Genomic DNA, 112,783 nt, shown 5'->3' on the forward strand with positions numbered 1-112,783 from the left:
CCTGGTGCTGGTCAAGTCCGACGGTTCAGCCCTCGGGGTGCACGGCGTCGCGATCCAGACGGTCAGCGCGACCGGGCCCGGAGAATGGACTCGGCTCGCCTTCGTCGACCCGCAGGCCGCCGACACCCGCCGGGCCGTGATGGCCCTGATCGGCCGCGCCATCCGCGAGCACCACGAGGCCGGCGTCGAGCCGGTTCACCTGGTGGTACCGGACCGGGCGACGACCGACCTGCTGGCGAGCGCCGCGGACTCGCTGGCCGGCGTCGAACTGAGCCGCCTGCGCTGGCAGCGCGACCAGGACTGCGGCCGGACCCTGCGCACGTTCGACGACGAGGAAGCGACCCTGCCCGTACCCCTGACCGCCGACGAGCGGCTGGCGGTCAGCTTCCTACTCGAGGAGGACCGCGCCCGCACCATGCGCATGCGGACCCCGCTCGTCGACCTGCACAGCGTGCTGCTCGCGCACGTCGTGCCCGGCGGCCCCGCAGTCGACGCCGGCCGCCTCGACTACCTGATCACCTGGGCCGAGGCCATCGCCCCACTGGATCACCGCAAGGTCTCCGACACCATCGCGGAGCAGATCGAGACGCCCGGCGCACGGCTGTCCAACCGCGCCTCCGACGCCCTCTTCCACGCCTCCCGCCGTGGACCGGAATCGGACTACCGGCGGCTCGTCACCGCCGCCTTGGATTACCGCATCAGCGTCCTGGAACGGGCCCTCACCATCCTCGACGCTCTGCCCGTCTCCCGGCTGCGGGACGTCCATCGGGCGCTGGAGAGCGACGCCCAGCAGGTCTGGCGCCGCCGGCACACTCTGCAAGCCTCCGACCTGGTCCGGTTCTCGCGCATGTATCCGCACTGGCGCAACTCCCAGGTCGACCTGCTCGACGCCGACCGCACCTGCGGCGACCAGCTCACCTGCCTGACCGACCTGTCCTTCGCCCAGGACAAAGCCCGCGACGCAGGGGTACGCCAACTCGCCTTCGCCACGGTCGTCGGCCTGAACCCGATCCGCCTCGACGTGCGGTCACGGCGCCTGGGCCACGAGGTGACCGTCGTGGCGCTGCACCTCAACGACCGCAGTCTCGTCGAGGAAGCCGGAACCACCCTGACCATCCAGAAGGGGTCCTTCAAACTGGGCCGCCTCCCGATGGGGACCCTGACCGAGATCCCGGACGTCGATGGCCTGGTCTGGGCACCGAAGATCGAGCCGGACCTGGCCGTCGGTGACGAGCTGGTCCTGGCCGACGCTGCCTGGTTTAAGACGTTCAAGTCTGGTCACGAGATCGCCGTCAGCCGTCCGGCGCTGGACAAGCAAGCCGCCCCGACGATCGACTGCACGCCTGAGAGCTACCAGACCGACCCGGACGCCCACCGATGGTGCTGCAAGTCCCACGCCGCCGCCGAGGCCGACTGGGCCGACGAGCTCGCCGCCCGCCGCGAACGCGGAGAGCTGAACCCGGCCGTATGGCCGCCCCTGCTCGACGACGAACACTTCGACATCACACCCAGCGGTGACATGCCTGAACCGGAGACGACGACGGCCCCGCACAACCTGACCCGCGACGATCTGGACTGACACCGCGATGACCATCACCTTCACCACGCCCACCGCCGACACCGCCGAGGCGCTGCACCACCAGCGGGCCGCCCACGGCAACAACCAGGCCGCCGCACAGGCGAGCAAGGCACTCACCGACGCACTGGACGCCACCGCCGCATACGACAAGATCCTGCTACGCGCCGCGGCCGGCGCCGGCAAGACCCACGCGCTACGACACATGGTCCAGCAGGCCCTCGACCACCCGTCCTGCTCCCGGGTAGCGGTCACCGCCTTCGCCAACAAACAGGTCATCCCCCTGGCCAGCGACCTCGGCCGAGAACTCGGCGCCGACCGGGTCTGCCTCTTCATCGCCCGCGATCGGTGGGCGGACATCCCACCGGAGATCCACGACAACGTGTCGGTCGCCACCGGCACCGCCGACATCCCCGCCTCCTGCGACGTCATCGTCGGCACCTCTCACAAGCTCGGCGCCTTCGGCGAGACGAAACGCCTGCTGCAGTACCTCGGGCCGGCCGACAACGGCAGCTCGCCCTTCGACGTGCTGTTCGTCGACGAGGCCTGGCAGCTACCCGCACACCGCTACGCCACCGTCGAGAAGCTGGCACCGATCTCCGTCGGCGTCGGCGACGTCGGCCAGCTCCCACCCCTGGAACCCGGCGAGCAGAACCCGTGGCGAGGCGACCCCGGCCACAACCCCTACCGGGCCTGGCCCACCGCATACCCGGCCGGCCCCACCACCCGCATCGTCGACCTCCCGGCGGTCTGGCGGCCCACCGCAACCCAACTGCCGCTCTGGCGCGCCTTCTACACCGACTGGGACCAGCTGCACTGCGTGGCCGCGCCCGGCGACCGCGCCGTACAGCTACCACCCATGACCGGCACCGCCGCCTCGGTCTGGAACGCCGTCGCCGACGGCAACCCCACCCTGCTGGAAATCGAGGGCCTGCCCGAACCCGAGGCCGCCGACATCGACCTGCCCCTTCTCGGCGTCCTCGAACAGCTCCTGGACCCGCTCCTCGATGGCGGCTTCCGCACCGTCACCCGCAGCTACAACGGCCAGGGCGCGCCGGCCAGTGAGGTCGTCGTGGACTCGACCGCCCCCCACGGCGACCCCCTCATCGTCATCCTGGCCACCCGTAACCAGGCCGTGGACGACGCCACCGACCTCGTCGAACGACTGACCGAACGCTACGACCTACCCGAAGGCGTCCTGGTCGCCTCCACCGTCGACTCCTGGCAGGGCCAGACCAACGCGATCACCATCGCCATCCACCCACTCTCCGGCGCCGAACAACTCGACGAGTTCAACTCCGCCTTCGGCCGCCTCGCCGTCACCTGCACCCGCGCCACCCACGGCCTGCTCATGATCGCCCGCCACGGCCTCGACGACCTCCTTGACACGACACCGGCCCGCCCCGGCACACCCCTCGGCGAACCCGGACCACGGTTCCTGCCGCGGCAGACCCACCAGCGCATCCTGTCCGCCTTCGCTAAGGGCCTGCTCACCGTCCCGCCATCGGTGTAGCGAGCACCAGGTGGTGCGGCCGGAACACGATTTCGGTACGGGGTCTGGGCGAACTGGTCGCGGCGGTCGATAAGCAGCCGCGACGCCACCGTGGTGTTCATCGACCTGAACCTGACGCAACTGGCCGTGCGAGTGCGGCCACGGCACGGACTATCAGTGGCGGGAGTGAGAGCTTGGCCCATAGGGGCTGCGGTGGCTGTTGCCGCCTGACCCGGCAGCAGCCACAGGGCCAACCGTCCGGTGGTTCCGCATGGCCGCCATCGCGTCTCACACTGATGAGCCGGGAGGCCACGATGTCAGGGAAGTACCACCCGCTGACCGCGGCCCTGAGTGCGGCGTCCGCACAGGGCCAGCAGGACGTCGAGTTCGATTTCGACGCGATCGCAGACCTGGTCGCGGGCCTGCCACCTTCGGCCGGCCAACGGCAGTGGTGGGCGAACACCGACCACCCGCAGGCCCACGCCTGGAATGCTGCGGGCTACCGCGTGCAGCAGGTCTATCTCGACCGTCGCCGGGTCCGCTTCAGCCGCCTACCAGCGTCCGCCGCCAGCCGACGCGACATCACGTCGCCTCAGGCCCGCCCGGCCGTTGCGGCGGAACCGCCGGCCGTGATTGGGTCGCGGGTCGACGTCCGGGTCCGACTGCGATGGACCGACGCGGGCAGCGTGGCGCTCGACGCCACCGGGAAACCGGCCTTCCCCCGCGTGGCCGCCTCGCACGGCCTCTACCGGCTCACCTTCAGCGGTCCCGTGACCCGGATCTACATCGGTGAGAGCGAGAACCTGCATCGTCGGCTGTCTAATAACTATCGCAACCCCGGGCCCAGCCAGCAGACCAGCCTGCGGATCAACGCCCTGCTGCGCGAACACCTCACTACGGGTGGCACCGTCTCGCTGGCCGTGGCGACGGCCGCCTCCGTGGTGGTCGACGAGCAGGAGCGGGCCCTGGACCTGACGTCCAAGGCGGGCCGGTTGCTGGCCGAGAGCGCCGCCCTCGTTGCGGCCCGGATGGCCGGCGACGCGCAGATCGTGAACCTCGGATGAGCATCCCGGCGGACCCGCAGCGACTCGCGACCCTGCTCGGCGCGCTCGACGACTACCGGCAGGCTCGCCGGGTGCTGCTGACGGCCCTACGCCTGCCGGCGTCGAACCGCGACCCGCTCGCCGAGCTCAGTGAGCATCTGGTCCAAGCCCTGCTCGGCGGCGAGCTCGCCGCCAGCCGCGTGCAGGCGCACTGGGACCTCACCCTGCCCGACCATGCCAGGGTGCAGGTCAAGTACCTGGCCAAGCCTGACGGCAGCTGGGTGAACGAGCACGTCGTGCGCGCCCACCCTGATGTGGCCTTCTACGCGCTGGTGCTGTTCGAGGCGTTCAGCGTGACCGGTGTGCTGATCCTGCCCACCGCGCACTGGCCGCGGTCCATCTCGAGCTGGGCAAACGGCACCTGCGTGGCGACGCCGAGCTGCAGCTGACCCATCGCAACTGGCAGACGATGCGTGATGAGCCCGCGCGGTTCCGAGCGCTCGGGGTGCGGATCCGGCTCCCGTAGGCCGCCTGTAGCCCGGATTGCCGCTTATGGTGCGTCGCCGTCAGTGCCCTAGCTAGGTAGACCGTCTCGCGTCCAGCTCCGGGAGCATGACGGAAGGGTTACAGCAGAAGACTCCGCCTGAAGAGAGGTAAGCCAGGCATCAGGGGAACTCGACTTGGGTGACATGGGCGAATGCTCGACATGCATAGGTCCCTCGGAGGATGAGTTCTAAGATGGAAGCGCTAGAATTCCGGCAACACTACGTGAGAATATGACGGAACAAATGTGGGGGATATCGAGTGAAGCTCGACGAGGTTGCTGAAGAGACTGCCGTTATTGAAGACGAAATCGCCAAGTCGGGCCGCGTAGTTGATTACATTAGTGGCCGCGAGTTGGCGGCAACGCCGGAAGAAATGGAGGCAGTGCAGCCTTTCGCAAAGCAGCTCGTCGAAGATTATGGCTATCCAAAAGAGCTTATTCGCACTCGCCCTCAGTGGCATGTGAAGGCGTCGCCGTCAGACCGGGCGAAAAAATATCCAGTTGATATCGCAGTATTCAGCTCCACGTCGCATACGGATGAAAACCTGCGAATTGTAGTCGAGTGCAAGAAGAAGCGTCGGAAAGACGGCAGGGATCAGCTAGAAGACTATATGCGCCTCTCTCATGCCGAACTGGGGGTTTGGTTCAACGGCACTGAACGACTGTTTCTTCGTAAGATTGAGACGGCCACAGGGCTCGTTTTCCAAGAGATCCCCAATATCCCTCGCCATGGCGAAAGGATCGAAGATGTTGGCCTTTACAAGCGGAACTCGCTTAGGCCAACTCACAATCTAAGGGCAACATTCAGGGCAGCTCGAAACTTCCTTGCCGCCAACGCGGTCGGCATGACTAGAGACGAGGCTCTGGCGCAGCAGATCATCAACCTAATTTTTTGTAAGATTTATGACGAGCGATTTACCGCTCCGGATCAGACGGTAAGACTGCGTGCGGGTCTGGATGAGAAAGCGTCTCTTGTGGCCGAGAGGGCGCGGGCGCTTTTCGCCGAAGTGACTCAGCAGTATGATGATGTATTCGATTCAAGCGACAGCTTGATCCTTGATGATGCGTCAATTGCATACGTGGTGGGGGAACTTCAGCCGTATGCCTTGATCGAATGCGATCGCGATGTCGTTGCCGACGCCTTCGAAACTTTTATTGGCCCGTCATTGAAGGGTGGGCAAGGCCAATTCTTCACACCGAGAAACGTGGTGCGACTCACAACCGCAATGGTTCGGCCAACAATGAAAGACCGCGTTGTCGACCCAGCTTGCGGTTCCGGCGGCTTCCTGGTGGAGGTTTTGCGCTCGCTCTGGGAGCAGGTGGAAACACGCGGACAGGAACTTCGGTGGCCCACGCGGGAGATCGATAGTGAAAAGCAAAAGGTCGCTATCAAGTCTATTCGTGGCGTGGATAAGGACGCCTTCCTGTCGAAAGTCGCCAAGGCATATATGGCGGTATTGGGAGATGGTCGAGGGGGTGTCTTTTGCGAGAACTCTCTTGCACCGGATACCTGGCACGCGCGGGCGTCGGACGAGATAAGAGACGGAAGCTTTGATGTCGTCGTCACCAACCCTCCGTTCGGTAAGAAGCTCAAAGTCCAAGAGGCATCGACTCTTGCGAAGTTCGATCTCGGACATCGGTGGATCCGTGATCGCTCGACGGAAGAGTTTGTTCGATCACAAAATCTAACCGATGGCCAAGCGCCTCAAATTCTATTCATCGAGCGGTGCCTAGATTTACTTCAACCGGGCGGCCGGATGGGTATCGTGATTCCGGAATCGATGCTTTGTAACCCTTCGCACAAGTTTATCGTGTCGTATATTCTCAGTCGCGCGAGAATTCGTGCGGTAGTCAGTATGCCTGAAGAGCTGTTCCAACCGTATACGCACGCAAAAACGGCCGTTGCGCTGATTGAAAAATTCGGTCACGACACCAAGGTTGATGATGCGCATCCCGTTTTTATGGCGGTTGCTCGTTGGTGTGGCCACGACTCTCGCGGACACCAGATTCCCCACGACGATTTGCCAGTAATTACGGAGCGACTCGAGAAGTTTCTAGATGGCGAGAAGCTGGAGTTTGATCACCTCGGATTCACGGTCCAATCCAGTGAAATCACGGATATGGTTTATTTGCCGAAGTATTACAACCCTGAACTTCGTGATCGTCTGAAGGAACTGTCCAGTACTCACGACCTCCTTCGGCTCGGCGATCTCGCGGACAACGGAATCATCTCCGTGGTCACTGGGCATGAGGTCGGCAAGCTTGCTTATGGAACGGGACCTATTCCCTTTATTCGAACTTCGGATATCGCAAACTGGGAGATTAAGGGCGACCCCAAGCATGGCGTATCTGGAGAAATCTATACAGCTTATGCTGACAGGCAGAATGTAGAGGTAGACGACATCTTGATGGTTCGGGATGGTACGTACCTCGTAGGTACCTGCGCTATCGTAAGCGAGCTCGACGCGAAGATCCTATTCCAGAGTCATATCTTGAAATTCAAATCGCTTGACCGCGAGCAACTCGACCCACGGCTACTACTTGCGTTACTTTCAGCCCCCATCGTAAAAGAGCAAATCTGGTCGAAGCGCTTCACGCAGGACATCATTGATACGCTTGGCGCTCGATGGCGCGAGTTGATTCTTCCCGTCCCCCGTTCCACACATGACCGAAACCTCGTTATCGAGGCGGTTCGGGAAGCGGTGGAGCATCGGGTGGAGGCTCGTTTAACTGCGCGAAAGGCGATCATGCTCGTTGCACCCCATGGTTCCTTGGACCCTGAGGTTGACTATGACTTCTTAGTAATTGGAAGGTCGTAGTCGCGCGCACGCTACGTGAGGGGAGAAGCTATGCGGTCGGAGGGCCTCGCCGACCGCCTAGCTTTGCCGAGAGTGTTCCCCAGCGCGCTGCCGGAATCCGGCATGATGTTGTCACTTGTAGCCTCGGTGCGATGATCGAACGACGCAATACCCGACGTCAGTTGGGCGGACGCTACACAAGGCGACGACTTTGTGAGGGTGCTCATCGGCGGCCTGAATTTCGATACCTGTTCCAGTACGGAAGCGGCTAAATACGCCGCTCAGGCTGCATGGCGAGGTGACTAGTGACCAGACAAGCTAAAGCTCCTAACACGATCGGCTGAATCGATGTTGATCAGCATTTCGAGGTGAAGATCAGTCTCGTTCGCTCGCCGTGAGCAAGGCGTAGGTCGTCGATGACGAGTTGTGGAAGCTGATTAAGCCGGTGCTGCCGCAGTCGCCGGCAAAGGCGCCGGGGCCGCGGCCAGTGCCGGACCGGCTGTGCCTGCAGGGCATCCTGTTCGTGCTGCATACCGGGATCGGTTGGGAAGACCTTCCACAAGAATTCGGGTTCGGCTCCGGGATGACCTGCTGGCGGCGGCTGCAACGCTGGACCGAGGCCGGCGTCTTCGACCAGGTCCACCAGATACTGCTGGACAAGCTGAACGCGGCGAACCGGATCGACTGGTCACGTGCGGCAATGGACGCGAGTCACATCGACGCGAAAAGGGGGTGCCGGGACAAGGCTCGTCGCCGGTCAACCGCGGCAAACCCGGCTCGAAGCATCACCTGATCTGCGACGGCAACGGCACCCCGATCTACGTGCTGACCAGCGGCGCGAACGTGCCTGAAATCAAACGAGCCCTCGATCTGCTCGACGGCTACCCGCCGATCGCCGGGCGGCCGGGCCGGCCCCGGCCCTGGCGCCGCTTCGCCGCCCTGCTGGCCGACAATGCCTACAGCAGTGCGGCGTTCCGGCAGGCCTGCCGCGAGCGCGGCACCGAACCGCTCATCCCCAAGCCCAAGACCACCGGGATCAAGGGCCTCGGCAAACTGCGCTACGTCGTCGAGCAGACCTTCGCCTTGCTGCACCAGTTCCGCCGACTGGCCGTGCGCTGGGAACGCCGGCTCGACATCCACGACGGCTTCGTCAGCCTCGCCTGCGTCCTGATCTGCAGGCGCCGACTGATCAACTGGACCCGCTAAGAGATCGTGTTAGGAGCTTTAAACGACCTCATCTGGAGTGATAGTTACTTCCCCGAGCTGAAAGTACCGGCCGATCAATTCAACGAGCTTCGTTCTGGCTTCCCTTAGCGTCATATCACCTTGGATTAGATTACTACGGTGCGTTCGCCAACTGATATTTTCCGCAGTGTGCTTCGGTGTCGCCGTGGGATCGTCGTGGCCGATATGGAAGTTGGAACTGCCGTGCCTTGGCTGTAGTGCCTCAGCTTGGAAATGAAGATAGTCAAGCCGTTCTAATGTGAGGGCGTCACGGTAGTGGCCAGGGGTCGGTATGCGATCGATATATTTGGCGACTGCATCGCGAGTCGTGTCATCCAGATGAGGAGCGTTTACAAACTCACACATCATTCCGAGGAGGCGAAGTTCGATCAACTTGCACTCCAGTTCGGTGCCGAACTGAGGGTCTTGAGGAGCTAACGTCCACCGATTTTGACGGTTGCTCTGAAACTCTCCGGTTTGTCTTCTCCCGGACTTCTGTGCCCGCGTACTGATGCCGTTAATAATCTTGTTTGGAACGCCGATGGTCCGAAGTCCAGCTCGAACGATCTTAAGATCGGATTTCACTTCTTCGAGCGTCACCAAACCCCCACAGGTGGAACCGTAGAAACCGTGCTTCCGATGCAAACCTACTTACCAACACGTCCTCAGCCGCGCTGGAGCTGGCTAAAGAGGAAGGCCAGTCCCCGCTTCGGGCGAAGGAACCTAGTCTGCTGTCGTGGCCGTAGAGGCGCAACCTACGGATTAGATGCTTTCCTTCACGGTCGCTGTCGGTAACGGACTTCGGCGGCGGCTCGGGCTGATGGTCGCGACCGTTTCGAGGATAGTGATCCGCGGGTGATCGCATGTTGCTACGGCGGGTGTCACGACGCAGTAGCCTCGGTGGCAGGGGCGTTGGCGCTTCGCCCTGACCGGCACTGATTGAAGCGGGCCTACGCTGTGTGACGGCGGTGCGTGGTGATCCGGTGGTGATCGGATGTCGGCGACCGTTTCAGCACGGGCGCGACCGTTTCAGCACGTTCGAGTGGCGGCTGTCGATCAGCGGCGCGCTAAATCATGCACTTGGCCCGGACCTGCGGAAACGTAGAGTCCCTCTGAGCTGCTGATATGTCTTCGGAAGCGGCTTCGAGCCCGAGAGTTTCAGCGTGTACCCGTGACCACTAGGCGTCTGACTACGGATCAGAAGGTTAGGGGCTCGAGTCCTTTCGGGCGCACAAAACATCAAGGCTGTGACCTGGGGAAACAAGGTTCACGGCCTTTTTCTTCCCAAACATTGACCGACTTTCCCATATTGTGGAAGCAGAGTGATCGGTGGGTGGTTCACCACCCCGGCGGCGATCCATCTGACAGTCGAGAACGGTCAGATCGTCCGGCTGAACCTCTACGAGGACACGCTGATCGTCGACAAGGCCTTCAACGCCGGCTGAGTGACGCAGGCTCACGTGCCCGGGCTTCGGGCACATGAGCCGCCATCCTCCGGGCTGAGAAAGCCCACAGTCATTGCCGGGCGATGTCGGTCGGGACGACGTTGAGAATCTCCTCGTTGCCGCATTGGGGGAAGGCGCCAGCGTTCCCGGCCACCGAACAGCCAACGGGTCGCGTTGCGCATTCCCGCGGTCGACCATCATTGAGATCATGAACCGAAGGATTCTGCTCATCCTGGTGGCTGTGCTGGGCGCCATCCCGATAGTCACTGGGGTGACCGCGGTCGTAGGAGGCTTGAGCTTCAGCCCCGACGACACGAGTGGCACTGCTTACTTCGACAGCGAATACCGTTTTCTGGGAGTGTGGTGGACAGCGGCGGGTGTGCTGCTCTGGTGGTCGTTGCGCGCGCCACGGCGGCGGGCCGCCGTGACCCGGGCACTGCTCGGCGTCATGGTGCTCGGTGGCGTGGCCCGGTTGCTGGGCGTCATTCTGACCGGGCTGCCGCCGGTGCCGTTCCGCGTGTCGATGGCCGTCGAGCTGTTGGTGATCCCCGTGCTGCTGGTCTGGCATCGCCGCGCGTACCCGATGGTTCGGCCTCAGATCACCTAGCCTCCGATTTGAACCGCAGGCCCGTCCGCATCGGGCTGCATCCGCGGCCGCCGGAGATCGACCATGGCGAACTTCGGCGGCAGCCTCAAGGCAGGTCGGCGATGCTCTCCGGCCGAGGAGAACGGGTGGTAACTCGGCCATGGTGTCGCGAGCCTCCCCCGGGTACGTCAGCCTCACCAACCTCCGCCCGGCGTTTGGATGACCGGCACGCCGCGGACGGACGTCACCGGCGCCGGTCGAAGTGGTCCCGGTGGGCCTCGATCCACGCGGCGAGGGAGGTCGCCGGGTGGCCTGTGATGCGCTGTACGTCGTCGGTGCGGGCGTCGACGTGGTCAAGCCGCAGGCGCACCACGCGGGCGAACTGCTGTCGCAGGCCCTCGGCCATCCAGGCGTCAGCGCCGCCCAGCCGTACGGCCGCGGCGAAGACCCGGCTCGGCAGGGGCACGTAGCGCACCGGGCGGCCGAGAACGCTGGAGAAGGTCGCAGCGACCTGGGCCGAGGTGAGCAGGTCGGGTCCGGTGATCAGCGAGGTCTGCCCGGTGTGCCGGCCGGCTCGCAGGACGGTCGAGGCCACCCGGGCCACGTCCTGCGTGTCGGTCCAGGCGATGGCGCCCGAGCCGGTGGTCTGGGGATAGAAGCCACGTGTGATGGCGGCGGCGGACTGTGCCAGGTTGTCCATGTACGCCGACGGGCGCAGGATCGTCCACTCCAGCCCGGACAGTTTGACGTACTGCTCGGTGTGCCAGTTGGCCTGCGCCCAGGGGATGGGTGACGTCGCCGTCGCGTCCGACGCTGAGATCTGCACGATGGCTCTGACGCCTGCCCGCTGGGCCGCCCGGACGACGTTGGCGCCGTGCGGTGCCTGCGACGGGCGGGCCGCGGCGAGCAGCATCACCTGGTCGGCGCCGTCGAACGCTCGGGTCAGCGCGTCGACGTCGTCGAGGTCGGCCCGCGCCGCGTCGATGCCCTGCTGGGCGAACCGGTCGACCTGGTCCTGGCGGCGGGCGACGGCCCGTACCTCGGCGCCGGCCTCCCGCAGGAGCCGGAGGGTCTTGCCGCCGACGGTTCCGGTCGCGCCGGTGATCATGATCGTCACTGTTGTGCTCCTGGTGTCCGTGCGGGCCGCGGACCGGCCCGCGTTCGTCTTCCAGATACCGCTCGCAAGGATATCGAAACCGCTGGGTACCGGAACTGGTCGGTATCGTTTGTCACAATGGCGGGCACATCACGACAGGGAGAGCGCATGGCCGCGAACAACACCAGTGACCCGGACACCGAGCGCCGGCGGCCGGGCCGCAAGCGCGATCACGACCGCGACGAGGCGATCCTGGAAGTCGCGCTGGACGTCCTGGCCGAGGTCGGCTACGCGGGCATGACGATGAACGCGGTCGCGGCGCGGGCCCGGGCCGGCAAGGCGACCTTCTACCGGCGCTGGCCGTCGAAGTCCGAGCTGGTCCTCGAGGCAGTGGCCCAGCTCCAGCGGCGGCAAGGCAGCCTCGTGCCGGCCGACACCGGCAGCCTGCGTGGCGACCTTCTGGCGTTGTTCCGCCCGACCTCGCCCTCTGACGCCGAGCGCCAGTTCGCGGTCATGGCGGGTCTGGCCTCCATACTCAGCCAGGATCTCGGGCTGGCCGACGCGGCCAACAACGCGATCGTCGAGCCCTGGACCGAGGCAAACCGCGTACTGCTGCGCCGGGCCATCGGCCGGGGCGAGATCGACCCGGCCGCCGACGTCGATACGCTGGCCGCGATCCTGCCTTCCATGGCGGCCTATCGGGCCATGATCCAGCGCAAACCGTTCGACCGAGAGTTCCTGGCCGCAGTCATCGACGGCGTGCTGCTCCCAGCGGTACGCCGCTGACGGACCCGGCGAACTCCCTTCGCCACCAGGCGGCGAAGCAGGGCTCGCCGGTCGCCGGGCCTATGCTCCCGGCCGCGTCGGCGAATCGCAGGGCCGCCCCCTGACAGCAGGGTGCCACGAAGTCTGCACCGTCCATTCACCTGTCCAGCTGGCGGTGCAGCCACGCCGCGCGGGCAGCGATCGCGTCCCTGGAGACCGCGGCCAGCGGAGACCGGCGTAACTGTCCTCGACGGGACCCGGGTGGGGAGTTTCCGGCGCGAGCCGGTACTCGACCGAGACCACCGCCATGCCCAGCGGTTCAGCCAAGTCCAGCACCTCTGGAAGGCCGAACCGGTTGTTGCCGACGATCATCCCGCCGCCGTGGATGAAGTAGATGGCCGGCACCGGCGTGCGCGCATGTCGTGGGAGGCAGGCGAGTAGCGCGACGTCCGGGTCCCCGTCCGGACCGGGCACGGTCCTCTCGCGTACGAGGTAAGCGCCGTCGCGCGACAGGACGTCGTCGGTCGGGGTGGGTACACCGGGGACGGCTCGGCGCATCTCGACGATGGTGTCCGGGCGGTACGCGTCAGGAGGTCGGATGCTGGTCAGCACGTCCAGGACAGGGCGAGTTCGGGATCGAAGGGAGGCGGCGGTCCAACCGGCTGGACGGCGGCCGGTGCGGTGACGTGAGTGGTCATGGGGTTCCTCGTCGTTGGTGACTTATCGGGTGTTTCTTCGGGTGGTCCGGGCGGGGCGGCCACGATCTTCTTGAGGCCGCCCCGCCGTTGGCTCATACGGTCGGGACCGTGCCGCCGTCGATGACGTACTCGGCGCCCACGATGGCCGAGGCGCGGTCCGACACCAGGAACCCGACCAGGTCGGCGATCTCCTCGGGCTGGGCGAATCGCCCCAGGGGAACCCCGCCGAGGGAGTCGTAGATCGTTTGCTTGGCGGCTTCGCGGGTGAGCCCGTTGCCCTCGGCGATCCGGTCCACGAACCGCTCGTACGCCTCGGTCTCGATGCCGCCGGGGCTGATCGCGTTGACCCGCACGCCGCGGGGTGCGAGCTCGTTGGCGATGCCCTTGCTGTACGTACGCAGCGCCGCCTTGGCTGACGCGTACGCCAGCGACGCGTCGTACTGCGGTAGTTCCCGCTGGATAGAGGTGAAGTGCAGCACCACACCCGACCCGGCCCCGGCCATCGCCGGCAGGAGGGCTCGGTCGAGCCGCACCGCACCCAGGAAGTTCAGGTTCAGTTCGGTCAGCCACTGCTCTTCGGTGATGACCGCGAACCCGCCGGACGGCGTCGAGGCGCCCCCGACGACGTGCACGAGGATGTCGAGCGCGCCGACGGCCTCGGCGATGCGCGCCGCCACGAGCTGCGCACCCTCGACGGTCGATGTGTCTGCCTCGATGAACCGGTCGGGGCGGTCGTACCCGTCGGGCATCGTGCGGGCCGCGGTCCACACGTCGGCGCCCATCTCCCGCAGGCGGGTGACGACGGCCTTGCCCGAACCCTTCGACCCGCCCGTAACGAGCGCGTGGCGGCCGTCGAGGCGGTCACGTTCTTTGCTGGTCATTCTTCCTCTTCCTTCTGACGGATGGGTGGTGTGCGGTCGGGCTCAGGCCTCGTGGTTGGCGATGACGAGCTCGGCCACGAGGTTGCCGCGCAGGGTGAAGCGGTAGTCCAGGTCGGCGACGCCGCCGGGGAAGGTGCCCTCGAGGCGCAGGGTCACCACCCAGTGGTCGTCGTCGACGCGGCGGGCGCCGATCTGCTCGGTGGTGTACTCGAACTCGGCGCCGGCGTCGCGCAGGAAGGCGTGAACCTCGTCGCGGCCCCGGAAGGTCTTGTTCTGGTCGACGATCACGACGTCTTCGACGAGGAACGACGAGGCCGTGTCGGCGTCGTGCACGGTGCTGGCCGCGAGGAAGTCGCGGACCGTGGTCGGGAGGATGTCGGAGCGAAGGTCGTTGTTTGTCATGTCGTCACCGTGCGGCCTCGCCGGGCCGGAGGGTCAAGTGCTGGATCCTCTCCCTGGGGGAGGGTCCAGACTGAGGGGGTGCTGACAATCGGGGAGTTTTCGCGTTTGACCCACCTGAGCGTGCGAACCCTGCGCCGTTACCACGAGGGGGAGCTGCTCGAGCCGGCCGTCGTGGACGGGGCGACCGGCTACCGCTACTACTCCGTCGAGCAGATACCGACCGCGCAGGTCATCAACCGGCTCCGCGAGCTCGACGTCCCCTTGAGCGACGTGCAGCGGATCCTGCGGACGCCGGACCCCGGCGTCCGGTCCACCCTGGTCGCGGATCACCTGCGGCGCTTGGAGGCCGAGCTCTCTCGCACCCGGGCCGCGGTCACCTCGCTGCGCCGCCTCCTGCAGCCCGACCCCGCGCCGATCGAGGTCGAGCTGCGCGCCGAACCCGCCCGCGAGGTCGCGGCGATTGAGGCCGTGATCGGCCACGCCGACGTCGAAGCGTGGTTCGCCGGCGCGATGGCCGAGCTGGAAGCGGCCGTGGGCGCAGGCGTGACCGGACCGCCTGGGGGCGCTTACGACAACTCCCTGTTCGAGGAGGGCCGCGGTCGGGTGCTCGTCTATCTGCCGACCTCTACCCCGCCGCGAACGGGACGGGTGCACGCCGTGACCCTGCCCGCCGCGGAACTGGCGGTGACCACCCACGTCGGCGAGCACGACGGCGTGGACGTCACCTACGGCGAGCTCGGTGCGTGGGTCGTGGAGAATGCGATGTCGGTGGCTGGGCCCGTGCGGGAGGTTTACCGCGTCGGGCCTCGGGATGTGAGCGATCCGGCCGCCTGGCGTACGGAGATCGGGTGGCCGGTGTTCCGCGTGACATGAAGACTTGTAGACCAAGCGACACCCCGGGCCGGCCCAGTCGAGCAACACGACCGGGCCGGCCACGCGGCGGTCGGCTCTCGCCAGCTGCTATGGCAGCGGCGCCGGGTCATTCGACGAGGACCCGGCACGTGGCCTTCGACCCTCTTTCGCGAACGAGGATCCGGGTTTCGAGACGCCGCCGAGCGCCATGCCCGGGAAAAGATCCGGGACGGCCTGGGTCCCCGTCCTGGATCTCCTCCGTGCGGGCGCGCTCACCGTTGCAGCGCGGGCTCCTCGTCGTCGGCTGGCGAGGGCCGCCCCGTCGGCGGCGTCGCCGCGGGCCGGGACAGGTGGTTCGGCCACCAGATCCGCCGGCCGATCAGCAGGGTCAGGGCGGGCACCAGGATCGATCGCACGAGCAGGGCGTCGAGCAGCACGCCGAAGGCGACCAGGAAGCCGACCTCGACCAGCATCACCAGCGGAAGTGAGACGAGCACCGCGAACGTGGCGGCTAGGACCAGGCCCGCCGAGGTGATGACGCCACCGGTGGCGGAGAGGGCTTTGAGCATGCCGTCTCTGGTGCCGAGACGTACGGTCTCCTCTCGGGCTCGGCTGGCCAGGAAGATGTTGTAGTCGACGCCGAGCGCCACCAGGAACAGGAATGCCAGCAGCGGCACCGAATAGTCGATGCCCTTGAACCCGAGGATGGTCTCGAAGACGAACACGCTGCCGCCGAAGGCCGCGGCGAACGAGACGATCACGGTCGCCATCAGGACCAGCGGGGCCACGATCGCGCGCAGCAGCAGCCCGAGGACGATCAGGACGACGGTGAGCACCAGTGGGATCACCAGCTTCTCGTCGCGGCTGGTGGTGACTTCGGTGTCGAGGTTCTCCGCGCTCGGCCCGCCGACGATGGCCTCCGCCCCGTCGACCGCGTGCACGGCGGCGCGTACCCGCTTGATGGTGTCGTACTCGGCGGGGGTGTCCGGAGCGTCGGTCGGGTACACGGAGATGTCGGTCCAGCCTTGGACGGTCTGGCCGGGTTCGGCCTGCGTCACGCCGGGAGTGCGCTTGACGACGTCGAGAATCCGCTTCTGGTACGCCGGTCGCGTGTAGACGGTCATCGGCTGGCCGCCGAGTTCCGGGAAGTTCTGGCGCAGAACGGTGAAGCCGGTGACCGACTCCGGCGGGGACAGGAACTGGTCCTGCTCCCGCAGGGCGCCGGTGTTGCCGGTCAGCCCGATGCAGAGCACGGCGAGGATGCCGAACGAGCCGAGCGTCGCCAGCCACCGGCGACGGTTGATGGCGGTGCCGAGCCGTCCCCACAGCCCGGGCTTCTCCCGCATGGCCGTGTTGAACCGCGGGATGGCCGGCCAGAAGATCCGGCGGCCGAGCACCACGAGCACCGCCGGGAACAGGGTCAGCATGGCCACCAGCGCGCACAGGATGCCGGCAGCACCGATCGGGCCGAGCCCGCTGATGCTGTTCAGGTCCGCGGCGAGCAGGCAGAGCAGGCCCGCGATCACGGTGGCCGCGGACGCGATGATGGCTGGCGCGGCACCGCGCAATGCGTGAATCATTGCGACTCGGACGTTCTGGTGGTGGTGCAGTGCCTCGCGATATCGGGCGATGAGCAGCAGCGCGTAGTCCGTGCCGACGCCGAACACCAGGATCGTCAGCAGCGCCGAGTTCTGGTTGTCGACCACGATGCCGAAGCCCTTGACGAGCAGGTAGACGGTCGCCATCGAGGTCAGCGCGGCCACGCCCACGGCTACCAGCGGGACGAACCACAACACCGGGCTGCGGTAGGTGAGGATCAGCAGGATCGTGACGACGATGACGGTGGTGAGGAAGACCTGCAGGTCGATGCCGTCGAAGACGGCGTCCAGGTCGCCGTCGATCGCGGCCGGGCCGGTGACCTCGAGTTCCAGGCCGGTGGGCCGGTCCTTCGCGGCGTCACGCAACGGGCCGACGAGCTCCTCCGGTGGGCCGTAGGTCGTGCTCAGGTCGAGGGTGAACATCATCGCCTGGCCGTTGGTGGACGGCCTGATCGCGGGACCGTCGTCATCCTCCTCGCCGGACGTCGCCGTCTTCGGCGGGTACCGCTTGGCCAGGGTGTCGTAGTGGCGCTCGACCGTGGCGCGGTCGGCGTAGGTCAAGCCGCCGGCGCGGTGGTACACGAAGACGAACGTGTTGTCCTCCGCGCCCGGAAGACTCTCCTCCAGCATCGCCACCTCGGTGGACTCGGCGCTGGCGGGCAGGGCGTCCACGGCTTTGTCGGTGGTGACCGAGCTCAACTTCCCGCTCAACGGCACCATGACCGCCGCCAGGGCTATCCACAAGCCGATTACCAACCACGGCACCCACCGGCTGGCCAGCCGACCGGGCGGCGTTTCCTTGGCCGGCGCTACGTTGACTGTCATCGATCCTCCTGATCGGGCGTCACATTGCTTGTCCGAGGCCGACTTCGTACCGAGTGAATCTGAGACGATCATTAATGTGGTGCTCAGGCGGCAACGATAAGCGGCCCGATAGCATTAACGTTCGTCTCAGATTCACCAGGTAGGAAGTCGGCATCAGACAAGCGAGGTAACCGCCGACAGGAGACTGGTGATGACAGTGAATGCAGTGCCGTCAGGGTGGACACGGCTGACATGAAACCCATGGGACGCCGCAGCTTATTGGCCGCCGCCGCGGCACTCGGCATCGGCGCCGGAGTGTCCACGCATGCCATTGTCTCGGCAGCGGACGACAACAAGAATCCGGACCAGGCTCCGGACCAGAACGCGGACAAGACCGCGGAGATTTACCAGCGAGACCGGGACCTGCCCTTCATCGGCGCGGAGGAGACATTTTCGACTCCCACGTTGTTGAAGCTGAACTCCATCAACGAGGACCACATAGCCTTCCTCGAGGAGATCGGTCTTGCGGATCTGGGCCGACGTCGCATCGGTGATATGGACGCGGGAGGACTCGACGTTCAAATCCTCTCTGCTCATACACCGTCCGTACAAAATGTGCCGGGACGAAGGGGCATCGACCTTGCCTATCGTCTCAACCGGCAACTGGTGGACGGGCCGATCGCCAAGTATCCGGGCCGCTTCAAGGCTTTCGCCACCTTGCCCTTGCAGAGCCCGGAGGCGGCGGCGGACGAACTGGAACGCTCGGTTCGGGAAGATGGCTTCTTGGGCGCGCTGACCAACGGGCACATCACGAAGAAGTATCTCGACCATCCCGATTTCGAGCCTGTGCTGGCACGTGCCGTTGCGCTCGATGTTCCGATCTATCTGCATCCCGGCTATCCGGCTGACGAGATCTTCAAGATTCTCTACAGCACCACCCGGTCGCAATACACGAAAGAGTTCCAGCCCTACATTTTCAGCGGGTCCGGATATGGCTGGCACCAGGAGGTGCTGACCCAGTGCATTCGGATGATCACGTACGGGGTCTTCGACAGATTCCCCAAACTGAAGATCATCATCGGCCACATGGGCGAAGGTCTACCCTTCTACCACGAGCGGATCGTGAATGACATGGGCGAGCCGACCGAAAACTCGCTGAAGAAGCCCTTCGGGCAATACTTCCAGGACAACTTCTGGGTCACCACCAGCGCATTCCCCCAGACCGAACTGCTCCATCTCCTGCTGAAGTTCATCAGCGTGGATCGAGTGCTGTTCGCAACCGACTACCCGTTCGCCGACATAAAAGCGCAGACCGACTGGTTCCGCGGAGTCGATCTGCCACGCGAGGACAAGGAGAAGATCGCGTTCCGAAACGCAGAGAAACTGTTCAGAACGAAAGTGCCCGTGAAGTGACACGCCGACGCCGGCAGCAGCGCCCCGGAACCGCCGCTTGGTGATGCTGTCGGCCAGCCGGTTGCGCGGCGTCTTTAATACTGGCCTCAGGTTGATTGGGGAGGATGAACGTCCAGGTCGTCGGTTGGAGGGTGGGGCCGGAGTGCGGATCATGATCGCGGACGACGAGGCGGCGATCCGTGAGTCGCTGGAGCGGGTGCTCCAGGTCGAGGGGTATGACACCAGCACGGTCGCCAACGGTCTCGCCGTGCTCGACCGGGTCGAGGGCATGGGAGGTGACACGTTGGATCTGTTGATCCTGGACGTGATGATGCCCCGGCTCGGCGGGTTGGAGACCTGTCGGCGGTTGCGGGCGGCGGGCCGGGATTTTCCGGTGCTGATGCTGACCGCCCGGGATCAGGTCTCCGACCGGGTCGCGGGCCTGGACGCGGGCGCCGACGACTACCTGCCCAAGCCGTTCGCCACCGAGGAGTTGCTGGCCCGCGTGCGGGCCCTGCTGCGTCGGCGCGCGCCGGCCGGCGAGGAGTCGCCGGTCCTGTCGTTCGCCGACGTGCGGATCGATCCCGACCGGTTCGAGGCGTGGCGTGGCGGGCGGCCGCTGCGCCTGACCCGGACCGAGTTCTCCCTTCTGGAGGTGCTCGTGCGCAACGCGACCCGAGTGTTGACCCGCGACGCGCTGTTCGAGGCGATCTGGGGCTTCGACATGAGCACCACCGCCAACAACCTTCAGGTGTACGTGAGCTACCTGCGCCGCAAGATGGAGGCCGAGGGTGAGCCGCGATTGATCTACACGCTGCGTGGGCTGGGGTACACGTTGCGGGCGACTCCTCCGTGAGCAGGTCCCGGGGCCGGGAGCCGCGCCGGCTGGCCCGGTGGTGGCGCGGGCGGTCCCTGCGGACCAGGATGACGGTGATCGCGGCGGCCGCCATCGCGGTCAGCGTGTTCGTGTCCTTCCAGGTGGCCAGCGAGCTGATGGACCGCAAGCTGCTGGACACCGCCGAGGATCAGCTGCACGCCGACTCCCGCGTCCTGGCAACCAACGCGGAGCGCGCCGGTCTGGCGGAAGTCCAGCTGCCGCCGTACCCGGGATCCGGTCGGCTGGTGCGGATCATCCTGCCCGACGGCTCGACCCGGACGCCGGCCGGCCAACCCGAGCTGCCCCCGGTCAGCGAGCACGCCGGGCGCGTCGCGGAGGGGGCGTCGACCGACCTGCTGGAGTCGACCGACTGGAACGACGGCTACCGCGTCTACACGCTGCGGGCCGGCGACGGCGCGGTCCAGGTGGCCGACCTCGCCGACGACACCCCGATCAACCAGTTCGGGTTCGGCATGCTGTTGATCGGGCTGCTCTGCGTGGCCGGCGGAGCCCTGGTGGGGCGGACCGTGGCGCGGGCCGCACTGGCACCGATCGACCGGCTGACCGCCGCCGCGGTACGTGTCGCGCAAACCCGGGATCTCGACGCCGACATCCCGGACGAGGGCGGTGGGGAGATCCGGCAGCTGATCCAGTCGATCAACGACATGCTCGCCGCGCTCCGGGAATCCCGCCAGGCTCAGCGGCTGCTCGCCGAGGACGCCTCCCACGAGCTCAAGACCCCGCTCACCAGCCTGCGCCTCAACGCCGAGCTGCTGATCCGGCTCGATCGGCGCGGCACCCTGGACAGCGCGCTGCCGGCGGAGAGCCGGACCCGGCTGCTCAACGATCTCGGCGCCCAAGTGGCCGAATTGAGCACCCTTGCCGCCGAGCTGACCGAGGTGGCGCGCGGTGATGTCAGCGACGAGAGCACCGAGCTGATCGACCTCGCCGACGTGGTGGTGGCCGCCGCGACCCGGGCGCGTTCGCGCATGCCCGACATCGAGATCGCGCTCGACGTGAGCTCCGTGTGGGTGAGCGGGCGTCCCGCCGCGCTGCAGCGGGCCGTACTCAACCTCATCGACAACGCCGGCAAGTGGTCCCCCGCGGACCAGCCGATCCAGGTCCGGCTCAGTGCCGCCGGCGGGTCGGCGGTGCTCGATGTCGACGACGCCGGACCAGGCATCGACGCCGCCGACGCGCCGCGGGTGTTCGACCGGTTCTACCGTGCCGACAGCGCCCGGGCGTTACCGGGATCCGGTCTCGGGCTGTCGATCGTGCAGCGGGTCGTCGACGCACACGGCGGCCGGGTCACCGTCGCCCGCTCCACCCGAGGTGGCGCGCTGCTTCGGGTGGGCCTTCCGGCCGCGTCCCCGCCCACCGCGAGCGTGTGATTCACCGTGGAAAGGACACCTGCGGCGGATGTGGCCGCCGGCCCGTCACAGTCCATTGCGGAGTGCGGTGAAGAGCCTCTGAAGGCGAGCGCGATGGTCTTCGGCCGTCGCGGGCTGCCCCGCGATGCAGCGTCGCGCGTTTTCGGTCAGCACCGTGGCGTAGCCGGCCACGAAGAATGCGGCGAACAGGTCGCTGTCGCCTGAGAAGCGTGGATCACGGTCGAGCTCCTCGGCCAAAGCCTGCTGAAGTTCAGCGGCGAGTTCCCGGGCTCGCGCGATGAGGGCTGCGGAAGCGGCCACTGTACGGAAGAACGGGGCGGATCTGTCATCCAGGCCGGACAGGCCGTGCCGGTTGTCGGCAAGCTCGGAAGTCAGGTCGTGCAGCGACGTCAGTACGTCGATGCCGGCTGGCCGCTCGCGAACGGCGGATCGCAGCAGCCGCACGGCATCGTCGACCCGATCGAGGAGCAGATCTTCCTTGCGAGGGAAGTGCTTGAACACGGTCACGCTGGACACGCCCGCTTCGCTCGCCACATCGGCGACCGTGACGTCATCGAATCCCCGGTCCAGGAACAGCCGAGTCGCGACCTCGGAGATTCGAGCGCGCGTCAACGGGCCGCCCCGTGCGTCCGTGCGTGCCATGCGGCTCCCTCCGTGCTTCAGCCGATCCTAGCCATGTTGTGTCACTAAGTTTAGTCAGTTAATCTAGGGCGTCCGCAACCGACCCCGAGGAGATCTGGAATGCCTGACGTCCTGCACCGCCCACCCTTCGACGCCGAGCTGGGAGCTGTCCTGGCCGGGTTGCAGCAGAGGGGCCCCTTCACCCTGACGACCGAGATGCTGCCGCGGATGCGGCAACTGGAGATCACGGAGGACGAGCTCGACGAGCGTCTGCGCAGCCGGGGTCTGGAACGCCGCACCGTGACCGTTCCCGGCCACCAGGGCGACCCCATCAAGCTTGCGATCATCCAGCGCGCGGGGCGCACGGGCACGGCGCCATGCTTCTACACCGTGCACGGCGGGGGCATGATGTTCGGCCACTACCTGGGCAACCTCGACTCGTACGACGACTGGCTGCTGACCCACGACGTGGTTCTGGTGAGCGTCGACTACCGCCTCGCACCGGAGCACCCCGACCCCTACCCGGTCGAGGACTGCTATGCCGGGCTGGTGTGGACCGCGGCGCACGCGGACAGCCTCGGCATTGATTCGGCCCGCATCGTGCTGGCCGGCCAGAGCGCCGGCGGCGGCCTCGCCGCCGGAACCGCCCTGCTGGCCCGGGACCGTCGAGGCCCACGCCTGTTCGGGCAGATCCTCATCTCCCCGATGCTCGACGACGGCGACTCCACCGTCTCGACCCGGCAGATCGATGGAGTCGGCGTCGCCGATCGCGCCCTGACCAGGTTCGGGTGGAACGCCTACCTCGGCGACCGGCGTGGCGGGGACGACGTCACCATCTACGCGGCACCGGCACGGGCGGCTGACCTCACGGGCCTTCCCCCGGCCTACATCGACTGCGGCAGTGCCGAGGTGTTCCGGGACGAGACGGTGGCCTATGCCAGCCGACTCTGGGAAGCCGGCGTCGACGCCGAACTCCACGTCTGGCCGGGCGCCTTCCACGGCTTCACCAGCATGGCGCCGCAAGCGGCACTCTCACGGACCGCCATCGCAGCCCTGGCGAATTGGACCAGCCGGCTCCTCGCCGCGTGAAGATTGACGCGAGCACCAGCCGCCGCGCCTGCGATCGGCTGGACCCTACTTGTGGCCGGTCTTGGGGTTCTCGGTCTGCGCGGCGTACCCCTTCTCGGCCTTGGCGACGGCCTCAGCAGTGAGGTTGATGCCGCCGGCGACCTTGATCATCTGTTCTTTGGTCAGGCCGGTGCCGGCGTCGAACTGAACGGTGAGGTAGACGTGGGGCGACTGAACCACGAAGATCTGCGTCGCCTCCACTGTGGCCCCCTCGTCCGGAGTGCCCTCGTCGGTGTGGATGTACCGCAGTGCGGCCGGCCTGCCGTTGATCGTCAGTTTTTCGTCACCGTCGGGTTCGACCGTGAAGTCCTTGTTCTGCAGATAGACCGCGATCTTGCCGGTGTACACCGCCGGATCGGACAGGTAGGGCTTGGCCGGGTCGGGCGACTTGGCCTGCTCCGGCGCGATGACCAGCTCGTACTCGTTCTGACCCTGGATGAAGAACCCCTGCGGCACCGTGTCGATGGTGAACAGGCGGGGCTGCGCTCCGGTGTAACTCACGAGCTCGACACGGGCGGTCACGCCGTTCGCGCTCTGCACCGCGGCGGGCTGGTTGCCGGTGTTGCCGCCGATCAGCCCGGGCCCGAGCGACAGCGCCGCCGCGACGGCCGCGACACTGAACGCCGACCCGGCGGCTACCCGGACGGCCCGGTTGCGCCGGACGGCGCGGCGTCCGCGAGCCAGGTCGTCCTCGATGACGCCGGCCGGCGTCTCGTCGGCGGGACCGGCCAGGTGCTGCAAACGGCTGTGAAGATCCATCATCGGATGAGTTCCTGTTCCTGGGATCGGGCGTTGGGGGCAGGCGGGTTACGTGGTGCCGCGGGCTGGTCCAGCGCCACCCGCAGCTTGTCGAGAGCTCGGGCGGTCTGGCTCTTGACCGTTCCGGTCGAGCAGCCCAGGGCCGCCGCTGTTTCGGCGACGTCCAGCTCGTGGAAAAAGCGCAGAATGACCGCGGCGCGCATCCGCCGCGGCAACTGACTCAGCGCGTGGGACAGCTCCGGATCCAGGTCGGCCGGTGCCGGCGGCGCCTCGGCGCGGTCCGGCAGCCGGTCGGACGGACGCTCGAATCGCCACCACGATCGGCGGCGTTCCCTGAGGAATGCGTTGACCAGCACCCGGCGCAGGTAGCCGTCCGGGTTGTCCGCCCGCCGGAACGCCGCCCAGGAGACGTAGAGCTTGGTCAGCGCCGTCTGCACGAGATCTTCCGCCAGGTGCTGATCGCCGGCCGTCAGCAGTCGCGCGGTCTGCAGCAGCCACTTGCGCCGATCGGCCACCAATTCGTGGAACTGCTCGTCGCGCTCGGACCTGTCCGAGCCGCTGTCCTGTTTCACACCCACCCTGACCCCTCGGCCCGGCCGAAGGTTGCATGAGGTCGAGACCGTTCGGTCGCCGGCGCCGGACGGGCCGGTCCTCGCCTGGAAGTCACGCAAAATTCATGCGACTTCCATTAGCACGGACCTTCGCCACATTCGATGCCCCGGCTGACGTGCTTTATCTCACTATTGGACGGTGACGCTACGCCCCGAATGCCTCACAAGGTGTCCGAATTGGTAGGGACAGTGGTCAGATGTACCCATGCCGGAGCCGACACAGAGGCCTTCTTTTCCCATCGACTTCGGTTACGATCTTGCGCGCACGGAGGATGGCCGCGGTCGGCCATGGCGCGGGGGGCAATCGTGAGCACGTCTGTACGGCACAGCGGGAATATGTACTCCCGGGGCGATTCCATATACCCCCGGCAACCCGCTCCTAACCCGAGAATCAACCACCGCATTCCTACGCCGAGCTACAACACGGTCGTCATCGTTCCGGCGCGGAATGAAGAGGCCGGGATTCTGCTCTCGCTCAAGTCGCTGCACCGGCAGACTCGGCGGCCCGACCTCATCGTCGTGGTGGTCAACAACTCGACGGACAACACCGAGCAGTACGCCGCCGAGTACGCGGGTGATCCGAGGACCCCGCCGACAGTCGTTCTCACGCTGAACAACAATCCCCACAAGAAAGCCGGCGCGCTCAACTACGCCATGGAGTGGCTTCGCGTACGGGTCGGCGGTCGCCTGGACGCCGTCCGGCACGTCCTCGCCATGGACGCCGACACCGAACTGCACCGCAGCTTCATCGAGCGGGCCGTCAACGTGATGGCGTCCGACCAGAAGATCGGTGGGGTCAGTGCCGCCTGCTACGGCCGTACGGGCCTGTGGGGCAACCTCTGGCAGCGATACCTGCTCGGCATGCAGATTCTCGAGTACGGCCGTGCCGCGCACGCGCGGTACCGGACGAACGTCCACACCATGTCCGGCGCCGGCTCCTTCTACCGCGGTACCGCCCTGCAGTCCCTGATCGATGGGCGGGGCCAGGTCTTCTGGGAGGACCACCGCAACCTGGTCGAGGACTACGAGACCACCCTGGCGCTCAAGGAAGCCGGCTGGAAGGTGACCGCGAACGAGTTCTGCATCGCGTACACCGACCTCATGCCGACCCTGCGCGAACTGGTCGTCCAGCGCGAACGCTGGGCTCGCGGCACCGTCGACGCGCTCCGCCTGCGCGGGTGGACCGAGTTCACCCGGCACGCCATCATGGCCCTGGTCTTCAACTTCTTCGGCTTCGCCTGCTTCCTGATCTGGGGATCGGCGTATTGGACCTCGCTCGCCGGTGGTAACTTCCAGCACTGGCCGGCCATTCTGCTCCTGACTGCTTTCTGGGCCGTTTATTCGGCGGTGGCGGTCCGTCAGCTCGGCTGGAAAGCGATGCTCGCCCAAGCATTGTTGATTCCGAGTACGGTGTACACCCTGCTGAACATGTACTGGTCCGTCTCCTCGGTCCTCAAGTCGTACTTCACTTCCGTACCGGCCTGGAAATAGGCGCGGTTCGGTAATGAATTCACTCAAAGGCGCGGGTGCCCTCGGGGTACTCGGCGCGATTGCCGTCGCGGTCAAGTTCGCGGCCGATATCCGTTACTTCGTATTCATCGTGACGGTCATGCTGATGGTGGCCGCGATGGTCACCTACTTCGCGTCGCGCAAGCGTAATCGTCAGGACCTGGAGACCGCCGAACTGTCCGGCATCACCCGGGTGCTCACCTTGGACGGGCTCCTTCCGGACCTCTCCGAAGCGAAGCGGGGGCGCGGGGCACGGCGACGGGGCGGGTCGGCGTTCGTACCGGCGCTGCTCGTGGCCCTTCTCGTCGCCGGAGTCGGCTTCACCGGCTGGAACTTCGTGCGTCCCGAAGTCAAGGACGCGGATCCCGACACCGCGGCCGTGAACGGTCCGCTCGCCGCCCGGCCGTCAGGGAAACCCCAGACGGTCGCCGGGCAGCCGGACGGCACCTTCTTCGACAACTTCCACTACCGCGCCTCCAACGACCCCGCGCTCGCCGCGAACGGGTGGCAGATTCGTACGGAGGGCGGCGGTCCCGGAATCGCCGATTCCTGGACCGATGACACGCTCAGCTTCCCGTCGGACAAGAGCGCCAAGGGTGGCAAGGCTCTCCAGTTGCGGGCCTCGACGGACGGGACCAAAGCGGGCACGCGCCAGACCGAATTGGCCACCACTGGAGGCGGCTTCTTCCGGGGGACAGTCGCGGCCCGCGTGTTCTTCACCAACAAGCCGGTCACCGGCCGCGACGGGGATCACCTCAACCAGACGTTCTGTGCCATCTCGCCCTCGCATGACTCAGCGCGTTACAGCGAGCTCGACTTCGAATATCAGCCGAACGGTGGCTGGGGCGCCGTCGGGCCGAAGATGGACATGGTCAGCTGGCGCAGTTCGACGCTGGGCGACCGGGCGACCGACGATTACAAGGGAAGCCTCGCCGGCTGGCACACCATGATGATCACCGTCACGGACCAGAAGGTCACCTACTCGGTCGACGGACGTACGGTGTTCGCCAGTTCCGGCCGGAGCGTCCCCCGCGAACCGATGCGGATCATGTTCAACACCTGGTTCATCGACCTTCCCTTCAAGGGCGACCGCAGCTACAACATGCGAGTCAACTGGGTCTACGCGAAGGCGAACAAGGTGATGACGGTGGCCCAGGTGCGCAAAGACGTCGACCAGTTCTACGCCAAGGGCCGCAACCACCTGGACACCTTGAACCCGAGCTGATCACGCGGGGCGACGGCGTCAGGGCCGGTGCAGCTTGTCGACTTCGATGGTGAGCAGGACGCGCTGCTGGTTGTCGCCACCGAAGCCCGGGTAGGGGCGGCCGAGGTATTTCTGCGACAGTTCGTCGATGTTCTCCCGGGCCCGGTCGGTCGTGGCGTCGACGACCCGGCCGCGCAGGGCCCAGTACCGCGCGGGGGCGGCGGGATCGGCGATGCCGAGGGCGATACGGGGGTCCCGCTTGATGTTGCGGGTCTTCTGGTGGGTGTCGACGGTGTTGATCAGCACGTGCACGCCGTCCGTACCGGCCCAGGTCTGCGAGATCTGCGGCGAGCCGTCGGGCATCAGTGTGGTGACGAAGCAGATCGCCTTGGCGTTGAGCACGTCGAGCAGGTCGTCGGGAAGAGCCATGGTGGGGTGAACCTTCATTTCCTGGGGTCTCGGTAGAGACGGTTGGTCACTGTTTCGTCCGGTGGGTCGCCGGGCAGCTCGGCGTGGCGCAGACCGGCCAGTGCGATGGCCAGGGCGCGGCGCCACAGGTGGGGTGCGAAGTCGCGGGAGGCATCCAGCACGCTGCCCACCATCACGTGCACCGCGACGAAGTCGGCCGGGGTCACGCCGGGCGGCAGCTGACCGGCCCGGACAGCGCGGGCGATGAGGTCGGTGACCACCGGGGTCATGCGCTCGTCGGCCCGCCGCACCAGGGTGGTGTCCTGGCCGCGCCGGCGAAGCAGCTCACCCAGCCCTCGGCTCTGCGCCTCGATCTCGAGCTGCCGTTCGAGGAACCAGGTGAGCCCGGCCCAGGCGTCCTCGTGGCGCGCGGCCTGCTCGGCCAGGTCGATCACCGTGTCGATGTGGTCGCTGAACAGGGCGTCCAGCAGATCCTGCCGATTCGGGAAGCGGCGATAGACGGTGCCCATCCCGGTGCCGGCGGCGCGGGCGATGTCCTCGTACGGCACCTCCAGGCCGTGAACGGCCATCAGCTCATACGCCGTACGCAGCAGCAGCTGACGGTTTCGCTCGGCATCGCGCCGCAGGGGAGCGTCCGCATCGTTCACGTCACCAGCCTAGCTAAGTGGAATTATTTCTCCAAGTTGAATTTGTGTTCCACTTGTCACCGGAGCGGCGGCCAGGTGACGCAGATCCCGGCCGTCGCGGGCGGTGAAGACGAGCATGCGCTGGCGGCGGTCGTGGCTGAAGACGACCTCGCAGTCGAAGTCCACCCGGCCGGCTGTCGGGTGCAGCAGTGACGTGGTCTCCTGACGGCAGAGCCGTACCTCATGGTTGTCCCACAGGCGGCGGAACTCGGCGCTCTCGGTCAGCAGAGTCGCGATCATCTGCTCGGCCTCGGCGGGGTCCGGTTCCAGGTCGGCCGCGGCCCGGACGCTGGCGGCGAAGGTCGCGCTCTGGGCGGCGTGGATGTCCGCGGGATAGGTGCTGCGCTCCTCCGGCATCATGAACCACCGGAAGTAGCCGCTTCGGGCCAGGCCCGTGTAGTGGGTCTGGTCGCCGAAGAACTCCCGGCCCAACGGGTTCTGCAGCAGGGTGTGGGCCAGGTTCGAGATGACCATCGCCGGGTTCCCGTCGAGCGCGTTCAGCACCCGGCGCAGCCCGGGGTCGACCCGGCTCAGGTCCGCGGTCTGCTGGGGCGGGTTGTGCCCGATCAGATGGAACAGGTGGTCGCGTTCGTCGATGGTCAGGTCGAGCGCCCGGGAGAGCGCCGACGCGACCTCCGGCGACGGTCGCGGTCCGCGCCGCTGCTCCAACCGGGTGTAGTAGTCGATCGAGATGTAGGCGCGCTCGGCGACCTCTTCCCGTCGTAGGCCGCGGGTTCGGCGGGCCGTGCGCTGTGCGGGGGCCAAGGCGGCCCGGCGCTGTCGCAGAAAGTCTGCCAATTCTTCGCGGTTCACCTGGTGATCTTACGAGGCGACGTCCACCACGAGCCTGCCTACCAGGGACTACCGATCCCTGGTAGGCCCCGCACCCGCATGCCACCGTTCGGTGTCTCGCGAGTGAGGAGAGGTCGAGTTGGTGCTCAGGGTTCACGTGCCGTCCGCGATGGTTCACGGTGAGGTGGAGCAGGGATACGGGCCCGTGGCCGACGCGTTCCGGCGCAACTTCGAACGGGGAAGGGAGATCGGCGCCGCCTGCGCGGTCTATCGCGACGGCCGGAAGGTGGTCGACCTCTGGGGTGGCTATCGCGACGGCCGGACGGGCGAGCCGTGGAATCGCGACACGATGGTGCCGGTCTTCTCGACGAGCAAAGGTGTGTCGTCGATGGCGGTCGCGGTCCTGCACTCGCGCGGCCTGCTGGATTACGACGAGCGGGTGGCCGCCTACTGGCCCGAGTTCGCGGCCGCGGGCAAGGCTGACGTCACCGTACGTCAATTGCTCTCCCACCAGGCCGGACTGCCGGCCCTCGACCAGCCGCTGACGCTGCGTGACTTGTCGGGCTCCGCCGTCCTGGCTGCGGCGCTGGCCGAGCAGCGACCGGCGTGGCGGCCGGGCGAGCGTCACGGCTATCACGGCACGACGCTCGGCTGGTACGAGAGCGAGCTGGTCAGCCGCGTCGACCCGCGGGGCCGCCATCTGGGGAAGTTCTTCGCCGACGAGGTGGCCGCGCCTCTGGGACTCGAGTTTCACATCGGTCTCCCGGACAGCGTCGACCGTCGTCGCGTCGCCCGGATCCACGGCTTCCGGCCCTGGGAGATGATGCTTCACGTCAACGCGATGCCGGCGGCTTTCGCCCTGGCCTTCGCCAACCCGTGGAGCCTGAGCGCCCGCGCGTTCCAGAACCCGCGCGTGCTCGGCGTACCCGACAACATCAACCGTCCCGAAGTGCAGGCGGCGGAGATTCCCGCCGTCAACGGCATCGGCGAGGTGCGCTCGATCGCGCGACTCTACGGCGAGGCCGCGATCGGCGGGGCCGGGCTCGGGATCACCCCCTCAACGCTGGACGAGCTGAAGAATCCGGCCGAGACGCCGGCCCGAGGGCTCGCCGACCAGGTGCTGCGCGTGCCCACCCAGTACTCGCTGGGATATGTGAAGCCGTTCCCCGCCTTCCGCTTCGGATCCGCGTCGGGTACGGCCTTCGGGACGATGGGCCTGGGCGGCTCCTTCGGCTTCGCCGACCCGGACACGGGTGTCGGGTTCGCGTACGCCATGAATCGAACCGGCTTCCACCTGTGGGACGACCCTCGCGAAGTGGCGCTGCGCGAAGCGCTGTTCGCCGATGTCCTCAATTCCTGATCAAGGAGAGAAGAATGCGTAAAGCCATTGCCACCGCCCTGCTCACGATCGGCCTTCTGGCCGGACACACCATCGTGGGTGGTTCGCCCGCCCGGGCGGCGATGTCGGACTGCCCGCCCAAGAACTTCTGCCTATGGGAGCACATCAACTACGGCGGGCGCATCGTGATGATGTCCGCGACTCCCCGGAGCAGTCTCGGCTCGTTCAACGACAAAGCCAGCTCGTGGCAGAACCGCTCGGACCGCAAGGTCTGCGTGTACCAGGACATCAACTTCGACGGCCCGATGATCGGGTTTTACTGGGGCTTCGCACAGCCCGATCTCCGCAGTCCGGAGCGGTTCAACGACATGATCTCGTCGTTCCGCTTCTGCTGATCAACCGCACCGACCGGACGCTGAGAACATGTTGTCGATCAAGGAATTCAGCCAGATGGCTCAGCTTTCCGCGCCGACGCTGCGGTATTACCACGCCGAAGGTCTGCTCGTCCCGGCCCGGGTGGACGAGCGGACCGGGTATCGCTCGTACACCTTCGGTCAGGTCGAGGACGCCATGCTGGTCACCGTTCTCCGGCAGGCCGGCCTGGGTGTCGAGCGGGTCCGGCGGGTGCTCGGCAAGCCCGGCGCCGCGCTCGCTCTGCTGCGCGAGCACAGCGCTCGTGTCCAGCGGCGACGCCCGGAGGAGGACGAGGCGATCCAGACTGCCCGGGATCTGCTGGAAGCACAGCCGCGGCCCCGCCGGCGCCGGGTTCCGGCCATGACTGTGGTGTCGAGGCCGGCCCCCGCGACCCCGGTCGGGCCCGGCCGTCAGGAATGGGACGTGACCGAGGCGATCCTGACGGCGGCGACCGAAAAGCTGACCAAGACAGTTGAGCTGTACGGCGCGACGCCGACGGGTACGCCCTGGCGGATTCTCGCCCCGGGGACCGCGTCCGCCCGGGAGGGGTCCTTCTGGTGGGTACAGATCGAGGTACTCGGCGACCCGGTGACGATGGCCGCCTTGGCGTCGGCCGCCGAGGTGCGTGAGTGCGGCGCCGGCGACGAATTGTCGATCACCATGCCGGGCCGCCACTCGATGGCGAAGTACTGCACAGCGATCAGCCGCCTGCTCGCCCACCCGATCGACGGCTCCTATCTCGACATCGCACAGCTGCGTCACGTGGTCCTCGAGGACAGCGCCGAGTTCAGCGCGCCGATCCGCGGAGCCACCAGCCCACTGTGATCAGCAATGAGTGAAACCTTCGGGCGGCGGCTCCGGGCCCACCGGCACGCGGCCGCGCTGACGATGGAGCAACTGGCGGAGAAATCCGGGGTCAGCGCTCGCGCGATCAGCGACATGGAGCGCGAGCGCAGCGTCGCACCCCAGCGGCGCACCGTCCAAGCACTGGCCGACGCGCTGGCGTTGCCCCAGGCCGAGCAGCCGGCTTTTCTCGCCGCGGCCAGGGCCGGCCGGCCGAGACTTCCGGCGGCCGGGCCGGCCGGCTGCTGCGGGTTGCCCCGTCCGGTACCCGACTTCACCGGCCGGGACCGCGAATTGGCTCAGCTGGGCCGGGTCGCGACCGAGGCCCGGCCCGCGCCGTCGGTGGCGCCGGTGGTGACCGTGTCGGGGACAGCCGGGGCCGGCAAGACGACGCTGGCTGTGCAGGCGGCACACCAGCTCGGGACGGCGTTCACCGGTGGCACTCTCTTCGTCGACCTTCGGGGAATGGACGTACGACCGTCCGGCGCGCCGGAAGCACTCGCCCGTCTGCTCAGCGCTCTGGGCATCCGGGACGACGAGATCCCGGCCGACGACACCGACCGGGCCGGCCTGTACCGGGAACTGCTGCACCATCGGCGAGTGCTCGTGGTGCTCGACAATGTGGCCGACGAGTCACAGGTCCGGCCCCTGCTGCCCGGTCCCGGGCCCTCCCTGACCGTCATCACCAGCCGCCGGCTGCTGGCCGGGCTGGAGGGCGTGCACCGGCTCAACCTCAGGCAGCTGCCGGCCGGCGACGCGGCGACCCTGCTGCGGCGCATCATCGGCGACCGCGAGCCCGAGGCCGTGGACGAAGTGACCGAGCTGTGCGGCCGGTTGCCGCTGGCGCTGCGCATCGCGGGTAACCGGCTGATGAGCCGGCCGGAATGGACGGTACGACATCTGGCCGACCGGCTGTCCGACGAACGCCGGCGGCTGGACCAGCTGATCGCCGGGGACCTGCGGATCGCCGCTGCCTTCAACCTCTCGTACACCCAGTTGTCTCCTCAGGCGCGGCGGCTGTTCCGCCGGCTCGCGCCGGCGCCCGGATCGGACTTCGACGCGGGGCTCGCCCGGGCACTGGATCCGGCGAACCCGGAGGGCATCGAGGACGCCCTGGACGAACTCGTGGAGTTGAGCCTTCTTCAAGCCCACGTCGACGGCCGATACCGCTTCCACAACCTGATCCGCTTGTTCGCCCGTGAGCGGCTCGCCGAGGAAGAACCGTAGGCACTGCGACCGCACATGCGGAAGTGGTTCTGCATGCGTTCTCGCGTGTTCCGCCGCGCCCGGACCGGATGAGATCAAGTACGGGCGCGGCACAGCGGCCCGCCCGCTACACGAGAGGCACACATCATGGGGATCTGGAGCGACCGGCTCGCCGAGCTCGGCATCACGCTGCCGCATGTCGCCACACCGGTCGGCGGCTACGCGCCGGCCGTCCGTTCCGGCCGGCACGTCTACACCTCGGGGCAACTGCCCTTCGTCGGCGGGACGCTGCCGGTCACCGGCAAGGTCGGCGACACCGTCGACGTCGCCCAGGCCGCCGACCTGGCCCGTACGGCCGCGCTCAACGCCCTCGCGGCGGTAGACGCGCTGGTCGGCATCGACGCGGTGGTACGGGTCGTCAAGGTGACCGGTTTCGTCGCCTCGCTGCCGTCCTTCACCGGCCAGGCCCAGGTCCTCGACGGCGCCTCCACCTTCCTGCACGACGTCTTCGGCCCGGCCGGGATCCACGCCCGTTCCGCCGTCGGCCTGACGGTGCTGCCCCTGGACAGCCCGGTCGAGGTGGAACTCCAGGTCGAGATCTCGTCCTGACCGCGTACGGAACGAACCTACTGAAGGGCTCTGTCATGAAACCCACCATCGTCCTCGTCCACGGCGCGTTCGCCGAGTCCGCCAGCTGGAACGAGGTGGCCCGGCGACTGCTCACCGACGGCTATCCGGTGATCGCCGCGCCCAACCCGCTGCGCAGCCTGTCCGGCGACGCGGCCGTCGTCTCGAGCGTTCTGGCCACCGTCGACGGCCCGGTCGTGCTGGTCGGCCATTCGTACGGCGGGGCTGTCATGTCCAACGCCGCCGTAGGGCACGACCACGTCAAGGCGCTCGTGTTCGTCGCCGCATTCGCACCGGAGGCCGGCGAGAGCATCGGCGAACTGTCCGGCAAGTTCCCGGGCGGAACCCTCGGCGACACCCTCCGGGAGGTGCCGCTCCCGGACGGGACCGTCGACCTGTACATCCGGCAGGACAAGTATCACCAGCAGTTCATCGCCGACGTCCCGGCCGAGCGCGCCGCCCTCGACGCCGTCGCCCAGCGCCCGCTGAACACCACGGCGCTCAACGAGGGATCCGGCGAACCGGCCTGGAAGACGGTGCCGTCCTGGTTCATCTACCCGGAGCGCGACTACAACATCCCGCTCGAGGCCCACCGCTTCATGGCCGAGCGCGCCGGCGCCCGCACACGCGTCGAACTGCCCGGGGCCTCACACGCCATTCCCGCCTCGGAGCCCGCCGCGGTGGCCGCGGTCATCCTGCAGGCCGCCGCCGCGATCGTCTGAATTCCCCTGACCTGACCGAAAGAGGCATCATGCGCGTTCGCATCTCCACAGTGGTGGCCCTCGCCGCCGCCATCGTTCTCACCGGCACGACGTCGGCCGCTGTCGCCGGTACGCACGTCAAGGCCAAACCGACCATCGTGTTGGTCCACGGCGCCTTCGCCGACTCCGCGAGCTGGTCCGGCGTCATCGAACGGCTCCAGCAGCGTGGCTACCCGGTCGTCGCCGCCGCCAATCCGCTGCGGGGCCTCGGCTCCGACGCCGCCTCCGTGCGAACCGTCATCGATTCCGTGCCGGGGCCGATCGTGCTCGCGGGCCATTCGTACGGCGGCGCGGTGATGACCAACGCCGCCGCCGGCGACCCGGACGTCAAGGCGCTCGTCTACATCGCGGCCTTCGCCCCCGACAAGGGCGAAAGCGCCCTCGAGCTGTCCAACAAGTTCCCGGGCAGCACTCTCGGCGACACGCTGGCCTCGGTGCCGCTCGGTGACGGCACCAACGACCTCTCCATCCGGCCGAACCTGTTCCGGCAGCAGTTCGCCGGCGACGTGTCCAAGCGGCAGGCCTCGCTGATGGCCGTCACGCAGCGCCCGATCCGGGACGCCGCGCTCAGTGCGGGTTCCGGGGAACCGGCCTGGAAGAAGATCCCCTCCTGGTTCCTCGTCGCCGGGGCCGACCGCAACATCCCGCCCGCGGCTCAGCGCTGGATGGCTGATCGGGCCGGATCGCGGGCAACGGTCGAGATCCGCAAGGCCTCGCACGCCGTCGGTGTGTCGAATCCAGGCCCGGTCGCGGACCTGATCGTCCGGGCGGCGACAGCACGATGACCTGATCCTCGCGATCAGGGCAACGACGTCAGTTCGAGGAACAGACGTCGTTGCGCCATGCCCAGGCGGCGATCTCGACCCGGTTGCGAGCGGCGAGTTTGCGCTGCACGTTGGCCAGGTGGGTCTTGACCGTGGACAGCGTCACGTACAGCTGTCCGGCGATCTCGTCGTTGGTGTGTCCGTGCGCCACGAGCCGGACCACGGCGAGCTCGCGTTCGGTCAGTGGCTCGGTGGGTGGCGCCTCCGGCGCCTCGGGTTCGTCGCCCCGGCGGGGAGCGAGGTGCGCCAGCAGCCGTACGGTCACGGCCGGCGAGATCAGCGTCGTTCCCGCGGCCGCGGCCCGCACCGCCTCGACCAGCAGGTTCGGCGAGGTGTCCTTGAGCAGGAAACCGCAGGCGCCGTTGCGCAGCGCCCGGTACACGTATTCGTCGAGGTCGAACGTGGTGACGATCAGGATATTGAGCGGGTCCCGGACGGCCGGGCCGGCCAGCAGCCGGGTCGCCTCGAGTCCGTCCAGTTTCGGCATCCGGACGTCGAGCAGGCACACGTCGGGGCGCAGCCGGCGGGCCTGCTCGACGGCGGTCTCGCCGTCGGCCGCCTCGGCCACCACCTCCATGTCCGGCTGAGTGCCGAGAATCATGCGGAACGCCGTACGGATCATGTCCTGGTCGTCGGCCAGGAGAAGCCGAATGGTCATCGTCGTTCCCGTCTCCATCGCCGGCCGTCCGAACGCCGTTCGGTGACCGGCAGAATCGCGGTGACCTGCCAGCCCGCCGCGACCGGCCCGGCCGAGAACTCGCCACCCGCGGCGCGCACCCGCTCGCTGAGGCCGGTCAGGCCGAAGCCGCCGGACGGTAGAGAGGACACGGCGGCTCGGCCGTCGTTGCTGACCGAGACCTCGGCCAGGCCGGGCCGACCGGGGTGAGCGCGGACCCGGATGTCGATCCGGGTCGTGCCGGTGGTGTGGCGCAGCACGTTGGTCAACGCCTCCAGAACGGTGTGGTGAGCCGCGTCGAGGGTGGCGGCGGGTAACGGCCGATGGGCCAGGGCCTCGTCGACGGAGAGGGCCGGCGCGGGAAGTCCGGGCGGCATCGTCTCGGTGACTGTGGTCAGCATCGCGTCCAGCGTGCCCTCGACGGGTGCGGCCGGGGGCGTTTCGTCGCGCAGGACCCCCACGAGCGTACGCATCGAGGTGAGGGCCTGACCGCCGACCTTCTCGATGTCGGCGAGCAAGGCGTCCAGGTCCTTGGGCGAGGGCGCGGCGCCCGCACCGGTGACGAACCTGATGGCCTGTGTCTGGGCGACGATCGCGGTCACGTGATGGGCGACGTAATCGTGCAGGTCGCGGGCATGATCCATGCGCTCGGACTGCCGGGCCAGCCGGTCGGCGTCGACGCGGCGGCGCTCCAGCAGGCGCAGATAGAGACCCAGCATGGCGACGAACAGAACCCACGCGACCAGTACGACCGCCACCAGGCCGCCGTCCTGCGACAGCGTCCGGACGTTGGCCGGGTGCAGGAAGACCCGTACCGGAAGAAGCCCGATGGCGAGGATCGTCAGCGCGGCCGGCCCGGCCGCCCGGACGATCGGATGCTGCATGACCAGGCGGATCACCGCCACCGAGAGCGCGGCGAACTCCACGAGGCCGAACGTGTGCTCCGGGCGCATCGACGGCACCAGCCCACAGGCCACCGAGACCGTGACGGATACCGCCGCGGCCGCGGCGACCGCCGACGGGCGGGCCTCGGCCAGCAGGACCACGGCCGCCGCGAGAAGCCCGCCGGCGACAATGCCGATTTTGGCGGGCAGCGTGGGACCGTCCAGCCCTTCGACGACGACCAGGCCCGCGACCACGACGGCGAACAGGCCCGCCGCCACCCGCTGCGGCCACCGGCGACCCGGAACGATGATCAACACAGAAGGCCACGGTACGACACCCGTACCCGGGCGGCCTGGTTCTTTCGGCCGAGTCACCGCGGCACCGCTCGGTAACACGGCTGAGGCGCGCCCCCGCCCCGCTCCCGCACGATCGAAGCCGCACCGGACGATGAGCGGAGAGTGATCGTGACGACGACAGTGCAAGCCGTGGGGCTGCGGGTGAGAACGGGCCGGCACGTGGCCGTCGACGGCGTCGACCTGAGCCTGGGCGCCGGCGTCCACGGACTGCTGGGACCGAACGGCGCCGGCAAGACCACCCTGATCAGAGCCCTGGCCACCGTGCTGCGCCCGCACGACGGCCGGCTGCGACTGCTCGGGCAGCCCATGGACGGACGACCCGACCTCCGAAAGGTACGGCGGGCACTCGGCTACCTCCCTCAGGAGTTCGGTTACTACCCGCGGTTCACAGTTGCCGAGTTCGTCGAGTACATGGCCTGGCTCAAAGAGGTGCCCGGCACCGGGCGCCGCCGTGCCGTGCGGCGCGCACTCGAGCGGGTCGGCCTGGCCGACCGGGCCGGCTCGCGGATGAAGTCGCTCTCCGGCGGCATGCTGCGGCGTGCCGGCATCGCGCAGGCCATCGTCAACGAGCCGGAGCTGCTGCTGCTCGACGAGCCGACAGTGGGCCTCGACCCGCGGCAGCGACTCGACTTCCGGGCCCTGCTGCGCGAGCTCGGCGAACGTTCCTGCGTCATCGTCTCCACCCACCTCGTGGAAGACGTGGCCGCGGCCTGCACGAGCGTCGTGCTGGCGGACGCCGGCCGCATAGTGTTCCACGGGACGCCGGACGAGATAGCGGCCGCCGGTGGCGCCGGCGACGCCGGGGACAGTCCCATCGAACGCGGCTACTCGGCCCTCATCGAACGGCACCGGGCGGCGCCGGCGGTGACGCTGTGAGCGGCATCGTCGGGATCGAACTTCGTCGTTCCAGCGCGCTCCTCGCCGGCGCCGGGACGGCCGTGCTCGGCGCCGCGGGACTGTACGTGCTGGCGTTCACCGGGCAGACCGGCTTGTGGGACCAGCAGTGGAACCTGCTCGCCGCCTTTCAGCGGATCATGCTGGTGGTCCTCTGGCCGCTGGCCCTGGCGGCCGGCGCCTGGCAAGCCGGCCGGGACCGGCGCAGTCGGATCGAGGAACTGCTCGGCAGCACACCGGCTCCCGGATGGCGGCGGCTGCGGCCCTCCGCTCTCGCCGCGGCCCTCGGCCTGACCGTCGGCTACTTGCTCGTTCTGGCCGCCGGGGCGCCCAGGGTCGCGACCGCCGCCGGCTATCCCGGCAGCGGCTGGTGGGCGGTCACCGCCGTCGGCGTGCTGGCCCTGGTCGCGGCGGGCTTCCTCGGCCTCGGTGTCGGCCGGCTGCTGCCGTACGCGTACACCCCGGCCGTACTCGGCGCGGGCAGCCTGGCCTCGCTCCTGGCCGCGATCGAGGCGACCAAAATCGGCGACGCCACGAAGCCCGGACCGGCTCTGCTGCTGCCGTTCTTCACCAGCACGCTCTCCGAGTTCCAGACGGTCGGCGGGTCCGTGAGCGCCGGCCAGGCCTGGTGGCTCGCCGGGCTGGTCGCCGGCGGGCTGGTGCTCTACCTCGCGACGAACCGGCTCGTACGGGTCCTGGCCGTCGTCCCGCCACTGCTCGGGCTGGCGCTGGCGACCCCGCTGCTGACCATCACCGCCGAGAAGGCCTTCCCGATCGACCCGGCCGCGGTGACCGAGGTCTGCACCACCGACGGCGGCCCTCGGGTCTGCGTCACAGCCGCCCACAGCCGGACGCTACCCACAGTCGTCGCGCCGTCTCGGGAAGCGTTGCGCCTGCTGGCCAAGCTGCCGAACGCGCCGGCTTCGGTTCACGAGGCGGTTCCCGGCCTGGGCCGACCGCAGCCGGCCTCCGAGGCTTGGGTGGACGCCGGCAACCTCAGCCAGACCGATGATCCCGCCGAGCTGACCGCCCGGATCTTGGCCGGCGCGGGTACCCCGCTCTGCACCGACGATGATGAAAGTGCCTACCTCGACGTGCTGCGGGCCCGGGCCGTGACGGCCGCCTGGCTCTACGGCCGCCACCCGGCACCCGGTCCGGCGTTCTCCGCGGCCGAACAGAACCTGCGCGACAAGATGTGGGCGACCCTGGTCGCCTGGCCGGCCGCCGAGCAGGAACGCCGGGTCGCCGCGGTACGCACGGCCGGGCTGACCTGCGGCGACCAGGCGGCAGCCCTCGGTGCCGGAGCCGGCCGATGACGGCCGTCGGCCTGTTCCTGCGCTCGCGCGAAGTGCCCGCCGGAGCGCTGTGCGCGGTATCGGCGATGATCGCCGTCGCCTGGCTGGGCACCGGCCCGGCCGAGTCACGACACGCCGTGACCGCAGCGGCTCTCGCCCTGGCGCTGGGCATCGCCGTCCTCGGCCACGGCCTGGGCGGGCCGGACAGCACCCTGGACACGACCGCGGCGATCCGCTGGGCGCCCCGCCGCGCGTCGCACCTGGCGGCGATCTTCGTGGCCGCGGCCGCCGTGGTGGCCGTCGTGACGACGGCGCCGACCGGCGTCGTACTGCGGGACGCGGCCGGCTTCACCGGGCTGGCCGCGCTGGCCGCGGCTCTGTTCGGTCGCCGGCTGGCCTGGACCCTGCCGGTCGTGACCGGCTGCGTGTCCGGCGGCATCCCGGCCGTGCCGGAGCCGTTCGCGCTGCACCTACTCACCTGGGCGGGTCAGCCGGCGGACAGCCCGGCGGCGTTCACCATCGCCGTCACCCTCGCGGTCGCCGGAGCCGCTGGGTATGTGACTCGCGGCCCCCGCCGGAGCGGCACGACGAGCTGACGGGGCGGCGCGCCCGAGGCGCAGATCGCGGCTACGGGCGGTGGTCTCGCAGGGCGAGAGTGGCGTGGACCTGGGCGAGTTGCGTGGTGGCGGTCAGCATGGCCAGGTCGGCGCCGGGGACGTACGGCTCGTCGGAATGGTCGTCTTCGTTGATGTTCGTCTGGTAGTCGACCAGGCAGATCTGGTAGAGGCGTTCGGCCTCGGCGGTGAGTTCGGCGGCGCGGGCGGCGTGTTCGTCGGCGGTCATCCGATCATGGTGTCATCCCGGGCGGGTCGGTCCGGTCCACGGCTGTGCGGTGCCTTCAGCCGGCGTGTGACAGGCCGAAAGCGATGAGGAAGCCGGCCACCGTGATCAGGCCGATGAGCAGATGTGCCTGCTCGAAAGCCTCGGGGATCATCGTGTCGGCCACCATGGCGAGGATCGCGCCGGCGGCCAGGGCGGTGACGCCGGCCAGCGCCGCGTCCGGGGCGCCGCCGAGCAGGGTGTAGCCGGCGACCGCGGCGAGGCCGCTGATCAGGGCGATGGCCGTCCACAGGCCGAAGACGTAGCGCGGGCCGCGCCCGGCGTTGCGCATGCCGGCCGCGCTCGACAGGCCCTCGGGCACGTTGCTGATGAACACCGCGATCACCGTCACCAGTCCGACGGCGCCGCCACCCAGCAGGCTCGTACCGATGACTATCGACTCGGGGATGCCGTCGAGCAGGGCGCCCAGCGCGATGGCCGTACCGGAACCGCCCTTCTGTTGTTCTCCCGAGCGTTTCCGGTGACGGGCGCCGTGCCGGGCCAGGACCACGTTGCAGCCGGTGTAGACGACCGCGCCGGTGACCGCGCCCAGCACGGTGGGTGTCATGCCGCCCCGGTCGTTCGCCTCGGCGATGAGCTCGAACGCGACAGCGGACAGCAGCACGCCGGCGCCGAAGGCCATGACCGAGGCGACGACCCGCCGCGGGATGCGGATCAGGTAGCCGACGGCCGCGCCGGCCACCAGCGCGGATCCGGCCAGCAGTCCCCACCCTCCGGCCTGCAGCCAATGCGGCATCAGGCACCTCCGAGGCGGCGGGCCGCGTTGACCAGGCCGACCAGGCTGAACGCCTGCGGGGTGTTGCCGAGCTGCCGTCCGGCCGCCGGGTCGTACTCCTCGGCGAGCAGGCCCACGTCGTTGCGCAACGCGAGCAGCCGTTCGAAGAGCTCGCGCGCCTCGTCGCCGCGCCCGATGCCCTGCAGCGCCTCGACCAGCCAGAAGGTGCAGGCCAGAAACGCGCCCTCGGCGCCGGGCAGGCCGTCGACCCCGTCCCGCTCGGGCCGGTACCGCAGCAGGAAACCGTCGTGGCACAACTGCTCACGGACGGCCGCGATCGTGCCCACGATGCGCGGGTCCTCGTACGGCAGGAAACCCACCCGCGGCAGCAGAAGCAGCGCGGCGTCGAGCCCGTCCGACCCGTAGTACTGGGTGAAGGTGGTGCGCCCGGCGTCGAAGCCGTGCGCGCAGACGTCGGCGTGGATGGCGTCGCGCGTGCGGCGCCACCGGTCGGCCGGGCCGTCGAGGCCGTGTTTCTCGACCGCGGTGACCGCGCGGTCGAAGCCGGCCCACGCCATCACCTTGGAGTGCACGAAATGCCGGCGCGGCCCGCGCACCTCCCACAGGCCGTTGTCCGGTTCTCGCCAGTGCTCCTCGAGGAAGTCGAGCAGTGCGCGCTGCACGTCCCAGCCGTCCCCGGTCGGCGCGATGCCGGCGGTGCGACTCAGATGCAGGCCGTCCAGGACCTCACCCCAGACGTCGAGCTGGAACTGGTTCGCGGCGGCGTTCCCGACCCGTACCGGGCCGGCCTTCTGATAGCCGGGCAGCCAGTCGAGCGTCGACTCGGGCAGGCGGCGGGTGCCGTCGAGGCCGTACATGATCTGAAGGTCCGCGGGGTCTCCGGCGACCGCCCGCAGCAGCCATTCCCGCCAGGCCCGCGCCTCCGCGACATAGCCCGTGCCGAGCAGGGCTTGCAGGGTGAAGCTGGCGTCGCGCAGCCAGCAGTACCGGTAGTCCCAGTTCCGCGGCCCGCCGAGTTGCTCCGGCAGCGAGGTGGTCGCGGCGGCCACGATGCCGCCGGTCGGCGCGTAGGTCAGGGCCTTGAGCAAAATCAGGCTTCGGCGTACGGCGTCAGCCCACGGCCCTTCGTAGCTCTGCCGGCCGATCCAGTCGTCCCAGAAACGCCGGGTGTCGCTCAGCGCCTGCTCCGGTTGCGCCGTTCTCGGTTGCGGCAGGTGCGATTGCTGATGAGTGAGTACGAAGGTGACGCGCTCCCCGGCCGCGACGGTGAACTCGCCGACGGTGCCGCGGTCGCGGCCATGCAGGGGTACGCCGGTGCGCAGCCACACCGCGTCGGGGCCGGCGATCGCGGTGATGCCGCGCTCGTGGTGGCGCACCCACGGGACGACGTGGCCGTAGTCGAAGCGCAGCGTCAGCTCGGATCGCATGTGGACAGTGCCGGAGACACCCTCGACGATGCGGACCATATCGGCCGCTTCGCCGCGCGGCGGCATGAAGTCGACGAGCCGTACCGTCCCGCCGTCGGTGTCCCACTCCGTCTCGAGGATCAGCGTGTCGCCGGCGTAGCGGCGGCGGGTCGCGGCGCCGCCCCCGCGCGGGGCGATCCGCCAGCGGCCGTTGTCCTGATCGCCCAGCAGCGCGGCGAAGCAGGCCGGCGAGTCGAACCGGGGCAGGCACAGCCAGTCCACCGACCCGTCCCGGCCGATCAGGGCGGCCGTGTGCAGGTCGCCGACCAGCGCGTAGTCCTCGATCGGGGCGGCCACGCGGGTCACCGTCCGTCGGCCAGGGTCAGAACGACCTTGATGTCGTCGGGGTGGGCGGTCAGCGCGTCGGCGAAGCGATCGAGCGGCACCCGGCGTGTGATGAGCGACCGGAGCCAGTCGAGGTCGGCCGCGGCCAGCGCGCCGGCCGCGGCCCGGTAGTGGCGCAGGTTGGCGTTGACGCTGCCGACCACGACGTCGTTGTCCAGCACGATCTCCCGGTTGCCGGCGCCGGCGTCGACGCTGATCCGGCGGCCGGGCGTGGAGACGCCGGTCAGGCAGGTGATGCCGTAACTGGCGGTGTTGCCGACGGCATCGACCACCACGGACGCGGCGCCGGTGGCCTCGACGACGACGTCCGGTTGCAGCTTCCCGGCGACGTCGGCGACCGGCCCGGAATGGTAGGTGGCGCCCAGCCCGGTGGCCGCGTCCACCTTCGGGCCGCCGGTGACCCGGTCGAGCACGTGGACGTCGAGACCGCGCTGAATGCCGAGCAGCGCGGCCAGCAACCCGATCGGCCCGGCCCCGGTGACCAGCACGCGCTTCGGCTCGTACCAGGAGCGGGCGCCGATCCGGTCGACCTGTTCCCACGCCTTGGCCACCACGGTGGCCGGCTCCATCAGCATCCCGACGTCGGCCAGCCGGGCGTCGAGCTTCACCGCGTACCCGGTCTCGACGGTCCACAGTTGCGCGGCGTACCCGTCGATCTCCTTGATGCCGCGCTCGGTGTACCGGCCGTTGCGGCACATGTCGAACTCGCCGTGCCCGCACGCCCCGCACGGCACCGGGTCGGGACGCCGGACCACCCCGACGACCAGGTCACCGGCGGCGAAGTCACTGCCGTCCGGAGCCTGCCGGACCCGCCCCAGCGATTCGTGCCCCAGGACAAGCCGGTCACGGCCGGGCGGGGCCCAGCCGTACTCCCCGGCGACGATCTCCCGGTCGGTGCCGCAGACGCCCAGGGCCAGCCCTTCGACGAGCAGTTCCCCGCCGCCGGCCACTGGATCGGGCAGTTCGTCGACCCGGGCGGTGCCGCTGGTGCCGGGCCGAACGGTAAGTGCACGCATAACTCCTTCGTATAACCATCTTTGCACTGTGCAATCATTTGTCGCGGAGGTTTTACGGCTCGCTGTTCGCGCCCTCGCGGTGGGACGACCAGCCGAGCCACCAGTCCTGCTCGCCGACCTCGCCGGCCGCCTCGGCGAAGGCGGTCAAGGCCTCGGTCACCGCCGGCTGCCAGAGCTGGGCGGTGGCGGCGACGAGCTCCTCCAGGTCGACGCGGCGCCGGGTGAGGACCTGCTCCACGACGTCCCGGCCGGCCGGGGTGAGGCGCACCCGCACGACGCGACGATCCGCAGTGGACCGCAGGCGCCGGACCAGGCCCTTGCGGATCAGCCGGTCCAGCATCCTTGTGCCGGTCGAGGGGTTGACCTGAAGCTCGTCGGCGATGTCGATGCTGCGCTGCGGGCCCCGCACGGCCAGCACGACCAGCGCCCGGAACTGTGGCAGGGTGACCTCACCCTCGACGGCGGCCAGCGACCTGGCGGTCAGCCCGACGAACGCCCGGCTGGCCAGCATCAGAGCCTGCACGGCCGCCTCGTTCGGACCCGGCGAAGAAGGTTGCATACTGCCATCTTTGCAGTCCTGGCTGAAGTACCGGTACGGCGAGGACGGACAGGGACAGCGGGAAACCGCGGCGATCTATACGATGCGGCCACTTGATCTTTAGGGACGCCTCAGGAGGATCCCGTTGCCTCATCCCCTCATCCGCCGCGGGCTCAGCGCCGGGCTGGCCGCCTCCGTCGTTTCGCTGGCTCTGGCCGTGCCGGCCCACGCGGCGACCGGGGCCCTGCTCGCCGGGGCCCCGGTGAAACTCAGCGCCGCCGTGGGCGAGCGCTTCGATGCCACGCTGTCGGTCACCAACACCGGCTCCACCGCTGTGGACGGGGTGGCGGTTCGCTTCGCCACCACGTCCGGATTCGAGGCGGCCGAGCAGTTCGCGAACTGTGCGTACGAGGCCGGACAGCCGCGTGACTGCACCTTCGAGCAGAGCCTGGAACCGGGCAAGTCGTACCAGCTGGTGATGCCGTACAAGGTGCGCGCCGACACGTACGCACCGGGCGGTCTGAATGGCCAGTTCCAGTGGACGCCGCTCGCCGGCGGCACCCCGCACGCCGGCGACGGCGCGGTCCTGCAGCTGCGGGCGGGCGACAAGCTGGGCGAGAGCCCGGCCGGCGACTGGCAGTATCTCGACGTCGCCGTGACCGGCTCCAACGGCGCCGACCTGGCCGCCCTGGGCACCACGGTCACCGGCGCGGCCGGCGATGTGGTCGAGGCCGAGGTCGGCGTCCGCAACGACGGCCCGGCCACGCTCGACTGGACCAGGGGCGGCACCTCGCCGGGCCTGGTCGTGGTCACGATCCCGGCCGGCACGTCGGTCGTCAAAACGCCTGAGGGCTGCGACCGCGACAGCGGCCAGTACGTGTGCGAGACGGCGACCCTGTTCCCGACGGCGACCACGACGACGTGGAAGTTCCCGCTGCGGATCAACCAGGTCGTCGCCGGCGCGACGGGCTCGGTCGAGGTGAACCCGGCGTGCCAGTGCCAGCGCTTCGACGAGGACCTGGACAAGTCCAACAACACCGCGTCCCTCGTGGTGAACCCGGCGGACGACACCGCCGACCAGATCCCGCCGGTCATCGACGACACCGGTCTCGTGGCGGGACAGCTCGTCCCGAGCGTCTACTACTTCCGCCCGGTGGCGCACGACAATGTCGGCGTCACCAAGCTGGAAGCGGTTCTCAACGGAACCCAGAAGATCGTGTGCAGCGAGACGACCTGCCGGGTCGTGCTGCCGACCGGCCGGGACGCCGACGGGACCATCACGGTCCGGGCGTACGACGCCGCCGGTAACCACAGCGGGAAGACCATCCCGGTCCACCTCGACAGCGTCGCGCCGACCGGATCGCTCACCCCAGCGGCCAAGTCGTCGATGCGTACCGGACCGGTGAATATCGCAGTCGACGGCGTGGCCGCCGACACCGCCAAGATCGTCATGGTCGACGCGGGCACCCGGGCCGAGCTGGCGACGCGTACCGAAGCGCCCTGGACCTTCTCCTGGGACGCGGTCGACAACACGGTCTCGCCGCTGTTCGTCATCACCGACCGGGCGGGCAACAGCCTCACCCGGGCCAGCGGCTACATCGTCGACAACGAGGCGCCGGTCATCGAGCGGGCCGACTTCGCCGGCTCGTACTCGACGAACCGGCTCGACGCCGGCACCGGCTGGGTCGGCGGGATCAGCTACGTCAACGCCACGATCGCCGACGAGTCCCCGATCAGCCGCAGCGAGTGGCGGGTCGACGGCGTCCTGAAGTCCACCGCCGCGCAGTTCTACTGGGACGCGCGGGCGATCCCGGCCGCCACCGCCACTGTCGAGGTGCGGGTCTGGGACGCCGCCGGCAACACCTCGTCGAAGGCGTTCCGGGTGAACATCGACAAGGCGGCCCCGACGATGTCGGTGTCCCCGGCGCCGGGCGCCCTCGTCCGGGGCACCAGCTACGTCACCTTCCTCAAGGCCACGGACCGCAGCGGTATCGCGTACGTGCAGCTCACCAGCCCGAACTCGGTGGGCCAGGTGGCTTCGGTGCGGCTGGCCGCGGGCAAGGACGGCCCGCGCTCGGTGACCTGGCTGGCCATCGACAAGCTGGGCAATTACACGTACGTCAAACGCTCCTTCACCATCGACAACACCGCACCGGCGGTGGCGTTCAAGAGCGCGCCCAAGAGCAACGCGAAGCTGAGCAAGAAGGTCACCCTGACCGCCACGGCCGGCGACCGCAACGGCGTCGCGCGGGTGCAACTGCTGGTGAACGGCAAGGCCGTCGCGACCGACACCAAGGCCGGCTACGCCTTCACGCTCAACCCCAAGGCGTACGGCAAGAAGTTCACCGTCCAGCTGCGCGCCTACGACAAGGCGGGCAACCTGCGGTACAGCGTCAAGCGCAACTACCGCCGCTGACCCACCAGCGCACCGGCCCCGTGCTCGACCGGCGGGGCCGGCGCGAACCAGCGTCGGTGCCACCGGCGCAGCGGCGCCGGCGCCCACCAGTTCCATTCGCCGAGCAGGCTCATCAGCGCCGGCAGAAGCAGGCCGCGGACGACCGTGACGTCGAGCAGCAGCGCCACCGCCATCGCGAAGCCGATCTCCTTGACCGCGATGAGGTCGCCGAGCAGGAAGCCCAGGAACACCACGCCGATGCACAGGGCGGCGGCGGTGACCACGGGACCCGACTTCTCGATCCCGCCGCGTACGTCACCCTCCTCTCTGATCCGGGCCAGCAGGAACACCTGGTAGTCCATCGAGAGCCCGAAGACGAACACGAACAGCAGGACGGGTGTGGTGACGTCGATCGCGCCCCACGAGTCGAAGCCCAGCACCGCGTCGCCGACCCCCCACTGGAAGACGACGACCAGCGTGCCGAGCGTGGCCAGCAGGGTGAGCGCGTTCATCAGCAACGCCTTGAGCGGTATCGCCACCGAGCCGGTCAGCACGAACAGCAGCACCGTCGTGGCCAGCACCACGATGAGAAGCGCGATCGGGAAACGGCCGGCCACCGAGTCGGTGTAGTCGGCCAACTCGGCCGCCGCGCCGCCGACGAGAACCGGGAACGGCGGGTCGGTGGCCCGGATCGCCCGTACGACCTCGCGGGAGTCCCGGCCCTCCGGCGTGACGTCGATGACGGCGGCCGGCGCGGTGATGTCGGGGCGCGGCTGCACCCGTACGACACCCTCAAGCCGGTTGATTCTGTCCATGAAGTCGCGAACCGCGGCGTCGGCCGGGTCGGCGTCGACCACCACGACGATCGGGTCGGCCTGGCCGCCGCTGAAGTCGCGCTGCACCGCCTCGTGCAGCCGGCGCGCCTCGGACGAGGCCGGCAGCGCGCGGGCGTCGGAGTTCTCGAGGTCGACCGCGAACAGGAACGGCAGTGACAGCACGACCAGACCGGCCGCGACCGCGAACGCCACCGGCCCCGGACGGTTCTGCGCGAGGGCGGCGAGCCGCGGAAGCAGGGAGCGGCGCGACGGCCGGGGCGACTTGATACGGCGGTGGGCCACGGCGATGAGCGCGGGTACGGCGGTCAGCCCGGCCACGGTGCCCAGCAGCACCGCTACCGCACCGCCGAGCGCCATGGCGCCGAGCAGCGGTTCGGCGAACGCGGACAGCCCGAACATCGTGGCGGCGACGGCCAGCCCGGAGATCAGCACGGTACGGCCGGCGGTCGCGGTGGTGCGGGCGAGCAGATCCGCGACCGGTACGCCCGGATCGGCCTCCCGCTCCTCCCGGAACCGGGCCATCACCAGCAGCGCGTAGTCGACGGCGAGGCCGATGCCGAGCAGGGTGACCACGTTGACGGTGAACTGGCTGACCCCGGTGAGCGCGGTCAGCCCGTACAGCCCGAGCAGCGTCACCGTCACCGTGGCCAGGGCGGCGGCCAGCGGGATCAGGCCGGCCACGAAACCGCCGAGGATCAGCACCAGCACGGCCAGCAGGACGACGAGCGCCACCGACTCCCCGAGGGCGGCGTCCGCCATGGCCTGCTCGGCGAACGCGCGCTCGGCCAGCTTCTCGCCGCTGACCAGCACCTCGGGCGCGTCGATCCGGTGCAGGGCGGCGGCGACCGCGTCCTCCGCCCGTTCCCGCCGGTCGTCCGGCAGCCCGGGCGACAGCTCGACCCGGATCAGCGAGCTCCGGTTGTCCGCGCCGATCCGGCCGCCCGGCGCCCCGTACAGATCCTCGACCTCCGCCACGCCGTCCAGGCCGCGGATCTCCGCGGTCACCGCGGAGACGTCGGCGACCAGCGCCGGGTCGTACACGTCGCGCCCGCCCACGACGGCGACGATCATCGGCCCCTCGGGCTGCAGTTCGCCGACCCGCCGGTCCGCGAGCTGCGACTCCGCGTCCGGTCGCAGACCGTCGGTGGTGGTGAGCCGGTCGAAGACCTGACCGCCGAGGACCAGCCCGGCGACGATCAGAACGAGCCACGTGCCGAGCACCGGCCACCGCCGACGGGCACACCAACGGCCCAGATCCGCCAACATCACCGGAATATGCAGGCGACGGCCATGGACGTGCATCGTTCGAACGGTCGGCAGGTTTGACCGGTCGGCGAACCGTCGAGTCGGTCAGCCGACACCCGGACGATTTCATCTGCCGCTAAGGTTCATCAATCTTTACGGGGGAGGGGAATGCCCGTGCTTCGGCGTGCGCTCAGTGGGATCGTCGCGTTGGCAACCGTGGTCACGATGTCGTCCTTCATCGGCTCGCCGCCCGCGACCGCGGTGGCGCTGCCGACCGGCTTCCAGGAGCAGATCGTCTTCAGCGGTCTCAGCTCCCCCGTCGATCTCGAGTTCGCGCCGGACGGGCGGATCCTCGTCGCCGAGAAGGGCGGCCGGATCAAGGTCTTCGACGACCTCGCCGACACCACCCCGACCGTGTTCGCCGACCTGTCGGCCAATGTGCACAACCAGTGGGACCGCGGCCTGCTCGGCATGGCGCTGGCGCCCAACTTCCCCGTCGACCCGTACGTCTACGTGCTGTACACGTACGACGCTCCGCCCGGGCAGACCGCCCCGGTCTGGAACGACGTCTGCGCCAACGCGAACGACGGGCGCTGCGTGGTCACCGGCCGGCTCTCCCGCCTGCGGGCCGGCGGCGACACGATGACCGGCAGCGAGCAGGTGCTGCTGAACGACTGGTGCCAGCAGTTCCCGAGCCACTCCATCGGCGACATCGCCTTCGGCGCGGACGGGATGCTGTACGTGGCCGCCGGTGACGGCGCCAGCTTCAGCGCCGTCGACTACGGCCAGTTCCCCTCCGGGGCGCCGACCAACCCGTGCTCCGACCCGGCCAACGAGGGCGGCGCGCTGCGCTCGCAGGACATCCGCACCTCGGGCGACCCGGCCCAGCTCGACGGCGCCCTGCTGCGGCTCGACCCGGCCACCGGCGCGGCCGCGGCCGGCAACCCGAACATCGCCGCCACCGACCCGAACGTCCGCCGGATCGTCGCGCACGGCCTGCGCAACCCCTACCGGGTCACCATGCGGCCGGGCACCAACGAGGCCTGGATCTCCGACACCGGCTGGAACACCTGGGAAGAGGTCAACCGGGTGGTCAACCCGACCGCCGGGGTGACCAACTTCGGCTGGCCGTGCTGGGAGGGCAACGCCCGGCAGGCCGGGTACGACAGCGCCAACCTGCCGATCTGCGAAACCCTCTACACCGCGCCGGCCGGCACGCACACCGCGCCGTTCGTGGCCTGGAACCACTCCAGCAAGCTGGTCGCGGGCGAGGCCTGCCCGACCGGCAGCTCGTCGTCGACCGGTGTGGCGTTCTACCCGACCGCCGGCGGGCCCTACCCGACCGCGTACAACGGCGCCGTCTTCTTCGCCGACTACTCCCGCCGGTGCATCTGGGCGTCGCTGCCCTCCACCCCCGGCGGGCTGCCCGACCCGGCCAACGTGCAGACGTTCGTCTCCGACGCGGCCAGCCCGGTCGACCTCGAGGTCGGCCCCGGCGGCGAGCTCTACTACGCCGACCTGGGCGGCACCATCCGGCGGGTCCGCTACTTCCCGGGCAACCAGCCGCCGACGGCGGTCATCGACGCGTCGCCGACGCAGGGCCCGGCGCCGCTGACCGTGACATTCAACGGCACCGGCTCCACCGACCCCGACCCGGCCGACGACGGCCGCCTGCGGTACGCCTGGGACTTCACCAACGACGGCACGACCGACTCCACCTCGCCGACGGCCACGTTCACGTACACCACAGCCGGTTCGTACACCGCCCGGCTGACCGTGACCGACACCCTGAACGCGACGCACACCAGCACGGTCGCCGTCACCCCCGGCAACGAGGCGCCGACCGCGGTGATCGACACGCCGACCGTGGGCACGACCTGGAAAGTCGGTGACGCGCTGGCCTTCACCGGTCACGCCACCGACCCGCAGCAGGGCAACCTGCCCGCGTCCCGCCTCAACTGGGACCTGGTCATGCACCACTGCTCCTCGCCCGAGAACTGCCACGAGCACGCGATCCGCAGCTGGACCGGCGTGGCGTCCGGGTCGTTCGAGGCACCCGACCACGAGTATCCGTCCTACCTGGAGCTCAAGCTTGTGGCCTCCGACCAGGAGGGCCTGACGCACACCGTGACGCGCCGGCTCGACCCGAAGACGGTCGACCTGACGTTCGCCAGCGTGCCGTCCGGACTCCAGCTCACCGTCGGCTCCGGGTCAGGGACGACACCGTTCTCCCGTACGGTGATCCAGGGCTCCACCAACTCGGTGTCGGCACCGTCACCGCAGGGTTCCTCGACGTTCACCTCGTGGTCCGACGGCGGAGCGCAGACCCACATCATCACCGCGCCCACGACGGCGACGACATACACCGCCAACTACGCGACGGCACCGGTGACGCAGCGGATCGGCTACCCCCAGATCGGCGCGTCGCTGGACTCCGGCGCCACGAATTACATGAACGGCTCCCGGTTCGTCACCGGATCCAGCCCGGCCTCGGTGACATCCATGTCGGTGTACTCGAAGAGCGTGCAGGCGGCGCCGAACAACCAGTACCAGCTGGCCATCTACGCCGACGCCAACGGCTCGCCCGGCGCCCGGGTGGCCACCAGCTCGACCGGCACGCTGACCGCCAACGCGTGGAACACCCGGCCGGTCGCCGCGACCCTGGCCGCCGACACCGCGTACTGGCTCGTCTACAACACCAACGGCGACAACAACCTGAGCTACGACACCGGAACGGCCAACCAGGGCGCCTGGAGCGCCGCCACACCGTTCGGCACCTGGCCGGCCACGTTCGGCAGCTCCAACCGGTGGAGCGCGAAGTTCTCCATCTACGCGACCACCGGCGCCGACACGACCGCGCCGACGGTGGCGGCCACGACCCCGGCCGCCGGGGCCACCGGCGTGGCCCTGACCAGCCCGATCACCGTGCGCTTCAACGAGGGCATGGCGGCGTCCACGATCACCCCGGCCAACCTCGAGCTGCGCGGCCCGGGCGGCACGCTGGTCAACCGGACGGTCGCGTACGACGCGGCCACCGAGACGGCGACGATCACCCCGTCCGCGGCGCTGACCGCGTCGACCCAGTACACGGTGACGGTACGGACCGGGGTGACCGACGTGGCGGGCAACGCGCTCGCGGCCGGCCACCAGTTCTCGTTCACCACGCTCAACCCGAGTGCCCCCCGCTTCGGGTACGACCAGGTGGGCGGTTCACTGGACTCGGGCGCCACGAACTACATGAACGGCTCCCGGTTCGTGAACGGCGCCACCGCGCTGCCGATCAGCCAGATCTCGGTCTACCTCAAGGCGGTGCAGGCCGCCCCGGCCAACCAGTACCAGGTGGCGATCTACGCCGACGCGAACGGCTCACCGGGCGCGCTGGTCGCCTCGAGCACGTCCGGCACGCTGACGGCCAACGCGTGGAACAGCCGCCCGGTCACCGCGACGCTGGCCCCGAACACGGCGTACTGGCTCGTCTACAACACCAACGGCGACAACAACATGAGCTACACGACGGGCACCGCCAACCAGGGCGCGTGGAGCGCCTCCACCCCGTTCGGCTCGTGGCCGGCCACGTTCGGCTCGGCCAACCGCTGGACCGCGAAATACTCCATCTACGCCTCGTAGAGCTCCCACGCCCAGCACCGGCAAGGACGGCCCGCGCACGTTTTTCGGCCCGTTGACCTGACCCCGGCCGGATGAACGATCGCGAACAGCCGAAAATCCGCCCAAAAGCATAGTTACCGTGCCGGGGTGACTACAGATCGTAAAGACACGCGTCGCCGGCGCTGCGCCGGAGGGACCGTCGCCGTGGCCTTGATCGGGCTGCTCGCGGTCACCTCCGCCACGCCGGCACACGCCAACCCGCAACCCCCGTCCACCCCGAGCCAGGCCGACACCGCCGGCGCGCGTTCGCGCAACGTCGTACCCGGCGAGACCGGGCTGATCGCCCTGCGCCCGGACGGAAAGGTGTTCGCCACCGTCAGCAAGGGCACGGTGCGGCAGTGGAACACGGCGACCGGGCGCAAGGCCGGAGCGCCACTGGCCGGCGACACCGGCGCCATCTACTCCCTCGCCTACAGCCACGACGGCAAGCTGCTCGCGGTCACCGGCGACAGCCAGGTGTCGCTCTGGGATCCCGTCACCGGTGAACGCACCGGGGCCCCGCTGGCCGGTCACACCGGCCCGGTGCGCTCGGTGTCGTTCAGCTCCACCGGCGATCTGATGGCCACCACCGGCGACGACGGCGCGGTCAAGCTGTGGAATCCGGCCACCGGCCACCTGGTGCGCACCCTCACCGGGGACACCGGCGCACTCCGGATGGTCACCTTCACCGCCGACGGCGAACGCCTCGCGGCCGCCGGAGCCGGCGCCAACAACACGGTGCGGCTGTGGGACACCGGCACCGGCCGGCCGATCGGCGAGGCGCTGACGGTCAGCCCCGGACCGGTGTACGCGGTCAGTTTCAGCCCCAACGGGAAACTGCTGGCCGCCTCCGGTGGCGGCACCGCCGTACGGCTGTGGAACGCGGCCACCGGCAAACCGGCCGGCGAACCGCTCACCAGCAGTTCGGCGCCGGTCTACGCGCTCACCTTCAAGCGCGGCGGCAAAATCCTGGCCACCTCGTCCGGCGGCGACAACAAGGTGCAGCTGTGGAACACGGCGACCCGGGAAGCCGCCACCACCCCGCTGACCGGCCACACCGGCCCGGTACGGGCCATGCGCTTCAGCCCGAAGGGCAACCTGCTGGTCACCGGCGCCGACGACGGCACCGTACGCCTGTGGAACCCGACCACCGGCGAAGCCGTGGGCCAGCCACTCACCGGCCACGTCGGCCCGGTCTGGGCGCTGCGCGTCACCCCGAACGGCAAGCGCCTGCTCACCGCCGGCGCCGACAACAAGGCCCGCCTCTGGCGCGTGCCCTGACAGCTCGTCACTTGAAGGGGGCCGGGACATCCCGGCCCCCTTCAACTATTTACGGTGCTGGATGGCCAGGAACTGTTCGGTGGCCTTGAAGGGGTTGCCGCCGCTCGGCACGTATCCGTTGAGCACCGCGTCCGAGATGCCGGCGACGGGATCGATATGTGTCACCTAGTCTGCTACCGTTCGCGTCGGTTCAGTTCCACTGTGTACCGATCAACGGGGAGTTCGTATGGCAACGCGTCTGGTCAAACGAGTGGCGGCGATGGCTTTCGTCGCGGCCGGCATCGGTGGCTTCCAGCTGGTGGCGGCGGGTCCGGCGTCGGCCGATCCGCTGGTCTCCATTCTCGCCAACCCGGTCTGCACCAAGTCGGTCACCTACCAGGGCGCCCTGGTCCCCGCGGCGGCCAACGGGTCGGTGAACTGCGGCATGGTCCGCGGCGCCAACAGTGAGGGCGTCAGCCGCCTGCAGGACACGCTGAACGACTGCTACCGGTCGGCCCTCGAGGACATCGAGGTCTACCCGCTGCGCATCGACGGCGACTTCGGCGGCAACACCGAGAAGGCCCTGAAGAAGGTGCAGAGCATTTCCGGCACCGGCGCCGACGGGATGTACGGCCCGTTGACCCGCAAGGCGATTCGGCACGTTGACCCGGACTACGGCGACCCGTGCCGCCGCGTCAGCTGACACAGAACGACGTGAAGGGTGGGCCGGTTGTCACCGGCCCACCCTTCACGTATCTCACGAGCGGTTGAAGCGGGCCGTCGACCAGACGTAGCCGAGGACCGCGAGACCCACACACCAGGCCACCGCGAGCCAGCCGTTGTAGCCAATCCCGGTCCCCGACAGCAGTCCGCGCAGGGTCTCGATGGCCGGCGTGAACGGCTGGTACTGCGCGATGGGCTGGAACCAGCCCGGCATCGAGTCGACCGGGACGAAGGCGCTGGACAGCAGCGGCAGCAGGATCAGCGGCATCGCGTTGTTGCTGGCCGCCTCGGCGTTCGGGCTGACCACCCCCATTCCGACCGCGATCCAGGTCAGGGCCAGAGCGAACAGCACGAGCAGCCCGATCGGAACCGGGCGATGATGCCCTCGGTCATGTCGTTCGACACCGACACCGCCGTACCGATCACCGTGCTGCCGATCGTCATCAACAACAACCCGGCACCAGATAGGCGATGTATCTGGCTCGGTCGGGTGCACCGCCGGTTATCCCGGCACTGAGCGCGTCGCCGAATATGTAGACGAACAACAGCAGCAGCATGATCGGCGTGAGCAGCAAGTTCAGCGTGAGCGACGGATACCGGCGCGCGTGCAGCAGGTTGCGGCGCAGCATGGTCGACGAGTCACGGATGGCGAGCGTGGTCATCGGGAAACCTCCACAGGCTTGGCGGTCAGGGCGAAGAAGACGTCGTCCAGGTCGGGGGTGTGCACGGTCAGCTCGTCGGCCTCCACCCCGGCCGCGTCCAGCCGGTCGAGGACGGCGCGTAGTTCGCGGGAGGTGCCGCCGCTGGAGATCTGCAACCCCAGCGCCTCGTCGTCGCGGGCGGCATCGGGCAGGACGGCCGCCGCGTCCTGGTAGGTGGTGGGGTCGGTGAAGCGCAGCAAAACATGCCCGCCCGGCACGAGCCGTTTCAACTCGGCCGCGCTGCCCTCGGCGACGATCCTGCCGTCGTTGAGCACGGCGATCCGATCCGCGAGCTGGTCGGCCTCTTCCAGATACTGCGTGGTGAGGAAGACGGTCACGCCGCCGGTGACGAGCTCACGGACGATCTGCCACATGTCGTGCCGGCTGCGCGGGTCCAGGCCGGTGGTGGGCTCGTCGAGGAAGATGATCCGGGGCCGGCCCATCAGCGTCATCGCGATGTCGAGGCGCCGTTTCATCCCGCCGGAATACGTGGAAGCCGGCTTGCGAGCCGCTTCGTCCAGGTGGAAACGGGACAACAGCTCGGCCGTACGGCGGCGGCCCTCCTCACGGGACAGGTGGTGCAGATCCGCCATCAGCAGCATGTTCTCCTCCCCGGTGATCAGACCGTCGACCGCGGAGAACTGCCCGGTCACCCCGATCACGGCCCGGATACCCTGCGGGTCGCCGGCCAGGTCATGACCACCGACCCGCACCTCCCCCGCGTCGGCGGCAATCAGCGTCGACAGAATCTGCACGGCGGTGGTCTTGCCGGCCCCGTTCGGGCCGAGCAGGGAAAAGACGGTTCCTTCGGGTACGGCCAGGTCGACACCGTCGAGCACGACCTTGTCGCCGTACGACTTACGCAGCCCGTTCGCCGCGATGGCCAAGTTGGTCATTGGTCTCCCCTACCGGTTCAGAGGCTGCGGGCGACGATGTCGCCGTAGGCGGTGGTGGCGTTGATGTGGAGCACGGCGGAGCCGTCGTTCTTCAGGTCGTTGGTGACGCGGCCGTACCCGGTGCCGGCGTCGAGCGAGGCCGAGACGCCCGGGGCGGCCGCGACCGAGATCGACCCCGCCTGCGTCGTGGCCACCAACGAGCCCCGTACGGCCTCGGCGATCTGAATGTCGCCCTTGGCCGTGCTGATCTCGGCCGGCCCGTTGAGCCGGCCGATCGCGACGTCGCCGGCCGCGGTCCGGAGGCGTACGCTCGCGGCCTCGTCGAGCTTGATCTCGCCTTGCGCGCCTTCGAAAAGGACGTCGCCGAGCCGGCCGACTCCGCGAAGCTCGGCGGCCGCCGCCTTGGCCTCGACCCGCGACCCGGCGGGCAGTTGGACGGTCACCTCGAGGTAGCCGGAGCGGCCGAGGATCTGGTTGCCGGCGGTGGCCTCGATCCGCAGGACGCCGTCGGCGTACTCGACCCTGGTCTGCTCCGCCGTCTTGACGTCGCGGCTCTTGTCGGCGTCGGCGGGCCGAACCTCGACGACGGTGTCGGCCCGGTCGGCGGCGATGAACTGGATGCGCCCGGCCGGGATGTCGAGGACGGCGGAGATCGGGGCGGGGGTATTGAAGGTCTGCATGGTGCGCTCCTCGCGATCGTTGTTTCCGATACACGAAACGCTACGTTGCGTTCATATATCGGGCAACAGAATTGTTGCACTGCGACAACGTAGTTCCAGTTGAAAGCCACTATTTCGTTGCAACCGACTCGGATTCAATGCAACGAAGTCGATCCGAGTCGTTGCATTGGCGGAAAGTGAACGCTATGCTGACCGCACCGACGAAGGGAGATCGGCGTGCCCGGAGGCAGACTCAACCAGCAGGAACGCCAGCAGATCGCGCTGGGCCTGTCCGACGGATTGGCGTACGCCGAGATCGCCCGCCGCCTCGACCGCCCCACCTCCACCGTCACGCGCGAGGTGATGCGCAACGGCGGCCCCACCGCCTACCGCTCCGACCTGGCCCACCGCGCCACCGAGCGCCGCGCCCACCGGCGCCGGCAGTCCACCCCCGGCGGCCCCGCGGTGCCCCCGGCACACGGACGCGACGCCGCGGCGGTGGCCGAATATCAGGAGACCTTCACGACCGTATTCATGCAGCAGGGCCTGCCCAAGATGACCGCCCGCATCCTGACCTGCCTGTTCACCACCGACGAAGGCAGCCTGACCGCGGCCGAGCTGGTCCAGCGCCTCCAGGTGAGCCCGGCTTCCATCTCCAAGGCCATCGGCCTGCTCGAAGACCTCACCCTGATCCACCGAGAACGCGACGAACGCCGCCGCGAGCGCTACCGAGTCGACGACGACGTCTGGTTCAACTCAATGATCGCCAGCGCCCGCCAGAACGCCGACCTCGCGGAGACCGCCCGCCAGGGCGTAGCCGTCCTCGGCCCCGGCACCCCGGCCGCGGTGCGCCTGGAGAACATCGCCCGCTTCATGGACTTCGTAGCCGAAAGCATCATCCGAGCCGCCGAACAGGCGCGAGACATCCTCTACGCGAAGCCACCCGCCTGAACCACCCGGAATGCCGTGCTGGTCACCTGACCCCTCGACAGTTACGCGCCGGCGGTGAAACGCACAGGGGCTGGCCGACGAGTCGATCCGTGGCCGAGTCGACCGGACGGCAGGGACTGCTCGCGAACACGATGTTCATGGCCGCGCACCGTGGCCGCGAGGCGGAGGCGCTTGAGCCGACCGCGGCAGGGCAACGGCAGGTCACCGAGCGCGGCGTGGGGCGGCTGCTCCGCATCACCGGCTACGCGAAAGCGGTGCTGTACAACGGTCCCGGCCGTCGCCGGCGCCCTGACGGTTCCGATCCGGAGGTGCATTACCGGGCGGCCATCGAGCATTCAGCGGCGAAGGGCTCAACCTTCTTCAGGCCAGATCGCTGTGCGGCGCATGGCTGCTCAGGGCGCCCGTGAGCCGCGGGCCTTCTCCTGCTCGAGCAGGGCGTCGAGGTCGCGCAGGCGGTGCAGTCCCCGTAGCGGCTGCCGCATGCGGTGATTGCCGGCCAGGGACTGTTCGTGACGGGCGAGAAAACTCCAATAGCCGGCCGTGTACGGGCATGCGTTGTCGCCCGCGCGCACTTTGGGGTCGTACCGGCAGCCGCCGCAATAGTCGCTCATCCGGTTCACATAGGAGCCGCCGGCCGCGTACGGTTTCGTGCTCATCCGGCCGCCGTCGGCGAATTGGCTCATGCCGACCACGTTGGCCGTCATCACCCACTCGTATCCGTCGACGAAGCAGCGGTGGAACCAGTCGGCGACCGCCCCGGGACGCCAGCCCCGCTGCATCGCGTAGTTCCCCAGCACCATCAGCCGCGGGATGTGATGCACCCAGCCCCGGTCGCGTACGCCGGCCAGCACGTCGGACAGGCATCGCGCCCCGACCGCGTCGGCGTCCAGCTCGGCGAACCATTTCGGCAGTTCGCGCCGCGCGTGCAGCTCGTTGACGGCCCGGTATTCCGGCTCGAAGTACCAGTAGAGATGCCAGATGAAGTCCCGCCAGCCGAGGATCTGCCGGACGAAGCCCTCGACGCTCGCGAGCGGCGCGTCCCCGCTCCGATAGGCCTGCTCCGCCCGCTCGATCACCTCCAGGGGGTCGAGCAGTCCGAGATTGATCGCCGGGCTGAGCATGCTGTGCGCCATCAGCGGATCGCCGGCGAGCATCGCGTCCTCGTGCGGCCCGAACGCCGGAAGCCGGTGCTCCACGAAGTGCCGCAGCCGGTCCAGCGCCTCCTGCCGCGTCGCCGGGAAGAGCCGCGGCCCGTCGTTGCCGACGAAGGTGATGCCGTCCTCCCGCTCCCAACGGTCGAGGTCGGCCCGTACCTCCTCGTCGATCTCGTCCTCGACGATCACGGGCGGCGCCGGCACACCCAGCCGCTCGGCCCCACGCGGCGGCGGCTCCCGGTTGTCGGCGTCCAGATTCCATCGGCCTCCGGCCGGTTCCGACCCTTCCATCAGTACGTCGTGACGCTGCCGCGCATAGCGGTAGAAGTCCTCGAGCCGCAGGTGGTCACGGCCGCCCGCCCAGGCCACGAAGTCCTGGGGCGAGGTCACAAAGCCCCGCGGCGGCACCATTTCCACGTTCGGCAGGCGCCGTACGAGCCCCCGGGCCGCGCGCGAGGTCGGATGGCACACGCTGACCCGGCCGCTCACCGCCTCGGCGTACGTCTCGGCCCGTGTGAAGAGAACGTTCTCGTCGCGAGCCCGATGCCGCATGGCGGAGAGCACGAGGTGTGCCTTCTGGCGGTGGAAGACACGGCGCCGGAAGACCGCCTTGGACTCCACGAGCAGCACCGGCTGATCGGGGGTGTCCTGGAAGTGCGGCCCCAGTTGGTCGGCGAACACCCAGCGACGCGGCATACCCGCATGGTGCCCCACGCCGCGTGATCATTCCCACGACTCGGCCAACTCTCCCCTTACGAGAGAGTAGGGTTCGGCGCCTTATGTCTGTGCTCCTTTCACGTCCGGCCTGGCTGGCGTCGCCCCGAATCCTCCGCGCCGAAGTCCTGGCCGGCCTCGTCGTCGCCCTGGCGCTGATCCCCGAGGCGATCTCGTTCTCGATCCTGGCCGGGGTCGACCCCAAGATCGGCCTGTTCGCCTCCTTCACCATGGCCGTGACGATCGCCTTCACCGGCGGACGGCCGGCGATGATCTCGGCCGCGACCGGGGCCGTCGCGCTGGTCGTGGGGCCGCTGGCCCGGGAGCACGGGCTCGGGTTCCTGGTCGCGGCGGTCGTACTGGGCGGGGTCTTCCAGATCGTTCTGGCCCTGGTCGGCGTGGCCAAGCTGATGCGGTTCATCCCACGCAGCGTCATGGTCGGCTTCGTCAACGCCCTGGCGATTCTGATCTTCTCGGCGCAGTTGCCCCACCTGACCGGCGTACCGTGGCTGGTCTACCCGCTGGTGGCGGCCGCGCTCGCGATCATCTGGTTCCTGCCGAAACTGACCACGGCCGTGCCGGCGCCACTGGTCGCCATCGTCGTGCTGACCGCGTTCACCCTCATCGCCCACGTGGCCGTGCCGACCGTCGGCGACGAGGGCCGACTCCCCGACAGCCTGCCCGTGCTCGGCCTGCCCGACGTGCCGTTCACCGTCAACACCTTGAAGATCATTGCGCCGTACGCCCTGGGAATCGCTCTGGTGGGTTTGATGGAGTCCCTGATGACGGCGAAACTGGTCGACGACCTGACCGACACCCGCTCCGACAAGACCCGCGAGTCGTGGGGCCAGGGCGTGGCGAACATCGTCACCGGCCTCTTCGGCGGCATGGGCGGCTGCGCCATGATCGGCCAGACGATGATCAACGTGAAGACGTCCGGCGCCCGCACCCGGCTGTCGACGTTCCTGGCCGGTGTGTTCCTGCTGATCCTGGTCGTGGCCCTCGGCGACGTGGTCGCCCTGATCCCGATGGCCGCCCTGGTCGCCGTCATGATCATCGTGTCGGTGGGCACCTTCGACTGGCACAGCATCGCCCCGGCCACCCTGAAACGGATGCCGGCCGGCGAGATCATCGTCATGCTGGTGACCGTCGCCGGCACCCTGGCCACACACAACCTGGCCGTCGGCGTCGTTCTCGGCGTGCTCGCGGCCATGGTGGTTTTCGCCCGCCGGGTGGCCCACTTCGCGACCGTGACCAGCGAACCCGATCCGGACGGCGGGCCGCGCGTGTACCGCGTACATGGGGAACTGTTCTTCGCTTCGAGCAACGACCTCGTGCACCAGTTCGACTACGCCGGCGACCCGGACCAGGTGGTGATCGACCTGAGCGCGGCCCACATCTGGGACGCGTCCTCGGTGGCCGCGCTCGACGCCATCACCACCAAGTACGCGGCCCGCGGCAAACAGACGGAGATCATCGGATTGAACGAAGCCAGCACGAAGTTCCACGAAAACCTCAGCGGCAAGCTGGGCGCGGGTCACTGATGACCCGCATGCAGATCGGCGAGGCGGCCGAACGAACCGGCCTGAGCATCCGCACCATCCGGCACTACGAGGAAGCCGGCCTGGTCATCCCGTCGGCCCGCAGCGAGGGCGGGTTCCGCCTCTACACGGAGCCCGACCTCGACCGGCTGCGCGTCATCAAGCGCATGAAACCGCTCGGCTTCACCCTCGACGAGATGCGCGACCTGCTGGAAATCATCGACGCCCTCGAATCAGCGACCGGCGCCGACCGCTCACCCCTGCTCGACCGCCTGTCCTCGTTCCACCAGGCGGCCGAGGACCGGGTCCGTCAGCTGCGCGAGCAACTGGAGATGGCCGAGGGTTTTGCCCACCAGATGCTGACAACATTTCAGGCCGCAGCCGCATCTAGGTAGGTGTGGTCCAACGACGCAAGTTCCTCCTCGGTGCCGTGGGTGCGGCCGGCCTGGCCGCCTGCACCCGATCCCCGTCCCGGTCCTCGTCGGTCTGGGAGCAGCCCACGGCGGCGCCGATCCGGCTGACCGCGCCCACGGGCCGGATCTCCCCGGCCGGCCCGGCCGTGCTGACGGTCGACGGCGGCCGGATCGAGTCGGTCACCGGCCTGGCCGGCACGGTCGACGCCGACGGCACGACCTGGCGATCAGCCGGATCCCTGGCCTACGACAAGAAGTACAAGGTGACCGCCCGTCTGCTCGACAGCCTGGGTGCGACGGTCGAGAAGACGGCGGCCTTCACCACGGTCAAACCGCGGGCCCTGGCCGGCGTGACCTTCCAGGCCAACGGATTGGCGGCGCTGGAAACAGGAGGCATGTACGGCGTGGGCCAGCCGGTCATCGTGGCCTTCAGCAAGGCCGTCAAGGATCGGGCCGCCGCCGAAAAGGCCATCACGGTCGAGACGTCACCGCCGGTGGACGGCAAGTTCTTCTGGGTCGACAACACGATCGTGCATTGGCGCCCGGCGAAATACTGGGCCAAAGGCACCACGGTGAAGGTCAGCGTCAACACCGTGGGCGTCAACTTGGGCAACGGCTTGTACGGCAAGGCGAACGCGACCACGCACTTCACGATCGGCCGCAGCCTGATAGCGGTCAGCGACAACAAAACGCACCGCACCCGCGTCTACATCGACGGCAAACTGGCCCGCGACATGGCGTGCAGCAACGGCCAGGGCGGCTACACGAAAATCGCGAACGGCGAGCAGATCCACTTCTGGACCCAGAGCGGCCCGCACGTGGTCCTGTCGAAGGAGCGGACACACAGCATGAGCTCGGCCAGCTACGGCTTGAGCGACCCGCACAACCCGTTCTATTACGAGCCCGAGGACGTGCAGTTCTGCACCCGAATCTCCTACTCGGGCGAGTTCCTGCACGCCGCCCCGTGGAACACCCAGCTGGGCCAGGCCAACACTTCACACGGCTGCATAAACTTGAGCACGGCCGACGCCCAGTGGGTCTACAAAAACTTCCTGATCGGCGACGTGGTCGAGGTCGTACACAGCCCCAAGCCCCTCCCCACCTGGGACGGCCTGGGCGACTGGACAGTCCCGTACACCAAATACGGCACCTGACCCGGCAACGCCGCCCGCGAGCCCTCGGACCTCGCCGGCGAGACGCCGAGCAACTATGCCGGACGCGATTTTGTGGGTGGGATAGCCGGCGAAGACCCGCGCGCCGGTCGGCCTGCATCGAGAAGTGCCGCTTCTATTTCGGCTTTGAGGGCAAGCCGGCGCCCATGCTCCGCGCCCCAGGTCGGCATGCACGCTGACCTGGGCGTCAATAAGCGGAAGGCGTGGGATTCGAACTCACAACAAGTTCCCCGTACCGGTTCTCAAGACCGTGCGCCGCAAGCGCTTGACCTGGGGAAATCTTGAAGTATGCGGCCACGTTGTCGCGACATGGTCAAATACTTGAGCCACATGGGCCACTGACACGAGGATCATAGGAGCGCGTCGCTCGAACCGGCGCCCGTGACCGGCTCTAGCTCGGGCACCTGCCAATCGAAGTAGGACGAACACGCTCGCGCGTCACTGGCTGCCCGAGCCAACTGGCTGGCATCGGAGTCGAGGTCTGAGGGTGGTTCTACCTGTAACGACGTCATGCAGGGTCTCCCTAATCGAAGCCGATACACGGAGAGCGCGTCATGTGATGGCTGCGCGGATGCCTATCAGCAGCACGTCGCCCAAGAGGATCAAGGCAGCGCCGATGGCGAGCATGCGAGAAGAGGCTGCTGGCACGCGTGACGTCATGGAGCGGATGACGAACGCCGCGCCGACCAGGTTGACCGGGCCACCGATGAACACGGGGACTAACTCGTTGTCTGCTGCGCCGGGGTCGGTCGCGAACAGCGTGAAGCTCAGAATTGGCATGAACGCGAGGAGGAGCAGGCCTAGACCGCTGTACCAGCGCAACTGACGTGTCGCGGCGGCCCTCCTGTCGAGAGCTCCGCCGCCCGCGGTCTCGTGGTCGCCCATGGTCGCGATGAGTGAGATCTAGTGGTCCGCGATGAGATCGAATGAGATCGACAGCAAAGCACAGAACCCCCGCCGGTCCTGCGTTCGCGCAGGTCAGCGGAGGTTCTTGCTGCTCAGGATCGAGCGGAGGGCGTGGGATTCGAACCCACGATGAGTTTCCCCATACCGGTTTTCAAGACCGGCGCCATCGGCCACTAGGCGAGCCCTCCCGATGTTGCTGTCTCAGTTTGCCAGATGGTGGGGGTGGTGTCGGCAGGCACTCGCCCAGCAACTTGTATCAAGGTTGCGAAAATGGGCTTGAGCTGCTTAAACCTTCCCCCCTGACGCAGGCGTGACGGTTGACACGACATCGACGTGGATGTTTATTGTTCACCGCCTTTACCGTTCCCCGGCCTAGGCCCCCACCTCCGGCAAGGGAGTCCCCAGTCATGTTCAAGAAGATCGGTTGGGCTGCTTCGGCGGCCCTGGTCGCCTCGGCGGCCGCTCTGGTCGCGCCGCAGGCGTCGTATGCCGCGGGCGAAGCCGTGAACGTCTATCTGACCACCACCAGCGACAGCGGCGGTCGCGTCGTCTCGCGCGGGCTTCAGCAGCAGGCGCCGATCGCGTTCGGTGGCGGGTCGGGCAGCGCCAACCAGACGATCACCGTCAACGAGAACACCACCTACCAGCAGTTCGAAGGGGCCGGCGCCTCCTTCACCGACACCGCCGCCTTCGACATCCGGGGCAGCGGCGCCCTGTCGGCCGCCACCCAGAACGAGGTGCTGACCAAGCTCTTCAGCCCGTCCGCCGGCATCGGGGTCAGTGCCCTGCGCAACGTCATCGGGTCGTCCGATCTGGCGCAGAACAATTTCTCGTACGACACGACCTGCTGCGACCTCAACGACTTCTCGCTCGGCCGGGACGCCGATGTGATGGCCCTGACCAAGCAGGCCGTCGCCCTGAACCCGTCGATGTTCGTGATGGCCTCGCCCTGGTCGGCGCCGCCGTGGATGAAGGACAACAACGCGTACAGCCAAGGCTGGTTGCAGTCGCAGTACTACGCGGCCTACGCCCAGTACTTCGTGAAATACATCCAGGGCTACCAGTCCCAGGGCGTGCCGATTCGCTACGTCACCGCGCAGAACGAGCCGACCTGCTGTGCCGGCTACCCGTCGATGCAGTGGAACGCGGCCGGCCTCCAGTACTTCTCCAAGACCAACCTGCTGCCCGCCCTTCAGGGCGCCGGGCTGAGCACGAAGCTGCTGGTCGGCGACTGGAATTTCGACACGTACGACACCTGGGTGGCACCGCTGCTCGCCGACACCGCGATCCGCAACCACCCGAACTTCGGCGGCGTCGCCTGGCACGACTACGGCGGCAACCCGTCCACGGCCACCGCCGTACACAATCAATATCCGCAGGTGAACGCCTACATGACCGAGCACTCGGGCGGCACCTGGGTGACCGACCAGCACGCCGAGGACATGGGCGACCTGATCGACTACTTCCGCAACTGGGGCCGCAGCTGGACGAAGTGGTCGATGGCCGTGGACGAGAACATGGGCCCCCACAACGGCGGCTGCGGCACCTGCACCGGGCTGGTCACCGTGCACCGCAACGATGCCCGGCGGGGGCAGGTCGACTACACCGTCGAGTACTACACGATGGGCCATCTGACGAAGTTCGTCCGGCCCGGCGCGGTGCGGATCGACTCCTCGGCCAACGGCACCGTGCCCAACGTCGCCTTCCGTAACACCGACGGTTCCAAGGCCCTGATCGCCTACAACACGAGCGGCGGCACCCAGAGCGTCAAGGTGAACTGGGGCGGTCAGTCCTTTGTGTACGCTCTGCCGGCTCGGACCTCCGCGACCTTCACGTGGTCCGGAACGCAGGGCGGAGTGACCGGCGGAACCATCAAGGGCCTGGGCGGGAAATGCCTGGACGTGACCGGCGGCTCGACCGCGAACGGCAACCAGCCGCAGCTGTGGGACTGCACCGCCGGCAACACCAACCAGCAGTGGACCCGCAACGCCGACGGCACCATCAGCGGGCTCGGCAAGTGCCTGGACGTGGCCAACAATGCGACCACCGACGGCGCCGCGGTGCATCTCTGGGACTGCATCGGGACCGTCACCAGTCAGAAGTGGACGGTCACGCCGGGCGGGGACATCGTCAACACCGCCTCGGGCAAGTGCCTCGACGTCAAGGACAACAGCACGGTCAACGGCGCGAAACTGCAAATTTGGGCCTGTACGGGCGCCGCGAACCAGAAATGGTCTCTCTGAGTTTTCTGTCGTACCCCTCGGGCACGATAGGGGTATGCACGCGATCGTGATCGAGGACAAGAAGCTCGCCCTCCGCGAGGTGCCCGACCCGGTGCCGGCGGAGGGCGAGGTCGTTGTCGACGTCACCGCCGCCGGCGTCAACCGGGCCGACGTCTCTCAGCGCCAGGGTTTCTACCCGCCGCCACCCGGCGCCTCGGCCTATCCGGGGCTCGAGTGCGCCGGCGTGATCAGCGCGGTCGGTTCCGGCGTGACCGGCCGCCATGTGGGCGAGCGGGTCAGCGCCCTGCTGTCCGGCGGTGGTTATGCACAGCGGGTGGCCGTCCCCGCCGGGCAGCTCCTGCCCGTGCCGACCGGCCTGTCGCTGCACGAGGCGGCGGCGCTGCCCGAGGTCAGCTGCACGGTCTGGTCGAACTCGGTCGATCGCGACCGGTTGCGCAAGGGCAAGACGTTCCTGGTGCACGGCGGCGGCAGCGGCATCGGCACGTTCGCGATCCAGCTCGGCCACGCCCTGGGCGCCCGGGTCATCACCACCGCCCGCGCGAGCAAGCACGACCGGCTGCGCGAGCTCGGCGCCGACCTGTGCGTCGACTACACGACCGACGATTTCGTCGCCGCCACCAAGGACTTCACCGATGGCGTCGGCGTCGACGTGGTGCTCGACATCGTCGGGGCGAAATATCTCGCCCGCAACATCGAGGCCCTCGCCCCGAACGGCCGGATCACGGTCATCGGCATGCAGGGCGGCCGTACGGCCGAGCTCGACCTCGGGTTGCTGATGGCCAAGCGGGGCTCGGTCTCGTCCACGTCGTTGCGGGCCCGGCCGCTCGCCGACAAGGCACGCATCGTCTCCGCCGTCGCCCGCGACGTCTGGCCGCTGGTCGAGGCCGGCGCCATCAAGCCGATCATCCACACCACGATGCCGCTCGCCGAGGCGGCCGAGGCGCACCGTCTCATGGAGTCGAGCGATCACCTGGGCAAGATCCTGCTGGTGCCGTGATCGAAGGCTCCGAGGGGGAAGTTACCACCTTCGGGTGACGGATCCGGGGTCTTTATGACAGGTTGGTCCGGATTTGCGGCGTGGTGACGTCGCCGGGGCCCGTGGGCGGCACAGCATGAGGGCCGCACTCGACCCAGGCCCCGGGAGGTCTCATGACCGACACGCCGTTGCGCCCCGCACGTGCTCCACTGGCGGAGATGGATCATCCGCCGGCCGAAGAACGGCCCCGGGGTAGACGCCGGTGGCCGTGGCTGGTGGGCGCGGCCGTCGCCGTGGTCGCCGCCGGTACGGCGGCGTACGCCGTGACCCGCGACGGCCCGGCCCCCGCGCCCGCGCCGCCGTCGGCCTTCGAGGGCCATTTCGAACTCACCGTCACCGGCAGCCGGTGCGGCGTGCCGTCGGTCGGCCCGCAGGATCTTCCGCAGCGCGCGGCGGGTCAGTTCTGCCTGGTCGACGTGGCCATCCACAACACGGGGGCCGAGGCGGAACTGCTGGACCCGGGCGCCCAGCGCGCGATCGACTCCCAGGGCACCGAGCACCGCGTGGCCGAGCAGGCACTGGTCTTCCTCAACGAGCTTCAGCCCACGGTGCTCGAGGAGATCGCACCCGGGGGCACGGTGAACGGCGTCCTGCCGTTCGACGTTCCCGCCGGGGCGCAGCTTTCGGAACTGGTCCTGCACAGTGCGATGGACAGTCCTGGCGCTCGCGTTCCGGTCAGTTGACGCAGATCACGGGCATATTTCGGAAATCTAATTGAGTCGATCGACACCTCAAAAGTCCTTTCTTTCCTCGATTGGGCGAGGGTGATTGTGGGAAATCAGCCGCGAAACATTCCTGATGTGTGTTGGCATGGTCGACGGAATTAGCGAGATGTCCGGGTTCCCATTGCTGTGCGTCTAACGCACGGTGTCGACACGGCCGCGGTAATGCCACGTCGACAGGGATTCGCGCGAGTGCCCCGGGCCGATTTCGGAGGCAACACTGCATCGTCCGTCCCCGAGCCGGGCCTTGACCGCCGGCGCGTTAGCGCTGGCCGTCATCTCACCGGCCCTAGACCCTGCTGAGCACGCCGCCGAGGCAGTGCCGCCCGCCGAGCACGCTGGTTCCGACCAGACCGCCGCCGCTTTCGCGGCGACGGAAGCCGAGCGCAGCGCCGCCACCGAACGCGCCTCACGCGTCCACGAGCGCCGCACGACCGGTGAACGCCGGCCCGCCGCGACCCCGCTCGCTCTCCGCACGCTCGCCACCGGCACCCCCCTGCCGGAGATGAGCCCCGAAGCTTACGAGGAGGCCCGCCACGAGGCCGTCCAGGCCGCGGTCGCCCTGACCGTGGCCGACCAGCGTGAGGCCCTGCGCGGCCCGGCCGCCGAGGCCGCCGCCGAGGCCCGCGAAGCACTCCGCCACGGCCCGCAACCGCTCCGCGAGGGCCCCGAAGCCCTCGGCCACGCCGCCGGACCGCTCGACGGCACCGGCCTGGCAGGCAGTGTCGCCGGACCGCTCTACGCGGGCCCGGAAATGGTCCGGAGCGTGGTGCGGGCGCTGCCGGGCGTAGCCACGAACGATCCGGCCGCCGCCATCCGGAAGGCCGCCGCCCGGGTTGCGGCCATTCGCAGGGCAACCGCCAAGGCGGCCGCACGCGCCGCCCGCGCCGAGCGGAACGCCCGCGAACAGGCCCGCGAACAGGCCCGAGCCAGGGCACACAAGCGGGCCGTACGGGTCCGGGCCGTCACCCGCGCGGTGATCACCCGGCACACGACGGCCCGGCGGGCTCAGCGCGTCGTCCCGCTCGGCGGTGGCATGACCGCCGTCATCGCCTTCGCCCGCTCCCAGGTGGGCAAGCGCTACGTGCACGGCGGCACCGGCCCGTTCGGGTTCGACTGCTCCGGTTTCACCAAACGCGCCTACGCCCTGGCCGGAATCCACCTGCCGCATTCGTCCGGCGCGCAGGCGGCCCAGGCCCGCAGCATCTCGACCGGCGAGGCCCGGCCCGGCGACCTGGTCGTCGGACCCGGGCACGTGGGCATCTACATGGGCCGCGGGATGATGATCGACGCGGGCAACTCCCGCACCGGAGTCGTCTACCGCAAGCTCTATTCGGGCCTGCACGTCGAGCGCTTGAAATAGGGTCGCGCCCGCTCCGGGCGGCTCGCAGAATCAGCCCATGCTTAGCGACCATTGGCCGCTGTATCGGCTGGTTCTGCGGACTCCCCGGCTGGAATTGCGTCTCCCCGGCGACGAGCTGCTGGCCGAACTGGCCCAGCTCGCCGCCGGGGGCGTGCACGACCCGGCCGTGCAGCCTTTCACCGCCGCCTGGACGGACGCGCCGGCCGATGAGATCGCCCGCGGCGTCCTGCAGTGGAACTGGCGGCTGCGAGCCGACTGGAGCCCCCACAAGTGGGAGCTCGGCCTGGTCGCCATCGCCGGGGACCGGGTCGTGGGCACGCAGGGGATCGGCGCCGAGGACTTCGCCGTGCTGCGCGAGGTGGGCACGGGTTCCTGGCTGGGACGCGGGCATCACGGCCGGGGCTACGGCACCGAGATGCGGGCCGCCGTGCTCGAGCTGGCCTTCGCCGGGCTGGGCGCCGAGTTCGCGACCTCCGAGGCGTTCGCCGACAACCACGCGTCGTACGCGGTCTCGCGCAAGCTGGGTTATGCCGACGACGGCCTCTCCCGGCACGCCGTCCGCGACCGGGTGGCGACCGGCCGGCGGCTACGTCTCGATCGCGCCGCGTGGGAGGCGGCGCGCTCCATCCCCGTACAGGTGGAAGGTCTTGATCTGTGCCGTGGAATGTTCCTAGGAGCCGGGTAGCGTCAGTCGCACCGTGGTGCCGACGCCCGGCTCGCTCTCCAGATGCACGCTGCCGTGGTGGGCGTCGATGATCGACTTGACGATGGCCAGGCCGAGGCCCGGGCCCTGGGCCGCCATCACCTCCGCCGCCTGACAGCGGTAGAAGCGGTCGAAGACGTGCGGCAACTCGTCGGCCGCGATGCCGACGCCGTTGTCGATGATGACCAGCTCGGGTTCGTCGTTCGCCGTCGAGTCGATGGTGATCTCGCCGCCGGGGTCGGTGAACTTGATGGCGTTGACCATCAGATGGTTGAGCGCCTGGGCGAGGCGCTTGGCGTCGCCGCGGGCCGGCACCGCACCCTCCGTACGGTCGCGCAATTTGACCTCGCGGTGATCGGCGAGCGGACGGCACGCCGCGACCGCCTGGTGTGCGAGGTCGGCCAGGTCGACCTCGGCCAGGTCGAGCTGCATCCGCTCGTCGGTGAGCCGCGCGACCAGCAGCAGCTCGTCGATGAGCCGCAGCAGCCGGTCGGAGTTGCGCGACATGACCGACAGGAAGCGGCGGGAGGTGTCGGTGTCGAAGTCGTCCTCGAGCAGCATCTCCAGATATCCGCGGATGGTCGACAGGGGCGTGCGCAGCTCGTGGCTGACCGTGGCCAGGAACGAGTCCTTCATGCGGTCGAGCTGGCGGGTCCGGTCGGCGATCTCGCCGGCGTGCCGGGCGTACCGGCGCAGCTCCAGCTGGACCGCGGCGTGCTTGGCCAGGCTGCGCAGGGCCCGTCGCTGCGAGGCGTTGAGGGTGCGGGGCACGTGGTCGGCGACGCAGACGGTGCCGACCGCGTACGCCCCGTCGAGCACCACCGGCGCCCCCGCGTAGAACCGCACTCGGCCGGCCTCCTGGAGCACCACCGGGTTGTCGGCGAACCGCGGGTCGGCGGCGGCGTCGGGCACCTCGAGCAGTTCATGACCGTGGACCGTGTGCGCGCAGAACGACAGGTCGCGGTCGGTCTGCTCGATGTCGAGGCCGACCTTGGCCTTGAACCACTGCCGGTCCCGGTCGACCAGGCTGACCAGGCCCATCGGCGTACCGCAGATCTCCGACGCGAGCAGCGCGATGTCGTCGAAGTCCTCCTCGGGAGGCGTGTCGAGCACCTGGGCGTCGTGCAGCGCAGCCAGCCGGGCCGGTTCGTTGGCGGGCAGCGGCGCTCTCATGGCCTGATCGTCTCACCTCACGAGGCGCGATCTGGGCAGATACAGCCTGATAAAGCAGTCGGCACCTGCTCGTTCGAGCAGGTGCCGACTTGCTTATCGCCATCGGGCACGGGGATCTCTGCCGCACGCACCCGATCGGATGTCGGACTGAAGCATCACCCGGTACCGGAGACACACCGCGCACCCCGTGTGCGTCCGCCCGATCGGGTGACAGCCCGGCGTTTCGGGCTAGTCTGCGTAACGAGAGAGCTTTCACCATCTGGCCGGAGGACAAATCACCATGAGTCTCGACCGCGCCGTAGCCCCGGACCCGTACGATCTGCTGCCCCCGGTGCCGTCCTTCACGGTGACCAGCACAGATCTGCAGGACGGCCGGCCGCTCGACGAACTGTTCGCGCACTCCAGCGCGGGCGGCAAGAACGTGTCACCTCAGCTCGCCTGGTCGGGTTTCCCCGACGAGACCCGCGGCTTCGTGGTGACCTGCTTCGACCCGGACGCGCCGACCGGCAGCGGGTTCTGGCACTGGGTCCTGGTCAACCTGCCGGCGACGGTGACCGAACTGCCGCGCGGGGTCGACCCGCTGCCCGGCGGCGCCTTCTGCGTCCGCAACGACTACGGCGAGCGCAACTACGGCGGTTCCGCGCCGCCGCCCGGCGACCGCCCTCACCGCTACGTGTTCGCGGTGCACGCGATCGACGTGGACAAGCTCGACGTCGGCCCGGACGCGACGCCCGCCTACGTCGGCTTCAACCTGGCGTTCCATACGCTGGCCCGGGCGACCATCCGCCCGACGTTCCAGAGCTGAAGAAGCCGCCGGCCTCGGGCCGGCGGCTTTTTTCCTTGAAGTCAGGCGGGCGTCCGCGCCACCACGAAGACCGACTGGCCGAACGGCGGCTTCACGATCTGCTCGGCGGCCTTGGTCACCGGGAGCACGAGCGAGTCGTACACCTTGACCATCGGGCCCTCCTTGGGGGCCAGCTTGAAGATGCTGGTCGCGCCGTAGTAGCCGATCAGGCCCAGCGCGTTCGCGTAGTGCATCTTCTCGATCTGGAGGCCGGCCTCGGTCATGGCGGCGCGCATGGTCTTCTTCGTGTACCGGCGGATGTGGCCGGTGGCGATGTCGACCTGGCTCATCGCGAACATGAAGGCCGGGACGATGATGATGACCCGGCCGCCGGGGCGGACCAGCTCGGCCATGCTGCGCAGCGCGCCGACGTGGTCCTCGATGTGCTCGAGCACGTTGTACGAGACGGCGGCGCTGTACTCGCCGTTGGCGTCGGCCGCCGGCAGCAGCATCTGCCGCACGTCGATGTTCGGGTGATCGGCCATCCGCTCCTTGAGCTGGACGAGCCGGTCGGGGTCGGCTTCGGTCGCCGTGAACCGCGGAAGGTGCTCCGCCCACTCGATCGCGTAGTCGCCGAGACCGCTGCCGATCTCGATCGGGTTGTCCCCGAGGTACGGGAGAGCGAGCTCGACGAACCACCGGCGGTGGTTCACGGCCGTGGCGAGGCCCTCGAGCACTTCGGACTGGATCCGCTGGTCTCCAGTGATGTCTGCCATATGTAAGGTTCCCTCGTCTTGCCGATCGAAGCTGACAGCGGGACCGGAAGAGTTAACCATCTTCGGTTCGTAACCGAAAGTTGAGACCGGGACGCCCGCCCATTATTTGCCTGATTGAGACATAGGCAAGGTGGGTACTGCATGCGGTTGCTTCGCGTCCGGATAGCCCCGTTCATATCGGCTCGGTCACGCATGGCCCGCTTGTCACTGCAACGTTACGGACCTCGGATAGGCTCGCCGACGCTATGACGATTACGGGTATTGACTCGACAGGCCAGTCGGCTGGCGGGAACGTGCTTCCGCCCCGTCAAGTGACCGGGACCGAGGATCTCGACGCCGAGCTGGTGGCGCTCGAATCAGCCATCGCCGAAGCGCCGGCACGCAGCGCTGAACAGCGGAAAGTCCGTCAACTTCGCATTCCCGCATGGCGGGATCTCCTGGCCTGCGCGACCTTCGTCGTCATCGCGCTGTACGTCACCGCGCCACTCTGGCTCAATCTTGATCACCAGTTGCGCGATGATCCACAGGATCAGGCTTTCTTTGAGTGGATGATGGCGCATGGTGCGCGGGTGCTCACCGATGGCGCATATCCGTTCTTCTCCGATCGCATGAATTACCCCGATGGGGTGAACATGATGGCCAACACCTCGGTGCTGGCCGTTTCGTTGCCGATGACACCGGTGACGCTTCTGTTCGGTCCCCATGTGGCGTTCAACGTATTTCTCACGTTGGCTTTGGCGATCACCGGTATCTCGTGGTATTTCGCGCTCTCCCGCCACTTCGTGAGCTCGCGGCTGGCGGCCTGGGTCGGCGCGCTGTTCTGCACATTCGCGCCGAGCATGATCTCGCACGCCGGCGGCCACCCGAATATCGTCTCGCAGTTCCTGGTGCCCTGGATCATCCTGCGCACGCTGCGCCTGCGCGATCCCGGCCGTGCGGTGCGCAACGGCCTGATCCTGGCCGGCCTGCTCGTCTGGCAGGCGTTCATCAACCTCGAGGTCCTGTTCATGACGGCCGTCGGCCTGGGCGTGTTCTGCCTGGTCATGGCGATCGTCCGGCGTAGGGCCCACCCCGGCGAGATCCGGCAGTTCGCCGGCGGGCTGGCCGTCGCCGGCACGGTGACGCTGGCCGTGCTGGCGTACCCGCTGACCATCCAGTTCTTCGGCCCGCAGAGCTATCACGGCCTGCCGCAGTTCGTGCGGAACTTCGGGTCGGACCTCGCGTCGTTCACCACCTATTCGAGCCGTTCCATCGCCGGCAATTCCGCGGTCGCCTCCGAGCTCGCGCAGAACCCGGCCGAGGAGAATGCGTTCTTCGGCTGGGGACTGGTCATTCTCTTCTTCGGCCTGATCGTCTGGATGCGCCGGACGGCCACGGTCGTGACCCTCGGCGGCGTGGCGCTGCTGTACGCGGCGATGTCACTCGGACCGCGAATTTTCCTCAACGGCATCAACACCGGCATCCCCGGCATCTGGTCCGTTCTGCACAGCGTCCCGGTGCTCAACTCGGCCGTGCCGACCCGCTGGGCCATGGCCATCGCCCCCGTCGTCGGCATCCTGCTGGCGCTCGGCTGCCAGCGCGCGGCCGACCTGATCAAGGCTCAGCCCGCCGCCCGCGGCCCGGTCCGCGTCGCCATGATCACCGCCGTGGCGATGGCCCTGGTCCCGCTCGCGCCCATCCAGCTCCAGACCACCCCGATGGCGCCCACCCCGGAATTCGTCACGTCCGGCGCCTGGAAGCAGTACGTCGACGACAACCACACCGTCGTCACCCTGCCACTGCCCGACTCGACCTACCCCGATCCGCTGCGCTGGTCCGCCCTCACCGGCCAGGACATGCGCATCGCCGGCGCCTACGCCCTGCTGCCCAACCAGAACCCGCTCAACCCGAGCGACCGCACCGCGCTGTTCTCACCTCCGTGGCGCCCCACGAGCGGCCTGATGGCCTCCATCCGCCAGGGCAACCCGATCCCCGAGATCACCGACACCCGCCGCGAGATGACCCTGGCCGACCTCCGCTACTGGAAAGCCGCCGTCATCGTCCTGACCCCCCAGCTCCGCGACACCGAGATGCTGCGCACGATGACCAACCTCCTCGGCTTCCAGCCCACCTGGACCGGCGGCGCCTGGCTGTGGGACGTTCGAGCCCTGGTCGACAACCCCAACGCCATCCTCACCGGCCCCGACATCAGCTGAGTTTCGACGCGGCCTTCTCACGCCCAACGCGAGAGAAGGCCGCCTTTTTGCTTGCGCTGATCGGTTCGCCGCCGGCTCTTTCCGAGATACGGAATTAGCGAAGAGCCCCCGCCGTAATAGCCGGGCCGTCGTTGGTCACGCCCTCACGTCGCCGCCGGGCTGTGCTGCCTGGCTGAGCTTCAAACCCAACCCGCACCCAACCCCACCCAGCCCCGACGGGCTCCAACCCGGCGGGCTCCAACCCGGCGGGCTCCAACCCCACCCGTCCCACCCACGCGGGCGCCAGCCCCGCCCGTCTCACCCCACGCACACTGACCCTGACCAGCTCACCTACGCGGGCGCTGACCCTGACCGGCCCACTCACACGGGCACTAAACCCGACCGGCCCACCCACACGGGCACTAAACCCGACCGGCCCACCCACGCCAGGCACTGAACGTGACCGGCGCATTCTGTGCGGACACTGACCCCCACCGGCCCACCCGCGCGGGCTCCAACGCGCCTGGCCCAGACTTTGCGGTTCCGAACCCGCCGGGCACAGCCCCTGCGGACCTGACCCAGGAGGGCCGAGCCGCAGAGGGCTCAACCCCGCGAGGGTGCAACCTTGACCGGCCCCCACCCCGCCCCACCTCGGCGAGCTCCATCCGGTGGGCGCAACCCGGCCTGCTCAGCCGCCGAAGGATCGCCCCAGGCAGGCTCAACCCCGCCCGGCCCAGCAAGCTCAACCCCAGGCGGTCCAGCAGGCTCAACCCCGCCCGGCCCAGCAAGCTCAACCCCAGACCGCCCGCAAGCTCAACCCCGGCGGCTCAGCAAGCTCAACCCGGACGGCCCAGCGGGTCCGCCCCGCGGCTCAGCCTCGAAGGGCCTCTCGGGCTGAGAAGACGACGCTGGCGGCCAGGAAGGCGGCGTTCACCAAAGTGAAGAGGCCGACGAACCAGATTGTCCACTGTGGGGCTACGGCCAGGACCAGGCCGGCCAGGGCGATCACCGCGCCGTAGTCGCGGACCAGCTTGACTACGCGGACCGGGAGGGAGCGGCTGGTGACCATGCTGGCCGCCTGGGCGCCGGACTGCATGACCGAGGTGACCAGGTTGACCATCCACGTGCCGGCGAAGGCGGCCAGCAGCCAGGCCGGGGTCTCCGGCACCTGGGCCTCCGCGGTGGCGGCGATCGCGGCCACCAGGGAGATCTGCACCGCCACGTCGCACAGCACGTCGAGGCGGCCGCCGGCCGTGCTCGTCTGGCCGGTGACCCGGGCGAGCTGCCCGTCGGCGCAGTCGAACGCGTACGCCAATTGCCAGCCGACCAGCGCGAGTAGACCGATCGGCCAGGCCCAGACGTCGCCGTCGGCGACCGGGCCGGCCGCCGCGACCACGACGAACGAGACCAGGCAGCCGAGGCCCAGGTTGAGCACGGTCAGCACGGACGGCGCGATCTTGTGCTTGTACGCCTGTACCGCGATCCGGGCGCCGATGTGCTGGCTGAGGCCCTCGCTGAACAGGCCACCGCCACGGTTGACCGCGTAGTAGTCGGCCGCCGTGGGGGCGGTGGAGTCAGTGGGCGGCGACTGCTTCGACATATGTGGCCAGCTTTCGGCTGATCTCGTCGGGGGACATGGCGAGGTGTTCGAGGATCGTGTAGCGGTCGGGCCGGGTTCGCGGTGCGAACGCCACGGCCTCGACGAACTGCTCGTGGGTGAGCCCGACATCGGACGGCACCCGGGGCAGGTGATGCCGGCTCAGGCATTCGGAGATCTGGACGAATCGCCGCTCGTCACCGCGCAGGAACGTGCAGAAGAGCGCGCCCAGCCCGGCCAACTCGCCGTGGGAGGCGGTACCCGGGTAGAGCGAGTCGATCGCGTGCATGATCTCGTGGTCGCCGCCGCTGGCCGGGCGGCTGCTGCCGCACACCGCCATGGCCAGGCCGCTGGAGATCAGCGCTTCGGCCAGGACCGTCGCGAAGGCGTCGTCGCTGAGATCACCGGGCATGGTGAGCACCGCCTCGGCCCCCATCCGGGCCAGTGAGACCGCGAGACCGTCGACCGGCTCGCCGCGCACCTCGCGCGCCAGCTCCCAATCCGCCAGCGCGCTGATCTTGCTGATCGCGTCGCCGATGCCGCCGCGGTTGACCCGATCGGGGCCGGTCTCCACGAAGTCGAGATCGATGATCACGCCGAACGGGATGTGGACGCCGTACGAGCCCTTCAGGCCGTCGTTGATCAGGCTGGCCACCGGGGAGGCGATGCCGTCGTTGGCCAGGCTGGTGGCGACGGAGATCATCGGCAGACCCCAGCGGCTGGCCGCGTACTTGGCCACGTCGACGGTGGTGCCGCCGCCGATGCCGACGACCGCGTCGTAGGGGCGGGAGCGCAGCTTGTCGGCCAGTTCGAGGGCGGCGTCGAGGGTGCCGCCGGTCGTGGTGAAGATGTCGGCCGACCGCAGCGACGGGCGGATCAGCTCGACGATGCGCTCGCCCAGGCCGGGACCGACCACCACGGCCACGTCACCGCCGGCCGAGATGCGGCCGTCGGCCAGGATCTGTCCGAGGTCGGCCACGGCGCCGCGGCGGACGATGATGTGCAGCGGCGCCTGGACGCTGCGGGCTAGTAGCGGCATGCGATGTCCCGCGCCTTGGCCAGGTCGTCGTGGTTGTCGACCTCGACCCAGGGCACCTCGCCGATGGTCGCGGCCCGCACCTCGCCGCCCCGGTTCGCGTACTCCTGGAAGCCGTCCTCGTAGTAGAGGTTCGGGTCGCGCTCCCACGTCGTCTTGAGCGCGTCGGCCAGCGCGGACGCCGCCGAGGCCTCGATGATGTTGGCCCCGATGTACTCGCCGAAGGCGTCGGCCGGCTCCATCAGCTTCGTAATCTTGGTGAGCTGTCCATCCGGACTGAAGACGGTCTTCATCTCCTCGTCAGCCAGCTTCTTCACATTGTCGATGGCGAGCAGAATGCTCGGGCCGCGGTTGTCGAGGAGGGTCTGTTCGACGCTGACCGGGTGAACGGTGTCGCCGTTGACCATCAACACGCCCTGCGCGAAGTGGTCACGGGCGAGCCAGAGCGAGTACGCGTTGTTCCACTCCTCGGCCTTGTCGTTGTGCACGAGGGTGATTTTCACGCCGTACTTGCTCTCGAAGCCGGCGACGCGCTCCTCGACGGCGTTCGCGCGGTAGCCGACCACGATCGTCACGTCCGGCAGTCCGGCGGCCGCGAGGTTGCGCAGCGCGATGTCCATGATCGTGGTGTCCCCGTCCACCGGGACGAGGGCCTTGGGCAGCGTGTCCGTGTACGGACGGAGTCTGCGCCCGGCGCCGGCGGCGAGGATGAGGCCGATCATGAAGTGGTCTCCCTAAATCTTCTTAAAGGCAGCACAATACGGCCCTTGTCCCACAGCCCGGACCGCGCGAGGCAGACGAAAATTCTATAGAGGCTGCTCGTAAGCTTGTCAGCATGACCGCTGAGCAGCTGATCTCTTTCGCCCGTGGCGCTCCGTCGCTGGACATCATCGACGTCGAGGGCCTCAAGGCCGCCGCCGCGCGCGCCTTCGACGCCGACCCCGCCGGCGTGACCGCTTACGGCACGTCCGTCGGTTACGTCCCGCTGCGCAAGTGGATCGCCGAGAAGCACGGCGTCTCGGCCGATCAGGTCATCGTCACCAACGGTTCGCTGCAGGCCGACGCCTTCCTCTTCAACCACCTGGTCCAGCCGGGCGACGACGTGGTGGTGGAGAAGCCGACGTACGACCGCACGCTGCTCAGCCTGCAGAACCTCGGCGCCAAGGTGCACCAGGTCACGCTCCAGTCGGACGGCATCGACGTCGACGAGCTGCGCGCCCTGCTCGAGTCCGGCGTGCGCCCCAAGCTCGCGCACATCATCCCGAACTACCAGAACCCGGCCGGCATCACGCTCTCGGTGGAGAAGCGGCGCGCGCTGCTCGCGCTGGCCGTCGAGTTCGGTTTCACCATCTTCGAGGACGACCCGTACGTCGACATCCGGTTCCGCGGCGACGCGCTGCCGTCGATGCTGTCGATGGACAGTGACAACGCGGTCGTGCACGCCTCCAGCTTCACCAAGACGGTCTGCCCCGGCGTCCGCGTGGGATATCTGGTCGGCCCGGCCGCGCTGATCGACGCGATCGCCAAGAAGGCCACCAACCTCTACATCTCGCCCGGCATGGTTTCCGAGGCGATCGTGCACCAGTTCTGCGTCTCGGGCGACATCGAGCGCTCGGTGCGGACGGTGAGCACGGCGCTCGCCGAGCGGGCCCAGGTGCTGGCCGAGTCGCTGCGCAAGCACATCCCGGGCGCCACCTTCACCGAGCCCGACGGGGGGTACTTCCTCTGGGTCGACCTGCCGGGCGACGTCGACGTGGACAAGCTGTTCCCGGCCGCGATGAAGAAGGGTGTGGCGGTCGTCAAGGGCAGCGACTTCCTGCTCGAGGGCGGTAAGAACTCGCTGCGCCTGGCGTACTCGGCGGTCACCGTCGACCAGATCGACGAGGGCGTGCGCCGGATCGCCGCCGCCATCGACGAGGTTCGTGCCTGACGCGAGAGTCATGATCGGCGACCGGGCGGGTACGTCTACCCTTGCCCGGTCGTCGTCTGTGTGGGGAGGTCCAAGTGAGCGAACGGAACAGGCCGCTGTCGCGAGCCCTCTCCGCACCCCTTCGGGCGATGAACCGGGTGCTGGGCGCCGCCGACGGCAGCGTCACCGGCGCTCGCCCCGGTCACGGCGCGGGCAGCGCCGTGGTCGACTGCGCGGTCTATGTGGCCGGTCAGCGCCTGCCCGGCCACCACTCGCCCGACGAGGCGCTGAAGATCGCCTGCGCGCAGGAGAACGCCTTCGTCTGGCTCGGCCTGCACGAGCCGGACGAGGAGGAGATGGGCGCCATCGCCCGGACGTACGGCCTGCACGAGCTGGCCGTCGAGGACGCGGTGAAGGCCGAGCAGCGTCCCAAGCTGGAGAACTTCGGCTCGGTGCACTTCCTGGTGATGCGCACCGCCCGCTACGTGCCGCACAGCCAGCTCACCGAGACTTCGCAGGTCGTCGAGACCGGCCAGATGATGATCTTCGTGGGTGAGCAGTTCGTCATCACGGTTCGCCACGGTGACGCCTCCGAGATGGGCTCGGTCCGCGCCGATCTGGAGTCGAGCCGGGCCGACCTGCTCGAGCAGGGCCCGTGGGCGGTGGCGTACGCGGTGACCGACCGGGTCGTCGACCACTACGTGGCCGTGGCCGACAAGGTGGAGGTCGACCTCGACCTGATCGAGGAGGGCGTCTTCGCCCGCGACCAGGCCAGCCCGATCCCGGCGATCTATCAGATGAAGCGGGAGCTGGTGGAGTTCCGCCGCGCGGTGACGCCGCTGCAGCGCCCGCTGGCGATGATCGTGGCGCTGGTCCCCAAGCGCATCGGCAAGTACTTCCGCGACGTGCAGGACCACCTGACCCGTACGGTCGAGCAGGTGTCCTCGTTCGACGATCTGCTCAACTCGATCCTGCAGGCCCGGCTGGCCCAGGTGACAGTCGATCAGAACAACGACATGCGCAAGATCGCCGCGTGGGCGGCCATCGCGACGGTGTGGACGGCCGGCGCCGGCATCTACGGGATGAACTTCAAGTTCATGCCCGAGTTGGACTGGCAGTACGGCTATCCGGCGTGGTGGACCGTCATTCTGATCATCTCGGTGCTGCTCTACCGCGCGTTGCGGCGCAGCGGCTGGCTGTGACCATATAGACAGTGGCCCCTAGAGTGACAGGGTGCCGTCGCGTCAGGACCAGCTCCACTCGTACCAGTACTCGCTGCAGCGAGTGGTGGCCGCGCTGGTCACCCACGACCCCGATCCGCAGCGCTCACCGCTGCGCCGGGCCGGCACGACCGCCCTGGTCAGCCTGCTGATCGCCGCTCTCGCGGTGCTCGCCGCCACGATCTACGGCATCGTCACCGGCAACAGCAACGTCAGCCCGCGGAACGCGAGCGTCGTCTTTCAGGAGAAGGGCACCGGCGCCCGTTTCGTCTACTCGGAGGCCGACAGCCGGCTGCACCCGGTGCTGAACTACGCCTCCGGGCTGCTGCTGGCCAACGCCGAGGCGCCCGAGATGAAGGGCATCTCGTCGGAGAAGCTGGCCACCGTGCCGCTCGGCGACCCGCTCGGCATCCCGGACGCGCCCGACTCCCTGCCCGGCAAGAAGGCGCTGCTCACCGAGCGCTGGTCGGTCTGCACCGACAACACCTCCGGCTCGCCGCTCAGCACGCTGCTGGCCGGGGTCCGGCTCACCGACGGCGCGGTGCTCGCGCAGCGGAACCAGGCCCTGCTGGTGAGCGACCCCAGCGACCGCACCTATCTGATCTTCGGCAACCGGCGCTTCGCCATTCCGGCCGGCCGGGTCGACGTCACGCTGAACGCGCTGCGTCTCGGCGCCCGGTCGCCCTGGCCGGTCTCGGTCGCCTGGATCAACGTCGTGCCGGCCGGCCCCGACCTGGTCGCGCCGCGGATCCCCGGCATCGGCGGCGACTCCGCCGGCAGCGACTTCCGGGTCGGCCAGCTGGTCACCGACTCGCGGCAGGTGGCGGTGATCCTCGCCGACGGCAAGGCCGTGCTGACCGAGATGCAGGCCGCCCTGATGCGCACGGTGCCGGGCGCTCAGCAGCCGATCCCGGTGGGCAACGACTTCCTGAGCATCCCGACGTCACAGACCCGGGTCAGCGACGCCGGCGACCCGGACGGGCTGCCGCCGACCGTGCCCGCGCTGGCCGACGGCACTCCGGCCAAGGCCTGCATCACACTGCCGGTGGACAAGGCCGGCGACGGCATCCGGCTCGACCCGACCACTCCCCAGGGTCTGGCCGTCGCCGGAGTCCCCGGCGCTGACAACAGCGTGCGGGCCGACCGGGTCTTCGTCGAACGCGGCCGGGGGGCGGTCACCGCCTCGGCCGCCTCGTCGACCGCGCCGGCCGGTTCCGGCACGGTCAGCGTGGTCACCGACACCGGCCGGCAATACCCGCTGGCCGGCCGGGCCCTGCTCACCAAACTGGGGTACGGCGGGGTCAAGCCCCAACAGGTCCCGGCCGAACTGATGTCGCTCATGCCGATGGGCCCGGCGCTGGATCCAGCGCGGGCCCGTCAGACAGCTCCGCAATAGCTACAGAGTCTTCGGCGCCGTGTCCGGCACCGTGCCGTTCGGCGACGACGTGAACGTCTGCGGCTGGTCCGGCTCGAACGTGGCGTCGTCCGCGCCGGTGGTCCGGGCCGTGGTCAGCGGCGCCGCCGGCTCGTACTCGTCCCACTGAGCGGCCTGGCGGCGCTTGTTCAGGTACGCCGCGCCGATGCCGACCGCCGTGCCGAGCAGCGCGAAGCCGAGAAGCTTGGAGCCGCGGCCCTTCTTCTGCTTGCGGGCCACCGCCTTGTTCGCGCGCTTCTGCAGCTTCTTGGCTTCCTTCTTGTTCTGCTTGGCCGACTTCTTGCTGACCTTGCCGACCTGCTTCACGTTGTCGCTGGCCGCGGCCACCAACGGGGTGATGGTCGCCACGGCGCTGCCCCAGCCGCTGGCAGCGGCGTCCTTGGCCTTCACGGCGGCCGGCTGAACCCGGTCCACCGCGGCGGTCAGCGTCGGGCCCACTGTCGCGCTGGTCTCCTGCGCGGCCAGCGTCGCGGCGCGCTTGAAGTGATCCACGCCCTGATTGAGCTCGTTCTTCATCCGCCGGTTCCGGCTCTTACGGCGCATCGTTGCCAACACCAGTGCCCACCTCCTGTGGCTCTCTCCCACGTCATCGTGCCCTGCTTCGGTACCCCCGCGCTGCCGCTTTCAGACACATGGGGGAGGATCCGAACTGCAAAGAACTGTCCAATCGCCCCCTGAGAGGTACCTGTGGGGCGACCGTGACACAGACAGGAGTACCCGTGGCCGAGACGCTTTACGCCACCCTGCACACCAACCATGGCCCGATCCGGCTCCAGCTGTTCCCGGATCACGCCCCGGCGACCGTGCGCAACTTCGTGGAGCTCGCGGAGGGCACGAAGGACTACGTCGACCCGCGCACCGGCCAGAAGGGCAACGGCCCGTACTACGACGGCACGATCTCGCACCGGGTCATCGCCGGCTTCATGATCCAGCTCGGCGACCCGACCGGCACCGGTCGCGGCGGCCCGGGCTTCCAGTTCGCCGACGAGTTCCACCCGGAGCTCCAGTTCGACCGCCCGTACCTGCTCGCCATGGCGAACGCCGGCCCGGGCACCAACGGCTCGCAGTTCTTCATCACGGTGGCCCCGACCCCGCACCTCAACCGGCGGCACACCATCTTCGGCCAGGTCGCGGACGAGCAGTCGGCCAAGGTCGTCGACTCGATCGCGACCACGCCGACCGGCCCGGGCGACCGTCCCCGCGAGGACGTCGTCGTGGAGCGGGTGGAAATCGAGCGGGCGCAGTCCTGAAGTACCGTTGATACATGAGTGAGGCTCCCTCGACGGTCCCGGTCTGCTACCGCCATCCGTCGCGGGAGACCTACATCCGGTGCACCCGCTGTGAACGGCCGATCTGCCCCGATTGCATGAACGAGGCGTCCGTCGGTCACCAGTGTCCGGAGTGTGTCGCGGAGGGCAAGCGAAGCCAGCGGCCGGCGCGTACCGCTTTCGGCGGCAGCCGCGCCGGTACCGCGGGCTACGTGACCCGCACGCTGATCGGCATCAACGTCGCCGTGATGGCCCTCTCGGCCATCCTCGGCGGCGCGAGGGCCCTCGCCGGGAACGGCGGCTGGTTCGGCCTCATGGGTTCGGAGACGCCGCTCACCCGGTGGGGCGAGGTGCTGGGCTACGCGCCGTACGTGCTGGGCGGCGAGGCGCACGGCATCGCCGCCGGCGAGTGGTGGCGGCTCGTCACCGCCATGTTCCTGCACTACGGCCTGCTCCACCTGGGGCTGAACATGTGGCTGCTCTGGCAACTCGGCCGCTACCTCGAGGTCCAGTTGGGCCCGTTGCGCTTCGCCGCGCTCTATCTGCTGGCCGGTCTCGGCGGCAACGTGGCGGCGTACCTGTTCACCCCGCAGAACCAGCCGGCCGCGGGCGCCTCGACCGCGATCTTCGGATTGTTCCTGGCCATGATCGTGGTGAACCGGCGGCTCAAGCGCGACATCAGCCAGCTCATCCCGTTGCTGGTGGTCAACCTGCTCTTCACCTTCGCCGTGCCGAACGTGTCGATCGCCGGCCACCTCGGCGGCCTGGTCATCGGCGGCGCGGTCGCCTACGTCCTGGCTTACGCACCGCTGCGCAACCGCAGCCGGGTGCAGCTCGCCGGCTGCGCGGCGGTGCTGGTCGTGCTGGTGATCAGCGCTGTCGTACGCACTCAGATGTTGCTCTGAGGCGCTGACATCCGCAGGTCGGCCAGGGCGGTGGCGACCTCCTCGGGCTCGGCGCCCAGATCGTGGGTGCTGAGCAGGTAGATCCCGTCACCCGCGTCCAGCTCGAGCATCTCGCTGCGGAGACCCCGATGGGTGCGGCGGTCCACCCGTACTCTCTCAATTTGGTCCCAGCGCAACCGGCGACGGCGCGCGTACCCGGTGACCACGGTGACCCCCGCCGGATCCGCCGCCAGGCGGACCGGCGCGATCAGATCACGCAGTCCCCACAACGCCAGTGCGAGGCCGGCGATCGCGGCGAGCACCCACCGGATCGGGTCGTTTCCGGCGAAAGCCAGCGCCAGCGCCACGACCGCAACCGCACCCACGAGCTTCGAGACCGGGAGGACCGGCTTCACGCGCCACTGCATGCCCCAACTATGCAGTGACTTCCTCGCGCCGGCACCGTTGAACGCCGTATGGACGTCTTCTCCCGTACGTTCCTCCCCGCCGCCGCCGAGGCCGGTGTCGCCATCCCGACCGTGAGCCGGCACATGCCCATCTTCCGCCGCTGCATCGAGCCGGACGAGAAGACCGTGCTGGTCAGCCGATGTCTGCGCCCGGACGCGCCGCTGGCCGGCGAGTTCATGATGGTGCTGACCTATCGCCGCCTGGTGGTGACCCAGGAGACGAAGGTGCTGCATCGGCTGCGGCTTCATCTCAACACCAATTTGCGGCATTTGAGCAATGTTTCGTGGCGCCCGGACCCGGCCCGGTCCACCATGGACGTCACGGCGACGGCCGTGGACGGGGTCCGCGAGCAGTTCCGGATGCGTCTGGCTCACCCGAAAGCCGTCATCCACTTCGACAAACTGCTGCAGAACGTCTTCCGGCCGCGCGCGATCGCGGCGTAAGGCCGGCCTAGAGGAACGCGCTGATCGAGGCGCGCAGGCCGGCGGCGTCCAGGCCGTGCGCCCGCGCGTGGTCACGCCAGGTGCCGTACCGGCGTACCTCCGCCTTGCCCACCCCCAGATGCAGAGCGCGATGCGGCAGGCCCGTCAGGGCCGCGCTGACCGCCGCGGCCGAGGTGCCGGCCAGGTAGGGCTCCACCATGATCACTTCGTGCTCGGTGAGGGCGCGCAGGCCGTCGGCGTCGAGCGGGCGCGGCGTGTTCGTGTAGGCGACTGTGACGTCCAGGTCGCGGGTCGCCTCCAGGACCGGATCGAGCATCGGCCCGACCGCCACGACCAGCGGGCCGCCCCGGGTGATCACCCGCAGGTGAGGCCCGGCGTGCGCCTGCCGGTTCTCCTGGACGCCGAGCCGGACGTACACCCGGTCGTCGTGCCGGGCCGCGTCGCGCAGCATCAGCGGCACCTCGTCGCGGTGCCCCGGCACGTGCACGGTCCAGCCGTCGAGCGTGTCCAGCAGCGCCACGTCGCCCGGCGACTGATGTGTGTAGCCCTCGGCGGCCGCGTCGTAGGAGCCGCCGATGCTGACCAGCACCGCGCCCACATCTTGATGACCAAGATCCAATTTCACTTGCTCGTACGCCCGGTCGATCAGGAACGGGGCGTACGAGTGCACGTAGGGCCGCATCCCGGTGAGCGCCAGCCCACCCGCGACGCCGGTCATCAGCTGCTCCCGGATGCCGACGTTGATCACGCGGTCGGGGTGCCGGCGCTTCGCCGGGTCGAAGGGCTCGGCCGAGATGTCGGCCAGCACCAGCGCGGTACGCGGATCGTCGGCCAGCAGCCGGGTGGTGGTGTCGATGAACGTCTGCCGCATCGTCAGCTCCCCTTCTTCTCGACGGTCGCGATGACCAGGTTCGGGCGGTCGTGCGTCTGGCGAAGGGCGCACTCCAACGCCGCGTGGTCGTGCCCGTCGACGATCGCGACGTCCCAGCCGACGAACCGGGCGGCGATCCCGCCCGGCCAGCCGTGGGTGGCCGACTGGTTGTCGATCACGATGGCGGTCAGCGGCAGCCGGGTCGCACCGGCGTACGCGATGGCCTCGTGATTGGAGCCCTCGTCCAGTTCGGCGTCACCGACCAGCACGAAGGTGCGCGTGTCCGGGAAGCCCTGCGCCCGCAGGCCGAGCACGGTACCGACGGCCAGGCCCAGACCGTGCCCGAGCGAGCCGGTGCCGACCTCCACGCCCGGAATCCGGACGCGGTCGGGATGATGGCCGAGCGGGCTGTCCCACCCGCCGAGGTCGTCGAGGGCCGATTCCGGGATGAAGCCCTTGGCCGCCAGCACGGCGTAGTAGGCGGCCGGCCCGTGCCCCTTGGAGAGCAGGAACCGGTCACGGCCGGGATCGTCGGCGGTCTCCGGGGTGACGTTCAGGACGCGGTCGTAGAGGACCCAGAGAACGTCCAGCGTCGAGTGGGCACTCGGCGCGTGTTTCTCGTCGCCGGTCAGCCGCCGCAACAGCGGACGGAGCCGGTCGGTGTGCATCGCGGTGACTGTCATGAGGATAGGCTGCAAGTTGAAGTTCACTTCAACTCAAGGACCCTCATGGAGACCCTGACCATAGGCGACTTCGCGGTGCGCAGCGGCGTGACGCCCTCGGCTCTGCGCTACTACGAGCGGGAGGGCCTGATCCGCTCCACCCGCACCGGCGGCAACCAGCGCCGGTACGACCGCTCCGAGTTGCGGCGCGTGGCCTTCATCCGCATCGCCCAGCAGGTCGGCGTCTCGCTCGACGAGATCAGAACGGCCCTGGCCGACCTGCCGGAGAACCGGACGCCGACCAAAGCGGACTGGGCCAAGCTGTCCGCACACTGGCGTCACCGCCTGGACGAGAAGATCGCCCTGATGGAACGCCTGCGCGACCAGTTGTCGGGCTGCATCGGCTGCGGGTGCCTCTCCCTGCACCGCTGCAAGCTCATCAACCCCGGCGACCGCCTGGCCTCGGACGGAAGCGGCCCGCGCGTGCTGCTGTCAGACGCGGACCGGGACAGCTGAGGAGGCGCCCAGGACGGCGCCCCTGTCGTCCAGGGCCTCGGCCACCACGTACTCCGGCGTACCCGGGATCTTCAGGGTGGTCTCGAAGCCGGAGCGGGGCGCCTCGATGGTGCCGCCGGTGAGGACGTCCGGCTGGGCGCCCCAGCGCGCCCGCCACGTCGCGACCGCGGTGGCGCCGTTCCAGCTCGCCGACACCGTCACGGCGCCGCCGTCGACACGCAGTCCGAGAGCCGGACGGTCCAGCGGCTCGGCCGTCCATTCGGCCTTGTAGGCGCGGTACGACTGGTTGTCGAGCGGAATGTGGCCGGCGAACCGCACCGAGCCGTCCGCGGCGTGCTCGGTGAAATGCGGCATCTGACCCCACCCGATGAACGAGCCGCCGTCGGCCAGCTCGCGGAAGCTGCCCTGCGTGGGGGCCGAGATCCGGTCGGGGTGCAGATATTCGGCCACGAAGGTCGCCCTCCGGGCCTTTTCGTCCACTGTGAACACCACGCCGCGCGAGTAGTCGCGGACCTTGGTCACCCCGGCCCCGTTGTCGAAGACGCTCCACGAGCCGTCCCGCCGCTGCCGGAAGTCGTGCTGCCAGGCGAAACTGGTCCGCTCGTCGACGGCGATGTCGGATTTCTTGCCGCCGAGCCGCCAGCGGACGGCGCCGGTCCTCCGGTCGATCTTGTAGACGGCCCAGGTGTGCCGGGCCGAGATGATCAGATCGCCGTCGGCGGCCAGGCCCACCGAGTTCGCGTGGAAGTAGTCGTAGGGCAGGTGGGCCGAGTCGCCCTGGGGCAGCGGTGCGTACGACTCGGCCACGCCGACGTGGTCGCTGGAGCGCCACTCGAAGAGCTTCCGGCCGGTCGCGATGTCGATCTCCTGGAGCACGCCGTCGTGCAGCACCCCGTCCTTCGGCCCACCGACCGGCGTCAGGTCGTACGCCACCGGGTCGTACACCCAGAAGAGGGCCGTGTCCCGGGGCGTGATGACCAGGTCGTGCTGGTCGGCCTGCTCGGTGCCGGCCGCCCGGATCCGGGTGATCTCCCGGTACGACCGGTCGGCCACCACGAACTCACCCTGGCCGACCCCCTGCCCGCCGGTGCCGCCGATCGTGCCCTCCCACCAGGTCAGCACCGGCTGCTTCCGGTACTGCTGCACCTTGAAGTCGATCGACACGGTGGCCGGCGGCGGCGTCTGCCGGAACCAGACCGGCGAGCCGGCCTCGTCGACCATCAGCGGACCCCACAGGCTGGTGCCGGAGGCCGGACTGAGCAGGATGTTCCCCGGCGCCGTCCCGGACGCCGGCGTCGTGATCGTGACGTCGGCGATCTTCTGGAAGTCGGGCCGGGAAGCGAATGTCGCCGCCGGCCCGGCCGCCGGCTCCGGCTCGGACGTCGTCGCGGGCGTGCCGAGCGCGTAGCCGAAGCCACCGCCGGCGACTCCGGTGAGCGCGGCCGCGCCCACGCCGAGCAGAAGGTTCCTCCGGGTTGTCACCGACCGAGCCTTCCCGGTCGGCGACCTTTCCTACCTCGGTGAGCGCTCGGAGTTCGCTGAGAGTCCGGCGTAGATCTCCAGGAGCCGGGCGGTGAGCACGTCCGGGTGGAAGTGCCGCAGGTAGCGCTCGCGGGCCGCCCGGGCCCGGGCCGGCGCCTCGTCGCGGGCCAGCGGCAGGGTGGCGGCGATCGCCTCCGGCTCCGGCGGCACGACCCAGCCGGTCTCGCCGATGATGTACGGAATGCCACCCACCGCCGTGCCGAGCGCCGGCCGGCCCGCCGACAGCGCCTCGAGAAGCACCGTGGGCAGCGTGTCGTTCCACGTCGGGGTGTGCACCACCACGGCCGACGCGCGGCGAGCCGCCTCCATGCCCGCTTTGTCGAGGATGCCGAGATATTCGACATCCTTCCGCTCCTGGGAGACCCGTTCGGCCAGCGGCCGCAGCTCGCCGTCGCCGGCGATGCGCAGCGTGCCGAGCGAGCCGTCCGGATGCCGCTGCCACGCGTCCAGCAGCAGGCCCAGGCCCTTCTCGGGGGAGAGCCGGGCCCCGTACAGGAACCCCTCGCCCAGCGGCTCGGGCTCGCCCGGATCGGGCAGGCCGTTCGGCTTGATCACGATGTGCTCGTCCGGGATGCCGTAGTCGCGCAGGTGGGCGGCGATCCGGTCGGTGAGCGCGATGAACCGGTCGACCGAGCGCCACGTCGGCCGGTGCACGGCGAGCGTGGTCGCCATCAGCGCGCTCTGCGCGGCCGAGCCCCGGTAGCACTTGTGCTGCACCGCCGGCCAGCCGATCAGTTTGCCCCGGCAGTCCTGGCAGTTGTGCCCGTCGCGGAAGTACAGGCCGGAGGAGCACACCTGCCGGTAGTTGTGCACGGTCTGCACCACCGGCACCCCGTGCTTGTGCGCGGTCCGGACGACCCAGGGCGACAGCAGCGGGTACGGGTTGTGCAGATGAAGCACATCCGGCCGTTCCGCCTCGAGGAGCTGGGACAGATCCCGCTGAGCCGACCGCCCGTAGATCGGCGAGAGCGGCAGCAGCGCCTTCTCGGCCAGCGGCAGCTCGCCGATCGAGTCGGAGCTGCGCTGAAACGGGATCACCTCGGCCCCCGCCGCGCGGAGCTGGGCGATCTCGGTGTCCACGATGACGTTCTCACCGGACGGCATCGCTTCTCGATACCGGTTGTGCGCAACGACGACCTTCACGCTCGGAAACGCTACCGTTGACCCTGTGCCCGAACTTCCTGAGGTCGAGGCGCTCGCGGCCTATCTGCGTGAGCGCGCGGTCGGCCACACCGTGCAGCGCTTCGAGGTCTCGTCGTTCAGCGCCCTGAAGACGTACGACCCGCCCGCCACCGCCGTCAACGGCCTGGAGATCACCTCCGCCGGCCGGCACGGCAAGTTCCTCGACATCGGGCTGGGGCCCGACATTCATCTGGTGATCCATCTGGCCCGCGCCGGCTGGTTGCACTACCGCGACGCCTTCAAGTCGCCGGCGCCGCTCAAGCCCGGCAGCGGGCCCATCGCGATCCGGGTGCGCCTCGACGACGGTTCCGGCTTCGACCTGACCGAGGCCGGCACCCAGAAGTCGCTCGCGGCCTACCTGGTGCGCGACCCGGCCGAGGTGCCCGGCGTGTCGCGGCTCGGCCCCGACGCGCTCGCCGTGTCGCGCGACGAGTTCGCCGAACGCCTCCGCGGCCGTAACGGCCAGGTCAAGGGAGTGCTCGTCGACCAGGAGGTGCTGGCCGGCATCGGCAATGCCTACTCCGACGAGATCCTGCACGTGGCCAAGATGTCGCCGTTCGCGCTCACCGGCAAGCTGACCGACGAGCAGATCGACACGCTGTACGCGGCGATGCGTGAGGTCGAGACCGACGCCGTCGCCCGCTCGGTCGGGCAGAAAGCGGCCGAGCTCAAGGGCGAGAAACGGGCCGGCATGCGGGTGCACGCCCGTACCGGCCTGCCCTGCCCCGTCTGCGGCGACACGGTGCGGGAGGTGTCGTTCGCCGACAAGAGCCTCCAGTACTGTGCGACCTGCCAGACCGGAGGAAAGCCACTCGCCGACCGACGCCTGTCCAAGTTGATCCGTTAGCGCCGCAACGGTCACCCTGCGTACAGGAGTGGGAAAGCGGCCTGAACGTCCGCTTCTCTCCGCCCGATCCATCGGTATAGTGGCCCGGTCCAACGTAACCGTCACACGTTCGAGCGGGCCCCGGAGTCGCGGCTGCCCTCGAATTCCGTGGCGGTGCGTAATCTTTTCCGGATGCGGGAGGACGTAGGCGAAGTGACCGCTAGCCTGCATCGCCCAGTTACCGACAGCAGCCGGAGCAGACCCGTGCCGTACGACAGCTTCGAGTGGCAGCAGGAGCCGCCGCCGAGCAACGGCGTACCCCGATCGGCCTGGACCCGGCAGCACAAGCGCCTGTCCCGCTGGCACCGGCCGTACACGGCGGTCCTGGTCTTTCTCGATCTTCTCGCGGTGTTGTCGGCGAGCTACCTCGCCGCGACGTACCTCGAGAAGGCGAAATCCGGCTTCCAGGAGCGGTCGCTCGGGTTCCTGCACGGCGCCGAGCTCTTCTACTTCTTCGCCTACCTCGTGCTGCCCCTCGGGTGGCTGATCCTGCTCTGGGCCAACGGCACGTACGACCGCCGCTACCTGGGCTTGGGCAGCGAAGAGTTCAAACGCATCGTCCGCACCTCGGTCACCGTGGTGGCCTGCGTGTCGCTGCTCGCCTTCGCCACCAAGACCCAGCTCTCGCGTGGCACGGTCGCCCTGGTCTCGCTCAGCGCGGTGCTGTTCCTGCTGCTCGACCGGGTCCTGGCCCGCCAGGTGCTGCACTTCGCCCGCCGGCGCACCGGTCACGGCGCCCACCGGATGGTGCTGGTCGGCACGCTGCCCGAGGCGCTCGAGGTCTACACGGCGGTCACCCGCAGCCCGGCCGCCGGCCTGATCCCGGTCGCCATCCACATCACCGACGGTTACGCCGCCGCCCGCGGCATAGAGACCCCGGTGCCGGTCTACGCCGCCCGCGACGTGCTCTCGCTGGTCCGCGAGGTCGGCGCCGACACCATCGCGGTCTGCGGTTCGGCCAGCGCCGAGCCCGGCGAGCTGCGCCGACTGGCCTGGCAGCTCGAGGGCACCGGCGTCGACCTGGTGGTCGCGCCGCAGCTCACCGACATCGCCGGCCCCCGGGTGCACATCCGCCCGATCGAGGGCCTGCCGCTGCTGCACGTCGAGGAGCCGACCCTCTCCGGCCCCGGCTGGCTGATCAAGAACCTGCTCGACCGGGTCGCCGCCGGCATCGGCCTGCTCCTGCTGAGCCCGATCCTGCTGCTCATCGCGATCGGCATCAAGCTCTCCGACCCGGGCCCGGTCTTCTTCCGGCAGCCCCGCGTCGGCCACGAGGGCCGCACGTTCCGGGTCTGGAAATTCCGCACGATGTACGTCGACGCGGAAGAGCGCAAGCGCACGCTGGAAGAGCTCAACGAGTCCGACGGCATGCTCTTCAAGATGAAGAACGACCCCCGGATCTTCGCCTTCGGCGCCAAGCTGCGGGCCACCTCGCTCGACGAGCTGCCCCAGCTGATCAACGTGCTGAAGGGCGAGATGTCGCTGGTCGGCCCGCGCCCGCTGCCGGCCGACGACGGCGACTACTTGGGCGACGTCCGCCGCCGCCTGCTGGTCCGGCCGGGAATCACCGGCCTGTGGCAGGTCTCCGGCCGCTCGGATCTTTCGTGGGACGAGGCCGTACGCCTGGACCTGTACTACGTCGACAACTGGTCCCTGACGTACGACCTCAGCATCCTCTGGCGCACGATCTGGGTCGTCTTGCGGCGCAAGGGTGCGTACTGACCGCGGAGCGAAGCGGAGCCAGCCAGCTCAGCTATGCGGGCAGGTGTCCCGGTACTCCTGGATCGCGGATCCGGAGGGTGCCGGGCACAGGAACTGGTCGTAGCGGGTGTCGTTGTCGATGAAACGCTTGAGCCACGAGATCGAGTACTTCGCGACTGTCACATTGGCCGAGGTCGGCGCCGAGTGGCTGGCGTTGTTGAGCTCCAGGTACGCCTTGTCCGGCGCGGACGTCATGCTCGTGTAGAACGGCTCGGAGTGCGAGCTGACCGGCGCCACCGTGTCGTTCTCGGCACCGATGATCATCGTCGGTACCCGGTCGGTGCTCCAGCTCTTGGTGCCGTGCCAGGGGGTCAGCGGGACGGCCGCCTGCAGCGACGGCCGGGTGCGCGAGGCCGACAGGCTGCCGCCGCCACCCATCGAGTGGCCCATGACGCCGAGCCGGGTGGCGTCGATCCGGGTGCGGACCGAGCTCTGACCGGTCAGGTAGTCGAGCGCGGCCAGCAACTGGGTGCCCCGGCTGTCGGGCTGGTCGAGAGTGCTGTTGGTGTCGATGGTGATCACCACGAAGCCCTGTGAGGCGAGCCGCGGCCCGAGCCAGGAGACGCTGGACTGCGAGGCGGTGAACCCGGGCGAGATCGCGACCGCTCCGAAGGTGCCCGACGCGGTGCTGGTGGGGTAGTAGATCGTGCCGCCGCCGAACCCGCTGACCGACGAGCGGGCCACGGTGACCTGGGCGATGGCGAACGATCCGCGGCTCGCCTCGATGCTGGCGTTGGTGGGGGCCGGACCACGCTCGTAGGGGTTGGCCGCGGCTTGCGCGGGTGCGGCTGGGACGGCGAAGGCGACGGCGACCGCGGCGATCAGCGCGAGTCTCTTCATGGAGCACTCCCTGGGGTGTGGGGTGTCGCACATGTATCGATGTGGGTCAATTGTTGATCGCACAGTTACTAGCCGGTAATCCCAATTGGCACCCTGCCAACACGGTATGAAAGTGGACGCCCACGGCGGTAGCCGTCAATATCTTGCTCGTGGCTCAGGTCGGAAGCGTGCTCGCGGTCGTCGCCGTACTGGCCGCCCTGGCCGCCGCCGTCCTCGCCGTTGTCCGGCTTCGGGCCCGCCGCGGCATCGCCACCGCCATGCAGCGGGCCACCTACGACGTCCTGCACACCGCCGCCCTCGCCGCCGAACCGCTGCGCGGCGGCCTCAGCCCCACGTCGGCCGGCAAGGCCGCCCGCCACCTGCGCGCCCTCGTCGGCGCGGCCGGGCTGACCATCGCCGACGGCGACCGCTGCCTCGCCTTCGACGGCCGCGGCGGCCACCACTCCGAACAGTTCACCGCCGCCGCCACCCGCGCCCTCGACACCCACCGCTCGGTCATCCTCGCCGCCGCCGACCTGCCCTGCGACCGCGTCGACTGCGTGGTGCGCGGCGCCGTGGTCGCCCCACTCTCCGGCCCCGACGGCCGGGCCGCGGCCGCCCTCGTCGCGGTGGCCGACGACCATCCCGCGCCCGGCCTCGTACAGGCGACCCTGGAAACCGCCCGCTGGGCGGCCACGCAGATCGCCCTGGCCGAGCTCGAATCGTCCCGCGAGCGGCTGGCCCGGGCCGAGGTGCGGGCGCTGCGAGCCCAGATCAGCCCGCACTTCATCTACAACGCGCTGACCGCCATCGCCTCATTCGTCCGCACCGACCCCGAACGCGCCCGCGAGCTGATCCTCGAGTTCGCCGAGTTCACCCGGTACTCGTTCCGGGCCCACGGCGACTTCACCACCCTCGCCGAGGAGTTGCGCTCCATCGACCGCTATCTGACCATCGAGCGGGCCCGGTTCGGCGACCGGCTTCAGGTACGACTCCAGATCGCCCCCGAAGTCCTCCCCGTCGGCCTGCCCTTCCTCTGCCTTCAGCCGCTCGTCGAGAACGCCGTCCGCCACGGTCTGTCCCGTAAGCCGGGCGTCGGTATGGTGAGCATCGAAGCACGGGACGCCGGTGCCGAATGTCACATCACGGTCGAGGACGACGGCGTCGGCATGGATCCGGAGGTCTTCGCGGCGGGCGGGCCCGAGACCGACGACGGGCAGCACGTGGGCCTGGCAAATGTGGACGAGCGTCTGCGCTCGGTCTTCGGCGACCACTTCGGCCTGGTCGTGGAGACCGCGCCCGGCGCCGGGACGAAGGTGAGCATGCGAGTGCCGAAGTTCCACCCGGGAGTACGAGCGTGAGCCTTGTCGTACTGGCCGTCGACGACGAGCCGCCCGCCCTCGACGAGCTGGCCTACCTGCTCAACGCCGACGGCCGGGTGGCGCACGTCCACCGCGCCGGCGACGCCACCGAGGCGCTGCGCGTGCTGCGCGACACCGAGGTCGACGCGGTGTTCCTGGACATCCGCATGCCCGGCCTGGACGGCATGGAGCTGGCCCGCATTCTGCGCCGCTTCGCCCGCCCGCCCGCGATCGTCTTCGTCACCGCCTATGACGACGGCGCCGTGGACGCCTTCGACCTGGGCGTCACCGACTACGTCCGCAAACCGGTCCGCGCCGAACGCCTGGGCGAGTCCCTGCGCCGCGTGGCCGGCCTGCGTACGGTTCCCGCCGCGACCCCCACCCAGCCCACCGACGAGCCGGCCATCCCCGTCGAGCTGGCCGGCACCACCCGCATGCTGCCGAGGAGTTCGGTCCGCTGGGTCGAGGCCCAGGGCGACTACGCTCGCCTGCACACCGCGGACGCTTCCCACCTGGTCCGCGTCTCCCTGGCCACGTTGGCCGAGCGCTGGGCCGACGCCGGTTTCGTCCGCATCCACAGATCTTTCCTGGTGCAGATCCGCCTGATCGCCGAGCTACGCCTGACCCCGTCCGGCTACGTGGTGAACGTCGACGGCGTGGAACTCCCCGTCAGCCGCCGCCACACCCGCGAGCTCAAGGACCGCCTGATCCGCGCCGCCAAGCACGACTGGCAGCGCTGACCACAGCCCGCTCCCCACCCAATCCACACAGTTATCCACAGCCACACACCCTTGTCCACAGAGTTATCCACAGGCTCCGAGCCGGTCCGCCGGATCTGGCCGCTGCGGGGTGGGCCGATCGCGTCCAGCACCTATCGGGCTGCTTGCCGTCGTCTGCCCTCGGCCGGGCCTGGCGGGACGCCTGGCTAACCGAGCGGATCGGCCCTGTTCGACCACGGCCGGGTCAGGACCGAACTGCTCAATCCGCGAGACCTGCGACCAGGTCGACATCGCCACCGAGCTCCCCGGGTGGGGGACTGGGGACGGATCACCCAACAGTCACCCAAGCCTTGATCCGCAACTGCAGCTCCCCCGGCTGCTGAGGCCGCTCGACGTTCAGGCGAACCAGCGTTTGCCGCGGCCCGGAGCCGGCGGTCATGAGGCAGTACGTGCGGTCCTCCCGCAGGAGCAGCTGGGCCCCCGGGGCGTCCTCGACAGCCTGGGCGCAGTCGCCCGGCGTCACCTCGGCGGCCGGGATCATCGCCGCCAGCACCCCGGCGCCGCTGTTCAGGATCGAGTCGCCGGTGCCGGGGGAGGCGGTGATCCGCACCGGGCCGTCGTCGACCACCTTCGGCTCGTCCAGGGCCAGGCTCCGCGATCCGGTATCGCCGATCGGCACGGTGACCACGGTCGCCGGATAGCGCACCCGAAAACCAGCCACCGAAGGCGGCGCAGACGAGCCGGACCCGGCACCAGGCGGCGGGCCGGACCCAGCACCAGGCGGCGGAGCGGCCCCGGCCCCAGGCGACGGAGCGCCCCCAGCACCAGGCGGCCGAGCGCCCCCCGCACCAGGCGGCCGAGCAGCCCCGGCCCCAGGCGGCGGAGTGGAGCCGGCATCAGGCGTCGAGTGGTGACCAGCCGCAGGCAGCGATGCGGCTGAGCCGCCCGCAGGTGGCGCCGCCCCCGGGCCGGCCGCCGAACCGTCCGCGCGTCCCGGAACGGAAGCGGCGGATGAAGGTCCAGACGACCCGGAGGACCCGAACGCCTGGGACCGCGACGGCACGGACCCCGACGGCCCCGCACCGGGCCCGGGCGGCACGGACGTGGACGCCGAGGCGGGCGGGAAGGGCAGCGAGGACGCAGAGCCCGGCGTCGTCGGCAGCGGCCCGGAGAACACCATCGCCCCCGTGGTTGCCTGCTGGAAGCCGTACGTCACCCCGAATGCCGCCATCACCACCCCCACCACCACCCCCATCCGCGCCCGCATTCCCGGCCCGGCTCCGCCGCGCGGCCGGGGCACCGCAACCGCCGAACGGCTTCGCACGTCGGCCAGGCCCGCCTCCAGGTCGAACGACAGCCCGGCCAGCGCCTCCGCCTCCGCCCGCCGGAACAGGTCACGCTCGTCGGGCGTCAGCACCTCATCGGCCATGATCCATCTCCTTTCGAAGGGCCAACAAGGGCCGCAGGGTCTCTCGGGCTTTCTGCAGCTGTGATCGAACGGTCGAGGGGTTACGCCCCAGCAGGACGGCGATCTCCCCGATGCGCAGCCCGTCGTACAGCAGCGACATCACCTCGCGCGACGGCCCGTCGAGGACTCGCAGCACGTCCAGCGCCTCGGTTCCGCCGTACGCGTCCTCCTCGGCGACCCGCATCAGCGGCGCCATCGCGGACAGGCCGGTCCGCTGCCGTACGGCGTGCCGGACCCGGTCGATGCGGATCCTCTTCGCCGTGGTCAGCACGTACGTCTTCAGGGCCGGCTCCGACGACCGGTCCAGTTCGGACCATTGCCGGTACAGCCGCAGCATGGCCTCCTGGGCGACGTCCCCGGCGTCCTGTTCGCCGAGCCCTTCGGCCCTCATCCGCACGAAGAGCCACCGGAAGTGCCCCCGGTAGAACGCGTCGAAGGTCATCATGGCGCGTCGTCCGAGGATGACCGGCTGGACCGCCAGGTGATGCGGAGGTCGAAGTGGCGGATGCGCAGGCCGGGCAGTTCCGCCACCATCCAGTTGATGACCTGCGCGACCAGCGCGCCGACCAACGGATCGATGATGTCCAACTGTTCCCCCTTTACCGTTTATATACGGTTATGGGGGAAACGCTGGGAGCGGCGAAAATGTCTCCACAGGTTGTTCACAACATCACCGCCCGGCCCGCACGGGTGATCAATAAGCTCACCGCCGTTCGGCCGGTGGGTCACGGGGGCGCACCGGTCGCCACGACGAGAGAAGGTGGGTCCGTGGAGACGCAGCGACGGGTCCTGGTCGTCGAGGACGACAAGACGATCGCCGAGGCCGTCGCGGCCCGGCTGCGAGCCGAGGGCTTCACGGTCGAGCTCGCCGGCGACGGCCCGTCGGCGGTGGCGGCCGCTCGGCGGACGCCACCCGACGCGATGGTGCTCGACGTGATGCTGCCGGGCTTCGACGGCCTCGAGGTGTGCCGGCGCGTCCAGGCCGAGCGCCCGGTGCCGATCCTCATGCTGACCGCCCGCGACGACGAGACCGACCTGCTCGTCGGCCTCGCCGTCGGCGCCGACGACTACATGGTCAAGCCGTTCTCGATGCGCGAACTGGCCGCCCGGGTGCACGCGCTGCTGCGTCGGGCGACAAAGACGGAGGCGGCGAAGGCGGAGAAGGGGGCGGGGGCGGCGAGGGCCGGCAAGCCGACATCGATCAAGTTCGGCGATCTCGAGATCAACCAGGCCGAGCGCCGGGTGACCCGGGCCGGCGTCGAGGCCCACCTCACGCCGACCGAATTCGACCTGCTGGTCCACCTGGCCGCGCACCCCCGCACGGTCCTTCCCCGCGAGCGACTGCTGGCCGACGTCTGGGGCTGGGCCGACGCCTCCGGCACGAGAACTGTCGACAGCCACATCAAGGGCCTGCGCCGCAAGCTCGGCTCCGACCTGATCCGTACGGTCCACGGTGTGGGTTATGCGCTCGAGGTCGAGCGGTGAAGTTGAGGCTGCCCCGGCCGCTCGATCCGGTCCGGTCGATCAAGATGAAGATCATCATGGTGCTGTTCGCCGGTGGCTTCAGCGGCCTGGCCTGGTTCTACCTCTGGCTCGGCTGGTTCCCGATCTGGACCGGCGTCACCGCCACGGTCATCGGCGTGATCATCGTGCAGTTCCTGGCCCGGGGCATGACGTCGCCGCTGCGGGAGATGACGGCGGCGGTCCGGGCCATGGCCCAGGGCGACTACGGCCGCCGGGTCCGCGCCACCTCGGCCGACGAGGTGGGCGAGCTGGCCACCGCGTTCAACCAGATGGCGGCCGACCTGGGCGCGGCCGATCGGCAGCGGCGCGAGCTGATCGCGAACGTCTCGCACGAATTGCGTACGCCGATCACGGCCCTCCAGGGCCTGCTGGAGAACATCGTCGACGGGGTGGCCGAGGCCGACCCGGCCATGATGCGGACCGCGCTCGCGCAGACCGAGCGGCTGGGCCGCCTGGTCACCGAGCTGCTCGACCTGTCCCGGGTCGACGCCGGGGTGACGCCGCTGGCCAGCCATCCGATCGACGTGCCGTCCTTCCTGCACGACGTGGTGCGCGAGGCCGAGGTCAACGCGGCCGGCGCCGGGCGCGACGTGCTCTTCGAGGTCACGTCGCCCGGGATCGTCGTGCCGGGCGACCGGCAGCGGCTGCACCAGGTCTTCGCCAACCTGGTCGACAACGCGGCCCGGCACAGCCCGCCCGGCGGCACCGTGGAGGTGCGCGCCGAGCGCCGCGGCGACCACCTGCTGGTCTCGGTCGCCGACGAGGGCGAGGGCATCCCGCCGAACGAGCGCGACCGGGTCTTCGAGCGGTTCACCCGGGGCGAGCGGGCGGCCGGCGGCGGCACCGGGCTCGGCCTGGCCATCGCCCGCTGGGTGGTGCAGATGCACAGCGGCACGATCGCCGTGGTCGACCCCGAGCGGGGCCGCCCGGGCTGCCACATCCAGGTCACCTTGCCACTTTGATCCGGGGCGGACAGACTCCGGACATGACCCCCGCGGACGACACCCCCCGGCGTACGAGGGTCGTGCTCGGGGAAGTCGCGGCCCGCAGCCGCCCCGCCGACCTGACCCGCACCGACCTCGCGGAACAGACTCCCGTGGGTGAGGCTCTGGTCAAGGGCCTGATGCGGGCCCAACTGGCCCTCGCGTTGCGGCTGGCGCTGGTGGTGGTGATCGCCCTCGGTGCGTTGCCGCTGCTGTTCGTGGCCGCGCCCGGGGTCGCCGAGTTCAAGCTCTTCGGCGTGCATCTGCCGTGGCTGCTGCTCGGTGTCGCCGCGTTCCCGTTCCTGCTGGTGGTGGGCTGGGCGTACGTGCGCTGGGCCGAGCGCAACGAGCAGGACTTCATCGCCGTGATCCGCAGGCCCGAGCGGTGAACCCGTACGTCGTGCCCTCCCTGGTGGTCGTGGTGCTGGTGACCGTCGGCATCGGCGTCTACGGCCTGCGCTTCGCCCGCACGACCTCCGACTTCCTGGTCGCCTCGCGCTCGGTGAGCCCGGCCTGGAACGCGGCCGCGATCAGCGGCGAATACCTGTCGGCGGCGTCCTTCCTGGGCGTCGCCGGCCTGGTGCTGCGGTACGGCGTCGACGTGCTCTGGTACCCGGTCGGTTTCGCCGCGGGCTATCTGGCCCTGCTGTTGTTCGTGGCCGCGCCGCTGCGACGGTCGGGCGCGTTCACCCTGCCCGATTTCTGCCAGGTACGGCTCGGCTCGCTGACCCTGCGCCGGCTGGCCAGCGTCTTCGTCGTCTTCATCGGCTGCCTCTACCTGGTGCCGCAGTTGCAGGGCGCCGGGCTGACCTTCACCACGGTCACCGGCGGTTCGTACGCCTGGGGCGCCCTGCTGGTCGGCGTGGTGGTGACCGCGAACGTGGCCCTCGGCGGCATGCGGGCGATCACCTTCGTCCAGGCCTTCCAGTACTGGCTGAAGCTGACCGCGCTCGCCGTCCCGGTGATCTTCCTGGTGCTCCAGTGGCAGTCGGACGGCCGTCCCGCGGTCACTCCGACCGTCTTTCCGGCCGCGACGACGGTCACCATGGAACAGGATGCGGTGGTCGACGGCCTCGCCGTACAAAAAGGACAGACTCTCCGCTACGACGCCGGTGACGAGGTTCCGCATGTCAGCACGGTCGACAGTCAGTTCGGCGCGGATTGGCTTCTGCCCGGCGGCGACAGCACCCTCTTCGCCACCTACTCGCTGATCCTGGCCACTTTTCTCGGCACCATGGGCCTGCCCCACGTGCTCGTGCGGTTCTACACGAATCCCGACGGCGCCTCCGCCCGGCGGACCACCCTGGTCGTGCTGGGTCTCGTGGGGCTCTTCTATTTATTGCCGACTTTGTACGGCGTCCTCGGGCGCATCTACACACCACAGCTCCTGATGACCGGCCGCACCGACGCCGTGGTGCTCCTGCTGCCCGAGGCCGCGCTCGGCGGCGGTCATCTCGGCCGCCTCCTGGCCGCGCTGGTCACCGCGGGCGCGCTCGCCGCCTTCCTCTCCACCTCGTCCGGCCTGCTGACCAGCGTGGCCGGGGTGGTCTTCACCGACGTCCTGCACGCCGGGCGCGGCGGTTCGGTGCGCGACTTCCGCCTGGCCACGGTGCTCGCGGCCGTCGTACCCGTGCTGTTGTCGCTCTACGTCTCCAACATGGACGTCTCACGGGTCGTGGGCCTGGCCTTCGCGGTCGCGGCGTCCAGCTTCTGCCCGTTGCTGGTGCTCGGCATCTGGTGGCGCCGGCTGACCGACGTCGGCGCGATCGCCGGCATCCTGATCGGCGGCGGCGCCTCGATGGCGGCCGTCCTGATCACCGTGCTCGGGCCGCCGCTGCACGGCTGGTCCGCCGAGTTCATCGGCGAGCCCGCCGCCTGGACCGTGCCGCTGGCCTTCTTCGTCATGGTCACCGGTTCCCTGCTGACCGGGCGCCGGGTGCCACCGGATGTCGGGGCGACCATGCTCCGGCTGCACGCGCCGGAGTCGTTGCGGGTGTCCTGACCTGCTAACTTCGAAACCATGACCGTGCCGGCGCAACGCTCAGGGGCAGAACCGCCGGCGGCGATGTCGCTGCGCGGTCTGGTCAAACGTTTCGATACCAAGCTCGCCGTCTCCGGCGTCAGCCTCGACGTGCCGGCCGGCTCGTTCTACGGTCTGCTCGGCCCGAACGGCGCCGGCAAGACCACGACCCTCTCGATGGCCGTCGGTCTCCTGCGGCCCGACGCGGGTCAGGCTTTCCTTCTGGGGTACGACGTGTGGGCCGACCCGGCCGCGGCCAAGGCCCGGCTCGGCGTCCTCCCGGATGGGGTGCGCCTGTTCGACCGGCTCACCGGCGCCGAACTGCTCGCCTATCACGGGCTGCTGCGCGGGATGGACGCCGCGACCGTCGACCAGCGGGCCCGCGAGCTGCTCGATGTGCTCGAGCTCGGTGTGTCGAACAAGACGATGGTGGTCGATTACTCGGCCGGCATGCGCAAGAAGATCGGCCTGGCCTGCGCGCTGCTGCACGCGCCGCGGCTGCTGGTGCTCGACGAGCCGTTCGAGGCGGTCGACCCGGTCTCGGCCGCGCGGATCAGGGACATCCTCCAGCGGTACGTGGCCGGCGGCGGCACGGTGATCTTCTCGAGTCACGTCATGGAGGTCGTCGAGCGGCTCTGCTCGCACGTCGCGATCCTCTCCGACGGCGTGCTGCGCATGCACGGAACCCTCGACGCGGTACGCGGTGACCGCTCCCTCGAGGACGTCTTCGTCCAGGTGGTCGGCGCCCGCGTGGCCACCGGCTCGGAGCTGGCGTGGCTCTGACCGCGGCGCCCTCCGGATCTTCCTTGACCTTCGTCCGGCTCAAGCTGCGGCTCATCGCCAACGGGCTGCGCGGCCGGCCCGGGCGCGTCGCGCTCTTCCTCACCGGCCTGCTGCTCTCCGGCATCTTCGCGGTCGCCGGCTACGCGATCTTCGCCGTGCCCGGCGTTCTCGGCGACGACCAGGCGGCGGCCACGCTGCTGCCGCTCGGCGGGGCGGCGCTGGTCCTCGGCTGGGTCGTGCTGCCCCTGGTCTTCTTCGGCGTCGACGAGTCGCTCGACCCGGCCCGCTTCGCGCTCTTCCCGCTGCGCCGCCGCGCCCTGATCACCGGCCTGTTCGCCGCCGCGTTGGTCGGCCTGCCGACGCTGGCCACTCTGGTCGCGACGGCCGGCACGGTCAGCACGGCGGCCCAGCTCGGCGGTACCGCCGCGGCCCTGACGCAACTCGCCGGGATCGTCGTCGGCCTGCTGCTCTGCGTGGCGGTGAGCCGGGCCGTGACCAGCGCCTTCGCCACCGGCCTGCGGTCGCGGCGCTCGCGCGACCTGGCCGTGATCCTGCTCGCCGTGACGGCCGCGCTGCTCGGGCCGCTCCAGCTCGCCGTGCTGGCCGGTCTGGAGCGGGCCGACTGGGCGGCGTTCGGCACGGTGGCCGACGTCGCCGGGTGGACGCCGCTCGGCGCGCCGTACTCGGTGGGCCTGGACGTGGCCGCGGGGCGCGCGTGGGCCGTACCCCTCAAGCTCTTGATCGTCGTGGCCGCCCTCGTCGGCCTGCTCTGGTGGTGGAGCGCGACCCTGGAACGGGCCATGCTCGGCGCCGCCGCCGGTGGCCGTGGCGGCGCCGCCACCGACACCCGGTCACCGGTCGGCCGCCTGCTGGCCGGGCGGCTGCCCGCGACCCGGTTCGGCGCGCTCGTCGCACGCGAGGTCCGCTACTGGATGCGGGAGACCCGGCGGCGCGCCTCGCTGATCACCTTCACCGTGGTCGGCCTCTTCCTGCCGGTCTCGATCTCGATGAGCGGTGGGTCGCCGGGGCCGATGGCGCTGTTCGTGGGCGCGCTGGCCGCTGTCGCGCTGGCCAACCAGTTCGGCTACGAGGGCAGCGCGTACGCGGCGAACATGACCGCGGGCGTGCCGGGCCGCACCGAGATCCACTCGCGGGCCGCGGCCCACGCCCTGTTCACGGTGCCGCTGCTGGTGATCGTGGCGGTCGTCGTGGCGCTGGTGAGCGGGCGGCCCGAGGCGATCGCCGCGCAGTTCGGCGGGCTCGTCGCGGCGTACGGGGTGGGGCTCGGCGTGGTGCTGCCGGTCTCGGTGGTCGCGGCCTACGCGCTGCCCGAGACGACCAGCCCGTTCGCGGTCTCCTCGGGCGGCGGGGTGGCCAAAGGGCTGCTCACCCTGGGCGCGATGGTGGCCACCGTGGTGGTCTCGGCGCCGTTGCAGGTCGTCGGCTTCTTCCTGGGCGACGTCTGGCTGTGGCTCGGCCTGCCGGTCGGCATCGCGTACGGCTGCGCCGCCTACCTGATCGGCTCGGGCATCGCCGGTGACAGGTTGGACAGACGCATGCCCGAAGTGCTCGCCGCGGTCACGCCCGGCCGGTGACTCAGCGCCGCTTGACCAGGCCCTCCTGCCGCACGAAGATCACCCGTCGCTCGACCGCCTCGCCGGTCGGCCCGAGCACGTAGCCGTCGATCCAGAGCCAGCCGTTGTAGGTGAGCCGGGGGTCGACGCGGATCACCCGGAAGGTGAGCGCCCGCTCGCCCTGGAACTGGACGCTGGCCGCCCCGCCCACATAGACGACCTCGCCGGGCCGAGGCAACGCCTCATCCATTGGCACACGTTACATCCAGGAACTTCTCAGAGAGCAGGGCGAAGACCCTCACGGCGTACGAAGATGCGGCGGCGTTGCAGCGCCGCCCCGGTCGGCCCGAGCACGTATCCCTCGAGCCAGAGCCAGCCGTCGTACGTGCTGCGCGTGTCGACCCGAATCAGCCGGAAGGTCAGAGCCCGGGCGCCCTCGAACTGCACGCTCGCGTCGGCGCCGACGTGCAGCACCTCTCCCGGGTGCAACTGCACTTGCTGATGCACGGGCGACCTCCTCCCGTAGGAAGATAGTAGTTGATCAATGTTGACCGATAGGGTCGTGCACCTTCTGTAAGCAAAGCCAGAATGGTCAGCGTGACGATTCACTCGACCGATCCCTTCGCCACCCCCGACGAGGAGAAGTCGGCGGTCCGGCGCCTGCGGGGCCGGCTGGCCAGCCCCGTCACCCTCTGGACCACGCCCGGCCCGGCCGGGCTCACGGTCTCCTCGACGCTGATCGCCGACGGCGACCCGGGCCGGGTTCTCGGGCTCATCGACGACGAGAGCGACTTCTGGGACGCGGTGGAGACCAGCCGCCGGTTCACGGTGATCCCGTTGACCCCGGCCGACCGGCAGGTGGCCGACCGGTTCGCCGGGCTCATGCCCGCGCCCGGTGGCCTCTTCGCGGCCGACGAGTGGATCGACACCGAGTACGGGCCGGTGCCCGCCGACCACGGCACCTGGGCCGGCTGCCGCCTGGAGTCCTCACGGGAATGCGGCTGGGCACTGCTGGTAGAGGCCGTGATCGAGACGATCACCGTCGATTCCCCGGCCGGTCCGCTGATCCACTATCGAGGGCGTTACCGGGAGCTGTGACCCGCTGGGCGCAGTCAGACGGCCACTCGGCGCAACAGCCGACCGGGTGCCGGTGACTCGCCCGCAACTTCCGTACGTTGCCGGAAAGTCCGCCCCACCGAAGGTGGTGAAACCCGGTGACTACCGAAGTGCCCTCGACCTCCGCCGAGAGGTACGTGGCCGTGCAGCAGTCCGAGGAGTTCGGAAGGCTGCGCCACATCGTCCGCAGCTTCGTCTTCCCGATGACGGCCGCGTTCTTCCTCTGGTACGCCCTATACGTCCTGCTCTCCGCGTACGCCCGCGGTTTCATGAGCACCAAGATCGTCGGAAACATCAACGTGGCGCTGGTCTTCGGCCTGCTCCAGTTCCTCTCCACGTTCCTGATCGCCTGGTACTACTCGCGCTACGCGGCCCAGAAGATCGACCCGCTGGCCAAGCAGATCTACGACGAGATCGAGAGCGGCGAGAAGAAGGGGACCGACGCCTGATGGAATCGCACCTCCTCGCCGCCGAGGCCACCGCCTCCTCCTCGCGCGGGCTCACCATCACGCTCTTCCTGGTCTTCGTCGCGATCACCCTGGGCATCACGATCTGGGCCAGCCGGCAGACCAAGACGGCCACCGACTTCTACGCCGGCGGCCGCCAGTTCTCCGGCTTCCAGAACGGCATGGCGATCGGCGGCGACTACATGTCGGCGGCGTCCTTCCTGGGCATCGCCGGCCTGATCGCGCTCTACGGCTACGACGGCTTCCTCTACTCGATCGGCTTCCTGGTCGCCTGGCTGGTCGCGCTGCTGCTGGTCGCCGAGTACCTGCGCAACGCGGGCCGGTACACGATGGCCGACGTGCTGGCGTTCCGGATGCGCCAGCGCCCGGTGCGCACCGCGGCCAGCGTCTCCACCATCGTCGTGTCGATCTTCTACCTGATCGCCCAGATGGTCGGCGCCGGCGCGCTCGTCTCGCTGCTGCTCGGCATCAAGCCGGGTACCACCTTCCTCGGCATGGACGCGGACACGGCCAAGGTCGCCACGATCATCCTGGTCGGCGCTCTGATGATCGTCTACGTCGTGGTCGGCGGCATGAAGGGCACCACGTACGTCCAGATCGTCAAGGCGTTCATGCTGATGACCGGCGCCCTGCTGATGACGATCCTGGTGCTGGCCCACTACAAGTTCAACCTGTCGAACCTGCTGGGCGACGCCGCCGCCCAGTCGGGCAAGGGTGACGCGTTCCTCGAGCCGGGCCTGCGCTACGGCGTCGAGTCGGCCAGCGCGTCGGCCACCTTCTACAGCAAGATGGACCTGCTCTCGCTCGGCATCGCCCTGGTGCTCGGCACGGCCGGCCTGCCGCACATCCTGACCCGGTTCTACACCGTGCCGACCAGCCGGATCGCTCGTAAGAGCGTGCTCTGGGCGATCGGCATCATCGGCGTCTTCTACCTGTTCACCCTGGCCCTCGGCTTCGGCGCGGCGGCCCTGGTCGGCGGCAAGAACATCACCGCCCAGGACAAGGCCGGCAACACGGCCGCCCCGCAGCTGGCCCAGGCGCTGGGCATCGACTACTTCGGCGGTGACACCGGCGGCGCCATCCTGCTGGCGGTGATCGCGGCGGTCGCCTTCGCCACGATCCTCGCGGTGGTGGCCGGCCTGACCCTGGCGTCGTCGTCGAGCCTGGCCCACGACTTCTACGCCAACGTGATCAAGCGGGGTCAGGCCTCCGAGCGGGACGAGGTCCGTGTCGCCCGCATCTCGGCCCTGGGCATCGGCGCGGTCGCGATCGCGCTCTCGATCTTCGCGCAGAGCCTGAACGTGGCCTTCCTGGTGGCGCTGGCGTTCGCGGTGGCCGCCTCGGCCAACCTGCCGGCGATCCTCTACAGCCTGTTCTGGAAGAGGTTCAACACCTCCGGCGCCATGTGGTCGATCTACGGCGGCCTGATCGTGGCGGTCGGCCTGGTCTTCTTCTCGCCGGTCGTCTCCGGCTCGCCGACGGCCATGTTCCCCGACCACGACTGGCACTGGTTCCCGCTGTCCAACCCCGGCCTCATCTCGATCCCGGCCGGCTTCCTGGCCGGCTGGATCGGCACGGTCATCTCGAAGGAGTCCGACGCCGACAAGTACGCCGAGCTCGAGGTCCGGTCGCTGACCGGACACGGGGCCCACTGACCCGCGTCTGACCTGCGGTTGGCCGAAGGGGGGAGAGCCGTCCTCTCCCCCCTTCGTGCCGCGTCGCCCGTTAAGACGAGGCGAACGAGCGCGAGGTCCGTAACCTAGCTTTCATGTCTGCTCCCACCTCTCCGTACGGCAACCAGTCGGGAAGAGCCTCAGTTCCGCCCGCGGGCCGGGCCACGGCACGTCCGTCACGCCCGTCCGGGCCTGGAGAGGACTGGCCGCCCCGTGGCAACAGTGGCGGTGGCGGCGGCGGTGGCCGCCCACCCGGCGGCAGCGGTGGGGGCAACTCCTACCGCGGCAACCGCCCCCGGCCCCGCTGGAAGCGCATCGCCCTGCTCGGCGGCCTCGCCCTGCTGATCATCGCGGTCATCGGCGGCATCTCGCTGTACGGCTACGCCCGCGGCCTCGACAAGGACCTCAAGCGCACCGACGCCTTCTCCGGCCTGTCGACCGACCGCCCGGCCAAGGCGATCGAGGGCGCGCAGAACATCCTGCTGGTCGGCAGCGACTCCCGTGACCCGGACGCCAAGGACGACGGCGCCGGCAAGTGGCGGGCCGACACGCTGATCCTCATGCACGTCCCCGAGGACCACAAGAGCGCCCAGCTCATCTCGATCCCGCGTGACCTGTGGGTCACCATCCCCAAGAGCAACGACGCCCAGTGCTCGGACGGCAGCCGCGCCAAGATCAACGCGGCGTTCGCCTTCGGCGGCCTGCCCCGCGCGGTGCACACCGTGGAGTGCATGACCGACGTCAAGATCGACCACGTCATGGCCATCGACTTCGGCGGTTTCAAGGAGGTCACCGACGCGCTCGGCGGCGTCGACCTCAAGGTCGACCAGACCATCACGTCGATCCACAAACCGCACCGGGTGTTCAAAAAGGGCATGATGCACATGAACGGCGAGCAGGCGCTCGACTGGGTGCGCCAGCGCAAGCAGTTCGCCCGCGGCGACTTCGCCCGCATGCAGCACCAGCAGGAATTCCTCAAGGCCCTGATGGACAAGGCGACGAGCTCGGGCACGATCACCAACCCCGGCAAGCTCAACTCGTTCCTCAAGGCGGTCACCGCCGCCGTCACCGTCGACAACAACTTCTCGCTGACCGACATGGCCTCCGAGCTGCGCGGCGTCCGCGGCGACAACCTCACCTTCATCACCAGCCCCAACAAGGGCGCCGACACCATCTCCGGCCAGTCCGTGGTGGTCGCCGACCGGGAGAAGGCGCTGGCCCTCTACAAGGCGGTCGCGGCCGACAAGGTGGGCGACTGGATGTCGGCCAACCTGAAGAAGGGGTCGACCGCCAACACCGGTGGCTGACCCCCGTACCCTTGAGGCCGTGTTCGGACCTCAAGTGCCCAGCGTGACCGCCGTCGAAGTCGAGGACGGCGCCTACCTGCTCGATGTTCGTGAGCCCGACGAGTGGGCGGCGGGCCACGCGCCCGGCGCCCACCACGTCCCGATGATGGAGATCCCGGCCCGCGTCGCCGAGGTGCCGACCGATGTCGAGGTCGTGGTGGTGTGCCGTTCCGGCGGCCGCTCCGGCCAGGTCGTGTCGTACCTGATGGGCAACGGCTGGGACAACGTGCGCAACCTCGACGGCGGCATGAAGTCCTGGGAGGCTTCCGGCCGCGAGGTTGTCAATGAGAGCGGTCAGCCACCAGCCGTCCTGTGACTGACTACCGTCCTTTGGTCTTCGCGCACCGTGGCGGCGGTGACGCGCTGCCCGAGCACACCCTCGGGGCCTACATGCAGGCGCTGAAGGACGGTGTGGACGGGCTCGAGTGCGATGTCCGGCTCACCCGCGACGGTCACCTGGTCTGCGTGCACGACCGGCGGCTCGGCCGCACCAGCAACGGCCGCGGGCTGGTCAGCACCAAGACCCTGGCCCAGCTCGACTCGCTCGACTTCGGCTCGTGGCACCCGGGATATCCGGGCGACGAGGAACCCCTGCCCGATCTCACCCGGCTGCTGACCCTCGACCGGCTGCTGGAAGCGGTGCGTGACAGCGGCCGGCAGGTGCGGCTACTCATCGAGACCAAACACCCGTCACGCTACGGCGCGGAGGTCGAGCGGCGCCTCGTGCAGATGCTGCGCCGGCACGGGCTCGCCGAGCAGCGACCCGACGACCCCGTCCGAGTGACGGTGATGTCGTTCGCGGCCCTGGCGCTGCGCCGCGTCCGGGCCCAGGCGCCCACGATCCCCACGGTCTATCTGGTCGAGCTGCTGCCGCCGGGGGTGGGTGTGTCCCGGGGCCGGCTGCCGTTCGGCGCGCGGATCGCGGGGCCGGGCGTGGGGCTGGTGCGGGCCCGTCCCGGCCTGATCCCGGCGATCCGGGCCGCCGGCCACCAGGCGTACGTCTGGACGGTGAACGAGAAGACGGAACTGGACCTGGTGCTCGAGCACCGGGTGGACGGCGTGATCACCGACCGGCCCCGCTTCGTTCTCGACCACCTCGCCGAAATGTGACGCACGACACCCACGGGGTCTGCCCAAAGACCGAGAAGCGAGGCAAACTCGCAAGCATGCCGGACCTCCCCGACTACAGCGCGCTGACCCGAGGTCAGATCGCCGTCCTCGACCGGATCAACGACGGCGAGACGGGGCTGCCCACGCTGCAGAAGGTCGTCCGGCTGGCCCAGGAGGCGCTCGGCGGCCGCGGCGCCGGCTTCGCCGAGTACGCGCCCGACCACGGCCGCATCATCGCGGCCACCGGCGCCTGCACCCCCGCCATCGGCCGCCGGGTCGACCGCGCCGACTCGCGGCTGCGCGGCGGCCGCACCCTGCTCATCCCGCTCGACTCGCTCAACGACGAGTTCGCCAAACACGTCGAGGGCGGCGACCTGCGGCGCATGCTGGGCGCGCGCTGCGAGGTGGGCGACGCCATCGTCGGCTCCCTGCACGTCTACTTCGGCGGCGACGACGGCGAGCCCGGCCCGGAGCACCACGCCGTGCTGGAACTGCTCGCCGCGCACGTGGGGCGGCTCTACGCGGCCCGCGCGGGCCTGCCGGTGCACGGGACCACCCGGCAGGACGCCCGTGACCTCTGGGTCGCCGTGACGAGCCACGAGCTGCGCACCCCGGTCACGGTGATCAAGGGGTACGCGGACACGCTCACCAACCACTGGGACTCGCTCGGCGAGGACGGGCGCCAGGAAGCCGTACGGATCATCGGCACCCGAGCCGGCGAACTGGCCCGCCTGGTCGACCGCCTGCTCTCCGCGGCCAGCGCCGACGGCGAGATCGGCGAGTCGCCGGCCGGACCGTTCGACCTGCCCGAGACGCTGCGCGGCGCCGTCGAGGAACTGCCGGCCGACCTGCGCCGGCGCATGCTGACCGGGAACCTTCCGGCGGAGCTGCCCAAGGCGTACGGGGAAAAGGACTCGATCGCGACGATCCTGACCGAGCTCACCACGAACGCCGACAAGTACTCGCCGCCCGACTCGCTGATCGAACTGTGCGCCGGCGCCGACGAGGAGACGCTGCGCTTCCGGGTCTCCGACCGGGGCGTCGGCATCAAGCCGGAACACGTCGAACGGGCCTTCGAGCGCTACTGGCAGGCCGAGTCGGGCGACCGGCAACATCACCCCGGCGCCGGCCTGGGGCTCTACCTGGTGCGCCGGCTCGTGGAACGGCAGCACGGGTGGGTGTCGCTGCGCCCGCGCGAGGGTGGCGGTACCACGGCCGAGGTCCGTCTCCCGCGAGCCTGAAAAGACACGGGGCGCTTCACCGCCTAGGCTGTGTCGCCGTGAGCAAGCGTCGCAATCAACGCCAGTCCGCACCGAAACGCGAGAAGGTGCGGGACATCTTCGTCGCCCGGCCGTTCGAGGGGATGGCCGACGAGCCGGAGTGGATCGCGCTTCGTGAGCTCGTCCCGGCCGCGTCCGCGCCGCTGACCCTCAAGCCCGAGATCATCGATGAGTACGGGGACCGCCCGGTCACCCTCTCGACGGTCCTCCCGATGGCCTGGCCCGCGATGACGCGCCAGGACGGCCGCGTCTTCATCGGCCTCCAGCGGCACGTGCAGTCCGGTGACGTCTCGCGTGACCTCGCGGTGGCGATCCTGAGCGCCCTGCGCACCGAGCCCGGCGACACGGTGTCGGTGCCGGCCCTGCCGGGCGAGGGCCCCCGCCTCCAGGACGTGCTGGCCGACGGCCCGCTGGAGATCACCATGCACGAGGGCTTCGAGTACTGGCTCGACGCCGAGCAGGCCGAGGACCCGAACGTGAAGGCGTCCCTCGAACGGGCGAACGCCTCCATCTACCCGACCGTGCGCCTGCAGAGCGCCCACGCGGCGTACTGGTGCCGGGTCGCCCCCGACAAGGGTCACGTGCGCTGGGTGCTGCCCGAGGCGGAGGACAAGGCACTGGACGCGCTGGCCCGCCTCTCGGCCTCCGGCGACCTGCTGCTGGGCGAGAACACGAAGTTCGCCGGCATGTTCCGCGCCCACGGCCTGCTCGTGCCCGTCTGGGACATCCCGGGCGAGGGCGAGGGCGCCGACTGGGAGGCCCCGCTGGCCGACTTCGCCAAGCGCTACGCCGACATCCTGGCCGAGACCGGCCCGCTGGACGCCGACGCCCGCCGCGCCAAGCAGGGCCTGATCGGCCGCCAGCTGACGCTCCGCTGATGGCCTCGCTCCGCTCGGCGGGCATTGCGCCCCGAGGGGTCGGTGTCGAGGTCACCGAAAACGGCCTCGGCTGCGCCTAGCCGTTTTCGGCGCCCTCGACACCGACGGGCGCAATGCGACTTGGTCACGCTGACAGAAGGGCCGGGACCGATGTTCGACGAGCGGTTCACGTCTTCGGAGCTGGACCGTTCTCGGTGGGTTCCGTGGTATTTGCCGCATTGGAGCTCGCGCGCGCGGTCGACGGCGACGTACGAGGCGGGCGGCGGGGAGCTTCGGCTGAGCATCCCCGCCGACCAGCCGCTGTGGGCCGAGGGCGTTCACGAGACGCCGCTGCGCGTGTCGGGCATCCAGAGCGCCAACTACTCCGGGCCGGTGGGCAGCACGGTCGGCGGCCAGCCGTTCCGCGACGGGCTTCAGGTCCGTGAGGAGCAGGGTGAGTTCTGGGGCGTCACGCCGATCTACAGCGACGTCCAGATCACCCTGCGCGGGATCATCACGCCGCGCTCGATGGTCGCGTTCTGGCTGGCCGGCATCGAGACCGTCCCCGAGCTGTCCGGCGAGATCTGCGTGATGGAGGTCTTCGGGACCGCGCCGCACGAGATCGGGATGGGCCTGCATCGGTTCCGCGACCCCCACCTCACCGAGGATTGGGGAACTGTCACGCATCCTCTGGACATTTCAGACTTCCATGCGTACGGCGTGAAGTGGCGCCGGGAGTCCCTCGACTTCACGATCGACGGCGAGGTCGTCAAGCACATCGATCAGGCCCCGCAGTACCCCATGCAGCTCCAGATCGCCGTCTTCGACTTCCCCGAACGCGGCGGCCCGCCCCACGTCCCCGAGCTGATCGTCTCTCGCGTCACCTGTACCTAATCGAGGGCTTGACGCTGTATAGGGCAGCTCATGCAGCGGGGGCCGCCTCGGCCGCTACCGAGCTCGCTGCCGCTGATGCGCACGACCTCGATGCCGGCCCGCTCCAGCTGGGCGTTGGTTTCGACATTTCGCTCGTAAGCCACGCAGAGGCGCGGGCCGATGGCGAGCGTGTTGTTGCCGTCGTCCCACTGCTCGCGCTCGGCGGTGACGGGGTCCAGACCGGTATCTATTATCCGCAACCGGTCGATACCCATCGCCTCGGCGGCGGCCTCCAGGAACGGTCGCGGTGCCCGCGCGCGGGGCTCGCCGTCGGCGTCCGCCGTGACCGTGTACGCCTGGAGAGTGTCGGCGATGTTCGGGTACATGACCACGGCGTCGACGTCGACCATCGTGCAGACCGTGTCGAGGTGCATGGTGGCGCGCTCCTGGGCGATCGGCACGGCCAGGATGGTGTGCGCCAGCCCGGCCGCGAAGACCCGGCGGGCCAGCCGCTCGGCGCCGGCCGGGGTGGTGCGCTCGCCGACGCCGATGGCGAGCACGTTCGGCGCCAGCAGGAGCACGTCGCCGCCCTCGAGATGTTCCAGCCCCGGGTCGTAGAGC

The 112,783-nt window shown here is 69.3% G+C and carries 113 protein-coding genes and 1 tRNA gene (2 of these 114 running past the window's edge); 68 read left to right on the forward strand and 46 right to left on the reverse strand.

Annotated elements, in window-relative coordinates:
* From AB0C26_RS16700 to AB0C26_RS16725, 6 genes are all read left to right on the forward strand, one after another.
* Positions 1-1,579: the 3' portion of a hypothetical protein gene (locus AB0C26_RS16700; RefSeq protein WP_360247589.1), read on the forward strand. Its footprint begins 1,094 nt before the window's first position; only the last 1,579 of its 2,673 coding nucleotides appear in the window; its start codon lies off the left edge, out of view; its stop codon occupies positions 1,577-1,579.
* Between the two features lie 7 nt (positions 1,580-1,586).
* Complete coding sequence (locus AB0C26_RS16705; protein WP_360247591.1) at positions 1,587-3,089, forward strand: AAA family ATPase; 1,503 nt, start codon at positions 1,587-1,589, stop codon at positions 3,087-3,089.
* Between the two features lie 293 nt (positions 3,090-3,382).
* Positions 3,383-4,132: a hypothetical protein gene (locus AB0C26_RS16710; RefSeq protein ID WP_360247593.1), complete on the forward strand. Its 750-nt coding sequence runs from the start codon at positions 3,383-3,385 to the stop codon at positions 4,130-4,132.
* Positions 4,129-4,560 carry a hypothetical protein gene (locus AB0C26_RS16715; protein ID WP_360247594.1) on the forward strand — a complete coding sequence of 144 codons (432 nt, stop codon included), beginning with the start codon at positions 4,129-4,131 and terminating at the stop codon, positions 4,558-4,560. The genes AB0C26_RS16710 and AB0C26_RS16715 overlap by 4 nt, the downstream gene beginning before the upstream one ends.
* A gap of 355 nt (positions 4,561-4,915) precedes the next feature.
* Positions 4,916-7,474 (forward strand): N-6 DNA methylase, encoded by a 2,559-nt coding sequence (locus AB0C26_RS16720; protein WP_360247596.1) that lies wholly within the window; start codon positions 4,916-4,918, stop codon positions 7,472-7,474.
* Between the two features lie 403 nt (positions 7,475-7,877).
* Positions 7,878-8,659, forward strand: a protein-coding gene (locus AB0C26_RS16725) for an IS5 family transposase (RefSeq protein WP_360247598.1) whose coding sequence is annotated in 2 segments (ribosomal slippage) — positions 7,878-8,171 and positions 8,174-8,659 — 780 coding nt in all. Because the reading frame shifts where the segments join, the coding sequence is not laid out codon by codon here.
* Between the two features lie 18 nt (positions 8,660-8,677).
* Here AB0C26_RS16725 and AB0C26_RS16730 read toward each other — a convergent pair.
* Positions 8,678-9,277, reverse strand: a complete 600-nt coding sequence (locus AB0C26_RS16730) for a hypothetical protein (RefSeq protein WP_360247600.1) — start codon at positions 9,275-9,277, stop codon at positions 8,678-8,680.
* A gap of 722 nt (positions 9,278-9,999) precedes the next feature.
* On the opposite strand from AB0C26_RS16730, the gene AB0C26_RS16735 reads away from it, so the two are divergent.
* Together AB0C26_RS16735 and AB0C26_RS16740 are read left to right on the forward strand one after the other, a co-directional pair.
* Positions 10,000-10,122 carry a hypothetical protein gene (locus tag AB0C26_RS16735; protein ID WP_360247602.1) on the forward strand — a complete coding sequence of 41 codons (123 nt, stop codon included), beginning with the start codon at positions 10,000-10,002 and terminating at the stop codon, positions 10,120-10,122.
* Positions 10,123-10,330: 208 nt separating this feature from the next.
* Entirely contained in the window at positions 10,331-10,729 is a 399-nt protein-coding gene (locus AB0C26_RS16740; protein ID WP_360247604.1) for a DUF4345 domain-containing protein, read from the forward strand.
* A 223-nt stretch (positions 10,730-10,952) separates the two neighbouring features.
* On the opposite strand, the gene AB0C26_RS16745 is transcribed toward AB0C26_RS16740, so the two are convergent.
* Positions 10,953-11,816, reverse strand: a complete 864-nt coding sequence (locus AB0C26_RS16745) for an SDR family oxidoreductase (protein ID WP_360248289.1) — start codon at positions 11,814-11,816, stop codon at positions 10,953-10,955.
* Between the two features lie 156 nt (positions 11,817-11,972).
* Here AB0C26_RS16745 and AB0C26_RS16750 point away from each other — a divergent pair, with 156 nt between their 5' ends.
* Positions 11,973-12,590, forward strand: coding sequence for a TetR/AcrR family transcriptional regulator (locus tag AB0C26_RS16750; RefSeq protein ID WP_360247606.1), 618 nt, complete (start codon positions 11,973-11,975; stop codon positions 12,588-12,590).
* 60 nt (positions 12,591-12,650) lie between these two features.
* On the opposite strand, the gene AB0C26_RS16755 is transcribed toward AB0C26_RS16750, so the two are convergent.
* The 3 genes from AB0C26_RS16755 to AB0C26_RS16765 all read right to left on the reverse strand — a co-directional run bounded on the left by AB0C26_RS16755 (position 12,651) and on the right by AB0C26_RS16765 (position 14,550).
* The gene (locus tag AB0C26_RS16755; RefSeq protein WP_360247608.1) at positions 12,651-13,181 is read right to left on the reverse strand and encodes an alpha/beta hydrolase; all 531 of its coding nucleotides are present in this window, start codon (positions 13,179-13,181) and stop codon (positions 12,651-12,653) included.
* Positions 13,182-13,359: 178 nt separating this feature from the next.
* Positions 13,360-14,148: an SDR family oxidoreductase gene (locus AB0C26_RS16760; protein WP_360247610.1), complete on the reverse strand. Its 789-nt coding sequence runs from the start codon at positions 14,146-14,148 to the stop codon at positions 13,360-13,362.
* A 42-nt stretch (positions 14,149-14,190) separates the two neighbouring features.
* Positions 14,191-14,550 (reverse strand): nuclear transport factor 2 family protein, encoded by a 360-nt coding sequence (locus AB0C26_RS16765; RefSeq protein ID WP_360247612.1) that lies wholly within the window; start codon positions 14,548-14,550, stop codon positions 14,191-14,193.
* 78 nt (positions 14,551-14,628) lie between these two features.
* On the opposite strand from AB0C26_RS16765, the gene AB0C26_RS16770 reads away from it, so the two are divergent.
* Positions 14,629-15,423 (forward strand): MerR family transcriptional regulator, encoded by a 795-nt coding sequence (locus AB0C26_RS16770; RefSeq protein ID WP_360247614.1) that lies wholly within the window; start codon positions 14,629-14,631, stop codon positions 15,421-15,423.
* A gap of 251 nt (positions 15,424-15,674) precedes the next feature.
* Here AB0C26_RS16770 and AB0C26_RS16775 read toward each other — a convergent pair whose 3' ends face one another.
* Positions 15,675-17,825 (reverse strand): MMPL family transporter, encoded by a 2,151-nt coding sequence (locus tag AB0C26_RS16775; RefSeq protein WP_360247616.1) that lies wholly within the window; start codon positions 17,823-17,825, stop codon positions 15,675-15,677.
* Positions 17,826-18,041: 216 nt separating this feature from the next.
* Here AB0C26_RS16775 and AB0C26_RS16780 point away from each other — a divergent pair, with 216 nt between their 5' ends.
* The 3 genes from AB0C26_RS16780 (at position 18,042) to AB0C26_RS16790 (ending at position 21,464) form a co-directional block, all read left to right on the forward strand.
* On the forward strand, positions 18,042-19,217 hold the full coding sequence (locus AB0C26_RS16780; protein WP_360247618.1) for an amidohydrolase family protein: 1,176 nt from the start codon (positions 18,042-18,044) through the stop codon (positions 19,215-19,217).
* A 151-nt stretch (positions 19,218-19,368) separates the two neighbouring features.
* Positions 19,369-20,052 carry a response regulator transcription factor gene (locus AB0C26_RS16785; RefSeq protein ID WP_360248291.1) on the forward strand — a complete coding sequence of 228 codons (684 nt, stop codon included), beginning with the start codon at positions 19,369-19,371 and terminating at the stop codon, positions 20,050-20,052.
* Positions 20,049-21,464 carry a HAMP domain-containing sensor histidine kinase gene (locus AB0C26_RS16790; RefSeq protein WP_360247620.1) on the forward strand — a complete coding sequence of 472 codons (1,416 nt, stop codon included), beginning with the start codon at positions 20,049-20,051 and terminating at the stop codon, positions 21,462-21,464. The genes AB0C26_RS16785 and AB0C26_RS16790 overlap by 4 nt, the downstream gene beginning before the upstream one ends.
* A gap of 45 nt (positions 21,465-21,509) precedes the next feature.
* Here the strand turns inward: AB0C26_RS16790 and AB0C26_RS16795 are convergent, their stop codons facing one another.
* On the reverse strand, positions 21,510-22,106 hold the full coding sequence (locus tag AB0C26_RS16795) for a TetR/AcrR family transcriptional regulator (protein WP_360247622.1): 597 nt from the start codon (positions 22,104-22,106) through the stop codon (positions 21,510-21,512).
* Between the two features lie 99 nt (positions 22,107-22,205).
* Here AB0C26_RS16795 and AB0C26_RS16800 point away from each other — a divergent pair, with 99 nt between their 5' ends.
* Entirely contained in the window at positions 22,206-23,174 is a 969-nt protein-coding gene (locus AB0C26_RS16800) for an alpha/beta hydrolase (protein WP_360247624.1), read from the forward strand.
* A gap of 45 nt (positions 23,175-23,219) precedes the next feature.
* On the opposite strand, the gene AB0C26_RS16805 is transcribed toward AB0C26_RS16800, so the two are convergent.
* Both AB0C26_RS16805 and AB0C26_RS16810 read right to left on the reverse strand, forming a co-directional pair.
* Entirely contained in the window at positions 23,220-23,975 is a 756-nt protein-coding gene (locus AB0C26_RS16805; protein ID WP_360247626.1) for a hypothetical protein, read from the reverse strand.
* Positions 23,972-24,550: a SigE family RNA polymerase sigma factor gene (locus tag AB0C26_RS16810; protein WP_360247628.1), complete on the reverse strand. Its 579-nt coding sequence runs from the start codon at positions 24,548-24,550 to the stop codon at positions 23,972-23,974. The genes AB0C26_RS16805 and AB0C26_RS16810 overlap by 4 nt, the downstream gene beginning before the upstream one ends.
* A gap of 339 nt (positions 24,551-24,889) precedes the next feature.
* Here AB0C26_RS16810 and AB0C26_RS16815 point away from each other — a divergent pair, with 339 nt between their 5' ends.
* Complete coding sequence (locus AB0C26_RS16815; protein WP_360247630.1) at positions 24,890-26,074, forward strand: glycosyltransferase family 2 protein; 1,185 nt, start codon at positions 24,890-24,892, stop codon at positions 26,072-26,074.
* 13 nt (positions 26,075-26,087) lie between these two features.
* Positions 26,088-27,317 (forward strand): glycoside hydrolase family 16 protein, encoded by a 1,230-nt coding sequence (locus AB0C26_RS16820; protein ID WP_360247632.1) that lies wholly within the window; start codon positions 26,088-26,090, stop codon positions 27,315-27,317.
* Positions 27,318-27,335: 18 nt separating this feature from the next.
* On the opposite strand, the gene AB0C26_RS16825 is transcribed toward AB0C26_RS16820, so the two are convergent.
* From AB0C26_RS16825 to AB0C26_RS16835, 3 genes are read right to left on the reverse strand one after another with little or no spacing between them, the layout of a single operon-like run.
* Entirely contained in the window at positions 27,336-27,725 is a 390-nt protein-coding gene (locus AB0C26_RS16825; RefSeq protein WP_360247634.1) for a PPOX class F420-dependent oxidoreductase, read from the reverse strand.
* A gap of 14 nt (positions 27,726-27,739) precedes the next feature.
* Positions 27,740-28,372 carry a TetR/AcrR family transcriptional regulator gene (locus AB0C26_RS16830; protein WP_360247636.1) on the reverse strand — a complete coding sequence of 211 codons (633 nt, stop codon included), beginning with the start codon at positions 28,370-28,372 and terminating at the stop codon, positions 27,740-27,742.
* A gap of 9 nt (positions 28,373-28,381) precedes the next feature.
* Positions 28,382-29,224, reverse strand: coding sequence for a helix-turn-helix transcriptional regulator (locus AB0C26_RS16835; RefSeq protein WP_360247638.1), 843 nt, complete (start codon positions 29,222-29,224; stop codon positions 28,382-28,384).
* Between the two features lie 121 nt (positions 29,225-29,345).
* Between AB0C26_RS16835 and AB0C26_RS16840 the strand changes: the two genes are divergently transcribed.
* From AB0C26_RS16840 to AB0C26_RS16870, 7 genes are all read left to right on the forward strand, one after another.
* Positions 29,346-30,563, forward strand: coding sequence for a serine hydrolase domain-containing protein (locus AB0C26_RS16840; RefSeq protein WP_360247640.1), 1,218 nt, complete (start codon positions 29,346-29,348; stop codon positions 30,561-30,563).
* Positions 30,564-30,577: 14 nt separating this feature from the next.
* A complete protein-coding gene (locus AB0C26_RS16845; RefSeq protein WP_360247642.1) occupies positions 30,578-30,937 on the forward strand; it encodes a peptidase inhibitor family I36 protein in 360 nt (119 codons plus the stop codon).
* Between the two features lie 28 nt (positions 30,938-30,965).
* A complete protein-coding gene (locus tag AB0C26_RS16850; RefSeq protein ID WP_360247644.1) occupies positions 30,966-31,781 on the forward strand; it encodes a MerR family transcriptional regulator in 816 nt (271 codons plus the stop codon).
* Positions 31,782-31,787: 6 nt separating this feature from the next.
* On the forward strand, positions 31,788-33,026 hold the full coding sequence (locus AB0C26_RS16855) for a helix-turn-helix domain-containing protein (protein ID WP_360247646.1): 1,239 nt from the start codon (positions 31,788-31,790) through the stop codon (positions 33,024-33,026).
* Between the two features lie 126 nt (positions 33,027-33,152).
* Complete coding sequence (locus AB0C26_RS16860; RefSeq protein ID WP_360247648.1) at positions 33,153-33,614, forward strand: RidA family protein; 462 nt, start codon at positions 33,153-33,155, stop codon at positions 33,612-33,614.
* A 35-nt stretch (positions 33,615-33,649) separates the two neighbouring features.
* Entirely contained in the window at positions 33,650-34,354 is a 705-nt protein-coding gene (locus AB0C26_RS16865; protein WP_360247650.1) for an alpha/beta hydrolase, read from the forward strand.
* A 29-nt stretch (positions 34,355-34,383) separates the two neighbouring features.
* The gene (locus tag AB0C26_RS16870; RefSeq protein WP_360247652.1) at positions 34,384-35,178 is read left to right on the forward strand and encodes an alpha/beta hydrolase; all 795 of its coding nucleotides are present in this window, start codon (positions 34,384-34,386) and stop codon (positions 35,176-35,178) included.
* Between the two features lie 28 nt (positions 35,179-35,206).
* Here the strand turns inward: AB0C26_RS16870 and AB0C26_RS16875 are convergent, their stop codons facing one another.
* Together AB0C26_RS16875 and AB0C26_RS16880 are read right to left on the reverse strand one after the other, a co-directional pair.
* Positions 35,207-35,875, reverse strand: a complete 669-nt coding sequence (locus AB0C26_RS16875; protein ID WP_360247654.1) for a response regulator transcription factor — start codon at positions 35,873-35,875, stop codon at positions 35,207-35,209.
* Complete coding sequence (locus AB0C26_RS16880; protein WP_360247656.1) at positions 35,872-37,095, reverse strand: histidine kinase; 1,224 nt, start codon at positions 37,093-37,095, stop codon at positions 35,872-35,874. Before AB0C26_RS16880 ends, AB0C26_RS16875 begins: the two co-directional genes overlap by 4 nt.
* 147 nt (positions 37,096-37,242) lie before the next feature.
* On the opposite strand from AB0C26_RS16880, the gene AB0C26_RS16885 reads away from it, so the two are divergent.
* From AB0C26_RS16885 to AB0C26_RS16895, 3 genes are read left to right on the forward strand one after another with little or no spacing between them, the layout of a single operon-like run.
* Positions 37,243-38,010 (forward strand): ABC transporter ATP-binding protein, encoded by a 768-nt coding sequence (locus tag AB0C26_RS16885; protein WP_360247658.1) that lies wholly within the window; start codon positions 37,243-37,245, stop codon positions 38,008-38,010.
* Positions 38,007-39,344 (forward strand): hypothetical protein, encoded by a 1,338-nt coding sequence (locus tag AB0C26_RS16890; protein ID WP_360247660.1) that lies wholly within the window; start codon positions 38,007-38,009, stop codon positions 39,342-39,344. Before AB0C26_RS16885 ends, AB0C26_RS16890 begins: the two co-directional genes overlap by 4 nt.
* A complete protein-coding gene (locus AB0C26_RS16895) occupies positions 39,341-39,919 on the forward strand; it encodes a hypothetical protein (protein WP_360247662.1) in 579 nt (192 codons plus the stop codon). Before AB0C26_RS16890 ends, AB0C26_RS16895 begins: the two co-directional genes overlap by 4 nt.
* Positions 39,920-39,950: 31 nt before the next feature.
* On the opposite strand, the gene AB0C26_RS16900 is transcribed toward AB0C26_RS16895, so the two are convergent.
* From AB0C26_RS16900 to AB0C26_RS16920, 5 genes are read right to left on the reverse strand one after another with little or no spacing between them, the layout of a single operon-like run.
* Positions 39,951-40,166 carry a hypothetical protein gene (locus tag AB0C26_RS16900; RefSeq protein ID WP_360247664.1) on the reverse strand — a complete coding sequence of 72 codons (216 nt, stop codon included), beginning with the start codon at positions 40,164-40,166 and terminating at the stop codon, positions 39,951-39,953.
* A 55-nt stretch (positions 40,167-40,221) separates the two neighbouring features.
* Positions 40,222-40,959: a ZIP family zinc transporter gene (locus AB0C26_RS16905; RefSeq protein ID WP_360247666.1), complete on the reverse strand. Its 738-nt coding sequence runs from the start codon at positions 40,957-40,959 to the stop codon at positions 40,222-40,224.
* A complete protein-coding gene (locus tag AB0C26_RS16910; RefSeq protein WP_360247668.1) occupies positions 40,959-42,722 on the reverse strand; it encodes a glycoside hydrolase family 15 protein in 1,764 nt (587 codons plus the stop codon). The genes AB0C26_RS16905 and AB0C26_RS16910 overlap by 1 nt, the downstream gene beginning before the upstream one ends.
* A 5-nt stretch (positions 42,723-42,727) precedes the next feature.
* The gene (locus AB0C26_RS16915; protein WP_360247670.1) at positions 42,728-43,786 is read right to left on the reverse strand and encodes a glucose 1-dehydrogenase; all 1,059 of its coding nucleotides are present in this window, start codon (positions 43,784-43,786) and stop codon (positions 42,728-42,730) included.
* 52 nt (positions 43,787-43,838) lie between these two features.
* On the reverse strand, positions 43,839-44,345 hold the full coding sequence (locus AB0C26_RS16920) for a MarR family transcriptional regulator (RefSeq protein WP_360247672.1): 507 nt from the start codon (positions 44,343-44,345) through the stop codon (positions 43,839-43,841).
* Positions 44,346-44,469: 124 nt separating this feature from the next.
* On the opposite strand from AB0C26_RS16920, the gene AB0C26_RS16925 reads away from it, so the two are divergent.
* The gene (locus AB0C26_RS16925; protein WP_360247674.1) at positions 44,470-46,740 is read left to right on the forward strand and encodes an Ig-like domain-containing protein; all 2,271 of its coding nucleotides are present in this window, start codon (positions 44,470-44,472) and stop codon (positions 46,738-46,740) included.
* On the opposite strand, the gene AB0C26_RS16930 is transcribed toward AB0C26_RS16925, so the two are convergent.
* Entirely contained in the window at positions 46,728-48,821 is a 2,094-nt protein-coding gene (locus AB0C26_RS16930) for an MMPL family transporter (RefSeq protein WP_360247676.1), read from the reverse strand. The two genes, AB0C26_RS16925 and AB0C26_RS16930, sit on opposite strands and share 13 nt — an antisense overlap.
* Positions 48,822-49,025: 204 nt before the next feature.
* On the opposite strand from AB0C26_RS16930, the gene AB0C26_RS16935 reads away from it, so the two are divergent.
* The 3 genes from AB0C26_RS16935 to AB0C26_RS16945 all read left to right on the forward strand — a co-directional run bounded on the left by AB0C26_RS16935 (position 49,026) and on the right by AB0C26_RS16945 (position 54,408).
* On the forward strand, positions 49,026-52,427 hold the full coding sequence (locus AB0C26_RS16935; protein WP_360247678.1) for a PQQ-dependent sugar dehydrogenase: 3,402 nt from the start codon (positions 49,026-49,028) through the stop codon (positions 52,425-52,427).
* A 183-nt stretch (positions 52,428-52,610) separates the two neighbouring features.
* Positions 52,611-53,726, forward strand: coding sequence for a WD40 repeat domain-containing protein (locus AB0C26_RS16940; protein ID WP_360247680.1), 1,116 nt, complete (start codon positions 52,611-52,613; stop codon positions 53,724-53,726).
* A gap of 226 nt (positions 53,727-53,952) precedes the next feature.
* Positions 53,953-54,408 carry a peptidoglycan-binding domain-containing protein gene (locus tag AB0C26_RS16945; RefSeq protein ID WP_360247682.1) on the forward strand — a complete coding sequence of 152 codons (456 nt, stop codon included), beginning with the start codon at positions 53,953-53,955 and terminating at the stop codon, positions 54,406-54,408.
* A gap of 54 nt (positions 54,409-54,462) precedes the next feature.
* Here AB0C26_RS16945 and AB0C26_RS16950 read toward each other — a convergent pair whose 3' ends face one another.
* The 4 genes from AB0C26_RS16950 to AB0C26_RS16965 form a co-directional block, all read right to left on the reverse strand.
* On the reverse strand, positions 54,463-54,780 hold the full coding sequence (locus AB0C26_RS16950) for an ABC transporter permease (protein ID WP_360247684.1): 318 nt from the start codon (positions 54,778-54,780) through the stop codon (positions 54,463-54,465).
* 91 nt (positions 54,781-54,871) lie between these two features.
* Positions 54,872-55,090, reverse strand: a complete 219-nt coding sequence (locus tag AB0C26_RS16955; protein ID WP_360247686.1) for a hypothetical protein — start codon at positions 55,088-55,090, stop codon at positions 54,872-54,874.
* Entirely contained in the window at positions 55,087-56,025 is a 939-nt protein-coding gene (locus AB0C26_RS16960) for an ATP-binding cassette domain-containing protein (protein ID WP_360247688.1), read from the reverse strand. Before AB0C26_RS16960 ends, AB0C26_RS16955 begins: the two co-directional genes overlap by 4 nt.
* Positions 56,026-56,042: 17 nt before the next feature.
* Positions 56,043-56,705 (reverse strand): DUF4097 family beta strand repeat-containing protein, encoded by a 663-nt coding sequence (locus tag AB0C26_RS16965; protein ID WP_360247690.1) that lies wholly within the window; start codon positions 56,703-56,705, stop codon positions 56,043-56,045.
* A gap of 216 nt (positions 56,706-56,921) precedes the next feature.
* On the opposite strand from AB0C26_RS16965, the gene AB0C26_RS16970 reads away from it, so the two are divergent.
* Together AB0C26_RS16970 and AB0C26_RS16975 are read left to right on the forward strand one after the other, a co-directional pair.
* Positions 56,922-57,635, forward strand: coding sequence for a helix-turn-helix domain-containing protein (locus AB0C26_RS16970; protein WP_360247692.1), 714 nt, complete (start codon positions 56,922-56,924; stop codon positions 57,633-57,635).
* An 89-nt stretch (positions 57,636-57,724) separates the two neighbouring features.
* The gene (locus AB0C26_RS16975; protein WP_360247694.1) at positions 57,725-58,042 is read left to right on the forward strand and encodes a hypothetical protein; all 318 of its coding nucleotides are present in this window, start codon (positions 57,725-57,727) and stop codon (positions 58,040-58,042) included.
* Here the strand turns inward: AB0C26_RS16975 and AB0C26_RS16980 are convergent.
* The gene (locus tag AB0C26_RS16980; protein ID WP_360247696.1) at positions 58,028-59,485 is read right to left on the reverse strand and encodes a cryptochrome/photolyase family protein; all 1,458 of its coding nucleotides are present in this window, start codon (positions 59,483-59,485) and stop codon (positions 58,028-58,030) included. The two genes, AB0C26_RS16975 and AB0C26_RS16980, sit on opposite strands and share 15 nt — an antisense overlap.
* A gap of 83 nt (positions 59,486-59,568) precedes the next feature.
* Here AB0C26_RS16980 and AB0C26_RS16985 point away from each other — a divergent pair, with 83 nt between their 5' ends.
* From AB0C26_RS16985 to AB0C26_RS16995, 3 genes are read left to right on the forward strand one after another with little or no spacing between them, the layout of a single operon-like run.
* Positions 59,569-61,047, forward strand: a complete 1,479-nt coding sequence (locus AB0C26_RS16985) for a SulP family inorganic anion transporter (RefSeq protein WP_360247698.1) — start codon at positions 59,569-59,571, stop codon at positions 61,045-61,047.
* Positions 61,048-61,055: 8 nt separating this feature from the next.
* A complete protein-coding gene (locus AB0C26_RS16990) occupies positions 61,056-61,439 on the forward strand; it encodes a MerR family transcriptional regulator (protein ID WP_360248293.1) in 384 nt (127 codons plus the stop codon).
* 2 nt (positions 61,440-61,441) lie between these two features.
* Positions 61,442-62,611 carry an Ig-like domain-containing protein gene (locus tag AB0C26_RS16995; protein ID WP_360247700.1) on the forward strand — a complete coding sequence of 390 codons (1,170 nt, stop codon included), beginning with the start codon at positions 61,442-61,444 and terminating at the stop codon, positions 62,609-62,611.
* A 570-nt stretch (positions 62,612-63,181) separates the two neighbouring features.
* Here the strand turns inward: AB0C26_RS16995 and AB0C26_RS17000 are convergent.
* Positions 63,182-63,514 carry a hypothetical protein gene (locus tag AB0C26_RS17000; protein ID WP_360247702.1) on the reverse strand — a complete coding sequence of 111 codons (333 nt, stop codon included), beginning with the start codon at positions 63,512-63,514 and terminating at the stop codon, positions 63,182-63,184.
* A 124-nt stretch (positions 63,515-63,638) separates the two neighbouring features.
* Positions 63,639-63,723 (reverse strand) — tRNA-Ser (locus AB0C26_RS17005).
* Positions 63,724-63,942: 219 nt separating this feature from the next.
* On the opposite strand from AB0C26_RS17005, the gene AB0C26_RS17010 reads away from it, so the two are divergent.
* The 5 genes from AB0C26_RS17010 to AB0C26_RS17030 all read left to right on the forward strand — a co-directional run bounded on the left by AB0C26_RS17010 (position 63,943) and on the right by AB0C26_RS17030 (position 69,584).
* The gene (locus AB0C26_RS17010; protein WP_360247704.1) at positions 63,943-65,778 is read left to right on the forward strand and encodes a ricin-type beta-trefoil lectin domain protein; all 1,836 of its coding nucleotides are present in this window, start codon (positions 63,943-63,945) and stop codon (positions 65,776-65,778) included.
* Positions 65,779-65,812: 34 nt separating this feature from the next.
* The gene (locus AB0C26_RS17015; protein WP_360247706.1) at positions 65,813-66,775 is read left to right on the forward strand and encodes an NAD(P)H-quinone oxidoreductase; all 963 of its coding nucleotides are present in this window, start codon (positions 65,813-65,815) and stop codon (positions 66,773-66,775) included.
* A gap of 152 nt (positions 66,776-66,927) precedes the next feature.
* Entirely contained in the window at positions 66,928-67,497 is a 570-nt protein-coding gene (locus AB0C26_RS17020; protein ID WP_360247708.1) for a DUF4352 domain-containing protein, read from the forward strand.
* 286 nt (positions 67,498-67,783) lie between these two features.
* Positions 67,784-68,899, forward strand: coding sequence for a C40 family peptidase (locus AB0C26_RS17025; RefSeq protein WP_360247710.1), 1,116 nt, complete (start codon positions 67,784-67,786; stop codon positions 68,897-68,899).
* Positions 68,900-68,936: 37 nt separating this feature from the next.
* A complete protein-coding gene (locus AB0C26_RS17030; RefSeq protein WP_360247712.1) occupies positions 68,937-69,584 on the forward strand; it encodes a GNAT family protein in 648 nt (215 codons plus the stop codon).
* Here AB0C26_RS17030 and AB0C26_RS17035 read toward each other — a convergent pair.
* Positions 69,570-70,775, reverse strand: a complete 1,206-nt coding sequence (locus tag AB0C26_RS17035) for a GAF domain-containing sensor histidine kinase (RefSeq protein ID WP_360247714.1) — start codon at positions 70,773-70,775, stop codon at positions 69,570-69,572. The genes AB0C26_RS17030 and AB0C26_RS17035 overlap by 15 nt on opposite strands.
* Positions 70,776-71,055: 280 nt before the next feature.
* Between AB0C26_RS17035 and AB0C26_RS17040 the strand changes: the two genes are divergently transcribed.
* Positions 71,056-71,580, forward strand: coding sequence for a YbhB/YbcL family Raf kinase inhibitor-like protein (locus AB0C26_RS17040; protein WP_360247716.1), 525 nt, complete (start codon positions 71,056-71,058; stop codon positions 71,578-71,580).
* A 41-nt stretch (positions 71,581-71,621) separates the two neighbouring features.
* On the opposite strand, the gene AB0C26_RS17045 is transcribed toward AB0C26_RS17040, so the two are convergent.
* Both AB0C26_RS17045 and AB0C26_RS17050 read right to left on the reverse strand, forming a co-directional pair.
* On the reverse strand, positions 71,622-72,335 hold the full coding sequence (locus AB0C26_RS17045; RefSeq protein WP_360247718.1) for a class I SAM-dependent methyltransferase: 714 nt from the start codon (positions 72,333-72,335) through the stop codon (positions 71,622-71,624).
* A 356-nt stretch (positions 72,336-72,691) separates the two neighbouring features.
* Positions 72,692-73,039 (reverse strand): hypothetical protein, encoded by a 348-nt coding sequence (locus AB0C26_RS17050; protein ID WP_360247720.1) that lies wholly within the window; start codon positions 73,037-73,039, stop codon positions 72,692-72,694.
* Between AB0C26_RS17050 and AB0C26_RS17055 the strand changes: the two genes are divergently transcribed.
* On the forward strand, positions 73,040-74,530 hold the full coding sequence (locus AB0C26_RS17055; RefSeq protein ID WP_360247722.1) for a hypothetical protein: 1,491 nt from the start codon (positions 73,040-73,042) through the stop codon (positions 74,528-74,530).
* Positions 74,531-75,380: 850 nt separating this feature from the next.
* Here AB0C26_RS17055 and AB0C26_RS17060 read toward each other — a convergent pair.
* The 3 genes from AB0C26_RS17060 to AB0C26_RS17070 are packed head-to-tail and all read right to left on the reverse strand — an operon-like array spanning position 75,381 to position 77,864.
* Entirely contained in the window at positions 75,381-76,109 is a 729-nt protein-coding gene (locus AB0C26_RS17060) for a CDP-alcohol phosphatidyltransferase family protein (RefSeq protein ID WP_360247724.1), read from the reverse strand.
* Positions 76,084-77,145 carry an iron-containing alcohol dehydrogenase family protein gene (locus tag AB0C26_RS17065; protein ID WP_360247726.1) on the reverse strand — a complete coding sequence of 354 codons (1,062 nt, stop codon included), beginning with the start codon at positions 77,143-77,145 and terminating at the stop codon, positions 76,084-76,086. Before AB0C26_RS17065 ends, AB0C26_RS17060 begins: the two co-directional genes overlap by 26 nt.
* Positions 77,133-77,864, reverse strand: coding sequence for a phosphocholine cytidylyltransferase family protein (locus tag AB0C26_RS17070; RefSeq protein ID WP_360247728.1), 732 nt, complete (start codon positions 77,862-77,864; stop codon positions 77,133-77,135). Before AB0C26_RS17070 ends, AB0C26_RS17065 begins: the two co-directional genes overlap by 13 nt.
* Positions 77,865-77,977: 113 nt before the next feature.
* Here AB0C26_RS17070 and AB0C26_RS17075 point away from each other — a divergent pair, with 113 nt between their 5' ends.
* From AB0C26_RS17075 to eccB, 3 genes are all read left to right on the forward strand, one after another.
* Positions 77,978-79,072, forward strand: a complete 1,095-nt coding sequence (locus AB0C26_RS17075; RefSeq protein WP_360247730.1) for a PLP-dependent aminotransferase family protein — start codon at positions 77,978-77,980, stop codon at positions 79,070-79,072.
* A gap of 74 nt (positions 79,073-79,146) precedes the next feature.
* Positions 79,147-80,253, forward strand: coding sequence for a magnesium and cobalt transport protein CorA (locus tag AB0C26_RS17080; protein ID WP_360247732.1), 1,107 nt, complete (start codon positions 79,147-79,149; stop codon positions 80,251-80,253).
* A gap of 31 nt (positions 80,254-80,284) precedes the next feature.
* Positions 80,285-81,667 (forward strand): type VII secretion protein EccB, encoded by a 1,383-nt coding sequence (eccB, locus tag AB0C26_RS17085; RefSeq protein WP_360247734.1) that lies wholly within the window; start codon positions 80,285-80,287, stop codon positions 81,665-81,667.
* Here the strand turns inward: eccB and AB0C26_RS17090 are convergent, their stop codons facing one another.
* On the reverse strand, positions 81,668-82,261 hold the full coding sequence (locus AB0C26_RS17090; RefSeq protein WP_360247736.1) for a hypothetical protein: 594 nt from the start codon (positions 82,259-82,261) through the stop codon (positions 81,668-81,670). It lies immediately after the preceding gene.
* A 164-nt stretch (positions 82,262-82,425) separates the two neighbouring features.
* Here AB0C26_RS17090 and AB0C26_RS17095 point away from each other — a divergent pair, with 164 nt between their 5' ends.
* Both AB0C26_RS17095 and AB0C26_RS17100 read left to right on the forward strand, forming a co-directional pair.
* On the forward strand, positions 82,426-82,956 hold the full coding sequence (locus tag AB0C26_RS17095; protein ID WP_360247738.1) for a peptidylprolyl isomerase: 531 nt from the start codon (positions 82,426-82,428) through the stop codon (positions 82,954-82,956).
* A 14-nt stretch (positions 82,957-82,970) separates the two neighbouring features.
* A complete protein-coding gene (locus AB0C26_RS17100) occupies positions 82,971-83,879 on the forward strand; it encodes a rhomboid family intramembrane serine protease (protein ID WP_360247740.1) in 909 nt (302 codons plus the stop codon).
* Here AB0C26_RS17100 and AB0C26_RS17105 read toward each other — a convergent pair.
* Positions 83,864-84,286 carry a PH domain-containing protein gene (locus AB0C26_RS17105; protein ID WP_360247742.1) on the reverse strand — a complete coding sequence of 141 codons (423 nt, stop codon included), beginning with the start codon at positions 84,284-84,286 and terminating at the stop codon, positions 83,864-83,866. The genes AB0C26_RS17100 and AB0C26_RS17105 overlap by 16 nt on opposite strands.
* A gap of 48 nt (positions 84,287-84,334) precedes the next feature.
* Between AB0C26_RS17105 and AB0C26_RS17110 the strand changes: the two genes are divergently transcribed.
* Positions 84,335-84,769: a hypothetical protein gene (locus tag AB0C26_RS17110; protein ID WP_360247744.1), complete on the forward strand. Its 435-nt coding sequence runs from the start codon at positions 84,335-84,337 to the stop codon at positions 84,767-84,769.
* A 7-nt stretch (positions 84,770-84,776) separates the two neighbouring features.
* Here AB0C26_RS17110 and AB0C26_RS17115 read toward each other — a convergent pair whose 3' ends face one another.
* Positions 84,777-85,640, reverse strand: coding sequence for a transketolase (locus AB0C26_RS17115; protein ID WP_360247746.1), 864 nt, complete (start codon positions 85,638-85,640; stop codon positions 84,777-84,779).
* A gap of 2 nt (positions 85,641-85,642) precedes the next feature.
* Entirely contained in the window at positions 85,643-86,323 is a 681-nt protein-coding gene (locus AB0C26_RS17120; RefSeq protein ID WP_360247748.1) for a transketolase, read from the reverse strand.
* Positions 86,324-86,368: 45 nt separating this feature from the next.
* Between AB0C26_RS17120 and soxR the strand changes: the two genes are divergently transcribed.
* Positions 86,369-86,818, forward strand: a complete 450-nt coding sequence (gene soxR, locus AB0C26_RS17125; RefSeq protein ID WP_360247750.1) for a redox-sensitive transcriptional activator SoxR — start codon at positions 86,369-86,371, stop codon at positions 86,816-86,818.
* Here the strand turns inward: soxR and AB0C26_RS17130 are convergent.
* Positions 86,795-88,300 carry an arylsulfotransferase family protein gene (locus AB0C26_RS17130; RefSeq protein ID WP_360247752.1) on the reverse strand — a complete coding sequence of 502 codons (1,506 nt, stop codon included), beginning with the start codon at positions 88,298-88,300 and terminating at the stop codon, positions 86,795-86,797. The two genes, soxR and AB0C26_RS17130, sit on opposite strands and share 24 nt — an antisense overlap.
* Positions 88,301-88,330: 30 nt before the next feature.
* Positions 88,331-89,503, reverse strand: a complete 1,173-nt coding sequence (locus AB0C26_RS17135; RefSeq protein WP_360247754.1) for a glycosyltransferase family 4 protein — start codon at positions 89,501-89,503, stop codon at positions 88,331-88,333.
* A gap of 25 nt (positions 89,504-89,528) precedes the next feature.
* On the opposite strand from AB0C26_RS17135, the gene AB0C26_RS17140 reads away from it, so the two are divergent.
* A complete protein-coding gene (locus tag AB0C26_RS17140; protein ID WP_360247756.1) occupies positions 89,529-90,389 on the forward strand; it encodes a DNA-formamidopyrimidine glycosylase family protein in 861 nt (286 codons plus the stop codon).
* Between the two features lie 171 nt (positions 90,390-90,560).
* Positions 90,561-92,150, forward strand: coding sequence for a sugar transferase (locus AB0C26_RS17145; RefSeq protein WP_360247758.1), 1,590 nt, complete (start codon positions 90,561-90,563; stop codon positions 92,148-92,150).
* 27 nt (positions 92,151-92,177) lie between these two features.
* On the opposite strand, the gene AB0C26_RS17150 is transcribed toward AB0C26_RS17145, so the two are convergent.
* Positions 92,178-93,029: an alpha/beta hydrolase gene (locus tag AB0C26_RS17150; protein ID WP_360247760.1), complete on the reverse strand. Its 852-nt coding sequence runs from the start codon at positions 93,027-93,029 to the stop codon at positions 92,178-92,180.
* Between the two features lie 143 nt (positions 93,030-93,172).
* Between AB0C26_RS17150 and AB0C26_RS17155 the strand changes: the two genes are divergently transcribed.
* Complete coding sequence (locus AB0C26_RS17155) at positions 93,173-94,369, forward strand: histidine kinase (RefSeq protein ID WP_360247762.1); 1,197 nt, start codon at positions 93,173-93,175, stop codon at positions 94,367-94,369.
* Positions 94,366-95,109 carry a LytTR family DNA-binding domain-containing protein gene (locus tag AB0C26_RS17160; RefSeq protein WP_360247764.1) on the forward strand — a complete coding sequence of 248 codons (744 nt, stop codon included), beginning with the start codon at positions 94,366-94,368 and terminating at the stop codon, positions 95,107-95,109. Before AB0C26_RS17155 ends, AB0C26_RS17160 begins: the two co-directional genes overlap by 4 nt.
* Before the next feature lie 307 nt (positions 95,110-95,416).
* On the opposite strand, the gene AB0C26_RS17165 is transcribed toward AB0C26_RS17160, so the two are convergent.
* The 3 genes from AB0C26_RS17165 to AB0C26_RS17175 form a co-directional block, all read right to left on the reverse strand.
* Positions 95,417-95,767: a hypothetical protein gene (locus AB0C26_RS17165; protein WP_360247766.1), complete on the reverse strand. Its 351-nt coding sequence runs from the start codon at positions 95,765-95,767 to the stop codon at positions 95,417-95,419.
* Between the two features lie 739 nt (positions 95,768-96,506).
* On the reverse strand, positions 96,507-97,001 hold the full coding sequence (locus tag AB0C26_RS17170) for a sigma-70 family RNA polymerase sigma factor (protein ID WP_360247768.1): 495 nt from the start codon (positions 96,999-97,001) through the stop codon (positions 96,507-96,509).
* A complete protein-coding gene (locus AB0C26_RS17175) occupies positions 96,998-97,144 on the reverse strand; it encodes a hypothetical protein (RefSeq protein ID WP_360247770.1) in 147 nt (48 codons plus the stop codon). The genes AB0C26_RS17170 and AB0C26_RS17175 overlap by 4 nt, the downstream gene beginning before the upstream one ends.
* Before the next feature lie 180 nt (positions 97,145-97,324).
* On the opposite strand from AB0C26_RS17175, the gene AB0C26_RS17180 reads away from it, so the two are divergent.
* From AB0C26_RS17180 to AB0C26_RS17205, 6 genes are read left to right on the forward strand one after another with little or no spacing between them, the layout of a single operon-like run.
* Complete coding sequence (locus AB0C26_RS17180) at positions 97,325-98,041, forward strand: response regulator transcription factor (protein ID WP_360247772.1); 717 nt, start codon at positions 97,325-97,327, stop codon at positions 98,039-98,041.
* Between the two features lie 44 nt (positions 98,042-98,085).
* Entirely contained in the window at positions 98,086-99,042 is a 957-nt protein-coding gene (locus AB0C26_RS17185; protein WP_360248295.1) for an ATP-binding protein, read from the forward strand.
* Positions 99,043-99,065: 23 nt separating this feature from the next.
* Positions 99,066-99,452: a hypothetical protein gene (locus AB0C26_RS17190; RefSeq protein WP_360247774.1), complete on the forward strand. Its 387-nt coding sequence runs from the start codon at positions 99,066-99,068 to the stop codon at positions 99,450-99,452.
* Positions 99,449-101,065, forward strand: a complete 1,617-nt coding sequence (locus tag AB0C26_RS17195; protein WP_360247776.1) for a cation acetate symporter — start codon at positions 99,449-99,451, stop codon at positions 101,063-101,065. The genes AB0C26_RS17190 and AB0C26_RS17195 overlap by 4 nt, the downstream gene beginning before the upstream one ends.
* Positions 101,066-101,083: 18 nt before the next feature.
* Complete coding sequence (locus tag AB0C26_RS17200; protein WP_360247778.1) at positions 101,084-101,866, forward strand: ABC transporter ATP-binding protein; 783 nt, start codon at positions 101,084-101,086, stop codon at positions 101,864-101,866.
* Positions 101,857-103,461, forward strand: coding sequence for an ABC transporter permease (locus AB0C26_RS17205; RefSeq protein WP_360247779.1), 1,605 nt, complete (start codon positions 101,857-101,859; stop codon positions 103,459-103,461). The genes AB0C26_RS17200 and AB0C26_RS17205 overlap by 10 nt, the downstream gene beginning before the upstream one ends.
* 1 nt (position 103,462) lies before the next feature.
* On the opposite strand, the gene AB0C26_RS17210 is transcribed toward AB0C26_RS17205, so the two are convergent.
* Positions 103,463-103,690, reverse strand: coding sequence for a hypothetical protein (locus AB0C26_RS17210; protein WP_360247781.1), 228 nt, complete (start codon positions 103,688-103,690; stop codon positions 103,463-103,465).
* 26 nt (positions 103,691-103,716) lie between these two features.
* Positions 103,717-103,947 (reverse strand): hypothetical protein, encoded by a 231-nt coding sequence (locus AB0C26_RS17215; RefSeq protein WP_360247783.1) that lies wholly within the window; start codon positions 103,945-103,947, stop codon positions 103,717-103,719.
* A gap of 90 nt (positions 103,948-104,037) precedes the next feature.
* Between AB0C26_RS17215 and AB0C26_RS17220 the strand changes: the two genes are divergently transcribed.
* The 9 genes from AB0C26_RS17220 (at position 104,038) to AB0C26_RS17260 (ending at position 112,183) form a co-directional block, all read left to right on the forward strand.
* Positions 104,038-104,538, forward strand: a complete 501-nt coding sequence (locus AB0C26_RS17220; protein ID WP_360247785.1) for a flavin reductase family protein — start codon at positions 104,038-104,040, stop codon at positions 104,536-104,538.
* Positions 104,539-104,654: 116 nt separating this feature from the next.
* Positions 104,655-105,005 carry a DUF485 domain-containing protein gene (locus AB0C26_RS17225; RefSeq protein WP_360247787.1) on the forward strand — a complete coding sequence of 117 codons (351 nt, stop codon included), beginning with the start codon at positions 104,655-104,657 and terminating at the stop codon, positions 105,003-105,005.
* Positions 105,005-106,678, forward strand: a complete 1,674-nt coding sequence (locus AB0C26_RS17230; protein WP_360247789.1) for a cation acetate symporter — start codon at positions 105,005-105,007, stop codon at positions 106,676-106,678. The genes AB0C26_RS17225 and AB0C26_RS17230 overlap by 1 nt, the downstream gene beginning before the upstream one ends.
* A 113-nt stretch (positions 106,679-106,791) precedes the next feature.
* Positions 106,792-108,003, forward strand: coding sequence for an LCP family protein (locus AB0C26_RS17235; RefSeq protein ID WP_360247791.1), 1,212 nt, complete (start codon positions 106,792-106,794; stop codon positions 108,001-108,003).
* 19 nt (positions 108,004-108,022) lie between these two features.
* On the forward strand, positions 108,023-108,358 hold the full coding sequence (locus AB0C26_RS17240; protein WP_360247793.1) for a rhodanese-like domain-containing protein: 336 nt from the start codon (positions 108,023-108,025) through the stop codon (positions 108,356-108,358).
* Positions 108,355-109,152 (forward strand): glycerophosphodiester phosphodiesterase family protein, encoded by a 798-nt coding sequence (locus AB0C26_RS17245; RefSeq protein ID WP_360247795.1) that lies wholly within the window; start codon positions 108,355-108,357, stop codon positions 109,150-109,152. The genes AB0C26_RS17240 and AB0C26_RS17245 overlap by 4 nt, the downstream gene beginning before the upstream one ends.
* Positions 109,153-109,208: 56 nt before the next feature.
* Entirely contained in the window at positions 109,209-110,393 is a 1,185-nt protein-coding gene (locus AB0C26_RS17250) for a HAMP domain-containing sensor histidine kinase (RefSeq protein ID WP_360247797.1), read from the forward strand.
* Between the two features lie 38 nt (positions 110,394-110,431).
* Positions 110,432-111,310, forward strand: a complete 879-nt coding sequence (locus AB0C26_RS17255; RefSeq protein ID WP_360247799.1) for a DUF5926 family protein — start codon at positions 110,432-110,434, stop codon at positions 111,308-111,310.
* 150 nt (positions 111,311-111,460) lie between these two features.
* Entirely contained in the window at positions 111,461-112,183 is a 723-nt protein-coding gene (locus AB0C26_RS17260) for a glycoside hydrolase family 16 protein (protein ID WP_360247801.1), read from the forward strand.
* Here the strand turns inward: AB0C26_RS17260 and AB0C26_RS17265 are convergent.
* A protein-coding gene (locus AB0C26_RS17265) for an arginine deiminase (RefSeq protein ID WP_360247803.1) crosses the window boundary here: on the reverse strand, positions 112,180-112,783 show its 3' portion. 593 nt of this gene lie beyond the right edge of the window; 604 of the gene's 1,197 nt are visible here — the last part of the coding sequence; its start codon lies beyond the right edge, outside the window; it ends in the stop codon at positions 112,180-112,182. The two genes, AB0C26_RS17260 and AB0C26_RS17265, sit on opposite strands and share 4 nt — an antisense overlap.

The sequence above is a fragment of the Actinoplanes sp. NPDC048796 genome (assembly GCF_040650035.1).
Lineage (GTDB): Bacteria > Actinomycetota > Actinomycetes > Mycobacteriales > Micromonosporaceae > Actinoplanes.

Excerpts from the sequence above, each read along its gene's own strand:
- AB0C26_RS17230 (WP_360247789.1), top strand. The coding sequence starts at position 105,005 with ATGGAATCGCACCTCCTCGCCGCCGAGGCCACCGCCTCCTCCTCGCGC.
- AB0C26_RS17105 (WP_360247742.1), bottom strand. The coding sequence starts at position 84,286 with ATGCAGTGGCGCGTGAAGCCGGTCCTCCCGGTCTCGAAGCTCGTGGGT.
- AB0C26_RS17110 (WP_360247744.1), top strand. The coding sequence starts at position 84,335 with ATGGACGTCTTCTCCCGTACGTTCCTCCCCGCCGCCGCCGAGGCCGGT.
- AB0C26_RS17210 (WP_360247781.1), bottom strand. The coding sequence starts at position 103,690 with ATGGATGAGGCGTTGCCTCGGCCCGGCGAGGTCGTCTATGTGGGCGGG.
- AB0C26_RS17050 (WP_360247720.1), bottom strand. The coding sequence starts at position 73,039 with ATGGGGACCGAACAGAAGCGTCACCGGTGTCATCGGCAACGAAACGGC.
- AB0C26_RS17120 (WP_360247748.1), bottom strand. The coding sequence starts at position 86,323 with ATGACAGTCACCGCGATGCACACCGACCGGCTCCGTCCGCTGTTGCGG.
- AB0C26_RS17020 (WP_360247708.1), top strand. The coding sequence starts at position 66,928 with ATGACCGACACGCCGTTGCGCCCCGCACGTGCTCCACTGGCGGAGATG.
- AB0C26_RS16920 (WP_360247672.1), bottom strand. The coding sequence starts at position 44,345 with ATGCAACCTTCTTCGCCGGGTCCGAACGAGGCGGCCGTGCAGGCTCTG.
- AB0C26_RS16965 (WP_360247690.1), bottom strand. The coding sequence starts at position 56,705 with ATGCAGACCTTCAATACCCCCGCCCCGATCTCCGCCGTCCTCGACATC.
- AB0C26_RS16930 (WP_360247676.1), bottom strand. The coding sequence starts at position 48,821 with ATGTTGGCGGATCTGGGCCGTTGGTGTGCCCGTCGGCGGTGGCCGGTG.
- AB0C26_RS17030 (WP_360247712.1), top strand. The coding sequence starts at position 68,937 with ATGCTTAGCGACCATTGGCCGCTGTATCGGCTGGTTCTGCGGACTCCC.
- AB0C26_RS17060 (WP_360247724.1), bottom strand. The coding sequence starts at position 76,109 with ATGTCGAAGCAGTCGCCGCCCACTGACTCCACCGCCCCCACGGCGGCC.
- AB0C26_RS16870 (WP_360247652.1), top strand. The coding sequence starts at position 34,384 with ATGCGCGTTCGCATCTCCACAGTGGTGGCCCTCGCCGCCGCCATCGTT.
- AB0C26_RS16850 (WP_360247644.1), top strand. The coding sequence starts at position 30,966 with ATGTTGTCGATCAAGGAATTCAGCCAGATGGCTCAGCTTTCCGCGCCG.
- AB0C26_RS17115 (WP_360247746.1), bottom strand. The coding sequence starts at position 85,640 with ATGCGGCAGACGTTCATCGACACCACCACCCGGCTGCTGGCCGACGAT.
- AB0C26_RS16955 (WP_360247686.1), bottom strand. The coding sequence starts at position 55,090 with ATGACCACGCTCGCCATCCGTGACTCGTCGACCATGCTGCGCCGCAAC.
- AB0C26_RS17190 (WP_360247774.1), top strand. The coding sequence starts at position 99,066 with ATGACCCCCGCGGACGACACCCCCCGGCGTACGAGGGTCGTGCTCGGG.
- AB0C26_RS16985 (WP_360247698.1), top strand. The coding sequence starts at position 59,569 with ATGTCTGTGCTCCTTTCACGTCCGGCCTGGCTGGCGTCGCCCCGAATC.
- AB0C26_RS17185 (WP_360248295.1), top strand. The coding sequence starts at position 98,086 with ATGAAGATCATCATGGTGCTGTTCGCCGGTGGCTTCAGCGGCCTGGCC.
- AB0C26_RS17145 (WP_360247758.1), top strand. The coding sequence starts at position 90,561 with ATGCGGGAGGACGTAGGCGAAGTGACCGCTAGCCTGCATCGCCCAGTT.
- AB0C26_RS17260 (WP_360247801.1), top strand. The coding sequence starts at position 111,461 with ATGTTCGACGAGCGGTTCACGTCTTCGGAGCTGGACCGTTCTCGGTGG.
- AB0C26_RS16855 (WP_360247646.1), top strand. The coding sequence starts at position 31,788 with ATGAGTGAAACCTTCGGGCGGCGGCTCCGGGCCCACCGGCACGCGGCC.
- AB0C26_RS16750 (WP_360247606.1), top strand. The coding sequence starts at position 11,973 with ATGGCCGCGAACAACACCAGTGACCCGGACACCGAGCGCCGGCGGCCG.
- AB0C26_RS17065 (WP_360247726.1), bottom strand. The coding sequence starts at position 77,145 with ATGCCGCTACTAGCCCGCAGCGTCCAGGCGCCGCTGCACATCATCGTC.
- AB0C26_RS17035 (WP_360247714.1), bottom strand. The coding sequence starts at position 70,775 with ATGAGAGCGCCGCTGCCCGCCAACGAACCGGCCCGGCTGGCTGCGCTG.
- AB0C26_RS16945 (WP_360247682.1), top strand. The coding sequence starts at position 53,953 with ATGGCAACGCGTCTGGTCAAACGAGTGGCGGCGATGGCTTTCGTCGCG.
- AB0C26_RS16980 (WP_360247696.1), bottom strand. The coding sequence starts at position 59,485 with ATGCCGCGTCGCTGGGTGTTCGCCGACCAACTGGGGCCGCACTTCCAG.
- AB0C26_RS16990 (WP_360248293.1), top strand. The coding sequence starts at position 61,056 with ATGCAGATCGGCGAGGCGGCCGAACGAACCGGCCTGAGCATCCGCACC.
- AB0C26_RS16805 (WP_360247626.1), bottom strand. The coding sequence starts at position 23,975 with ATGATGGATCTTCACAGCCGTTTGCAGCACCTGGCCGGTCCCGCCGAC.
- AB0C26_RS17015 (WP_360247706.1), top strand. The coding sequence starts at position 65,813 with ATGCACGCGATCGTGATCGAGGACAAGAAGCTCGCCCTCCGCGAGGTG.
- AB0C26_RS16705 (WP_360247591.1), top strand. The coding sequence starts at position 1,587 with ATGACCATCACCTTCACCACGCCCACCGCCGACACCGCCGAGGCGCTG.
- AB0C26_RS17070 (WP_360247728.1), bottom strand. The coding sequence starts at position 77,864 with ATGATCGGCCTCATCCTCGCCGCCGGCGCCGGGCGCAGACTCCGTCCG.
- AB0C26_RS16740 (WP_360247604.1), top strand. The coding sequence starts at position 10,331 with ATGAACCGAAGGATTCTGCTCATCCTGGTGGCTGTGCTGGGCGCCATC.
- AB0C26_RS16795 (WP_360247622.1), bottom strand. The coding sequence starts at position 22,106 with ATGGCACGCACGGACGCACGGGGCGGCCCGTTGACGCGCGCTCGAATC.
- AB0C26_RS17045 (WP_360247718.1), bottom strand. The coding sequence starts at position 72,335 with ATGGCAGACATCACTGGAGACCAGCGGATCCAGTCCGAAGTGCTCGAG.
- AB0C26_RS16915 (WP_360247670.1), bottom strand. The coding sequence starts at position 43,786 with ATGCGTGCACTTACCGTTCGGCCCGGCACCAGCGGCACCGCCCGGGTC.
- AB0C26_RS16845 (WP_360247642.1), top strand. The coding sequence starts at position 30,578 with ATGCGTAAAGCCATTGCCACCGCCCTGCTCACGATCGGCCTTCTGGCC.
- AB0C26_RS17150 (WP_360247760.1), bottom strand. The coding sequence starts at position 93,029 with ATGAAGAGACTCGCGCTGATCGCCGCGGTCGCCGTCGCCTTCGCCGTC.
- AB0C26_RS17170 (WP_360247768.1), bottom strand. The coding sequence starts at position 97,001 with ATGATGACCTTCGACGCGTTCTACCGGGGGCACTTCCGGTGGCTCTTC.
- AB0C26_RS17250 (WP_360247797.1), top strand. The coding sequence starts at position 109,209 with ATGCCGGACCTCCCCGACTACAGCGCGCTGACCCGAGGTCAGATCGCC.
- AB0C26_RS17235 (WP_360247791.1), top strand. The coding sequence starts at position 106,792 with ATGTCTGCTCCCACCTCTCCGTACGGCAACCAGTCGGGAAGAGCCTCA.
- AB0C26_RS16785 (WP_360248291.1), top strand. The coding sequence starts at position 19,369 with ATGATCGCGGACGACGAGGCGGCGATCCGTGAGTCGCTGGAGCGGGTG.
- soxR (WP_360247750.1), top strand. The coding sequence starts at position 86,369 with ATGGAGACCCTGACCATAGGCGACTTCGCGGTGCGCAGCGGCGTGACG.
- AB0C26_RS16715 (WP_360247594.1), top strand. The coding sequence starts at position 4,129 with ATGAGCATCCCGGCGGACCCGCAGCGACTCGCGACCCTGCTCGGCGCG.
- AB0C26_RS16935 (WP_360247678.1), top strand. The coding sequence starts at position 49,026 with ATGTCGTCCTTCATCGGCTCGCCGCCCGCGACCGCGGTGGCGCTGCCG.
- AB0C26_RS16860 (WP_360247648.1), top strand. The coding sequence starts at position 33,153 with ATGGGGATCTGGAGCGACCGGCTCGCCGAGCTCGGCATCACGCTGCCG.
- AB0C26_RS17010 (WP_360247704.1), top strand. The coding sequence starts at position 63,943 with ATGTTCAAGAAGATCGGTTGGGCTGCTTCGGCGGCCCTGGTCGCCTCG.
- AB0C26_RS16875 (WP_360247654.1), bottom strand. The coding sequence starts at position 35,875 with ATGACCATTCGGCTTCTCCTGGCCGACGACCAGGACATGATCCGTACG.
- AB0C26_RS17000 (WP_360247702.1), bottom strand. The coding sequence starts at position 63,514 with ATGGGCGACCACGAGACCGCGGGCGGCGGAGCTCTCGACAGGAGGGCC.
- AB0C26_RS16895 (WP_360247662.1), top strand. The coding sequence starts at position 39,341 with ATGACGGCCGTCGGCCTGTTCCTGCGCTCGCGCGAAGTGCCCGCCGGA.
- AB0C26_RS16760 (WP_360247610.1), bottom strand. The coding sequence starts at position 14,148 with ATGACCAGCAAAGAACGTGACCGCCTCGACGGCCGCCACGCGCTCGTT.
- AB0C26_RS16775 (WP_360247616.1), bottom strand. The coding sequence starts at position 17,825 with ATGACAGTCAACGTAGCGCCGGCCAAGGAAACGCCGCCCGGTCGGCTG.
- AB0C26_RS16825 (WP_360247634.1), bottom strand. The coding sequence starts at position 27,725 with ATGGCTCTTCCCGACGACCTGCTCGACGTGCTCAACGCCAAGGCGATC.
- AB0C26_RS17075 (WP_360247730.1), top strand. The coding sequence starts at position 77,978 with ATGACCGCTGAGCAGCTGATCTCTTTCGCCCGTGGCGCTCCGTCGCTG.
- AB0C26_RS16745 (WP_360248289.1), bottom strand. The coding sequence starts at position 11,816 with ATGATCACCGGCGCGACCGGAACCGTCGGCGGCAAGACCCTCCGGCTC.
- AB0C26_RS17100 (WP_360247740.1), top strand. The coding sequence starts at position 82,971 with ATGAGTGAGGCTCCCTCGACGGTCCCGGTCTGCTACCGCCATCCGTCG.
- AB0C26_RS16800 (WP_360247624.1), top strand. The coding sequence starts at position 22,206 with ATGCCTGACGTCCTGCACCGCCCACCCTTCGACGCCGAGCTGGGAGCT.
- AB0C26_RS17200 (WP_360247778.1), top strand. The coding sequence starts at position 101,084 with ATGACCGTGCCGGCGCAACGCTCAGGGGCAGAACCGCCGGCGGCGATG.
- AB0C26_RS16820 (WP_360247632.1), top strand. The coding sequence starts at position 26,088 with ATGAATTCACTCAAAGGCGCGGGTGCCCTCGGGGTACTCGGCGCGATT.
- AB0C26_RS16900 (WP_360247664.1), bottom strand. The coding sequence starts at position 40,166 with ATGACCGCCGACGAACACGCCGCCCGCGCCGCCGAACTCACCGCCGAG.
- AB0C26_RS17040 (WP_360247716.1), top strand. The coding sequence starts at position 71,056 with ATGAGTCTCGACCGCGCCGTAGCCCCGGACCCGTACGATCTGCTGCCC.
- AB0C26_RS16865 (WP_360247650.1), top strand. The coding sequence starts at position 33,650 with ATGAAACCCACCATCGTCCTCGTCCACGGCGCGTTCGCCGAGTCCGCC.
- AB0C26_RS16765 (WP_360247612.1), bottom strand. The coding sequence starts at position 14,550 with ATGACAAACAACGACCTTCGCTCCGACATCCTCCCGACCACGGTCCGC.
- AB0C26_RS16960 (WP_360247688.1), bottom strand. The coding sequence starts at position 56,025 with ATGACCAACTTGGCCATCGCGGCGAACGGGCTGCGTAAGTCGTACGGC.
- AB0C26_RS16905 (WP_360247666.1), bottom strand. The coding sequence starts at position 40,959 with ATGCCGCATTGGCTGCAGGCCGGAGGGTGGGGACTGCTGGCCGGATCC.
- AB0C26_RS16710 (WP_360247593.1), top strand. The coding sequence starts at position 3,383 with ATGTCAGGGAAGTACCACCCGCTGACCGCGGCCCTGAGTGCGGCGTCC.